The organism is Staphylococcus cornubiensis, from assembly GCF_900183575.1.
Classification (GTDB): Bacteria; Bacillota; Bacilli; order Staphylococcales; family Staphylococcaceae; genus Staphylococcus; species Staphylococcus cornubiensis.
This window is the reverse complement of the sequence record NZ_FXUZ01000001.1, coordinates 1-115,343: the sequence shown is the minus strand read 5'-3', so window position 1 is coordinate 115,343 and position 115,343 is coordinate 1. Positions and strand designations below refer to the sequence as shown.

Here is a 115,343-nt window from a genome sequence, read left to right as displayed (position 1 = left end):
ACGCGCCATCAACCAATCTTAGTAAGTCATTGATGGACAGCTCACCTTGATTTTCACGAATTGAACCAAAAATATCACAAAGGTATGTTTGATCAGCAAGGTTTAACACATCTGCAAATTCTTGTAAAAATGCTTTCGTTCTAGAGAAAGTGTGTGGTTGGAATATGGCCACTACTTCCTTGTTCGGATATTTTTTTCTAGCTGTTTCAATTGTAGCACTAATTTCCCTCGGATGGTGTGCATAATCGTCAACTAATACTTGATTTTGGGCAAATGTTTCATTAAAGCGACGTTTCACACCACCAAATGTAATTAATGCTTCTTTAATGTTATCGATATCTAAATTTTCTAGATAGCTGATTGTTAACACGGCTAATGCATTTAAAATATTGTGGTCCCCATATTGCGGCGAAACAAAATGACCGTAGAATTCACCTTTAACATAAACGTCAAATTCTGTACCGCGACCTGTAACTTCAATATTTTGTGCATATACGTCCATCGAAGCATCAAAACCGTAGTAATACACAGGAATATCTACTTCGATATTTTTAACGTATGGATCGTCACCCCATGCAATAATGGCTTTTTTAACATTTTTCGCCATACCTTGGAATGCATTGATCACATCATCAACATCTTTAAAGTAGTCGGGATGGTCAAAGTCAATATTTGTAATGATGGCATAATCCGGTGAATAACTTAAAAAGTGACGACGATATTCACATGCCTCAAAAGCAAAATATTCACTTTGTGGCAAGCCCATGCCCGTTCCATCACCAATTAAAAATGATGTCTTTTTATCTCCATTCATAACATGAGAAAGTAGCCCCGTTGTTGATGTTTTGCCATGCGCGCCTGTGACTGCCACAGAAACGTATTCATTAATCACTTCGCTTAAAAAATCATGATAGCGAATTACTTTTAATCCGAGTTCATGTGCGCGAGCGATTTCTTCGTGTGAATCTTTAAAGGCATTACCTTGAATGATTGTTAGCCCTTCTTTAATATTGTCTGCATCAAAAGGTAAAATTTGAATGCCTTTATTTTTTAATGCAATTTCAGTAAAAACGTACTGGTCGATATCTGAACCTTGAACTTCATAACCGAGATCATAAATAATCTGTGCTAATGAACTCATACCAGCACCTTTAATACCAACAAAATGGTATCGTGTCATTCTGTCATCGCTCCTTTCTCTATTTCCATTAAAGCTCACTTAATTCCGACTCTGTCAAATAAACATCGCGCGGTTTAGAACCATTTGCCCCTGAGATATAACCCAATTGTTCGAGTTGATCAATAATGCGTGCCGCTCGGTTATAGCCAATTTGGAAATGGCGTTGTATTAATGACGTTGAAATGTGCTGCTCTCTCACCATAAATTGACACACTTCATCAAAGAGTTCATCTCGACTTGGCGCTTCATTTTTTTCTAAGAGTTCTTTTTCTTGGAATAAGTATTCTGGCTCGCGTTGAGCACGTATGAATTCTACAACTTGATCAATTTCCTCATCTGAAACAAATGTACCTTGAACTCTGATGGGTTTGTTCATACCGCTTCCTAAATAAAGCATATCGCCATAGCCAAGTAAACGCTCAGCACCGCCACTATCCAGTATTGTTCTAGAGTCCACACTAGATGATACCATAAATGCGATACGAGTTGGAATATTTGCTTTAATTAATCCTGTGATGACATTCACCGACGGACGTTGTGTAGCTACTAACATATGAATACCACAAGCACGGGCTTTTTGTGCCAATCGTGCGATAGATTGCTCAACATCTTGTGGTGCCATCATCATTAGGTCGGCTAATTCATCAATGACGATGACAATTTTAGGAATACGCTGGTCATAATTCACTTTTTTATTGAATGCAGAAATGTTACGAACATGATGATGTGCAAACAATTTAAAACGGCGTTCCATTTCATCTACAGCCCACTTCAAACTTTGTGTAGCGGCTTTAACATCTGTAATAACAGGCGCAACTAAGTGTGGCAAACCGTTATATGGTGCAAGTTCTACCATTTTAGGGTCAATCAATAATAATCTAAGCTCTTCTGGATGGTTGCGATAAAGTAACGAAATTAAAATACTATTAATCGAGACAGATTTCCCTGAACCTGTCGCACCCGCAATCAAAGCATGTGGTGTTTTCGCGATATCCATCAACAATGGCTCATTATTAATTCGATTCCCCATCGCCACTGTCAGTTTGGATTCCGCATTTTTAAACTTAGGACTATTAAGAATAGAACTAATGTTTACTTTTGTCGTTTGTGGATTTGGTACTTCTATACCAACTAAACTTGTCCCTGGAATTGGCGCCTCTATACGAATATCTTTTGCAGCAAGTGCCATCTTAATATCATCTTGTAATGCGGTAATTCGTGACACTTTCACACCGCGCTCCACAGATAACTCAAATCGTGTCACACTTGGACCTTCTACCACATTGACTACTTCTGCAGGCACATTGAAGTAATAGAAAGCATTATTTAACTCTTCTTTTTTCTCGGCAATCCAATTTTCATCTTGTTCATGCTCTTCTGGTGCTTCTAGTAAATCAAGACTCGGCAGTTTCAAGTTTGGCCCACGACGAATGGTTTTAACCTCTTGTGTTGGCGCAGGTGGCTGACTGCTCTCCCTTTCACTATCTCTATGTACATGTTCAGTTGCAGTTTCTGGTACTTGTTGCTCTACTTGAACAGGTGGTACAGCACGTACAGATGACTCAATTGGTGTTGCTTGTTCTGTTCCATTTGTACTTTCTGCTTTTGCCTTTTGTTGGCGTGACATCATTCTCTTTTTATCAGAAGGTGTCATTACAACGTTAAATGGCTTACTACCTTTACGAATTGGCACTTTATTTGGCTTCGATGGTGGCTGTTGTGGTGATTCTTGGTTCACAGTAGGTTGTGATGTCTTCTCCTCCTCGCCTTGTTGCGCCTCCACTTTTTCATTCAATACTTCAGGTGGCTTTTGCGATTGCGAAGATTCTGGCTTCAACTCAGGTTCAAGCGTTGGCATTGAACCTGTTTGTTGAACTGGTTGGCTGACAGGCTCATCGTCTTCTACTACTTCAACCACTGAGTCACTTTCATCCATGTTATCGAATGATTCATCCACCACTTCATCATCTTGACTTTCGTTTAATACATCACTTGCCATTTCGATCTCTTCAAACGCAGTATCCGCTTCGTCAACATCCGTTTCAACCTCAGTCATAGGTGAAGATGTTGTCGCTACGTGTTCATCAGCGCTATCGTGATGTTGCATCATATCCTCTTCAGTCGATTCACCAGCGTCATCAACCAGCATTGTTTCAATATCTAACGGCTCATCAAAAGTCACTGGTTCGGATGTCTGATTTAAATCATCACTGTTTTCTTTATCCAACTGCGACAAATCGACCTCTTCATATTCATAGATAGGCTCTATTGAAGTAACTTCTTCCGCTTCTTCAGTCGTTGAATCTACTGTTTCTTCTGCAAAATCTTCATTAATGATTGCTTCATCTGCAGTATCGTCATATTTTTCGCCTAACAATTGACGCGCTTGTGCAGAATACATTTCATCAATCGCTTTTTGAATATCAGGGTTCGCATGCTGTTCATAAGATTCTCGTTTCTTTTTAAGCGCCTCTTTGAAATTTTTCTTCTGCAACATTTTCTTCTCACGTTCACGACGAATTTCTTCTACAATTTGAGATGCATAAAAATTATCGAGACTAATCGTATTACGACGACGTGCTTGTGGTTTTGACTTTTCAGTACGCTCAGTTGTTTGATTATGTGACGTTGAAGTTGTCTGAGTCTCAGTTGAAGATTGCTTTGTCGAATGATTTGTACTTTCTGACTGAGGTAATGCTTTTCGTGCACCAGGCGGTTGGTTCAAACCACTATTTTCAATTTTTTTCGGTTGTTTCGTACCAAAGATTGCAGATGGAACTTCACTTGCTTGAAATGGTTTTTGATGATAATGCGGTTGAGCTACAAAGTCATCACTATTACGTTTTTGTTTCTTTGGACGTTGTGAAGATTGAGCAACAAAAGCATACCCATTTTGATGACTCGTTCGCGTATCCGAATTCGAGTCACGTGATTCTTGTTGGTCATAATAATGGGCTTGTTGTACACCACGATGTCTACGATGTTGACGATCAACTGTAAAGGAAGGACGTCGATCATGTGAATCATCATGCGTTGACACATGATTGTCTTGATGCGCATCTGTTTGTTGTGCATGTTCAGCCGCTTCATCATGCATCTCAATCGGAAAGCGGAACTTCCCACGCGGGCGTTGATAAATATCATGACTTTGTTGAACAAAAGTGGTCTCTTTTTGTTTTTGCTCTTGTTCACCTTTTCTTCTTCGTTTTGAACGTTGTGACGATTGGTCTTTATCATCCTCACCAAATAATTGATCAAACCAGCTCATTTATTTCACAACCTTCCTCTATTCATCAAAAAATGGTTGACCTACTTGATAATGATCATCTAATACCATAATCCCTTTCTCTTGTGGCGCGTTTGGTAAATTCAACTCTTTCATTGAACATACCATCCCACTTGAAGGCACACCTCTTAATTCCGCATCTTTAATGATCATGCCACTTGGCATCACTGCGCCTACTTTTGCAACTACGACCTTTTGACCTTGATCAATGTTAGGTGCACCACATACAATTTGTAATGTTTCAGTACCTACATCGACTTGAACAATACTTAATTTATCTGCATTAGGATGTTTTTCTTTAGATTGAACGTAACCGACGACAAATTTCGGGGATAAATCTGCTTCAATTTGATAATCTAAATCTGTGTTGTCTATCATTTTTTGAATATCTGCAAGCAATTGCTCAGTTAATTTGATATGACCTACACCATCAATATTCAAATGATTTGTCGCTTCAAATAAATTGAAACCTACAATTTTACCATTTCCTTTAATAGCGACGACATCACCATGACGTTCGTATTCAAATGGCCCTTCACCTTGTTCAAGTTGTAAAAATGCAACATTTCCTACACCTGTGGGATTAAAAAACAAATTCATCTTCATTACTCCTCATTGTTATTCTTAATATCTTTCGTTGCGCGTAAATGATGGACAACATTCGGATTTGCGTTAGATTTTGGCTTGTTATTTTTACCTAATATAAATATTGGCTCGAAATGACCGTTCTCATAGGCAAAAGATAATGAAGTAATCGGAACAAGACCTTGTGCGAAAAACTCCATCGTCATGTGTGCCATAATATCGTAACCTGTTTTATTACGAATATCTGCAATGAGCAACACATCTTGGTGTGGTACCGCAACAAGCATTTCTCCTTCACATCGTTCTTCAAATTCGGCTAACAATTTCGCATTCATAATCCGACTCGCATCATAGCCATCATTTTTATTAATGAAATAAAAGATATTCCCTTTGACTTCATCAGTCGTAAATGAATTATCTAATTTTCTAACATTAAACATCGCCATTTCTTTAATTTGTTGTTGCGTTAGATTTAAAGACTGCATTAAATCTTCATCAATCAGACGATAAGATTTTCCGAGGTCGAGCGCATAATACACACGTGTTTCAGCGGTATGTGGCTCCGTAATAAATGCCTTTCCCTCTTTTGTCTGTTGATCAAAACTTGTCGCACGAATCACAGGCATGACTCGAATTTCATCTATTGACTTATGCGCTTCATCTTTCATTTGTTGAATCGTTTCTTCTACATAATAGATAATTTCGTCAACTATATTTTCCTGCCCTTTATTGTACTTGGCAACAACAGGCGAAAGTTTAACAGTGATACCTTTATGATTATCTTGTCGATAAATTCTTAATGATTCTTCGTCACGATTGAATTGATAATCGACGTCTAAATGTGTCAATCGTGATTTGATTAAGTCTCTCATTTTAAAGACATTCATGTTTTCACTCCTAATTGCACGCCTTATATTAGTTTACAATAAATATACCCTTAGGACTAGAAAAAAACCATGTCCTAAGGGTTAAAATCTCATTAAAATTGACTAAGGAATGTGTCAATCTGTTCAATTGTTTTTCTTTCCTTGCCAATGTATGAACCCACCTGCTTACCATCTTGGAACACAAGAAAGCTTGGAATGCCCATAATATCATGTTCAATCGCTAAATCAATGAACGCATCACGGTCAACTTTCACAAATTTAAACTTTGAATATTTCTCTTCTAATTCAGGTAGTCCTGGTTCAATCACACGACAATCGCCACACCAATTTGCACTAAATAAAAATACGGTATTGTCGTTTGTAAAGTCTTTAAATTGTTGTTCACTTTCTAATTGAATCATTTTTGTCACTCCTATTGATATTGTAATCTTTCAATCGTTTCAAGGTTTAAAGTTTGAATTGATGCCGTTAACCATAATTTTGCAGCTTGATAGTCTCGAATGTCAAACACCGCATCCGTACTATGAATATAACGTGCGCACACACCAATGACAGCTGTTGGCACACCGATATTTGCTTTATGAATCGCACCACCATCTGTACCACCCGGAGAAATGTAATGTTGATAAGCGACATCATGCCGTAACGCAACATCTTGTAAAAATGTTTTGAAAGCAGGTTTTAACAACATCGTACCATCTTTAATACGTAATAATGCACCTTCACCGAGAACACCAGATAAACCTTGGCGTCCTTTCATATCATTTGCTGGTGAACAATCGACCACAAATGCCACATCAGGGTCCACAAGACGTGCCGCAGCTTCAGCGCCACGTAAACCTACTTCTTCTTGAACGTTCGCACCGACATACAAGTCAAAATCGAGTGTTTCATCTTTTAATTGTTCTAATAATTCTAACGCAATCACACAGCCATAACGATTATCCCAAGCTTTTGCTGCATAACGATACTCTGATAATTGTAATAATTCCGTATGTGGCACCATCACATCACCAATTTGAATGCCTCTACTGAATACCCCGTCGGCATCACTTTCTCCAATATCGAGGAGTAAATCTTCAATACGTGGTGCTTGTTCATTCCCGCTTCTGAAGTGTTTCGGTATATTTGCAACGACACCAATAATTTCTTCGCCTTGTTGTGTCATTATTTTTAAGCGTTGGCCTTGCCAAATATCATTCGCCACACCGCCAAGAGCTGTAAACTTAATGAATCCTTGTGGTGTCACTTCAGTAATCATAAAGCCAATTTCATCCATGTGTGCCGCTACCATGACACGTTTCGCATTTGGCCTTCCACTTCTTTTCACGCCATAGAAGCCACCCATACGATCATCAACAAATTCGTCTACGTACGGCGCCATCATCTTTTTCATATATTCACGGACACGATGTTCAAAGTTAGGAGCACCGTGCATTTCCGTTAATGTTTTAATTTTATCTATTGTACTATTCGTCATGACACACACTCCTCTGAATTTTTATTCTCTTTACTTAGTATATCATCTTTGTTGTGGTAAACTATAATTAAGTCTTCAACAAGGAGATGTGAAAATAATGATATCGAAAAAAAACTGGCCTTTATTGATCCCCATTTTAATCATTGGCCTTTTAACAGGAAGTTATTTTTATGTGCTGAATATGAACAAACAAAAATACATATCAGCAGACAAAGTGATTCAATCTGTAAAAGGATATTTCAAACATGTCACAGGTTCTTATATTTTATATGAACCAACGACATATCGTAAATTCGGTATTGAATATGAGGTTTATAAAGGTGGCATTACTGCTGAGCGACACGGAAAAACATTTAACTATGAATTTATTGCAGATGCTTATAACGGCCAAATCATTGATATTATAGAAATCTAACGTTGCTCATCTCAAAGGTGAAACAGCTCCCAGTGCATAATGAATTGGGAGGTTGTTTCACCTTCTTTTTACTTATGAACAATTCTCACGTAAAATAACCGCTTCAACACTTTTTAAATCACTGCTCAATTTTGCCGCAAAATGTTGAACATCATGATAAAACAAAAACCAATATTGATGTGCGACGTAATAACGCGTGAGTCTCTCTTTTTCACGAATGGATTGCATTGGATAATCATCGTAAGCAGATACCCATAACGGATTGCGATGTGCAGTCGTACTTAAAATATCAGCCATGTGTACTGCTTTTTCGCTCTCACTTTCAATCTCGATCAGTGCATGACCAAAACTATGGCCGCCTGTATGCTTCATTTTAATACCTGGATAAGGTTCAATCTCATCTTCAAACAATATCAATTTCTCTTCATACGTCCCTCTATTGATTGGCCAATACGTCGCTTGACTTCGGATATTAGGCGCTACAAATTCATGCCACTCATCTTGTTGAACATAGTGCCACGCGTTAGGAAATTGTGCTTGACCATTGGCATCCGTCAATCCTGTCGCATGATCAAAATGCATATGCGTCATGAGTACTATATCGATGTCGTTACGCGTCAAGTCATACTGTGCAAGTGAGGCATCAATGTCTGACTCATACCGCACACCATAATTTCTCAGCTGTTTGTCTGTTAACTTCCCGTTGCCAATCCCTGTATCAATTAATATGTTTTGATCTTCAGTGCGGATTAAAATGGGATACGTCGTTAATGGGACTTGGTTTTTGTCATTAACCGGATATTGGCGCTCCCATAAGGGCTTCGGTACGACACCAAAGATGGCCCCTCCATCCATTTGGGTAAATCCGCCATTTAATGGATCAATTTGAAATTTTCCTAATTGCATGATGAACACCTCAATTCATTTTTACGCATTTCTATTATCAATGAAAGATCTGACATGAATCAAGTCTCGCATCTTGCACAATCCAATGATTCATATGTCAGTTGTGAAATTGACAGAGCAGTCCTTTAAGTGCTTTACTCAAACATCTCATATTTTGATGAATGTAATGTATTCCATAAAGAAAAAGCAATGCTAACGATTTTAAGACGCTAACATTGCTTTTTAGACACATTATTCATTTGTATGTTTAGAATGAAATTTCGCTTCCATACGATAAATACGTGAACCTTTTTCTGCAAATTTATGTTCATACTCAGTTGGAATGTTATCTCCTTCATCTTCTTGGTGGAGATTAAGGTTGATTTTTGTAAAATACATACCAAACTGAGACATACTTTCAAGGCTATATGCAAACAAGCCACGATTATCTGTTTTAAAATGAAGCTCGCCATCTTCACGAAGGATTTGTTGATAGAGAGCTAAAAATGTATGATACGTTAATCGACGTTTCGCATGACGCTTTTTAGGCCATGGATCAGAAAAGTTTAAATAAATGCGGTCCACTTCCCCTTGACGAAAATAGTCTGTTAAAATCACCGCATCATTACATAACAATTTAATGTTCGTTAAGTTTAATTCGCGTACTTTGTCTAACACTCGAATCATGACATTTTTATCTCTTTCAATGGCCACATAGTTAATATGCGGATTTTGTTGAGCTAAAGTCGTGATAAATTTGCCCATGCCGGAACCCACTTCAATGTGAATCGGCTGTTGTTGTTCAAACCACTCACTCACTTGATGGGCATGGACCGCTTCTAAATCCACAATATCATTATGTTCAGTTAAGTAAGACTCGGCCCACGGTTTATTTCGCATTCTCATGATTATTCATACTCCTTAAATAAATACATTACTCTTCATGACTTCATTTAAGAATTTGAGCCAAGTATTCATATCTTTAAAACGTTTATGTTCTTCGTTCCACTGAATCATACCAATAGACTGAATCACAGTATACCATTTCATACGTTTTTTTAAATTCATGGTTTCTTTCACTTCATAGGTGTCAAACCAACTCGACCATTGCTGTTCAGGCACGTAGTTGTAGAGCAGCATCCCAATATCAATGGCAGGGTCAGCTATCATAGCACCCTCCCAATCGACTAGAAAGAGTTCATCTTTATCTGATAAAAGCCAGTTATTATGATTCACATCGCCATGAACAACCGTATAAAAACGCGGATCAAACTCTGGCATATGATCTTCAAGATAAGTTAAAGCCTTTCTCACAATATGATGCGTCAACACATCACGAGATAATGAGGCGTTAATTTTATACAACATAATTTCAGGTGTAATAGGCGCCATTTCCATACGCTTCAACATCGTTAATAATGGTTTTGACTGATGAATTTTTTTCAATAAATAAGCCACTCGATCTTGGGCCATTTCTTGTGATTCTAATTCACGCCCGTTTTTCCAATGTTGGGCTGTCACGACTTCACCGGTTTCGATACGCTTCGTCCATACTAACTTAGGTACGATACCTTCTGCTGATAATGCTGCAATAAATGGATTAGAATTTCGTTTCAAAAACAATTTTTGACCATCTTGCTCAGCCATATAAGCTTCACCAGATGCACCGCCAGCCGAGTCAAGCGTCCATCCTAACTGATAAAACTGCTCCACAACTCGCTCACCTCACTTTCAAATAGAAAAGGCTCATGAAATTTTTTCAAGAGCCATATTTAAATCATTTCGCAATGATTTTAAATTCACGTTCATGTTTTGCACTCATTTAAGATTTTATAATTATTGAGGCTTTTTTTCAACCAAAAATGAAACACAAAATGTGACTTTTTACCTTTAAGAGTTGTGAATGTTTCACAAACTCTTCATAAAGCTGTCACTTCGCCATTTTTAGTTTGAATGCGAACGAATATATCTTTCAAAACCTTCTTGCAAACGTCTTGTAATAGGACCCACTTGACCGTCTTTGACAAGTTCACCATCGATTTTAACGACAGGCATCACTTCAGCAGATGTACTTGAAATAATCACTTCATCTGCACCTTTCAAAAATTCTACTGAAAATGCTTCGTCTTTAAACGTAATTTGTTCATCCTCGCAAATCCACTTAATCACTTGGCGTGTAATCCCATTTAAGATGAGATTATTCGCTGGATGTGTATAGACGACGCCATCTTTAATCGCATAGACATTGCTTGAAGCGCCTTCAGTTACTGTCCCATCACGATGTTGAACCGCTTCCGTCGCATTATATTTTGTCGCATACTCTTTTGCTAATACGTTACCTAATAAGTTTAAACTTTTAATATCACAACGTAACCAACGAATATCATCAGTTGTAACGACTGACACCCCTTCTTCTAGTGCCTTGAATGGACGTTCATATGATTTAACGAAAGCTGTTAATACAGGCGCTACAGGTGGTGTTGGGAAAGCATGATCACGCGGAGCAGCACCACGCGTTACTTGCATATAGACACCGCCATTTGTCACATTGTTCACTTGAGCAAGCTCACGTACGAGTTCTGTTAATGACGCCACTGTGTGATCAAGTTCTAAACCAATTTCACCAGCACTTCGTAACAAACGTTCGAAATGTTCTTTTGCTGTAAACAACTTGTTGTCATAAATGCGCACATATTCATAAATGCCGTCCCCAAAATTGTATCCACGGTCATTAAAAGCGACTTTTGCCTCGCTCTCTTCTACAAAACTTTCATTAATGAGTACTTTTGTCATAGATTATCCCTCCACACAAACCGCATAAATAGCTTCTAAATAGATGCTTGTTGCGTTAAATAACTGTTTTTTCGTGATGTATTCATTTTTTTGATGCATTAAATCTTCAGAGTCTTCAAACATCGCACCAAATGCGACACCTTTATCTAAATTGCGGGCATAAGTACCGCCACCAATTGTAAATGAAGGGCGCATGTCTCCTGTTTGATTGCGATATGCTGTTAACAATTTTTGAACAAATGGATCTTCAGGATCTACAAAATGAGGTGTTTGCACTTTAAGGTCTTCAATATCAAAGCCTATTTCTTTGATTTCTGACGTAAACGCTTTAATCGCATGGTCGAAATCAAAACCTTCTGGATAACGTAGATTAATACCGAATGACCCGCCTTCATCTAGATGATAACGAATGACACCGATATTTGTTGTTAAATCGCCCATCGTATCAGAATGGAACTTCATACCCATCTTTTCACCAAAATGAGAATCAAATAAGTATTTTTCTCCAAAAGATGTCCATGATTGTGCAGATTGATTTAAATTCAACGTGTTTAAGAAATGAATTAAATATAAACCTGCATTCACACCAATCGACGGATCCATACCATGTACAGCCTTACCAAAAACAGTCAATTTCAAAATACCACTGTCAATTTCGTGTTGTCCTTCTAACTGATGTTCTGATAAAAAGGCTTCAAAACGTTGAATCGTATCTGTCATATTTTCTTTCACTAAAATATCCGCGTTGGCAACGTCTGGCACCATGTTGAAACGTTCACCTGAAACAAACTGCTTTAACTCAATTTCAGGCTCGTCATCATCTAATGTTAAAGTTTGTTGTTTAATCGTGAACGTCGTAATCCCTTTTTCACCGTGGATAAGTGGGAATTCAGCATCTGGTGCGATACCAATTGTCGGCATTTCTTCAGTTTTGAAATAACGTTCTGTACATTTCCAATCTGACTCTTCATCTGTTCCGATAATAATATGTATTCTCTTTTTCCAATCTACATTCATATCATTAAGAATTTTCACCGCATAATAAGCTGCTATTGTAGGGCCTTTATCATCCAGTGTGCCACGTGCAATAATACGGTCATCCGTTTCTACAGGATCAAATGGATCAGAATCCCAACCGTCTCCTGCTGGCACTACATCAACATGACCTAAAATACCAAATAGTTCTTCGCCTTTACCGATTTCAATACGGCCGGCTAAGTGGTCTGTATCAAATGTATTAAAACCATCACGCTCAGCTAACTGATACATGTATTCAAGTGCCGCTTTAGGACCTGGTCCAACAGGCGCGTCTTCAGTAGCTTCCGCATCATTACGGACTGATTTAATAGATAATAGTCCTTTTAAGTCTTCGATCATTTGCGTTTCATATTCTTGTACTTTTTCTCTCCACATGCTGATCAACTTCCTTTTTTCATGATTGTACTTCCTATTTTACATGAATTACAGATTAAACGACAGTAATATTTCAGCATACTTTTTTAATTTTTCTGACAAAATGTTATCTTTCTGTTTAAAATAACTGTCAACTTGCTAAACCAACGTAAAATATTATGTTGAAAAAACATATGTCGTATTACTGTATGCCGATTAAAATTTAACAAGAGGAAGTTTGGCAAATAAAAAACAATAAGACATGAAAATTTTTATTGATACATTTTCTTCACTTGCTACGAAAAATTAAACGAGTTTATTATGCTATCCTGATATGGCTGAAATACACTTAACGAGATATGAGAGACAAAAAACCAGAAGTTAGGGTCATCTTGCGTACACCTTGACTTCTGGTTTCAATAAATTTACTTATTTGTTTCATCGTCACGCACAACATGTAAATTGTGAGATGGATCTCCGCCACCTTCGCCATCAAACAACGCTTCTCTTTCATCCAAGTTATCACGTTGTTCACCGTTTAAAATACGGTCTTTTTTGTCATTAATAAAAGATTTAGGATCTTGTTTTACTTCGTTAATGTATGCTTTGGGATCTTCTTTCACTTTATTAATTTCTTGCGTTGCAGCTTCACTCACTTGTGCTGCTTTTTCTTGTGCGCGTTTTTTGTAGTCTTCTGGATTATCTTTATATTTTTGATATTCTTGTTTCAAGTTTTCACGGTTTTGTTTATTTGAAAGTACAACCGCTGCAACTGCGCCCCCGATACCGAGAACTGCTTTAAAGAGTTTTCCTGATTTTGCCATCTTTAATCACCTCAAATACTTTTAATGTAAGGTTACCCTACCTATGACAAAGATAAACCTTTATTAAGTTAAATATTTGAACTTTTAGCGATAATTCAGCAATTTCAATTCTTCCTCAGTTAACTGTCGATATGCACCAGGCGGCAGTGTTGAATCTAACTGAAGGTCACCGATAGACACTCTTTTAAGCGCAACAACCTCATTATCAATCGCATGAAACATCCGCTTCACTTGATGATATTTCCCTTCTTGAATCGTAACTAACGCTGTGTTGGACTCCTCCAAAATTTCAAGTTGAGCAGGTTGAAGTTGCCCCTCTTTTAAAGTGATGCCTTCTTCAAAACGTTGCCGGTCGATATCTTTTAAGTCAACTTTCGCTTTAACCCTATACGTTTTTGAAACATGCTTATTCGGACTCATCAGCTCATGGTTAAACTGGCCATCATTTGTAATTAACAACAGACCTTCTGTATCCTTGTCTAATCTACCAACTGGAAACAAGTCTAAATGCTGATATCCATCAATTAAATCAATCACTGTTCGATGCATATCATCTGACGTTGCAGAAATGACATCTTGTGGTTTATTCATCATCAAATACACATACGGTTCATAAGCAATGACTTTCCCGTCGACTTCAATCTTATCAGCATTTGGATCAATTTGAGTTTTCGCGGATTTAATTGTCGTACCATTACTATACACGCGACCTTTTTTCAACAAACCTTTCACTTCTGTTCGCGTGCCGACACCCATTTGTGCTAAAAATTTATCAATACGCATTATAAAAAGCGCACCTTACGTCTGATTTGGTTAGGAATTTCACCTAAAAATTTATCCGCTAAACGTGTTTTCATAGTAAATACTGCATAAATGATTGCACCCACAATTGCACAAATGACAGTAATTATCAATGCACCGATATGTCCCGCTGGCGAAATGACAAATTGTAAACCAAAATAAATGATTTCAACTACAATCATCATAATAAAGCCATACAACAATATTTTACATACATCGATAATTGTTTCACTAAATTTGAAGTGTGCATATTTTTTAAGCACGATTAAGTTACATACAATTGCGAAAGTCAATGCAATCGCTGTACTTAAGATCGCACCTGCCGTTTGAAACATAATAATCATTGGCATATTTAATATGAGCTTTAATACAACTGAGCCGATAATAATGAATACAGTTAACTTTTGTTTGTCGATACCTTGTAACATCGATGCGGTAACACTTAATAACGAAATTAAAATCGCTACAGGTGCATAGTAAAATAAAAGTCGACTTCCATCCATACTATATTCATAAAACACCGTATAAAGCGGAACAGCTAATGCCATAATCCCTAAACTCGCTGGGACTGTAATATACATCAACACGCCTAATGATGTTCTAATTTGACGATGCATTTCAACATAATCGCCCTTTTCGTAAGTTTTCGTAATAAATGGAATTAAACTAATCGCAAATCCAGCCGCTAACGACGTCGGAATCATCACAATTTTGTTCGTAGTCATATTGAGCATCGTAAAAAATGTACCTTGCAAACTCGTCTCTACACCAGCAATCGACAATGCATTGTTATGTGTCAATTGGTCCACTATCATAAACAGCGGGAAGTTTAAACTGACAATAACAAATGGGATACTGTATGAGATAATTTCTTTGTACATTTTCGAATAAGATACATCAATACCAGTCATATCAGAAGCTACCATTTCGTGAATACCACGACGACGTTTAATCCAGTACCACCAGAGTGTGAATATACCGGCAATCGCACCAATCGCAGCACCGAACGTCGCAATACCATTTGCTAATAAAACAGAGCCATCAAACACATTTAATACGAGATAGCTACCGACCAAAATGAAAATGATACGTGCGATTTGTTCAGTCACTTCGGATAATGCTGTAGGCCCCATTGATTTGTATCCTTGGAACACCCCGCGCCAAGTGGCTAATACCGGGATGAAAATGACAACAAAGCTAATTGTACGAATGATGGAAGTGATTTGATCCACTGTCCAACCCGCACTTTTATCTGTATTATGCGCAATCGTTACAGTCGCAATAAGTGGAGATAATAAATATAAAATAATAAATCCCAGTATTCCGGTAATACTCATGACAATAAAACTGGATTGATACAGTTTTTGACTGACGCGATATGCGCCTAAAGCATTGTACTTCGCAACATACTTAGATGCTGCAAGTGGAACACCCGCAGTTGCCACTGCAATCGCAATGTTGTATGGACCATAAGCATAGTTAAATGGTGCAAGATTATCTGCGCCACCTATGATTCGGTAAAATGGAATAATGTAAATAATTCCTAAAATTTTTGTGATTAAAATGCTTAAAGTTAGTAAAAATGTTCCCCTCACTAATTCCTTGTTTTCACTCATAGATAACCTACCTACTCTACATTTTTTCAAGATTTAATTATAACACAATATGGTTATTATACACTGATTGAGAATATGTTAAAATCAAAATATCAATTTTAAGGGGTTTTTATAACATGTACCAAACAATAGTCATCGGTGGCGGGCCTAGTGGATTAATGGCTGCGATTTCATCAAGTCAAAATGGGCAATCCGTGCTCCTATTAGAAAAAAAGAAAGGTTTAGGACGTAAACTTAAAATTTCTGGTGGCGGTCGTTGTAACGTGACGAATAACTTGCCTTACGCTGAAATCATTAAACATATCCCCGGGAACGGAAAATTTTTATACAGTCCTTTTTCAATTTTTGATAATCAATCCATTATCGAATTTTTTGAAACACGTGGTGTCGCATTAAAAGAAGAGGATCACGGGCGTATGTTTCCTGTATCTAACGAATCACAAGATGTGCTCGATGCATTAACACGAGAGCTGAAACAAAATAAAGTCACTGTGAAAGAAGAACAAACTGTAGTGGCAGTTCAAAAAAACGATAATGGTCATTTTCGAGTGCAACTTCAAAACGGTGATTTTTATGAAGCGAAAACGGTCATTATTGCAACTGGCGGCACAAGTGTTCCTCAAACGGGTTCAACAGGTGATGGCTATCGTTTTGCCAAATCACTTGGGCATCACATTACAGAACTGTTCCCTACAGAAGTGCCGATTAAATCTAATGCACCATTTATTAAAAATCAGTCTCTTAAAGGATTGAGTTTAAAAAATGTGGGTCTATCTGTTTTAAAGAAAAACGGCAAAAAACGCATTACCCATCAAATGGACATGCTCTTCACGCATTTCGGTATTAGCGGTCCTGCTGCACTAAGATGTAGCCAATTTATCTATCAAGAACAGAAAAATCAAAAGCAACAAAATATCCAAATGCAAATCGATGCCTTTCCTGAAATCAATGAAGAAGTGTTGAAACAAAAAATCACACAACAATTAAAAGCGCAACCAGATAAACATATTAAAAATGCTTTGAAAGGGTTGATTGAAGAGCGTTACTTAACATTGATGATTGAGACTGCTGGTATTCCTTTCGAAACAACATATCATCACATCAGTACACAACAACTGAGTACACTTGCACACCAATTTAAAGCATTTACATTTGAAGTTTATGGCACATTACCATTAGAAAAAGCGTTCGTAACTGGCGGCGGTGTGTCTATAAAAGAAATCGTCCCAACGACAATGGAATCTAAAATAACACCAGGTTTATATTTATGTGGCGAAGTATTAGATATTCATGGCTATACAGGAGGCTATAACATCACAAGTGCACTGGTTACAGGTTATGTCGCAGGATACTTTGCAGGCTTTGCAGAATAAAATATCATCAAAAAATCCTATCTCAAAACAGGTCAACGAGATAGGATTTTTTGTTAATGCATATCGATATGTAGCGTTCTCCTCACACAGTATAGAAATAACAATCTACAGATCATGACGTGTACTTCTAAACATAACCATCACTTTCACCTTTCCCCTCAAAAAAATGCGATGTTTGAGCATGTTTTTGCCGTTAACATTTTCACCCGTTCCAAAAAAGACCTCATAGATTGCATGAACTGTGCAAGACTCATAAGGGATCAACTGGTCCGGAAAATCCAATTCGGCCTCCAACAAGTGCCCATTTTATTGAAGCTGAATTAAGTTGAAGCACCAACCCCTAGGAAAGCGCCGCACAGGTCAGCTACCCTACTTACTTATGAACCTTCACTATCCCCCTCTCACCATCCAAACAGAAATATGATGTGATTGAGGTATGGGAAAAATGGATGAAAATACGTTTTGTATTGTAATATTTTGTTCCTTTGTGTTTCTATTATACCGTTCAGATTGCATGAACTGTGCAAGACTCCTGAGGGATCAGCTGGTCCGGAAAATCCAATTCGGCCTCCAACAAGTGTCCATTTTAATCAAGCCGAATTTAGTTGAAGGACCAGCCCCTAGGAAAGCGCCGCACAGGTCAGCTACCCTACTTACTTATGAACCTTCACTATCTCTCTCCATCCAAACAGAAATATGATGTGATTGAGGTATGGGAAAAATGGATGAAAATACGTTTTGTATTGTAATATTTTGTTTCTTTGCGTTTCTATTATACCGTTCAGATTGCATGAACTGTGCAAGACTCCTGAGGGATCAGCTGGTCCGGAAAATCCAATTCGGCCTCCAACAAGTGTCCATTTTAATCAAGCCGAATTTAGTTGAAGGACCAGCCCCTAGGAAAGCGCCGCACAGGTCAGCAATCTATAAGACGCCATTTAAAACATGTTAACAAAATGCTAAACAACTACAATGCTTAACAAAAACAAAAAACTGCTATCATCGTATAGTCCCCCCATACGACAATAGCAGTCATACTTCAATGCTTAAATTCGCTTATACTCTAATCCTTCATCGCCCCAAGCACGCATACCACCTTCAACATTCACCGCATCAACACCATGATCATTCAAAAACTCAACCACTTTCGCACTTCTCACACCGCCTGCACAAATGATGTAATACGTCGTGTTCTTTTTGAAATCATCCACATGATCAGGAATGTCATTCATCGGGATATGTTCAGCATTCGGAATCATGCCCATCGCCACTTCATCATCTTCACGTACATCGACAATATTCACCGGCTCTGAACTTAAAATAATCTCTTTTAATTCATCAGTACTGATTTCTTTCATCTTTCCTCCACGCTCCTTCATTAAACTTTATTTTGCAACAATGTTCACCAATTTCTGAGGTACTGCAATCACTTTCTTAATCTCTTTACCCTCAATTGCAGTTTTGATGTTGTCATGCGCTAAAGCAGTTGCTTCCATATCTGCTTTACTCATATCTTTCGGAATTTCAATTTTAGCACGAACTTTACCATTGACTTGTACAACAATTTCAACAACATCTTCTTCTAATAAAGATGGATCGAAACTTGGCCATGGTTGGTAAGTAATTGTGGTATCATGACCTAAAACAGACCATAACTCTTCACCGATATGAGGTGCAATTGGCGCTAACATTTTCACGAAACCTTCTGCATAGGCTTTAGAAATGTGCTCAGCTTTATAACATTCATTAATAAAGACCATCAACTGACTAATCGCCGTATTGAAGCTGAGTGATTCAAAGTCTTCAGTGACCTTTTTGACGGTTTGATGGTACACCGTTTGTAATGCTGGTGTGTCACCTTCAATCACTTTATCCGTTAATTGACCAGCTTCAGTGACAAATAAGCGCCATACACGATCTAAGAAGCGACGTGAACCATCTAAACCATTTTCACTCCAAGCAATCGATGCCTCTAACGGTCCCATGAACATTTCATATAAGCGTAATGTATCCGCACCATGTGAACGTACAATATCGTCAGGGTTGACTACATTACCTTTTGATTTACTCATTTTTTCGTTGCCTTCACCTAAAATCATACCTTGGTTAAATAATTTTTGGAAAGGTTCAGACGTTGGGACAACTCCTAAATCATAGAGTACTTTGTGCCAAAAACGTGCATATAATAAGTGTAATACAGCATGCTCTACGCCACCGATATAAAGGTCAACAGGCAACCAATGTTTAAGTTTCTCAGGATCAGCTAACATTTGATCGTTTTTTGGATCGATATAACGTAAATAATACCAACAGCTACCCGCCCATTGTGGCATTGTATTTGTTTCACGACGACCTTTCATACCTGTTTCAGGATCAACCACATTCACAAAGTCATCAATGTTCGCAAGTGGTGATTCACCTGTACCTGATGGCTTAATTTCATCAGTTTTAGGAAGCAGTAATGGCAATTCGTTTTCAGGAACTGTCGTCATTGAACCATCTTCCCAATGAATAATTGGAATCGGCTCGCCCCAATAACGTTGACGACTAAACAACCAGTCACGAAGTTTATAATTGACTTTCTTTTCACCGAGACCTTTTTCTTCCAACATCGCAATCGCCTTGGCAATCGCTTCGTCGTTATGAAGACCATCCAATTCCCCTGAACGAATATGCGCACCGTCACCTGTGTAATAAGGTGTTTCTGCATCGTTATCAATCACTGTCACTACTGGTAAATCAAACGTTGTTGCAAATTCGTAGTCTCTTTCATCATGCGCTGGTACTGCCATTGCAGCGCCTGTACCATATGATGCTAACACATAGTCCGCAATCCAGATTGGCACTTGCTCACCAGTAAATGGATGAATCGCATAAGCACCTGTGAAGACACCTGTTTTCTCTTTTGCTAAATCTGTACGTTCTAAGTCAGATTTTTTCGCCGCTTCATCTTGATAATGTTTCACTTTTTCGTATTGTTGTGGCGTCATGATGCGGTTCACTAAAGCATGTTCAGGACTTAACACTAAAAATGTTGCACCATAAATCGTATCTGGACGTGTCGTAAATACTTCAATCGGTGTTTCAATATTTTCAACTTTGAAGTTCACTTTCGCCCCTTCAGAACGACCAATCCAATTACGTTGCATGTCTTTAATCGATTCAGGCCAGTCCAGAGTATCTAAATCTTCAAGTAAACGATCCGCATATTCTGTAATTTTCAATACCCATTGTTTCATCGGACGTCGAACAACTGGGAAGCCGCCACGCTCTGACACACCATCCACAACTTCTTCATTAGAAAGGACTGTACCGAGTGCTTCACACCAGTTCACAGGAATTTCATCAATGTAAGCCAATCCTTTTTTATAAAGTTGAATAAAAATCCATTGTGTCCATTTATAATATTCAGGATCTGTGGTACTGACTTCACGATCCCAGTCGTAACTAAAGCCCAGTTCTTGAATTTGACGCTTAAATGTTTGAATGTTGCGCTTTGTAAATTCTGCAGGATCATTCCCTGTATCGAGTGCATATTGTTCAGCAGGTAATCCAAATGCATCCCACCCCATTGGATGTAATACATTGTATCCTTGCATTCTTTTATAACGCGATAAAATGTCTGTTGCTGTATAACCTTCTGGGTGACCTACATGTAGACCTGCACCTGATGGATACGGAAACATATCTAACGCATAAAATTTCTTTTGACCGATGTTATCTTCTGTTTTAAACGTTTTGTTTTCTAACCAATACGTTTGCCATTTTTTTTCGATTTCTTGATGATTGTAACTCACAATTTAATCCTCCTCATTCATAAAAAAACACCTCAAACTATTCATTTATGGTTAGGGACGACTTTCGCCGCGGTACCACCCTCATTCACTCCTCAAAGTGCGCTTCATTTTAAATAGTAAGAGATGTCATTTATTTTTCATAATTTATCGGCAAGTTCACTTAAAGTTTTTCGTTAGTTTGCACCACCACTAACTCTCTGAGGAAACACTTTTAAGTTACTACTCCAGTACAGCACGACCACATGCTTCATACGTAATCAACTACTATATTATGCAATTTAATACAAAGATGCAAGTGTCATTTACTGTGATTAACGATATAGCATTTTGGGATCTACTTTTTTGTCGTAAATAGAAAGGAATACCATTGCAATCACGAGTAAACCAATCATAGACAAGAACATCACTTGCATATTGAACAGATCGACTAATATACCGCCGATTAACGGACCGAAAGCTTTCCCTACTGTCGAAGCCGAATTCACTATGCCTTGATAGACCCCTTCTCTACCTTTAGGCGCTAAAATATTCGCAATCGTCGGGACAGCAGGCCAAACGAACATTTCTGCAAATGTCATAATGACCATACCTACAACAAAAATTGAAAATGAAGTCGCAAAACTTGTCACGAAAAATGACAAAATAAATACGACTAAACCAAAGTAAAGTTGTTTTTTCAGTTGCCCTTTAAATAATTGAATAATCGGTAATATTAACGGTTGACCCACTAAAATTAATACCCCATTGACTGTCCATAATAAGCTGTATTGACTCATCGAAATGCCAATACTTTGGGTAAATGAAGCAATTGTCGTCTGCCATTGTACATACGTAATCCAACATAGTGCAAACATCACACATAATAAAATGAGTGCTGTAAAATGTTTTTTGTTTTGAATATGCGTAACATTTTCCAACGTTTCTTGATGTTTAACTGTCGCATGATAATCCATTTTAAATTGAAATAGCGCAATAAAGAAGAAAACAACATACATCGCTAAATTCGCCATGAAAATGTAATTAAAACTCAGTTCAGCAACGAAACCTCCGAGTGCAGCACCTAATGCAACACCGATATTTTGTGCTAAATAAATTGCATTAAACGTCTGTCTTCCCCCTTGTGGCCAAACAGCACCGGCCATTGCGTATATTGCAGGTATAATCATGCCACCGCCAAAACCGAGCATCACTAGCCAAATGGCATACCACGGCCATCCATGGAAGAAATTTAATAAAATTGTAGCTAGTAAGCTAATGACAGTACCTAACATAATTGTTCGATACCCTCCAAGTTTATCGAATAACGTCCCACCAAGTAGATTGCCAATGATCATCCCAAATGAGTTAACCATGAGCACAAGGCCTGCAGTACTTAATGATTTACCTAGTTCTTCATTCATATAAATCGTATTCAGCGGCCATAAAAAACTCGCACCTGTGATATTGATTGCCATCCCAATGACAAGCCACCATATTTCTTTAGGCATATTCACTGATGTCTCACTCCTTTTCTCTCTAGCAAACACTATAACACGTTATGTCCAAAATATGTTAAAATCTTCAAATACTGTTTAAGAAAAACAACGAATGCGATATGATAAGTACAGTTTAAACTAACGATGTTGAAAGGAAGATGAGGATGGGTGCTTATTTCCCATATGCTTTTGAAAAGAAACGTTATCACACTTTAAATTATCATCTAAAAAATAAATTCGGTCAAAAAATATTTAAAGTAGCATTAGATGGCGGATTTGATTGTCCGAATAGAGATGGAACTGTCGCACATGGTGGTTGTACATTTTGTTCTGCAGCAGGAAGTGGTGACTTTGCAGGTAATCGTGCAGACCCTATTGAAGTTCAATTTAAAGAAATTAAAAATAGAATGCACGAAAAATGGCATGAAGGTCAATACATTGCTTATTTCCAAGCTTTCACTAATACACATGCACCCGTTACTGTATTACGCGAAAAATTTGAAGCTGCATTAAAAGAACCTGGTGTAGTTGGTCTATCTATCGGCACACGACCTGATTGTTTACCCGACGATGTAGTCGAATATTTAGCGGAACTGAATGAACGTACTTATTTATGGGTAGAGTTAGGCTTACAAACGATTCATCAAGAGACGTCTGACTTAATTAATCGCGCGCATGATATGGATTGTTACTACGAAGGTGTCGCAAAATTACGCCGACATGGCATCAATGTTTGTTCACATATTATTAATGGCTTACCAGGCGAAGACTATGACATGATGATGCAAACCGCAAAAGCAGTCGCACAAATGGATGTACAGGGGATTAAAATTCATTTACTTCATTTATTAAAAGGAACACCAATGATGAAGCAATACGATAAAGGATTACTCGAGTTTATGACGAAAGAACAGTATATTCAACTCGTTTGCGATCAACTCGAACAATTGCCACCAGAAATGATTGTCCATCGTATTACAGGTGATGGTCCGATAGATTTAATGGTCGGCCCTATGTGGAGTGTCAATAAATGGGAAGTTTTAAATGATATCGATGCAGAACTTGAGCGTCGTGGCACAGTTCAAGGTGACGCATACATTTCTCAGGTGAAATCATGATAGTTGAACGTATTTTACCTTTTGCCAAATCTTTAATTCGTAGCCATGTCACACCAGAAAGTGTTGTGATTGATGCAACTTGTGGCAACGGTCATGATACCAAATTTTTAGCGGAACTCGTGCCAAATGGTCATGTTTATGGTTGTGATATTCAAGCAGAGGCCATTGAAAATACGAGACAACGTGTTCAAGATTACAACAACGTGTCGTTATTTCAAACAGGCCACGAATGGATCACACAACATATCGCATCCAATCACCTCTCACAAGTTCATGCCGCTATTTTTAATTTAGGCTATTTACCTAAAGGTGACAAATCCATCGTCACAAAATCAACAACAACGCTTGCTGCTGTACAAACGATTTTTGATATTTTACAACCTGAAGGCATTATTGTATTAGTCGTTTATCCTGGACATGAAGAAGGTGCAGAAGAAAGCGCTGCGATACAAAAACATTTTGCCTCATTTGATCAACAGCAAGCACACGTTTTAAAATACGAATTTATTAACCAACAAAATCGACCACCGTATGTTTTAGCAATAGAAAAAAGAGGCTAATATGAGAATAGTACATCAAAATTTTCATCCGCATACAACCTAAATTGATTTACTATTATCATAGGAAATGTTGAAAATTAAACTATCCTTCTACTGGGATCAATATGCATGCGTGTCACAATGTAAGCATTAATAACAAAAATCGCCAATCAACATAGGTAAAACCAACGATTGTCCTCATTCAGGCAAGCGTTGGTTTTTATGATAGGTAGTATTGAATATTTATTATATTTTGCTCTCACTTTTTAAATCAATTTGTTCTTAGATGATGCTGTGAATTGCACGCTATTGACTAGCCCCAATTCGTGTTAGCCTTTATCAGAATGGGTGGAATAAATCTTGATGTCAAATGAGAGTGTCGTTCTTCTTAAATGTCACAGCCATTAACAATGTCATTTAATAATGATCTCAAATGTGCATCTCTTTTCTCGATTTCCATACATGTAAAATTAATCAACTCTTGCTTATCGACTTCTTTATTCTCGTTAAAATGGATAATCACTGTTCTTTCATCATTTGATGGTCGCTCTTTAATAATCCATTTCATTTCTACCAAATTGTTGTATGTTCGTGTGCGCTTGTAAGTCTTAACTTTCACATAGTCATCCATTTCTTTTAAAGTCATAGAACCTTTATCCCAAAGTGTCAGTAAAATCAAAAATTCTTCCTTCGACAAACGATATTTCCCTTCAATTTCATCAAAAATTGCTTCAACTTCTTTTTGCAGCTGGTCGAGCAACATGATATCGCTCACTTTATAATTTCTTTTTTCAGTCATAATAAACCCCCATTCTTTGCTACCTATCGTTTAATAGTACCCACAAAATAGAAATCTAATCATATTTAATATAATAGTAATACTTTGTAATTTTTAAATTTGAATATGCAGAACATTTTCCGTTAATCATAAACTTTTGTATATGATTTCTTAATTTATAATTAAATTCTATTTGTAGAGATTAGATTCCTTATAGAAGGTTTATTGAAAAATCTTTACACTGCAACACACTTAAATCGATACCGTTTATTCCGTTAAAACAAAAGGCCCTACTCTACAAATGAGAGATAGGACCTTTGCATTGCTATAGATTTATTCAAAAAGATGAGAAATAGAATCTTGCATGTCTTTTAAAACTTTAACAGATTTCGCGAATTTTTCTTTTTCTTCCTCATTTAATGGTGTTTCGATAACACGAGCTGCACCATCACCGTTAATGACAGTTGGTACACCAGTGTAAACACCTTCATGACCATATTCACCTTCTAAGTAACTTGACACAGTTAACACGATGTTTTGATTTTTTAAGATGGCTTTTGAAATATGCATTAATCCCATTGCCACACCGTAGTATGTCGCACCTTTTGCTTTAATGATGTCATACGCTGCATCACGTGTATTTACATAAATCTCTTCAATTAAATGCGCTTTTTCAGGATCGTTTTTCAATTTATCATAAACAGATACACCTGCAATTGTTGCACCTGACCATACAGGCACTTCTGAATCGCCATGCTCACCAATAATATAACCGTGAATACTCGCAGGCGCGACATTGAATTGTTCACTAATTAAATGTCTGAAACGTGCAGTATCTAAAATTGTACCTGAACCGATAACTTTATGTTTTGGCAAGCCTGAGTATTTTAATGTTACATAAGTTAAAATGTCTACAGGGTTTGCTGCAATTAAGAATATACCATCGAAACCACTGTCCATGATTGATGTAATGATATCTTTATAGATTTTTGCATTTTTTTCTACTAAATCTAAGCGTGTCTCGCCAACTTTTTGAGGTGCACCTGCACAAATGACTACTAAATCAGCATCACCACAGTCTGAGTATTCACCTGCTTGCACTTTAACTGGGGAATCTGCATAAGGTGCACCGTGGTTTAAATCTAAAACATCTCCAAGTACTTTATCTTTATTAATATCAATAATAAAAAGTTCATCTGCCACACCTTGACTCATCATTGTAAAGGCATAGCTTGCTCCTACTGCGCCATTACCTACTAGTACCACTTTATTACCTTTTGTTTTCATCAATAACACTCTCCTACTATGCCGAATTTGTTAGCTACTTATTACTTGTGATTCTTTTCACATTTATAATTTACCACGTTTACGATTATCTTTCAATGATAATATTTTAGGATAAACGAAAATTTCCGTTCATCCTATACTTTTTGTATATTTTTAAATTATTTAAGACTATTTTCATCTTCAACTAAATAGCCTGCCGCGTACACATTATTGTTTAAAAAGCTCAAAATGTAACGCATGACCGCTTCACGTTCGGGTTCATTATGAATTTCATGCGCCAGTTCAGGCCATGCTTTAAAGTATACTTCATCTAAATTCAACGTTTGTAGTAAACGATGTGTCACTTCTGTATCGGAAATTTGGTCTGCTGTTCCGTACATCACACACATCGATTTAGCGGTTAACTTTTGAAGATGATCAGCAGTATCTTTCATTGTGCGAACGACTTCTTTATACCAATGATAACTTACTTTTTTAAGCATCATCGGATCATTTCTAGTTTCTTCTTGAACTTCTGGATTCCGTGTCAATGCTTCTACTTCAATGCCTAAATCAAACTTTGTCTCTTTAGAGACATCACCAATATTAGACGCTAAAATATTTTTACGTGTTTTATAATGTTTTTGAAAAGCTAATAACGGTGAAAGTAAAATTAACCCTTCAATTTCTAATTGGACTTTTTCTAATAAGTTGACGCAAATCAAGCCACCTAATCCTACGCCAATCATAAAGGTAGGCAAATGATATTCTTCGGCAATTTCAACCCACTCTAACACACGCTCTTGATAGACTTCAAAGTTTTGGATTTGCCCCTTATTCATACGCGAAGTTTGGCCTTGTCCAGGTAAATCTCCCATGATGACATGGTAGCCATTGCGTTTTAAATGTGTAATGACATATGCATAACGTCCTGTATGTTCTAACATATTATGTACAATGACGATGACACCTTTAGCCTCACCTTCAGTTTCCCATTTCCACATACTTCATTATCCTTCCTTTAGTTCTATGTACTATAAAACCTATTATAGCGTGAGTGACCCTTGCTTCGCGACTAAAAACATAAAAACACGAGAATAAGTCATGACATTTTGCCAAAGCTTATCTCGCGTTTTGCTATTTTTATACGAGTTTGAATGTTTTCCGCAGCCAACTTACTCGCAACAATAATACAGTCACTAAAATTTCATAAAATGTAGGGAAAAATTTCGCCACTAATAGCAACATCCATTGCCCAATGAACATCCCCTCACCTTGACTCGCATTGAAATTAGCTAAAATACTAACATCAATCACATTTAAGCCAATGATAACGACAACGACTGGCCAAATTTTCTTCGTTAAAATACCTACTACTAACCCGATTATAACGAGTAAAATCAACTCAAATATAAAATACTGTACAAATGTATCTAGCTGAGTCCCAAAAATATAGAACGCCATATCTCTAAACATTGTCTATCTCCCTTAAAAAAGATTTCACTTTATTTTATCATGTATATCCTTTGCTTCATTTAAAGTTATCGTAAAGATTCGGCTTCTATATTTACAAAAAGTTAATAATAATAAAAATGCTACGTTATCTTTAGGAGAACTTCACATCCATTTCATTGTAGCTTGACAAACCAGTGTTATATTGAAAACGAACAAAGTCGGACTAAAGGAGTTCACGATGAAGCTCATCTTCAAATGTTTATTTTGTACCGTACTTTTCTTATGCGCACCGCTCATGACAGCTATGGCCGAGGAACCTATTATAACTGACACATCGCATCACACTTCAAACTATTAATACTCATAATTTCACTTTTTCCACACCTCGATAAGACACACTTAAATAATAAGCGTAATAAATCATAAAAATCGTAATCTTTTAATGTGAAAACGTTTTCTTCCCTTATATGTTCATGATACACTGATATTACATCAGAAACAAAATGGGAGGAATTCAGCATGGCCTTAGTCAAAAACTTTTTTATTGCATTGTCTAATAATGCATTTTTAAATTCAACAGCGAAAACCATTGGGCCTTCACTAGGGGCTAACAGAGTCGTCGCAGGGAATACGATAGACGATGTGATTAAAACGATTAAACGACTGAACGAGAAAAATATTTCAGTGACAGTAGACAATCTCGGAGAATTTGTAAATAATGAACGAGATGCTATTGAAGCGAAAAATAATATATTAAAAGTGATGGAAGCGATTCATGAACATCAATTAGATGCACATATGTCTGTCAAACTGAGCCAGCTCGGCTGTGAATTTGACCGTGCCTTATCTTATCGTAATATTCATCAAATCGTTTCTAAAGCAAAAGAATACGATCATATGCATATCAATATTGATACAGAAAAATATGATAGCCTATTTGATATTACGCAAACGTTAGATCGTTTAAAACCTGAGTTCAACAATGTCGGTACTGTCATTCAAGCTTATTTATTTAAAGCAGACGTACTCATTGATAAGTATCCAGACTTACGTTTACGACTCGTTAAAGGGGCTTACAAAGAATCACCTTACATTGCCTACCAAACTAAAGAAGAAATCGATGAAAACTATATCCGTTTAATCGAAAAACGTTTGCTGACTGCGAAAAATTTTACATCGATTGCAACTCATGATCATAACATCATTAATCATGTCAAAGACTTTGTTGAAAAACATGGTATCGATAAATCAAAATTTGAATTCCAAATGCTGTATGGTTTTAGATCTGAACTTGCTGAAGCTATTGCTAAAGAAGGCTATAACTTTACGATTTATGTACCGTATGGTGATGATTGGTTTGGTTATTTCATGCGTCGATTAGCTGAAAGACCACAAAATATCACACTTGCACTAAAAGAATTTGTGAAACCAAAAGCCTTGATTCCAGTAGCAGCCATCTCATTAGGTGCGCTTGCATTATGTAAAATATTAAGACGCAAACATTAACTGAATATGAGGAAAAGGGGATAGGACATAAAATTTTTGATGCTATTGATACAGCATTTGGTTTAACTTGCCCTTTCGCTATGACTTGTATTTATGATTGCACTCATGGCTTCGCGTTCTTCTTAGGGGCGAGTCCTTCAACTCACTAACGCTTGATTAAAATGTCACATTTGTTGAAGCGTTAGTGGATTTTGGGAGCAGTACAGAAATCTCATGTGTAACAAAGATTTCGTCGTACTGTCCCCCGCAAGGCTGACTAGACTTCTCAAAAGCATGCGTATTGAGAAGTCAGACAGCTACTGCGATAAACAGTAACCACTATTAAAATTAGAAGATGTTATTTGGCTTTCAACTTTATCCCTTAGGAGTCTCAGCCTTCCTGCAATCTTACTCCAATTACAGGAAGCAAAGGGCAAGTTTCTGAAATGAAGACAATCCAAATCCTCAATTTTTTTCCAATTCATCCTCATTTTTCGACGATGTTATCACCAATAATGGATATTAATCCGTCAATTGACATAGACTGGAATCACTCAATATTCCCCTTCCAAGTTGAAAATGATTTTGTTCTTAAAACGGGATTATAACTTTTCTTTATAAAATGGGATTAATCCTGATAATGCTTCTGCTACAGGTTTCGGTTGATCATATAAGTCGTAATGCGAAGCCCCTTCGACTATGTGCAATTTTTTATCTCTTGTATAAGCTTTATCGAAAAGTTCATACGCAAATCGATAAGAACCAAAGCCACCTGGAACATTACCTGCTACAATATACAATGGTTGATCCAACAATTTATCGGCTAAATGAAATGCATCAAATCCAGCTATATCCCCTATACTGATTTGACGATATCGGTTAATCGAATTTACATGATGACCGCGATCTGTTCGATAATAATCTACTGCTTGCGAGATATCAATATCATCAATCCCCGCTTCTTTCAATTGTTCTTCTGAATCAGGAATATATTGTGTGTAAGCTACCTCAGCGCCTGTAGCTTCAGCTTCGCGCTGTTGTGCCACAGAATGAAGTGTATCTAAAGCGGCATTCGGTGATAAATCGCCTTCTCTAATTAACGTACCGAAATCTGCTGCAACGACTGTGCCGACAACTTTAATCCGTTTATCTGTTAAACTGGCATTCACGGCATAACCGCCACCACCACAAATACCTAAAATCCCAATACGTGCATTATCAACAACGTCTAGCGTATTTAAATAATCAATCGCATATTTGACATCTTCTACTCTATAATATGGATTTTCAATATAATCTGGTGCTTCAGCTAATTCACCTTGATGACCTGCATCAAAAGCAAACGTTACAAAGCCTTCTTCAGTTAACTTTTCAGCATAAATACTTGCTGTTTGTTCTTTAACACTACTAATTGGATGCATGACGACAATCGTTGGTAGTGCTTGTGATACCATGCCATCAGGTATTCTTAAAATTCCAGTTGTATGGATACCTCGTGTTTTAAACGTCACATTTTCTGTTTTCATTTTGAATATCCCTCCATTTAATTTTAAAACTCTCTGGATGTTTAATACTCACATGTGTATAATGTATGATAACAAATCAATGGATTAATACAATGAATAGCTTTTCAAACATGTGAAATAATACCCACTTATCATAATTTGGGTTATAAAAGGAGTGTAGATTGATGGATTTACGAATTGTCAAAACGAAACGCGGCATTCACCAAAGTTTTTTAACATTATTCAACGAGGGAGATTTTGATCATCTCACTGTTAAAAAAATTACAGAACATGCGCAAATCGGACGTAAAACTTTTTATCTCCATTACCTGGATAAATATGATTTACTCGACTTTATTGTAAGTGAAAAATTTCAAGAATTAGAGGAGATTTGTGAGGCCAAAAAAGAATTAGGCCTTTCAGAAGGGACAAAAATTTGGTTTAATTATTTTCATGAACACCAAACATTTTTTAAAAAGTTATTTAACATTCAAAATGCGGATAAATATAAAAATCAGTTTAAAACATTTATTGTCAATGAGTTAAATAAAAAAGGACTTCCAACATTAAAAACTTCTGTCAATCATGACTTGTTTACACAATTTTTTGCAGGCGGCATTATTGAATTAGTGACCATTTACTTAAATGACGATAATAGTCAAAGGGAATCCATTGAGTCACAAGTCGTATCCTTAATGAACATTTTTTACAATGAATAACCATTTGATATGTATTAGAATTCGTATCCGCTTATCCTCGGCTTATTCATTGATGTATTTTGTAGCATTACGCATAAGATTACAGGACCTGCCCTAGCCACATTTCTAGTGCGCAAGGGCAAGTTCAATAATCAATAGCATGTTTCACTCAACTGAACGAATGATCAAAGCGACTTTTTACACATTCATTTGTCGCAGTAAGTTAGCCATTTCAATTGCACCTACTGCAGATTCAGCACCTTTATTACCGGCTTTTGTTCCGGCTCTCTCAATCGCTTGTTCAATATTTTCTGTCGTGAGCACACCGAAAATCACGGGTACGCCTGTATCATCACTTGCCTTAGCAATTCCTTTTGCCGCTTCATTACAGACATAATCATAATGTGATGTTGCACCACGAATAACACATCCTAATGTTACAACGGCATCGTATTGACCTGTTTGAGCCATCTTTTTAGCGACGATAGGTAATTCAAATGCACCAGGTACATACGCAACATCGATATCTTCTTCAGCAACTTGATGTCTTTTCAACGCATCATTTGCACCATCTAATAAACGTCCTGTAATCAAATCATTAAAACGACTTACTACGACTCCAATTTTTAAACCTTTACCATTCAATTGACCTTCGAATTTCACAATAATTCCTCCTCAAATTATATTAAATGACCCATTTGTAATTTTTTCACTTGCATATAATCATGGTTATGCGCATTTGTTTCAGTAATGACTGGAATACGTTCTGCGATTTGAATCCCATAACGCTGTAATCCAGATAACTTCTCTGGATTGTTGCTTAATAAATTCACAGCCGTAATATTAAAATGTTTTAAAATTTGAGCTGCAATATTATATTCACGTAAGTCGGGTTCGAAACCGAGCGCTTCATTTGCTGAAACGGTATCATAGCCTTGTTCAATTAATTCATAAGCTTTCAATTTATTCATCAAACCAATGCCGCGTCCTTCTTGCGGTAAATACAGCACCATACCCCCATGTTCTTGTATATATGCCATTGAAGCTTCCAATTGTTCACCACAGTCACATCTTTCGCTATGGAAAATGTCCCCGGTTGCGCAAGCGGAATGCACACGGACATTCATTGTTGGCTTGATGTCGCCTTTCACAAGTGCTAAATGTTCTTCTCCGTCATTGGTTGATGTAAAGCCGTACATATCAAATTCGCCAAATTTTGTTGGTAACTTTATTTTAGCTTCGACTGAAATCATTGGACGTTTTTCTTTAATGTAAGCAACAAGGTCTTCAATTGAAATCATTCTTAAATGGTGTTTATCCTTAAACTGCTCTAATTGTTCACCTTTCGCCATTGTACCGTCTTCATTCATAATTTCACATATGACACCTGCTGGACGTGCCCCTGTCAATCTGGCCAAATCTATCGTCGCTTCAGTATGCCCACGACGTTCAAGAACACCCTTCTTTTTGCCTATTAATGGAAAAATATGTCCCGGTTGGTGAAATGTCTCTGCTGTCATCTCATCATCAATGAGCGCTCTTGCTGTTGCTGTTCTTTCGTAAGCACTAATACCTGTTGTTGAATGCACATGGTCAATACTTTGTGTAAATGCTGTCCCATGTGGATCATTGTTATTTTTAACCATACTATCAAGGCCTGCTTGTTCGGCAATCTCTGCTGAAATCGGTGTGCATATGAGACCACGACCATATTTCGCCATAAAATTAATCGTATCATCATGCATCCACTCTGTAATGGCTACGAGATCCCCTTCATTTTCACGATCTTCATCATCAACGACGACAATCATCTCGCCATTTTTCAGTGCCTCTAACGCTTCTTCAATTTTGTCTAATTGCATTTAAGCCCCTCCTTAAAAACCTGCATTAAGTAAATCTTCTACTGAAAGCTGTGATTTTTCTTTTGTAATGGCTTGGACATATTTAAACAGCATATCGGTTTCTAAATGAACGGGATCGCCTTGCTTTTTGTCAGCAAGAATCGTTGCTTTGCGTGTTTCTGGAATTAAATGAATATCAAAACGATCACGATATTTTTTAAACACCGTTAAGCTGACACCATCTACAGCAATAGAGCCTTGTGGAATCATTTGATCCAACAAACACGATTCAGCTTTAATCGTATAAATCCATTCATTTTGCGATGTTTGAATATGTTGAATGATGCCTTTTCCATCGACGTGACCTTGTACAAAATGACCCCCTAACCTTCCAGTTGCTAATAATGCACGCTCTAAATTAACTGAATCATTTGTTTTTAAGTCAGCTAAGTATGTTTTATCTTCGGTACCATGTATGACATCAACTGTAAAACTATGTTGGTCAAACCGTGTCACAGTCAAACATGTACCATTCACACTAATCGAGTCTCCAATTTGCATGTCATCTAGTATTTTTTGACATTGAATTGTGAGTGCTGTTGTGGGGTTTCGTTTTTGAATATGTTGAATTGTACCGATCTCTTCAACGATACCTGTGAACATGTCGTCACTTCCTTTGCATGTGCAGTTTGATATCGGTATCTATTATGTCAGTGTGTACAATTTCAAATTGTGGTAGTTGGTTTAAAGGTGTGACAAATTCAGTTTGATAAAATTGATTGACACCTTGACCACCTATGATTTTCGGGGCTAAATATAGGATGAAGTGCGTCACAAAACGCGACGCTAAAAATTGTGAAGTCACGTTAGGTCCTGCTTCGACAAGAACACGACCATAACCTTTTTGGTATAAATCTTTAAGCACTGCTTCAATTTGGAGGTCCGTTTGATTAATAATTTCAACATGGTCCAATGAAGTTGTCAGTGTATGATTTTCTGTATAAATATAAATGGGTGTTACGCTATCTTGAAAAAGCTGTGCATCCCAGTTAATATTGCCAGAACGCGACAAAATGACTTTCGCTGGATGATGCCCGTTTTCAATACGTGTCGTTAAACTCGGATTATCATGAGTCAGTGTCCCATTTCCCGTTAAGATGGCATCATGCGTATGTCTTAATTGAAAAACATCTTCCTTCACTTCTTTTGATGTAATCCATTGACTTTCAAAATGATCTGTCGCTTGTTTGCCATCTAGACTGGCGCTAACCTTAACTGTCACAATGGGGAGCGCTTCCTCTTTACTGTTATAAAAATCAGCATACAATTGTTGTGCGCGTGAATACGGACGATATACCACCTCAATGCCATGTTGCACCATCATGTCATGACCTGTTTCTTTTAACGTCGTATCTTTTGCTGCATAGACGACTTTAGCAATACCCGTGTCGATGATTTTTTGAGCACATGGTGGCGTACTTCCGTAGTGTGAACAAGGTTCGAGTGAAACGTAAATGGTCGCACCTTTAACTTGCTCTAAACCTGCCATAGCAATCGCTTGAATTTCGGCATGTCGCTCACCTTTTTTCAAATGCGCACCAAAACCAATGATACGGCCATCTTTTACAATTACGGCACCTACTGCTGGATTCGTTCCAGTTTGGCCTTCCGTCATTTCCGCCAATTGTATCGCATATTCTAAATAATGATTCAAAACTTTCACCTCAATAAAAAAGCCACTCGATTGTCGACTTCGAGTGGTAGGATGTATGAAAAGTGATCAAAACACATTGATACTTTTTTCATTCAAAATTTGGATACGACAAATAAACTCACATATGAGATGTGAAAAATGCCGTCACTATTCTTCCTCCCATCCAGACTTTCACTGTCGGCTCTAGATTCTCACTAGATCAGCCATACCAAATCAATGATACGGGTCGCAGGCTTATCATTTACTGCCGGTTGGGAATTTCACCCAGCCCCGAAAGAATATATGAAATTGTATTGAGAATAAAAGATACGCATGGACCTGTGAAAAGTCCATGCGTCTATATTATCTTATCTGTTCTAATATTACAATTGATTCAACATAAATTGATTATGTTGAATCAATTAAAAATGTATTGAAACAAATGACCTTAGATGCTCAATGCACCTACTTCAAAAGCCTATTTCTTCTTCTTTTTCTTCTTGTCTTTTTTCTTTTTCTCTTTCTCTTCGGCTTTCTTTTGTTGTTTACGCGCTTCTTTTTCAAGTGCCTTTTTCGCTTTGTAAGTGTCATATAAGTTTTCTACTGCACTCACAGCTTGTTGAATAATCATTGTGACGCCATTACGCTCAAAGTTGACCCCGTTTGTCATTTGACCGATTGCACGTAAGTTTTTCAACGTTCCATACAGTGGACTAATGACTTCATTCGTTGCTGGCACGATTTGAATACCACCTAGAGGATGCGCTTGTACGATTTGACGATTGGCCACATCGAGTAATAACGCGTCATCTTCATCTAACTGAGCCAAATGTTTTTTCGGTCCTGTCGCATTTATAATCACGTCCATTTTCATTTCTTCATGTACATTTTTAAAACGCAAACGATATTTACCATAAAATTGACGTACATGCTCTAGACCCGACAACACTTGTAAACGGCCTGCTTTAATTTCATCAACTAACAATTGCGCTGTTTCTTTCGGCATTGGATTTGTATTTTCTTTCATATAGCGATGATATTTATTTAAAAATTGTTCTTGGTCTTCACGACTCAAACTATTCCAAATCCAGTCCATGTTTTCTTTTAACGTTTCAAATACGCTTTGCAACGCACCTACTTCATCTGGATGATTCAAATCATAATTCAAGTCACGAACCGTATCGTATTTCCGTCGTTTTAATAACTTTTCTAATGGAATATCACGCACTTCAAACTCTTTTTTAAACAATGCAACTGCCTCTTCTAAAGGCACCACACCCATATGTTCTGCCTTCAACGCATCAAAATTTTCAACCGTTAAAAATTGAAAGGTAATATCTTGCATCGTTCCACGCACACTTGGTAATTTACCGCTACGACTTGCCATCACAATCGGCATTTTTTGATGATGACTTAAAGCATGACGTACAACATCTAAACTAGCGAGTCCTGTACCAATAATTGCGACTGCATCATTATCATCCACTTCAGCTAAAGTTTGATTCGCTGGATATGGAGAATGGATATAACCTTGTTGTCCTTTCAAACCATACGGATCATTGTAAGACATCGTACCAATCGTGAAGAAAACATAATCATATTTTTGACATGAGTCCACATCATCTCCTGTACAAACGACAATACGTTTAGGGATAATTTCACTTTCTTGCTCTTCAATATACATATGTGTCACTTCATGTTTGATCACATTGACATTATCAAATTCCGTATCAAACTGTTCTAAATAACTTTTCATGTAATGGCCAAACACATATCTTGGTAGATAATCTGCATCTCCATAATCGAAAGTATCTTGTTCGTTGTACCATTCTCTAAATTCTAAAATATTGTCGATGTTTAAAGATAAACGGTCGACAGGCACATTAATTAAAAAATCTTCGCTATCATTTTGAAAGGGTTCGCCTTGGCCCATATTATAAGCATTATCATATAAATCAACTTCTATCTTTTTAAATTGCTTATATTTAACGAGCTGTCTTAAAACACTGACACCAGCTGTTCCCATTCCGACAATGGCTACTCTCATTTTGCACCATCCTCACTCAATTTTGTACATTTCCACTCTATTATACCCTGAATGTGCTCTATTAATTAAGGATTTTACATTTTACCCTTCAATCGTTAATGATTAAAATGGTTAAAATTGACTATGTTATAATGATGAATATAACAAAATTTTGTATTTTTTGATGAATAAAAAATGGTTCGGGTTACTCATGGCGAGCATGATTTTTCTAGCAAGTTGTTCATTGCTAGGATTAGGTAGTGCTTCAAACGATAATGTCAAAATTACGGCACTTTCAACTAGCGAATCTCAAATTATGGCACATATGATTCGTTTAAAAATTGAACATGATACCCATGGAAAAATCAAGCCCACGATCATCAATAATCTTGGGTCAAGTACGATTCAACACAATGCTTTATTGAATGGTGACGCAAATATTTCGTCCACGCGTTATACTGGTACAGATTTAGTTGGTGCGCTAGAGATGGATCCCATTAAAGACCCTGCTCAAGCGATGGACGTTACACAGCAGCAATTCAAGAAAAGGTTTCATCAGACTTGGTTTGACTCATACGGGTTTGAAAACACCCTTTGCCTTTATGGTCACTAAAGAAACAGCTGCTAAGTATCATCTTCATAAGGTATCAGATCTTAAACAATACAGTGACGAATTGCGTTTAGGAACGGACAGTACGTGGATTAAACGTGCCGGTGATGGGTATCCTGCCTTCACGAGAGCTTGCGGTTTTGATTTTAATACTGTACGTCCTATGCAAATCGGCCTTGTTTATGATGCTTAAAAAAATAAAAGTTGGACGTCGCTCTCGGTTATACGACAGACGGAAGAATCGCAGCATATGATTTAGTCGTTCTTAAAGATGATCGAAAGTTCTTTCCACCGTATGATGCGAGCGCCTTTGCAACTGATGCATTGTTAAAAGAACATCCAGAAGTGAAACAATCATTAGACGATTTAACAGGCAAAGTTAATACTGAACAAATGCAATCATTAAATTATGAAGCTGACGGTAAAGGCAAAGAACCCGCAACCGTCGCAAAAGATTATTTAGAAGCACATCATTACTTTGAATAATTTCATGAAAATTGTAGACTGAAGAGATAAAGGAGTGCATTAATATGTTAAAAATGATTGTACGTGTCGTCATTTCAACAATAGTCTTGTTTTTTGTACTCGGTCGAAAAAATAAAGCTGAGTAATGATGATTAAGTTAAGACGAAATAAAAAAGGTTGCGTTGCACACATATACCGTGGCAATGCAACCTTTTTTATATTCTTTGATCGATAGCATCTAGTAGTTATGACCGTCTTGATGCTTTTTATCATCTTTGTAAACATACCAGTTAAAATACTTACCTTCAGTTTTCATGTCTTTATAAAAATCTGCCATAATCACTGCGTTACTTTTCGCCCAGTTAATGTCTGTGGCATATTGATGTTCACCTGGATTTTTTGGATTCCATCTCATACTATATAACGTGTTTTGATTCGGATTTGATAAGTAATGGTCATGTATAAACGCTGCGCCACCATAAATTGCTTTTTCTGGTGTGTCCCAACCTTTTTTCTTCGCATATTCTGCCCCTGTCTTAACTGGGTTTTCATCAAGTGCACCTACACCATAAAAATTATAATATTTTTTACCGTCAATTTCGACACCGTTAGACAGTTCAGACACCACTGAACCTGTTTCTAACAATGCATGTGAAATCAAATACACTTCATTCACTTGTTTTTCTTTTGCAGCATTTACAAAATCGTCAGTATGCGCGAGTAATGTGCGATGATCTCTCAACATACGTTTAATTCTATTTTTATCGATACCTTGATACTTTGACAAATCTAAAAATTGATACTTTTGACGCTTGTCATCCATAAAACTCGAACTATCCATTGCCTGACGAATTTCAGAATCTGAAGCGTCACGCCAATTGGTATGATCTTTATTTGAAACTTGTTGGCTTGTATAGTTGTCGATTTGTTTTTCAGATGCCTGCTTTAAAGTGACATCTAACTTTTCAACTTTTTCAACTTGATCAACACTTTTAAAGAAAATTTGATCTTCAATCATTTTGAAAAAGAAAAAACCTGCAACCGCAGCAATAATTAAAGATGCCATGACAGCAAAGATGGAACCTTTCTTGTGCTTTCTCATAAACACACCTCTTCAGAATGTTTCATTATTCAAATACAATTAAAATTGACTTGCTTGACTTCAAATTTTACCACCTTACACGACTCTGTACAATCCGTTTCATACCTTGTCACAAATTCATAAAAAAATAGTAATGAACATGTAAACTAATTCATTACTATTTTTCGCGGTGGTAATCCATCATAATGAAACTTGCTGCCTGAGAGCGATTTTTATAATAATAACGTGCGAGATTAATTGTACCTTCTACATCACCATCACGATACATCATTTCTTTTGTCATATTATTAATCATGACGAATTCTGAACGATCTCTAATGATGTCCAAATCATCATTACGCGCAAAAAAATGCTCTAAATTTAAATGTTCGTAATCCATAATAACCTCCCCCATTTATTTTATATATTTGAAATGTCCGAATGTGCTATTAATACATTGTTTGATTAAAAAAACAGCGATAAAACGATTTCTAATTCTTGTATTAAACATAAAATAGCATAAAAAGTAAAATGTCACAATCATTTCGCTATGTTATAACTCCAATGACCGGTCAAAACGAAAGGAGTGATTCATATCGTTTTTAATACACTTTATGAAAATTACCATAAATTCATACATTTTCTACTACATCAGCATCAAATTTCGTATAATTATGATGAATACTTCCAACTGCTATCGATTAGGTTATGGGAACTCTCCCTAAAATACGATGCAACTTTAAATCAGTCTTTTAAAACCTATGTCAGTTATCAACTCAAATATTACCTTATCGATTTACTGCGTGCGTCACAAAAATACCTCGCCACTGTCCCTCTCGATACTACAACTCATGAATTGAAAGTTATGACGACTACCGAACACTATTTGTTGCTTGAAGATGTCGTTCAAACATTAAAACCTACACATCGCATTTGGTTTCATTTTTATATGCAAGGTTATCAACAAAAAGAGATTCAACAGTTGATGCAGGTATCAGCCACTACTATTCGCAAATATAAAATTGCCACTTTTCATCATATAAGACAAGCACTGACACAAGATGATTTAAAGAAAGGATTTTAGCCATGACATTAATGACAAAACCCCAATACGAAAATATACTATACGTTAAATCTTCAGAATCTTTAGAATATGAATTAGTCATTCAACATTTGACGCATAAACAACATAGTCACTTATCAATGAAACAATATATCGAGCAACTGGCTTTTCAATTTCAAAAAAATGTGCGCACACAACAAAAAATTGCTAGCTCAGCGTTAAATGTACATCAAATGATACCGATATTTTTAAGTAAGTCGTTAATCCTTTGTCCACTGCAATCACAACGTGCAACAATTCAGTATTATATCAATATCACTCAAGTCATTGCTGCTTCATCTCATCAACAAGCAACACGTATTCATTTCAATAACAACTTGTCACTCATCGTCCCTATTCCGTTAAATCAATTCGTTCGAAAATGGAAAGATGCGTATTTACTCACAGCTTTAATGTCGCTTTAGTTGACTTTATTAAATTTATACAATAGTAATCTTTTTGTGAAAAATGCATTTGCGCGTTTCATTAAGTAGACAGCAACAATCATTAATACGATTGCACTTAACAAAATTGCGATCACAACGCCTATAGATAAGCTGACTTGTGGTTGGATGAAATAATTGATTGCACTTAAACTGAGCAACAACCCTGTAATAAACAGCCCTAACAATAAAATATTCGCAATAAGTAAGCCAACTAATGATGTGACTAAATGACCAGACGATACAATACGCGTCCCAAAGATTTCATGTTGCAAATAATGATTCACGAAACTTCGAGGCGTCCGATATTGTTGTTGTAATGTTTCGATAGAATGTTTTTCAAAGTATTGTGTTAAATCATTTTTCTCACGTCGATTGAGATACCACAACTCTTTTTTTATCTTATATTCAAATACGTCTTTTCGCATGATAGACTCCTTTATGTCGTTTTACCTTCACAAAGCATAGCTAAAATCGAGCTGTATTGCAAGCTCCAATCAACACAAAAAAGCACATAAGGGTGGGTCTTTGAAATCTAAACAAAACTAGATTTCTCCCCACTCTTATGTGCTTTATTTTATAAATATGAATGCGAGACTGTCAGATTATAAAATGCTAAGACCTGAAGATTTGATGTCTTTAGCGAAACCTTGAACAGTGTCTACAGATAATTCGTTAATATCACGACCGATGTTTGATACTTTTTTAACAACATCTGACGGACAAGTGATGATGTCTGCACCAATTTCATCAGCTTGGATCACGTTGAATAATTCACGACAGCTTGCCCATAAAAGTTGCACGCCTTCCTTGCTGTGTGTCACTTCAACTGATTCTTTCATTAATGGCATTGGGTCTACACCTGTGTCAGCAATACGACCTGCGAATACTGATACATATGTTTCAACACCAGCAGTTACAGCTTCAGTGATTTCTTTAACTTGTTCGATTGTGTATACAGCTGTAACGTTAAGTTTAACACCTTTAGCTGATAAGCTTTTAATAAGTGGAATCATTGACTCCCCTTTAGTGTTTACAACAGGGATTTTAACGAAAATGTTTTCACCAAATTGTTGGATGATTTCCGCTTCTTTTTCCATTGTTTCCATATCGTCGCCAAACACTTCAAAAGAGATAGAAGCATCAGGAATCGCTTCAACAGCTTCTTTTGCGAATTCAACGTAATCTTTTACGCCTGCTTTCGCCATTAAGCTTGGGTTAGTAGTAAAACCGTCTACCTCTTTGTTTTGATATGCTTTTTTCATTTGTTCGATGTCTGCACCATCAGCAAACACGCGTACTTTTAAATCAGCCATTTAATTGTGCCTCCTTGATATTTTTATCATACTAAAGTTATAACATTTTTTAAGGCCCCAATGCCATCTTTACGCTTACAAAATTTTTTCAGCAGATGCAAATGAATTCTAAAATGTGATATGATAACAAGCGATACGAAAAGGAGGCATACTATGTCTAAATCTAAGAAATACTTCTACTTATCTGTGTTGTTAATGTTAATCAGCCTTTATTTTAATACGCTTAATCCATTACTTAACGCACACTTTACATCTATTATTAAGCTCATTTTAGTATGTAGTATCGTCAATTGTTTGATTTTAATATTTGCTATTCGATTCGCTGATAAATCAATTAAACATTTACCAGAGCGTCGAAATTGGATCCATAAAGCCTCTAAAATTCAACCATTGTTACTACTCGTCGTTTTAGTGTTACATCTCCTCGCTTCACTTTACACATTTGGTATTATTTAACTTAAAAAAGAAATGGTGATAGTTTGAAGTATATTTTTATCTTTCTCGGTGGCGGAATAGGTGCACTATTGAGATGGCAAATGAGCTTCATAACAATTGGATATCCATTACCGATAGGCACCTTCATTGCAAATTTGTTAGGTGCCTTTTTAATGGGATATGTCACTGTTCGCTTAAATCATTGGTTCGTAAGCCATCCCAAACTAAAACAAGGCCTTACAACAGGTTTACTAGGCGCACTGACGACATTTTCAACTTTTCAATTCGAACTCGTCACGCTTGCTCAACAAATGGCCTGGTTCACCTTGGTGACTTATGGCTTATGCAGTTATTGTGGAGGTCTCTGCTCTTGTTTCCTAGGATACAAATTAGGAGGAATGCGCACATGAATCTTTTATTCGTTGCATGTGGAGGTGGCATGGGTGCTGTATTACGTGCCATTTTTAGTACGATAACACCAAAGTATATTCAATCTTCCTTACCGACTGCGACTCTTATCGTGAATCTTATCGGCGCCTTTTGTATCGGCTATTTAAATCACTTTACATTTTTATCACCTGATATGAAATTGTTATTCATTACAGGCGTGCTCGGTGGTTTCACAACCTTTTCAACCTTAACTTTAGAGCTTTTTCAAATGTTAAATGAAAAAAAGTGGGCAGCATTCATCATCTATAGTACATTACAATATGTCGGTTGTTTTGTATTTTGTTTTCTTGGTATGCAATTATAGGTGGGTCAAAACAAGTTTCAATTGTTTTTTTATGTCAATTTGCAATAAAACATTAAAAGGAAGAAGATAAGAAACCTTAATATTTTAGCCACTCATATAAAAAAGCAACGTCAGCCTCATGAGCGACGTTGCTTTTTTATATATCACAAATACGACAATTATAAAATAGATACTTGACTCTTCTATGTTGATATTATTATAAAGAGTGAAATTTGATTTGTTGAGATGATCAAAAGACACAAATGAAACAATCACACTTCAATCAATATGAGAGATGAGCCGGTGATTGCGAAAAATGTGCAAGGTTCCTGAGGCATTTGCTAAAACTGATAATCAATTCTTGCATCATCACAATATACAAATGACGTCAGAATACGTTGACGTTTGAGCGCCTCAGAAAACGAAACACGGTTCAGCGATTTGAAAAGTCATACATGCTTAATAAATGATGAACTATGGAAGTTTCAAAATTACTTCCCATCAAAATGTAACGGGTCAGGTCCGATACGACGATCTTCATTCAACCCATCCAATTCTTCCATTTGTGCAAGTGAAAGCTCAAAATCAAACACATTCAAATTCTCTTCAATACGGCTTGGTGTTGTTGATTTAGGAATCGTCACTACACCATGTTGCACGTTCCAACGAATGATTACTTGCGCAGGTGACTTCCCTATTTCTTCAGCTACTTTCTTTACTGTGTCGTCTTCTAAAATTTGTGCGTTCATCAACGGTGACCAAGATTCCATTTGGATGTTTTGCGCTTCTAAATACACACGTAAACGCTTTTGTGTTAAATAAGGATGGAATTCAACTTGGTTAATGACTGGTTTAATGCGTGAAGTCGCTAATAACTTGTCTAAATGTTCGACATTAAAGTTACTCACACCAATATTTTTCACTTTTTGATCGTGATATAAATCTTCCATACCTTTCCATGTGTCAATCATCACATCTTCATCTAATCCTGGCCAATGCACTAAATATAAATCTAAATAGTCGAGTCCTAAACGATCTAATGAAGCTTGGTATGCAGCTGCGACATTTTCACGACCATAATCACTTAACCATAATTTTGAAGTAATAAATAAATCTTCACGTGTTAAATCCGTTTCTGCTAAAGCTTCACGAATCCCTTCGCCTACTTTTTCTTCATTTTGATAAATCATAGCTGTATCAATGCTACGATAACCACTTTTAATGGCATGTTTAACAGCTTCTTTTGCAGTATCATTATTTTCTACTCTAAATACCCCTAAACCAACTTGAGGCATTTGATTACCATTATAAAACGTTACATGATTCATTTGTCATCGCTCCTTTTTAATCTAATCTTATCGTATCGAAAAGTGAAGTCACTGTGCAATCAATACAACCTATAATAACTCAAATGGTTACCTTGATACATGCCTTAATATAATAAAAAGAGCTAGGATATGAGTGACCCTAGCCCTTCTTGTTGATTAAGTTGAAATATAAGCTTTTGATGAGTGAAACAAATTCAGATGAGATGCGCACAAAAGATGTTATTGCGATGATATGCCCACCTCTCTCATTTGCTCATATTAGTTAAATGATTCAATTTCGTCCATAATATTTTGTAAATCATTCACATCGTATTGAATACGTCCATGGAACACAAATTTATTGAAGAACTCGTTTAATTGTTCGGGACCTACTAATACTTTTGTGACACCTTGTGAAGCGTAATTTGAAATTGTGACATCGCCTTCATGACGCGGATTGAAATATAAAATTGGTGTAGGTGTATATTTCAAATCCAACTCGTGTTGTAACTTCACTGCTAAAGCTTCCACGTGTGCTAAACGCTCTGTATAATCCACAACTGTCAATGCATTTTCAGATGCGCGACTTTGATCTAACACAACTGTCTGCGGTGTTTGTGGATTTAAGCTCAACGTTTTAAACACTTGTTCCATCATTGGATTATCAGAGAATTGTTGCTGACTAATCCCTTGATAAACATGCCCTTTCAACAATTCTGAATCGATAATATAAAGGCCAGTACGTGTCAAAACGAGATGACTTACACGTGTGATATCTTCTAAGTCATTCGTTGGTAAAAAGATATTCGCCATGATATGCATATCTTCTGGGCGGATTCTCTTCTCTTTAACTAGACGCTCACGAATGCCGAGTAATCGCATGTCTGTCACATATTCACTATGGTTTTTAGAGAAAAGTTTCAGCGCATCGATTTCTCTATTTTTAGAAGAAACCATTGTCTCGTATTCTTCTTTATGTCTTGTTTCAGCTTTTTTCTTGTCAATACGGACTTTTTCTAGTTCTTCTTGATGTTCATGTGTCAATTTATCTTGTTTTGTTTGGTATTGATTCGCATAATTTTCTTTTGCTTTCTTTTTGCTATTCAATGCCACTAAAAACAAAATAAAGAATAATGCTGCTACAACAATTGCAGCAATGAGGCCGATTTCCATTGGACCAAATTGTGTCATGAGCAATACCTTCCTTTATCACTTTTCTACAGTTATTTCTATTATATTAAATAACTATAAAATTAGCGACAGTTATCATCAAGAAATTTATTTTAATTCATTAACTGTTTCTTGTAAGTCTTGAACTTTGTCTGTACGTTCCCATGGCAATTGCACATCATTACGACCAAAGTGACCATACGCTGCAGTTTGCTTGTAAATTGGTTTTTGTAAATCTAACATTTGAATAATACCCGCTGGACGTAAGTCGAAGTTTTGTCTTACTGCTTCAATTAAGACATTTTCGCTTACTTTACCAGTACCAAATGTGTCAATTGCGATAGATACAGGTTGTGCCACCCCGATTGCATATGCCAACTGAACTTCACATTTATCAGCGAAGTTTGCTGCAACGATATTTTTAGCAACGTAACGTGCAGCATAAGCAGCTGAGCGGTCTACTTTTGTAGGATCCTTACCAGAGAAAGCACCGCCACCGTGACGTGCATAACCGCCGTAAGTATCTACAATAATTTTACGCCCTGTAAGGCCCGCGTCTCCTTGAGGCCCACCAATGACAAAGCGTCCTGTCGGGTTGATGAAAAATTTTGTTTCTTCATCTAATAATTGTGCATCGACAGTTGGATAAATAACATATTCTTTAATATCATTTTGAATTTTTTCAAGTTCAACTTCTTCATGATGCTGTGATGAAATCACAATCGTATCAATACGTTTCGGCTGATCATTGTCATCGTATTCCACAGTAACTTGAACTTTACCATCTGGACGCAAATAATCTAAAGTGCCATTTTTACGTACTTCTGATAAACGTTTCGATAATTTATGTGACAAGTCAATCGGTAAAGGCATTAATGTATCTGTTTCATTTGTCGCAAAACCAAACATTAAACCTTGGTCACCTGCACCTGTATTTAATACTTCATCATTTCCTGCATCACGGTATTCTAATGCACGGTCTACTCCTTGTGCAATATCTGGTGATTGTTCATCAATAGCCGTTAATACAGACATCGTTTTGTAATCATAGCCATACTTCGCACGTGTATAACCAATTTCTTTAACTGTTTCGCGTACTACTTTTGGAATGTCAACATAAGTTGAAGTTGTGATCTCACCAACGATTAAGGCCATACCTGTCGTTACTGTCGTCTCACAAGCAACACGTGCATTCGGATCTCCTTTTAAAATCTCATCTAAAATTGCGTCTGAAATTTGATCGGCAATTTTATCTGGATGACCTTCAGTAACTGATTCTGAAGTGAATAAACGTCTGTTATAAGTCATAATAAACTCCTTTTTGTTATGTATTACGAACATTCTCTATCTGAGCTCAATAAAAAAGAGCCTTTCAACACTATTAAATAGAGTGAAGGCTCTAACGTCCATTCGCTCTTATCGTTCAGACAAGTATTGTGTCTGCAAACGGTTTGGCACCTTTCTTCGTTAAAAGAGGTTGCTGGGTTTCATTGGGTCCATGTCCCTCCACCACTCAGGATAAGAGAATCCGTTAGAATCATATTACAAAACTTTAATAGCGATGTCAATTTCATCAGCACGCACTTTTTGAAAACGAGCGTGATACGGCCTATATCTTTTACATTTATTTTTCTACTTTAGTGTAAAGTTACTTTACTTTCTTTATTTTATCTTAATTTTTTTCTTAATTGAGTAGGGATTATTTATTGAATATGTTATACTCTTGAATTGTAAAGGCTTACATTACCGAAATAACTTTGGAGGGATATTATCATGTCATTCGACAAACAAGCGATTGAAACAGTAGCTAACAAGCCAAGTTCACATTTTCAACTCACAACGACAGAATTGTATAACAAAATTTTAAAAAGAAATGAAGCAGAACTTACAGAATTAGGTGCAATCAACGCAAAAACTGGAGAGTATACGGGGCGTTCTCCAAAAGATAAATTTATTGTTGATAATCCACAAATTAAAGACGATATCGATTGGGGTTCAATTAACCAACCGATCTCAGAAGAAAAATTCTTAAATCTTTACGATAAAGTTGTGAAATACTTAGATGAAAAAGACGAATTGTTCGTATTCAATGGATATGCAGGTAGCGATAAAGAGTCACAACTTAAACTGACTGTCATCAACGAATTTGCATGGCATAATCTATTTGCTCAAAACTTATTTATCAAACCAAGTTCAAAAGAAGAAGCATCAAAAATTAAAGCAGACTTCACAATTATTTCAGCACCACGATTCAAAGCAGATCCTGAAGTCGATGGCACGCGTTCAGAAACTTTTGTCATCATTTCATTCAAACATAAAATTATTTTAATCGGTGGTACAGAATATGCTGGAGAAATGAAAAAATCTGTATTCTCTATCATGAACTATTTATTACCACAGCGCGGTATTATGAGTATGCACTGCTCTGCCAATGTGGGCGATAAAGGAGACGTTGCATTATTCTTCGGTCTTTCTGGTACAGGTAAAACGACACTTTCAGCAGATCCAGACCGAAAATTAATCGGTGATGATGAGCACGGCTGGAATGAAAATGGGGTCTTCAATATCGAAGGCGGTTGCTATGCGAAAGCTATCAATCTCTCTGCAGAAAAAGAACCACAAATTTTTGACGCAATTCGTTACGGTACAGTATTAGAAAACTTAGTCGTTGATGAACATGGTTACATTGATTTTGATGACAACAAATATACTGAAAACACACGTGCAGCCTACCCTATCAACTACATTGATAACATTGTCTTACCTTCCAAAGCATCACATCCAAATACGATTATTTTCTTAACAGCAGATGCTTTCGGTGTACTTCCACCTATTTCCAAATTAGATAAAGACCAAGCAATGTATCATTTCTTAAGCGGATTCACATCTAAATTAGCAGGTACTGAGCGTGGTATTACTGAGCCACAACCATCATTCTCAACATGTTTTGGTGCACCTTTCTTACCATTACGTGCTGAAGTTTATGCTGAATTGTTAGGTGACTTAATCGACAAACATGAGGTTGACGTCTACCTTGTAAACACAGGTTGGACAGGTGGCCAGTATGGCGTTGGTAACCGTATTCAATTAAAATATACGCGCAAAATGGTCAACGATGCGATTAATGGCAAATTAAAAACTGCAACTTTTGAAAAAGACGACATTTTCGGATTGGCTATTCCAACAGAAGTTGAAGATGTGCCAACAACAATTTTACAACCTAAAAACGCTTGGACAGATCAAGCTGCTTACGAAGAACAAGCACAAAACCTTGTCAGTCGCTTTAAAGAGAACTTCAAAAAATTCGGTGATGACGCACAACAATTAGAAGCAGCTGGTGGATTTAAAGGATCATTAGCAGAATAGTATTAAAAAAGTAGTGTTCATTTCTTGTTATTCAAGAGATGACACTACTTTTAATTTATATAGGTTGTGCATTAGGGAACGCCACATATTTCCGTTTTAATACACTGATGAGACAATGAATAACGCTTCAAACCCATTTGTCATATCAAATTATAGCAATATTCACATGACGTTGTATCAATGTGTTTAAAATTTGGATTCTTTTTCGATGTCCAGCATCCATTGTTGAATACGCGCTAGGACATGTTTCATCGCTGGTGGACGAGGCACATGTCCTTCTTTCATTTGATAAAAAGTAGCATACCGTGCACCGACTTTTTTCAGGTGTGCTTCTAAAAAGTAAGCTTGATGAATACCCACTTGTATATCCTTTCCACCATGAATAATAAAAATAGGTGGCGCATGAGCATGAATGTCTTTCAACGCATTACGTGATTCGTATGCTGCGAGATCTTTTTTAGGGTGACCAATCATTCTTCTGAGCATGCCACGTAAATCAACGCGTTCCTCATACATTAAATGTAAATCGGTCACACCGCCCCAAATGATATAACTATCTGCTTCAACTGTTTGGAAAGTTAATAAGCCTTGTATACCACCGCGTGAAAAGCCGATAAGATGCATGGATGCTTCGGGATAACGTGACTTCAACATTTCTGCTGCAACAGTGACATCAGCCAAATCTGCACCAGCAAAATCGTCGTTCCCTTCACTCCCATTGTTGCCACGATAATACGGTGCAAACACTAATGTATTTGGCGTAATAAACTGCAACATTCTCGCAAGCCGTACACGTCCGACTTGACCTTTTCCACCACGTAAATACATGACAATGCGCTTCACAGGTTGTCGTGGTTGGACGTTAAGACCTTTAACATGTAATCCGTGTACGTCATAAGTCCATTCCTCTACTTTATGATTTTCTAAAAAGACTGGCATTGCTTTACTCTTGATAAAAGCCAAGCTCACTCATCCTTTCGACACATCGTAATATAGCAGGATCCTTTAATAAATAACTTTTTTCTTCTTCTTTAATCGTATCAATGGAACGGGTTAAAATCGGTCCCATCGTTTCGTGGTAATGCACATCTGTATCCAACGTATCTACAATGACGACATAAACATCTTTTTTGAAACAATACGTATCTCCCTGCACTTCATACTGTGCAATGTAATAAATTTGTTCAGCTAAGGCGCCTGTTTCTTCATAAAGTTCCCGTTTTAATGCCTCTAGACTTGATTCACCCAGTTCCCGTTTACCACCTGGAAATTCTATGCCGCGTTGTTGGTGTTGTGTTAATACTAATTGTTGCTGAAAAATGGGTAACGCTAGCACATGACCCCCATCTTTTTGATCAGCGTCATTTTTAAATTCTAAAATGACTGTTTGCTGATTTTCATCTGTAAACTTCACGCCCCATACGCCCTTTCTTTCTGTGTTACAATATGATTGATTGAAGGAGGATTCTATTATGAAAACACTGTTTATCTATGCCATCCGTTTTTACCAGCGCTTCATTTCACCATTGACACCGCCTTCGTGTCGTTTTTATCCAACTTGTTCCAATTATACATTAGAAGCTATTCAAGTCCACGGTGCGCTTAAAGGCAGCTGGCTCGGATTGAAACGCATTTTAAAATGTCATCCGTTCCATAAAGGTGGCTTTGATCCTGTACCATTAAAAAAATCATCTCATCATCATAAAGAAGATAATAAAGATTGATTCACTACGGGCGGTTCGAAATATAACTGTCCGTCGTGCAATCGTCCTACATTATCTGTGACATCTTGCTCAAAATAAAATCCTTCCGGTGTGACATCTCCAGCATAATCACTCCATTGACTGAGCCACGCTGTAAAATAACGACTTAAACCACATTCATACATCCCTCCAATAACGACTCGAACGCCTTTATCCTGCAGCACTTTCATCGCTTCTAACACACGATCGATGCCACCTAAACGAAAAGGTTTAAGTACGACAGTTTGAATATGAGCGTTTTGTACTAAAGATTGTATTGCCGCCAGACTTGTCGCATGTTCATCGAGCGCAATAGGTGGGAATGCTGTATAATCCGCTTCGACGTTTAATGATTCAAACGGCTCTTCAATAAATGCAAGATATGGTTTTAATCGCTTTAACGTCACAATATCCGCCATTGTTAACGTCTGATTCGCATCGGTAGAAATTGGAATATCGGGATACATCGTCGCTAACATTTGAACTTGTTCCATAACTTGTGACGTCCATTTAATTTTAATACGACCGACACCATCGACGCGCATCATCCGTTGGGTAAAGTCCCCATTAATTGTCAATGTCATCGGCACATGAAAGGATTCAAGGTTGTGAAACATTTGATATAATGCCATGATTACCGTCGCACGTGCAGCTGGATAAGGGTCTAACGTTGCTACACATTGTTGTGCTGCTTCATAAGACGTCATCTCTACCCCGCGCACCTTTTCAAACCATGATTTTAATACATTGATTACATCGGAAATCGTCTCATCATGATACCAAGCTGTGTCAAACGCATTACACTCTCCAAACCATGTCTGCCCCTTGTCATCTGTCCATTTCACAAATAATGTTTTACGATGCGTCATCTGTACTTTCGGCGTTTGAATCGGATGAATAAAAGCTGGTTCATAAAAATAAAATTGCATGTCTATTAATTGCATCGCTATCCCTCATTTAACATCCGTCGCTGGAGCTTTCCAGTGCTCGTATAAGGTAGAGCCTCAACAAAATAAATGTGCACAGGTAACTTGTATTTGGCTAAACGCGCTTCAAGAAATGACTCAATATCCGTCACCCATTGACGTGCGACGACATACAAGATGGGACGTTGACCCCATGCCGTATCCGCAACAGCCGTACACATCGCATCAGCAATATTAGGGTGAGACTTAGCGACAGACTCAATTTCGTAAGGATAAATATTTTCTCCACCACTAATAATCAAATCTTTACGACGATCATAGATAACGACGTCTCCTTGATCATCCACACTTGCAATATCTCCAGTTTTGAAATAGCCTTCCTCATCGAAAACATTGTCCATATTTTCAGGATATAAATAGCCTTTCATCACGTTGCCCCCTTTAACATAAAGTTCACCGTGACCATTGGCATCGGGTGAGACAACTTTGAGCGCAATTTCTGAACTTGCACGCCCTACAGTATTTGGATTTTGTTGTAACATGGTCGGATCAGCAGTTAAAAATTGCGAACATGTTTCCGTCATACCAAATGAATTATATATCGGTAGGTGACGGTCTAGTGCTTGACGAATAAATTGCCCGTCGAGTTTCGCACCTCCTAACAAAATCTTCTCCAAATGGTAAGGATGGTTAAGTCCTTGTTCCATGAGTCGCATTAATGTAATCGGCACTAAAGAGACGTGTGTAATGCCTTCAGTTTGAAACAGTTCCATCACTGTTGTTGTGTTAAATTTTTCGAGTAAGAAGACGGTAAAACCATACTGTACACTTCTTAATAAGATACTCAATCCGGAAATATGATAAATCGGTAAGACCGCAAGCCATTTCGAATTATGCGAAAAACCGAGACTTTCTTTGCACGATGCCGCACTCATACGATGGTTTTCGAATGTTTGTGGCACCGCTTTTTGAGGGCCAGTCGTACCTGAAGTGAACATAATCGAAGCAATATGTTGCTCATGAAATTCATACATATCGACTGAAAAACCAGGATCTGTAGTCGGCATTTCTAAATCGTCTGACTGTATGACACGTATTGAAGTGTCTAGCGTTTGATGCGCTGTACTCACAATCAAATCAACGCCAATAGAGGCCATTTGTCGATCAATTTCAAACGCTGTCAAACGATTATTAATGAGCGCGATTTCAATATCGTATAACCAAGCCGCATGAATTAAAATAGCTGCTTCTAAAGAATTATTTAAATATAAACCGAGACGTCCACGTTGTAACTGTTGTAACTGTGCCCCTTTTAATGTTGCACGATCCAATAATGTTTTAAATGTGATGGCCTCGTTAAGTGTTTGTATTGCAATTTTGTCTGGATGCTGTTTGGCCTGTTGAACGAGCCAGTGTTCCATATGTGTCCCCCCAAAAACAAAGATTCATTATATCTATTATAGACCTTATCACATAAACTTGCATCGTATAAAAACGCCCATCCCATTCAACATAAAAAAACAACGAAACTTCACTTTTCGGTAAAGTCGTTGTTCACACTTCAAATCAACATCATTTAGTTGTTTCACACAATTACTACATTTCCTTTTGTAATCGCATTTTCGTTTCGTATAACTGCTCAATATATTTAAATTTTTCCTCTTTCGACAACTGTTCATTATCGATAATTTGAAATATTTCAGATTTACGTTGTTGTAATGATAATCGGTATTGTTTCAACTGATAAAGCGTCTCATAATCTTTTAAAGTCAAATATTTATGGATATGTATCGTTTGGCAATTCGGATGATTGTAATACGTAGAAGTAGTAATGCATAAATCAAAATTTTGAGATAATAAAGTTGCCTCACGTTCTGAATAAGGACCGTGAAAATGTCCAATAGGCAACAAGTCGTTCAATTTTGTATACAATATGCGTTGTTCCACTTTTGAAATATTCGTCACAACGATAATATCCATATGATGTTCAGGTGTTTGATGTTCAACATATAACGATTGAATCGCATACGCAAACTCCGATAAATCAGATACACTTAATGGCCGCTTAAACTTTTGTTGAAATTGTTCAGTTTGTGACAGTTGTTCCATAATTTGTGCCGTCAATTTTGACCAATTCATAATTTCCTTGTCAGCCTCTCCCAACACATTACAACGATCGGCATAACCAAAAAATTGCCTGTAATAGACCACCTTCATCAACGTCTGAATCAGCTCGATAAATACCGCCCTATCGTTAAAATGAATATCCGTTTGACGTTCAAATGCATCAATAAACATTTCACTAATACACATCAAATCTTTAAAACTCTCACTGTCATAATAAAAATCATAGTCTTTACTAATACAGAGCAGTTGTATCGCAATAAAATGCACTTCGATCGATATCGTTGGCATATTATCTTTCAACTTTTCGACTAACTGTTGACTAATATAATATTCTAAACGTTTCTCTATCATTTGTCGCTGATGATTTTCCAATGCAATAGGTCGCTCAGAATGAAAGATTAAAGTTAAAAATAAACAGCGACATAAAATGCGTTTATTGGATAGTGATATTTTTTTATGTAACATATGTTCATACTGATCAAATGCGCGATAAAATTCATATTCAAATGACTGATACTGGTGAATCAAACAAGCCTCTTGATTAAATGTGAGCAAACTTTCAAATAAGGCATGAAAATCTTCAATTTCTATCATTTTAATCATTTCATAAATCACATTACGTTCAAAATTAACCACTGTATCCACATAGTACCCTTGTTTTTTATCATTTAAAAGAGGGATTTGATAGCGCGCCAACCATTTTTTCACTTCATTTAGGTCGCTAATGACTGTATTTTTGCTCACATCAAAATAGTCTTCAAACGTTTTCACTCTGAGCACTTTCTGACTTAACAAAATAGCGGATGCTATCAAAATAATTCGCTCTTCCCTCTTAAAAATATAATTTGTCGTGGATGCTTTATGATGAAAATAAGTTTCAATGACTGTTGCTTGTAACGGTTCGATATAAAAGTATCCTTCATCATCTTTTGATATCGGGGACATGCTTGACAACTTTAAAATGTCATTCAATTTGTTGATATAGTAATAAATCATCCGCCGCGACACACCAATGGCCTTCGCAGTTTGACTTACACTTTTAAATTTTTGTCGCTTTTTAAAGTAATCTAAAAAACACAACAATTTTTTATCGAAATCAACCATCAGAAATCACACTTCCTTCAATATCAATCAGACTTTAAATGTGAAAAGGAATGACTTAAGTGCTTTACTGCCCGTAATAAGCAGTTGAACCGTGTTTTCTAAAATAATGCTTGTCTAATAGAAATGCATCTATTTCACCAAGATCTTTCTTTAATGCTTCTGATTTCATTGCCATTTCAGCAACTTCTTCTAATATAATGGTATGTTCTACCGCTTTCTTTAAAGATGAACCAAAAATAAATGGACCATGTTGATTCACAATCACTGCAGGTATCGCTGTCGGATCAATCTGCTTTTCTTGAAATGTTTCGACAATGACTTTACCTGTATTCAACTCATAATCCGTCGCTACTTCTTCTTCAGTCAAACTTCTTGTACAAGGTACAGGCCCATAGAAAGTATCTGCATGTGTTGTGCCGTAAGCAGGAATATCTCGTCCCGCTTGTGCATATGCCACTGCATGTAGCGAATGTGTATGGACAATACTTTGAATGTTCTCCATATGTTGATATAAGTAGACATGTGTAGCCAAATCTGACGACGGTTTTAATTGATTGTCAAAAGGGTTTCCATCTAAATCTGTTATCACCATATCTTCAGGTCGCATTTTTTTATATGGTACACCACTTGGTTTAATACAAATGACGCCTTTTTCACGGTCAATCACACTTACATTTCCCCAAGTCAATTTTACCAAATTATTTTTAGGTAATTGCATATTCGCTTCATAAACATGTTGTTTTAAAATTGCATCATTCATGTTGATATGCACCACTCTCTTTTAATTGTTCCATAATAAAGTTTTTAGCTTTTTGAACTTCGGCTAGCGGGTTAGTAGCATTTTCTGACCACATCTCAATTAAAAATGGACCACGATAATTTAATGCATCTAAATCACGAAATGCATTCACAAAATCGACACATCCTTCTCCAAAAGGCACATTTTTAAACTGGCCTTCGAAAGTATCGGTCACTGCATGTGTATCTTTTAAATGAACCGCCACAATTTCTTGAGCCGCCAATGTCAATTCTTCCTTCACATTGTTTTCAGGCCAAGCTGACAAATTACCGATATCTGGGTACACTTTCAATAAAGGATGTTGAATTTCTTCTTTAATAGCCATATATTTCGTTAAACTCGACATAAAAGGATCATCCATAATTTCGATTGCGAGTATAATTTGCTTTTCTGCAGCAATATTTAATGCTTCGCGAACACCTTCAATAAAGTATTGTCTTGATGCTGCTGTTTTTGTTTCATAATATACATCATAGCCTGCTAACTGAATCACACGAATACCGAGTTGATGTGCTAAATGAACGGCTTTTTTCATGATGCGCATCGCTTCTTCTCTTTTCATTGGATCGGCTGAACCAAATGGAAAACGGCGATGGCCACTTAGACACATACTTTGAATAGCAACCCCTGTGTCGAGTTGTGCATTTACTATTGATTTAATTCTGTCTTGTCCCCAGTCTAGACGTGCCAAACGTTCATCTGTTTCATCAATCGATAACTCATAAAATTGGAAGCCTAAGTCCGCAGCCATTTTTAATTGCGTTTCAACGTCGACTTCGTTGGGTAATGCTTTTTCATAGATACCTAAATAAATCATTTAACCAAACACCCTTTGAATTTCCGCTTTAAAGTCCAATGCCGCTTGATGTGGTGAGGCTGCTTCCCTTAAACTGCGACCCGCGATAAATGCATAAACATCCAAGCCTTTAAACTTTTCAATCGTATCAAGCTCTAAACCACCTGTGACAGACACTTTAAAGCCCATCTCAATCAGTTTACGAATTTTATCTAAGTCTGTATCCGACCAAGTTTCACCTGCTAACAATGCATCTCTACTTTGATGGTAGACGACTTGTTGAATATCATTGTCCAACCATTGTTGCGCTTGCTCAAACGTCCAATCTCCGTAAAGTTCAACTTGTAAATCATCCATCACTTTTCTTGCAGCAACCATTGTCGGTAACGTTGCTGAACAAATAACAGTCATCCAGTTTGCGCCTGCATCTTTACAGTTTTGAGCAACTGTTTTACCTGCATCTGCACATTTCGTATCGGCTAAGATACATTTATCCGGATAAAGCGCACGCATCACTTCAATTGCTGACTTTCCTTCTTGTAAACATAAAATCGTTCCCACTTCCACAACATCAACGACATCACCGAGTTCCTGAATCGTTGTAATCGCATCTGGAATATTTTGATTATCTAAAGCAATTTGTAATAACGGTAATCCCATGGCTAGACCTCCAATTTTATATATACTGACTCATGTCGGCATGATCAATAATGGTTAATACGTCCTCTACCGATGTTGCCGAAGTTAATTTTTCAATGATGTTTTCAATTTCAAAAACCGCGACAATTTGAGGTATCGCAATACTCGTGTGAATTTCTGCAGATGTGGCTGCAAGTACGACAAAGACTTGTGCAGGCTTACCATCAGAAAATGGAATCGGTGTATCAAATGTCACCAATGAGAAGGCATTTCTATTCACGCCATCTTCAGGTCGTGCATGTGGCATAGCCATGCCTTCCATTAATAAGTAATAAGGACCATAATGATGTGTACTTTTAATAATCGCATCAACATATTCTGGCTTCACCGCTTCACTTTCAACTAATGGACGTGTAGCAATACGCACCGCTTCTTCCCATGAGTCTGCATGTTGGTTTAACAAAATCGAATTTTCTGTAATTAAGCTTTCTTTAAACGATAACATCATACATCACCTTTAAATGACAGTTTTTAAATTCTCTTTAATTTCATTATCATCCATTAAATTTTCCAGTCCGAGCAATTTGCTAGAAGTACGCCCTTCTAACTCGTGAATCAAATGTTTACTCGCAAATACAACATCGTAGCTACTTGCTTGGGACTTCGCTTCGCCGACACTACAATAATCGACAACAAAATCACTCACATTTAATTCACGCAAACATTTCTCAATTTTCATCTTAATGACCATCGAACTACCCATACCATTTCCACAAGCTGCTAAAATTTTTAACATCATATTTCCCTCATTTCTTCATCTTATTCAAAACCTGTATCATATGCGGCTTTATCTTTTGCACGACGATATTGTAATTGTGGAATGATTAATAAAATAATGACAATCGCCACATAACCAATCAAACCAAAATGTTGCATCAACGCACCAAAGCCTGGCCAAATCAATTCAAAGTCAATATTGCCGTGCCATCCTCCAAATTTGTACAATTGGAAAATGACGACTGCAATCGCCCCTATGCCTACTTGACATATACCGGATATAAACGAACAAATCATAGCTGCCCTTGTACCACCGACTTTATTGGCAAATACTGCAATCGTCGCATTGTCAAAGAATACAGGAACGAATCCAGTAATAATCAATACTGGCGAATGGAACACGAGTAAACCGAGAATCGTTAAAAATTGTCCAATAGAGCCGAAAATAAAACCAAATAGAATCGCATTTTGAGGTGTGAAGTTGTAAGATGCCGCACAGTCTACAGCTGGTAATGAACCTGGTAAAATCTTGTTCGAAATACCTTGGAAAGACTGCGTTAATTCTGCAACGAACATCCGTACACCCATCATTAAAATAGCAAGGTACACTGCAAACGATAGTGAACTTGAAATCACATATGTCGCAAAAGATAACGTCTCTGGAAACTTTTTAGGATCTAAGTGACGTAAGAAATCTTCACCTAAAATGACTAAAATTGTACCAAAGAAGAGTAACATTAATGTCCCCGTCGCAACGATATTATCATGGAAAATAGACAACCATTTAGGCAGTTTAATATTATCCAGGTTCTTCTCTTTATTGCCGATTTTTGGCGCAATTTTGTCCACTAACCAAATCGCAAACATCTGTTGGTGACCAATCGCAAAACCTGAATGATTCGTCAAACGTTGCGTTGGACCTACAGTTAAGTTTGAACCTACAGCCCAATAAAGCCCTACAATAATACCGACTAAAATTGCACCTACAAAGTTACGATACTCTGGAAATGCTAAGAAAATAATCCAAGTTACTGTTGAAGCTTGTTGGACCATCACGTGCCCAGTAATAAATAACGTTCTAATTTTTGTAAACTTACGTAGCAATACGACAGCGATGTTGAGTAAAAAGCCGACGAGTAGCGCAAGCATCGTGTATGACGTCGTTAAACCAATCGATTTCAATGCACCATCTACCGCATTTAAACCGAAGTAAGGGTCAATCACAGCCGCTTTCAAACCAAAACGTTCCCCTAAACCTGCAAGAATCGGTCGGAAAGTTGCTACTAATCCTCCAGCACCTACCGTTAAAATCATGTAGCCCACTGTTGCCTTAATAAAGCCCGCAAAACATTCATAAAGTTTCTTTTTCAATAATGCGTAACCAATAAATACAATGATGCCTATGAAAAATTCTGGTTTAGATAAAATGTTGTTACTAAACCACGTAAACCCATTCATAAATATTTGCATGTCATTCCCTCCTATTATGCATACTGCCTATAAAAATGATGGGAACGGTAAATCAGTATCTGTAGAGAATACATCATCAAAACCGCGTGGGTAATGATACTCTAAATCATCTTTATCTTTAGGGAATACAAATTTACCACCAACTTGCCAAATGTAAGGCTTAAATTGATATTTCAATACTTTTCGTTTAAACTCCCATAGTAATAACAACTCTTTAGGATCTGCTTGGAAATTCGTCCAAATGTCATGGTGCACTGGAATAACAACGTCTGCTTTTAAACTTTCTGCCATTCGGAGCATATCCACTGAAGTTACCTTATCCGTAATACCTCTTGGATTTTCACCAAAAGCCCCAATGACAACATTGACATCATGCTCATTACCATGTTTTGCAAACGTATTCGAATAATGTGAATCACCCGCGTGATACAGTGAGCCGCCTGATGTTTTGAATAAATAGTTCACAGCGATTTCATCCATATCAACAGGTAACTTTCCTTTTAATGTTACAGATGGATCTGCTGTCACGAGTGCTGTACGGTCAAACGCTTCCAACACTTGAATTTCTACACTTTTTACTTGGACGGAATCACCAGGACGAACGACGATACAACGCTCTTCCGGCACCCCCCATTTTTTCCATGTGTTGACCACTTCTTGAGGACCGATAAACGGCACATCTTCATTTGTGTTTTGCATCACTGCAGCTGCCGTATTGATATCTAAATGGTCGGAATGAATGTGCGTCACAACTAACGCATCCACATTTTTAATTTCAAATGGATCAATGACAAAAGGTTGTGCTCTTAAATTAGGTTGTAAGTTTTGACAACCACTCATTCGTTGCATTTGATGACCTTTTTTCATTTTTCCAACTTTTTGTGTACGCTTACCTGTTCCACACCACATATCGCACAAAATATTCGTGTTCTCGTGAGATTTCAACCAGATCCCTGTACAACCTAACCACCACATTGCAAAAGTATTTTCTTCCACGACCTCATTTTCTATTTCTTCGTTGAGCCAAGTGCCCCATTCCGGAAAAGTATTCAAAATCCACTTTTCCTTTGTTACTTCATTAATATGATTCAAAGTTATGCACTCCTTTCAAATGTGTAAACGCTTACTCGTTCTCAGTTTATGCCTATTGTGATAAAAGAAAAAGTCCAATATATGTACAAAAAACATGTACATCACTGGACTGTTCGCGCATAAAAATATTCAATTAGAAACACTCATCTACTCGAGTAGATTTGCTTTAACTCTTTTGATTCAACGTCATAAGTATAAACATCTGGCATCGTCATCTGCTGAAATTGTTCATAAGTAAAAGCCCCATCCGTCAATGCATGAAAGAGCACAGCAAGTGACGTGCCATGACCACTGATGACAATCGTCTCGCCTTTCACCTGTGACAAAATATCCTGAAATGACGGTAGAATTCGTTGTTGCACTTGTTTCAACGACTCTCCACCATGTAATCGATAATCAAAATTTCTCCATTGTTCGGCAGCATATGTATCAAAATCATCCACCCATTCACCGATGACACGTTCTCTCAAATCGTCTACTACTTGAATATCTATGTTGACAGTACGTGCAAGCGGTACCACCGTTTCAATTGTACGCGCATATGGACTTGAGTATATGGTTTCGATACACTTCCCTTCAAACCAAGCCACAAGACTTTGTGCCTCTTGTCTACCCTTTTCTGATAACGGGGCAGTATCCTTCTTAACCGTATGATCCCTCGTCGCATGTCTCACAAAATAAACCTTTTTTACCATATTGATGCTCCTTTTAAAAAACGCTTGCCACTACACCTTTGTATTTTATCCAATTATTTCGAGTATATCATATGTATTATAACGTATTGTTTGCGAATAGTTATCTAAAATAATATTCGATAATAAGAAAATTAAAATAACTACATTAATAATCCCTATCTCAAAAAAATATGACAATCAAATGTTAAAAATATACAGAGTTAATAAATAGTTAATAGAATCACAAATAATGTATCAGTTTTAAAAAACGAACTTTATAAAAATGGTTAAACTATTTGTTCGTAAAATTTTTCAACTCTTTATTTTCCCTATTCTCATATACTGATCATAGCGCACCTGAGTGACACAACCAAATTTTCGATTAACATAAACGAACGGGTTTTCATAACAAATTGCACAAAATGTGTCTGTAATTTATACATTTTTACTCATCTCTCTTTTAATAAATAGTTAATTTTAAATTGATAAAAAATATATTATTATGAAATTGCATCAAAAGTATATAGAGAAAGAAAGTGGTTCTTATGGTAAAAAACAAATTATTAGCCGCAACACTATCTATAAGCTTAGTTCTTCCATTGATTGCCCCCCATAGTGAAGAAGCTAAAGCCGCAAGCAATATAGAAGAGATCGGCGAAGGTGCACAAGTCATTAAAAGAACAGAAGATGTAAGTAGCAAAAAATGGGGTGCGACTCAAAACATTCAATTCGACTTTGTTAAAGACCCGAAATATAACAAAGATGCATTAATTGTTAAAATGCAAGGGTTTATCAAATCGAGAACAAGCTTCACGGATATAAAAGGAAAAGGATATGAAGCAGTAAAAAGAATGATTTGGCCTTTCCAATATAATATTGCTTTCAAAACAAATGACCCTAACGTTTCTTTAATTAACTATCTTCCTAAAAATAAGATCGAAACAATAGATGTAAGCGAAACGTTAGGTTATACGATTGGTGGTAACTTCCAAAGTGCCCCATCACTTGGCGGTAAAGGCACATTTAACTATGCAAAGAAAATTAGCTATAACCAACAAAATTTCATTAGTGAAGTCGTTCAACAAAATTCAAAAAATATTAACTGGGCAGTTAGAGCAAATGCATTCCAATCAGAAGATGGGCCAATATCTGCATATGAAAATCACTTGTTTGTAAGAAGTCCAATCGGTCCTAAAGCGAGAGACTTCTTTGTATCAGATGAATACTTACCACCTCTAATTAAAAGTGGTTTTAACCCATCATTTATCGCGACTGTATCTCATGAAAAAGATAAAGGCGACACAAGTGAATTCGAAATTTCATATGGTCGTAACCTAGATATCACTTACGCAACGTTCTTCCCACAAACTGGTATATTTGCGGATAGACGTTATAATGCATTAGTGAATAGAAATCTTGTGACTAAATATGAAGTCAACTGGAAAACACACGAAATTAAAGTAAAGGGGCATAATTAACATGAAAATGAATAAATTGTTAAAAGCCGTTACAGCAACATCAGTGGCATTTATGTTATTTTCTAATTCCGTTTATGCTGCCAATCAAATTTCACCTGTATCTAAAGAAAAAGTAGACGATAAAATCACTTTATACAAAACGACTGCAACTTCAGATTCTGATAAATTAAACATTTCTCAACTGTTAACTTTTAATTTTATTGAAGATAACAGCTACGATAAAGATACACTCATCTTAAAAGCTGCGGGTAATATTAACTCAGGCTACCAAGCGCCCAACCCCAACGATTATAAATTTTCAAACTTTTATTGGGGTGCAAAATATACTGTCTTAGTCAAAGCAGGTTCAAAAGGCGTCAATGTTGTAGACTATGCACCTAAAAATCAAAATGAGGACTTTCAAGTTCAAAATACGCTGGGCTACTCTTTTGGTGGAGATATTAGTATCTCAAGAGGTTTATCAGGTGGCATAAATGGAAATGAGTCATTTTCAGAAACAATTAATTATAAACAAGAAAGTTATAGAACAACAATCGATAGACACACTGACAACAAAACAGTTGGTTGGAATGTTGAAGCCCATAAAATCATGAATGGCACTTGGGGACCATATGGCCGAGATAGCTACCATGAAATTTATGGTAATGAACTATTTTTAGGTGGCAGACAAAGTAAATTAAACGCAGGTCAAAACTTCCTACCAACACATCAAATGCCAGTGTTAGCGAGAGGAAATTTTAATCCTGAATTTTTAAGTGTATTGTCACATAAACCGAGTGATGCTCAAAAAACAAAAATCGCAGTCACTTACCAAAGAGACTTAGATAATTACACAAATTACTGGACTGGATTCTACTGGACAGGTGCGAACTATAAAGATCAAAGAGCAGCGACATTTACTTCAATTTATGAGGTAGATTGGAAAGCACATACAGTAAATCTCATTGACACAAAAACTCATGAGAAAAACGCTACATAACATTCATTAGTTTTAACAGTCATCTATACTTTTAGAAATACACCCCAAAAGCGAGACACAGCTTCTCACTTGATGGGGTGTATTTTAGCTTTAGCTTTCTTTTATTCCCATTGCACGCGTATAAAAATCACTTTTTACGCTACCAAAAGCATTAAACTTTACAGTATGGTCTTAGGAACAAGTGATTTTCTACTTAGACTTGCGTTTAAATTCTTTTTAGCTGTCTATTTTTAATCTCCCAAACTTGTGTCGCTACTTTATCGACAAAGGCTTGATCATGTGTTGTAAAGATGACTGTGCCTTTATAACTGATTAAAAGATTTTCAAGCGCTTCTATCGTATAAATATCCATAAAATTCGTAGGTTCATCTAAAATTAATACGTTGGAGGGTTCTAATAATAATTTGGCAATACTGAATTTAGTCGCTTCTCCCCCACTTAATTCATTCATTTTTTTCGTATTGATTTCGAGTTGGCTAAATCCAAGGTTTAAAAGAACCGATTTAATCAAGTTGTTTTCATAATCACTTTTCTCTTCAAGATACTTAATCAGTGTTTGATTGTCATCCAAGATATAATCCATTTGTTCATATACTTTAATTTTAGCATTTTTAGAAATCGTCATTCCTTCGTCATTTCTAATTATATAGTTGAGAAGTGAGGTTTTACCCGTACCATTATCACCTATAATCGCTATTTTTTCGCCTTTTTCAAATTGGAAGCTAAGACGGTTAAAAATTCGTTTATCGCCGATTGTGAGTGTGATATCTTCGCCCATAATAGGAAACCTTTTATGCATTTCCAAACTTTTTACAGTAGGAAACTCAATTTGAGGAAGCTCCACAATTTTTAAGTCCTCTCCAATATTCTCTATTCTTTTCTCAATATTTTTGGCATTTTTAAAGATACTTTTCTGTACGGTATCTTTTTGTTTTGAGGCTGCTAAACGATTCGGTTTAATATGACGTTTTTTCTGTTTTTTGCTTATTTTTTCAATACTTTCTGCTTTCTTTCTTTTTTCTTCTAAAGATTTTTGCAGTTTTTCCCTTTCTTTTTCTTTCTTATCATTTTCATTTTTAACAGCTTCTAACATTTCATTCTTCTGTTGCATATAATCGTCATAGTTCCCTAAATATACATTAATTTGGCCATCTTCAATTTCCCATATTTGAGTTGCAAGTTCATTGATAAAATCTCTATCGTGACTCACAACTATCACTAAGCCATAATGATAATTTAGAATAGATTTTAACTGATTTTTCCCTTTATAGTCCATATGGGTCGTGGGTTCATCTAATAATAAACCTTCACTATAATGAGAAAGACCTTCTGTTAAAAGGAGCTTACGTTTTTCTCCCCCACTTAAGTGTGTCATTGTAATATCTGGAACATGAAATTTTGAAAGCAACTCAAAATCTAATGTATGAGTATCTACTGACAATTCATCATATTCAATTTGAGGAATATATGTCATTTTAATATATTTCTTGATAGTCCCTTCATGAGCAGTGATAATACCATGGATCAGTTTTAAAAGTGTCGTTTTACCTGAACCGTTCTTTCCTACAATGGCTATCCTTTCGTTGTTATAGGCTGCTAACGTTTTGATTGCAATAAGCTCTTTAGTACCATACGAAAATTTCACATTTTCTAATTTAATTGCTAGATGATTCATGCGCTCACCCCCTAGATGTCTAACACCTTTAAGGCGCCATTTGAAGCTCTAACGTTGATTTTAGCTAGTACTTTTATTTTAAATTTATGTTAAAAAGTAAGTTTTTAATTCTTTTTTAAATTTGATAGTATTTCTAATTCCTATTAGTACTTTGAAAGGAACAACAGCACCCTCTAATTTTTTTATCTCGAACACATTGTTACTCATATGTTCGGAATTTAAATCTAATAATTTCATATTATATAATATCTTTTCTATCAACATAATCTGAAAAATCAAAGATATAATCAAATTTCTTATAAACATCTTGTGGTGTATTATGCGAAATGATGATGACTGTCTTATTGTTAATTGCCATGAGTAAATCCCAAAATACCTGACTTGTTCTTTCATCTAAATTTGAGGTCGGTTCATCAAAAACTAATGTTTCTTTATCTGACAATAGTCCCCTTAGCAGCAATACCCTTCTTTTTTCACCACTTGATAATTTATCTATATTCTTTTCGAAAATGATTTTATCTGGCAATAGTTTGTTAATAAACACATATTGCTTTTCAGTCGCGTCTTTATTAAATGTGATATTGTATAGTACAGATTCATCAAACAAAACATTTTCAGTCATGATATATGATGTTTTTTTCAATGAATTCGTATGTTCATTAATTTGTTTATCATCATATTGAATGACACCCGCCTCAATTGGACTCAATCCTAGAAGTGCCTCAATAAAAATTGATTTACCTATACCACTTCTTCCTATAATTAAATGCTTTTTATTCTTGTGAAATTCTAAGTCTTTATAAGCCAAATTACAATTTTTAATATTCAGTTCTAAACCCTTCGCATGTATTTGATTTTTAAAGCCTATCGTTTCTAGTTCACAATCATCAATTGAATTATAATCGCTAAATAATTGGCTTCTTAGTTTCTTTGTGCTATTAATACTATTTATATTCCTTGAAAGGCTAAGTATAGGCATGCTCAATTGATCCACTAATCCTAATAATGTGATTACTGTACCTGGATGAATAGCATTTTTATAAACTAAATAAATTGCAATGGTTAATACTATAAAGTGCGATAAGTATGAACTTAATGAATATGCAGCATTTAAAGTAACCTGATAATTCTTAGATGTTGCCCAACTCTTTTTTTCTTCTTCCACATTAGTTATGAATTTTCTATAAAAATGCTCTCTTAATTCGAATACTTTTATATACTTCAAATTATCCATCAAGTTTTTATAAAATTTTAAATTCACACCTTTATGTTCATACAATTTCTCTTCTAAGTGAGCAAGTTTGTTTTTAAATAATTTTGTGATTAGTAGTGGAAGAAACATCATTATAATCACTATGAGCCCTATATAAATATTGATATATATAAGGGCAACCGACACGAATAGTACTCTAAATAATAAATACAGTACATCAAAAAATGCCTTATAGTAACTGTATTCTAAACTATCAATAATATTTGTCAGTTTATTCAAATTATTTTCTTTAATATTTTCTATATCTTTGTAATGCTTTAAATTGAGTAGTGTTTTTCCAACATTAATTTTTTGTTTAGCCAAAGCTGCTTTAATCAATTTATTTTCGTACAACCATTCAATATAGTAAAACAACACTTCAAAAAGTATTGTGAATCCCAAAAATATAATCAATAGGCTCATATGGTTGAATTTCAATTCAATAGCATTTTGGAAAATGTCTCCTTTTAAAAATTGAATGAACGTGCCTGTTAATGTTGATATAAGCAAAATCATTAATAGGACTACAACGTCTCTATTTTTAACACTTAATATTAAACTTTTTTTCATAAAAATCACCATACACTTAAACTAGTAATTACCAATTTATTTCCCACTTTGCCCTGTTTAGTCAAATGTACGATTTGAAATAATGCCTATGATGCATACTCGACATCACTAAAAATTTTTCCCCATTTTTTCAATCAATTCTTGGCTCTAACATTTTCTTCTCTGCCTAGTGTCAAACTCTCCTTTAGCTGCCGATCTATCAAATCGCCATTAACTTTAAACTCACCCATCTCCTCAAAATTGCAATTTTAAATAACTAAATTGTTGTAACGACCAACACCATCAGTACGCTTTCTATTTGATTCCAGCAACACATACAAACCATAAATCATTACTATAGTTAGTAAACGCATTACGTGCCCCTCCTTTATAACATCACCATTATATTATATTTACACAAATATAGTAAGTTCTTTTATATAGTTAGACTCTATATAACGTGTTCCGTATATACTTATTTTGTTCATAATGATCAAGTATCAATACATACTATCTTTCTTCGCACTGACTTCATTGTCCATCCAACTTACCCAACTATTCATTCTAGTTCATCGAAAGTTACCTTTATATATAGATGCATGTCAATATACCAGAATGTTTGTTCTAGAAAACTGTTTTCTATTGATTATTCTAATGTATTAGACAAAATGAAGCGTATATGTTAATTTATAAATAGAAAAGGCAACACACATGAAGTGTATTGCCTTAGTGAGACCGTTAAAAAGACGGTGGACATTTTTTAATAGTTTTTAAATAACCATCAAACTGATTCCCAAAGTTAGTGATGGTTATTTTTTTGTGATTTTTTATTGATTGTGACCACTAAATGAATGATAGATACAGTTAATGAACTGAACCCTATCATAATCATTAGTGCATCTGCAATACTCATCATTAAGGCTTCTCCTTTCTAAAGATTTTGTTGATGCACTCATAAGCATCACCTCTCTTTATACTAAGATAGCCACCATCTATCTAACTTTCTCACCACTTTATTTTATAGTGACACCAACATTTTGTCTAGGTATATTAAATTTAAATCGTTATTTATAATTGATAAAAGTAATCTTGTATGCTGGCACAAGTACATTGTTAGAGATTAGATGATACCTGCAACAGCGTAAGAAGTGATTTAAAATGTGAACTAATGAGTAAGTCAATGACAAACTACTGTTCTAATGTTGATTCACTGGCTATTAATATAAAAAAGCACTTAATCCATATTTTTCTGGACTAAGTGCTTTATTTTTTATGTATATTGTTGAAAAAATTACGTGATTGATTCCTTGTGACTAAACGACTCAAATCTTGTGACTAAATTTGTGTTTTTGGCACCTTCAATCAGCCACATTGTGACCAAAAATTTTAAAAACTAAGTTCAGTATAGTTAAATTTAGTTTTCTGTGAAATTCTCGGAGTAACCTCAAACCCTTGATATGACTGAGTTTTGAGCCTCAAAATAAAAAACACCGAAAAAGTAGTTTAAACTTTTTCGGCTCTTTACGGAGAGCAAGGGATTCGAACCCTCGAGACGCTTTTGGCGCCTACACACTTTCCAGGCGTGCTCCTTCGGCCAACTCGGACAACTCTCCACTTTATAAAATATAAAAAATCAGAAGCGATATTTCACTTCTGATTATATGACCCCTACGGGACTCGAACCCGTGTTACCGCCGTGAAAGGGCGGTGTCTTAACCGCTTGACCAAGGGGCCATGGCTCCACAGGTAGGACTCGAACCTACGACCGATCGGTTAACAGCCGATAGCTCTACCACTGAGCTACTGTGGAATAATAATGGAGCGGGTGATGGGAATCGAACCCACAACATCAGCTTGGAAGGCTGAGGTTTTGCCATTAAACTACACCCGCATGAAAAATAAACGATATAGGCGGTTGATGGGAATCGAACCCACGAATGTCGGAACCACAATCCGATGCGTTAACCACTTCGCCACAACCGCCGTGATTTAAGAAGTGGTTCAGGACGGAATCGAACCGCCGACACAAGGATTTTCAGTCCTTTGCTCTACCGACTGAGCTACTGAACCATTTTAATAATGGCGGTCCCGACGGGAATCGAACCCGCGATCTCCTGCGTGACAGGCAGGCGTGTTAAACCGCTCCACTACGGGACCACTTAAAAATATTGCGGGAGGCGGATTTGAACCACCGACCTTCGGGTTATGAGCCCGACGAGCTACCGAACTGCTCCATCCCGCGATAATAGTATTTGTAAATCACTTACTTAATTATCATAACAAATCATCAATCTAATGTCAACAATTTTTTAATTTTTTTAAAATAAAAATTTCAAATTAAAAATGTGGTGATGACTCCTACGGGACTCGAACCCGTGTTACCGCCGTGAAAGGGCGGTGTCTTAACCGCTTGACCAAGGAGCCAAAACATTAGAACTGTAAAGGACTTTTTAAGTATATATTTATCGATTAAAAACGTCAACATGTTCCCATTAAAAATATGTGTAATTTAGATACTTTTAAGTAAAAACTTACCTAAAGTGATGAAATAACTTCTCCCCTATTTATAAAAACAATATCAATAACGCTTCTTACATCGACAACTTAAAGTACAAAAAAAGACTCTCAAGGCGAAAGGAGGACCTTGAGAGTAAATGGAATCTTAAACATGATTAGGAGAATACAAATATTATGTAGAATTGTATCCTACACCTACATTATATTTAGGCTAACCTAAAAAAGCAAGCGAATTGGTATAGATTTACGAATTTGTCATATTTTTAATCAAAATTCTTTAATATTTTATTTCTTAAAAACAGAAATGTATCATAACCATCTTTTTCGAGAAAATGGCCACCCTCTTCTTGAAGATAGAATTTAGCATCAATGGCTTTACATAATTCAGCTGTTAGCGTATATGGTACGACCTCATCTGTTTTAGAAGCAATTCCAAAACGTTTAATGATTTTAGTCTTGAGCTGCTCAAAATCGATGTCTTGTTGAACAAACGCATCCAACGCTTCTATCCCTTCTAGTTTATCTTTGAAGCCAGATACAATGGCTAAGCCCCCTACTTGTGACACATCAAGATCGTTTAAAAATTTCAAAGTTGTAATGACACCTAAACTATGTGCAACGAAAATGGTATCCGCATCGACTTTAGGAATTGTTTGATACATGTATGTTAACCACTCTTCGACATTTGGTTCATGTGAATTAGGCAAATTTAATATTTCAACATCATGACCTTCAATTTCAAGAGTTTGCTTTAACCATGGGAACCAATGATTGGATGCATCGGCTTGGTAACCGTGCACAATATATAGTTTTGTCATGATATGATACTCCTTCTTTCTATAGTTTCAACATTATTATCATATCATAAATAGACATATCAATTTGAAAACATAAATTTTAAAAATCGTCAAATAATAGAGCACTATCACAAAACTTTAAACATTATATTTAGATTTAGGTTAACTCAAACGACAGCATTTTTTATCCGTTTAAAACGATTTAGCCAGTCGCACTTACTCGTTCATAAAATGATATACATACTTGATGTTCTGTGATAAAACACTAAAAAAGCTGCAGTGTGTTCATCCGCAGCTTTTTTTAATATTATTTATCCGATTCGTGACAGTAATTGTTTGGCAGCTGTTTCGGCCTGACGAATACAGTCGGGTAACCCTACCGCTTCAAACGGTGCACCTGTAATTTGTAAATGCTGATAATTGTCACAAATATGTTGTTGTATCGCTTTAATTCGACCAATGTGTCCAACGTGATATTGAGGACTCGCGTATGGCATTTTATTCACGATAGTAAAGTCGGGTTCACCGTGAAAAGTCATCATTTGTTGTAAGTCATTTTTAGCGATTTCAATCAATTCTTCATCAGTTTTTTCATTAACGATATTGTCACCTTGTTTACCGATGTAAGCACGAATGAGCACCTTACCTTCAGGCGTCGTATGTGGCCATTTTTTTGTTGTCCAAGTACAAGCTGTAATATCTGTCTTGCTCGTTCTTGCTATCACAAATCCTGTACCATCATACGTATTTTCAATATTCGCTTCATCAAACGCAAAGACAATCGTAGCAACAGAGGATGCTTCTAATTGTGAAAAATAGTCGAACATTGGGTCTCTGCTAAACCATTCTCTAAACACTTGATGCGGTGTCGCTACAATCACACCATCATAAAATGTACGTGTATCATCTTGTAGCTCGACATAGTATCCTTTTTGCGTGCCAATTAAATCGCTAACCGGTGAGTCATAATAAAATGTCACATCATGCGCTTTAAGCCATGTTTCAAGCTTGTTCACAAAGTCATTTAAGCCATTTCTAAACTGCTTAAATTGTCCTTGTGGGCCTTGTTGATTATGTTGCGCCTGTTGTTGGCGTTCCTTTTTGACGTGTTGCATCCCTTTAATGATACTGCCGTGCGTTTCTTCTAATGCTTTAAAGTTTGGAAAAGTACTCATCAAACTTAATTGATCAATGTCTGTCCCATATATACCGCTGAGTAAAGGTTCTATTAAATTTTCGAGTACTTCATCACCAAGGCGTGTTCTAAAAAATTCTCCTACCGACATGTCGTCATTTTCCATCTCAATCGGTTTCATCGTTACGTCTTTTAATGCACGTAACTTGCCTTTCATTGAGATCAGTTTCGTCGACATAAAAGGTTTAATATCAGTCGGAACACCTAGAATTGCACCACCAGGAATTGGATATAAAGTATCATTGGCAAAAATATAAGACTGACCTGTTTCATTCGTAACGATATCATCATCGGTCATCCCGACTGCTTTCGCCACTTCTGTCATGATTGTCTTACGTCCTAAATAGGATTCTGGTCCAAGTTCAATCGTATAGCCATCGCGTTGTATCGTTTTAATTTTGCCACCAGGACGATTTGTTGCTTCATAAATCGTTACATCAACATGCGGATATGTTTGTTTAATAAAATAAGCACTCGCTAACCCCGTAATACCCGCACCAATGATTGCTACATTTGTCATGTTTCTCACGCTTTCGGGAATATTTTTGTAATTTCGTTAACAATGGCACCAATAAATAAAGGATGTGTGTCTGGCATAGGTGGACGATGATATGTCGCGCCTACCTCATCACATACCACTTTACATTCATAGTCATTATCGTATAACACCTCTAAATGCTCTGCGACAAAGCCGACTGGTGTATAAATGAAATGTTGGTAACCTTCTTGTTCAAAGAGGTCTCGTGTTAAATCTTGCACATCAGGTCCTAACCACGGTGTACCTGTATTGCCTTCTGATTGCCATCCCACAGCGACATGCTCAATGGCTGACTGCTCTTGAATTAAGCGTGCTGTGTCTTCTAATTCAAATGGATACGGATCATTACTTTCTTTAATCATTTTTTCAGGCAAACTGTGCGCTGATACGATGAGTACTGTTTTTGAATGTTCTTCTTTAGGAATGTTTTCTAAAGTTTCGTTGACACGCATTGTCCAATAATCGATAAATGGTTGCTGTTGATAATAATGTTGAACATGATGCAACTGAATACCATACGTATCTGCTTTTTCTTTAGCACGACGATTATACGATGCTATTGAGAAATTAGAAAAATGTGGTGCTAAAACGACAGTAACTGCTTCTTTAATGCCATCTTCATGCATTTTTGTGACAGCATCTTCAATAAACGGATGAATGTGTTTCAATCCGATATACAACTTGAATTCGACATCATCATAGGTCTCATTTAACGCTTTAGCAATTGCTTCTGCCTGACGTTCAGTCGTACCTGCTAATGGCGACAGCCCCCCAATCGCCTCATAGCGTGAAATGAGGTCATTCAACTCTTCTTCTGATGGCTTTCTACCGTGTCTAATGTCAGTATAGTACGGTTCGATATCACTCTTTTGATAAGGTGTACCGTAAGCCATCACTAATAATCCTATTTGTTTTTTCATCTTTAATCCGTCCTTTATATACTCGATTCTTGCATGTTAACGCTTTGTATAGTCATGTACAAATTGAGCGACACGTTTTAATGTTTCCGGTTTGACTTCAGGGAAGACGCCATGTCCTAAATTAAAAATGTGACGGCCATGTGCCATACCTTGATCTAAAATCGGTTTCAAACGTGCTTCAATGACTTCCCAAGGTGCCAATAAAATACTTGGATCTAAATTGCCCTGTACTGCCTTTACCACACCTTTTTCTCGCGCTTCATGAATCGATGTACGCCAATCTAGCCCTAGCACATCGATAGGTAAAGCGTTCCATGAGTCTATTAAATGACTTGCACCGACACCAAACATAATCACTGGTACATGATACGCTTTAATGCCTGAAATTAACCTTTCCATACATGGCTTAATATAGTAATCATAATCTGCTTGATTCAATGCCCCTACCCATGAATCAAACACTTGAATCAGCTGTGCACCCGCTTGAACTTGTGCACCAACATAACGAATTGACATATCCGTCAACACGTCCATCAATTTAAACCATGTCGCTTCATCGCTATACATTAATGCTTTCGTCTGATTGTAGTTTTTAGATGGACCACCTTCAATCATATAACTGGCTAAAGTGAATGGCGCACCTGTAAAACCAATCAATGGTACATTTAGCTTTTCTTCTGTCAATAATTTGATTGTGTCTAAAACATAAGGAACATCGCGCTCAGGATCGATTTGTCCTAATGCTTCCACATCGGACATTTGTCGAATTGGATTTGCAATCACGGGTCCAATGCCAGACTTAATGTCAACGTCTACACCGATAGATTTTAAAGGTGTCATAATATCTTTATATAATACCGCTGCATCTGTGTTGTATTGTTCAACCGGTAGCGCAGTTACATACGCACATAATTCAGGTTGATGTGTAATGTCGAAAAGCGAATATTTTTCTTTTAATTTGCGATATTCCGGTTGTGAACGTCCCGCTTGCCTCATAAACCATACAGGGGTATGAGAGACTGCCTCTCCTTTAATCGCACGCAAAATTGTATCGTTTTTTGTCGTACCCATATGTTCCTCCTTAAACAACGTCATTCTTCATTAATATATCATATCAGGTCTACCAACTCTCAGTATCGCGCTCAAATGTCATAAAAATTTAAAATGTACAATTCAATCGATATGTAGACCATGTTCATTACTGTTGTTATATGAATATCATGCCCTTATCTATACACGTTTAGGCCATAGTTTGTAGTTGAATTAAGTTAAAATAATATAAGAACAAAGGAGTTTAAATTAAGGAAGCGTTAAGTATTTTTTAGTGGTTATTTAAGTGAGAAAAACTTATAATAAATGAAGCAAGGAGGAGAGCACCATGAAATTTTATATCACATATGGTACTTACGGGTATTTAAATCAAATCCAACTCAACAATGAAACACATGACTTATTTATTTTTTCTGGAAACGAACAATCTGTGATGATTGAGGAAACAAACAGTGAGACCATCTTTCAACAACCTAAAAAGTTCCGTGTCTTAACACGTTTAGGCGCAATATCACGTGATGATTTTCATGCATTGATATCTATACCAACGACTGAAGATCATAAATATCAGTTGGAAAAGAAACTGGAAAATTATCTCCCTCACTTAGAAGAATACGATGGTTTCAATAGTTATCGATTATTAAAACCTTTACAAAGCAATATTTACAAAGTATTTTTTGGATTTTCTTCACGTAAAGCATATGAAGACTTTAAAAAATCTTCTGCATTCCGTGAACATTTCTCAAAAGAAGCTGTTCGACCACTTGCAGGATCGTCAAGTGCACACGCTTCTTATTTAGAGCAATTCTTTTATCCAATCACAGAAGAAGAATGTTAAGAATAAGCTAGGACATAAAAATTTTTGATGCTATTGATACAGCATTTTGTTTAACTTACCCTCTCTTATGATTTGTTGTTTTAACTGCCCTAACGGCTTCTCATTCATAGGGACTTGACCTTTAGGAGGCTCAGCTCTTGGGCAATATTACATCAAATTCAGTCAATTCGGGAAGTTTATGAAATGTAGAAAATCAATAGCATCTATTTTTATGTCCAATTTATCCTCATTTTTCTACTGTCTTATCATTATTAATCAATCATATATCCATGAGTAAAATAAAGGCTAGGAAATATTTGACGTTATTAATACATTATTTTGTTTAGCTTGCCCTTTCGCTATGAATTATGTTTTTGATTGCCCTCATGGCTTCGCGTTCTAGGGCTGATCCTTCAACTAACGCTTGATTAAACTGTTACATTTGTTGAGGCGTTAGTGGATTTTGGGAGCAGTACAGAAATCTCATGTGTCAGAAAGATTTCGTAGTACTGCCCCCGCAAGGCTGACTAGACTTCTCAAAAGCATGCGTATTGAGAAGTCAGACAGCTACTGCGATAAACAGTAGCCACTATCAAATTCAAATGACGGTATTTTGTTTTCAACTTCATCCCTCAGGAGTCTCAGTCTTCTGGGCAATCCCACACCAAATACAGGAAACAAAGGGCAAGTTTCTGAAATGAAGACAACCCGTAGCATCCATTTTTATATCTAATTCACTCTCATTTTTCGACGGTTTTATCGTCTTTAATGATATAAGTCCATATATAGATAGGGATTTGGAAAACTTGATATCCCAGTCTGCTTCTATGTTTATGTTTACCCTTATGATTTAATCTTTCAATAAACTTTCTTGATATTTTAACTTTTTAATCGTGCTTCGAATGGTTAGATAACCGACGATGAAAAAGAATATTACAAAATAAAACTGACTCAAATGTAATGCCACATAGACGATACTAAAAATCACTCCAATAACGAGTACCGTCTGTTGTAAAAACTTCCGATAGCCTTCAATGACATACATTTCCGACACCGGCCAAACTTGCGGCCACAAACTATACGCTTCTTGAGTATAAAACTGTGACATTTGGAGCACGATAATATACATTGCCAAACTTCCAATGACCGCATTCACCCATGGATGGTTCAACCAAACCATAATGACCGCAATAATGACAATTAATCGTATCGTCATGTTTAAGGCGTCTTTCCCACGTAAAAAGTTACGCTTAAATAAGAATGGATAGAGCTGAGTTGCATCGAATGGTTTGGGTGTTTTTAACATAAAATCAAGGTATCGACGACGTACAGCCTGCTCTTGCATCCCTTTCACATCGGTAAACATATTCACAAATTTATAATAGTTGATACGATGTTGATGCGCTTGTTTAATCATAAACTCCCATGGAAACAGTTGCTTGGCATTAAGACGATTAAGTAGCACGCATAAAACGATGATACCAACGACTGCGATCACCGCAGAAAAGCTAAAAGCATCAAGCATGACATAATAACCACCAAGATTAAAAATGAAGAGTACAAGCTGAATAGACCAATGTTCAAGTCTATATCGATACCACTCCCACTTTAAAAACAAGCCAAACAATGGTAAACCTATTGCTAAAACAACAGTAACAATAAAGGCGGGCATGCGTTCAGGATAAACGGTATGCAATAAAGGATAAAACACGATTAACATTAAAATTTGCAACGGTAATCTTGATAAATAGCTAAAAATAATACTATCACGCATATATGCTTTCATCTGTTGTTCAAAAGGAAGTAAAAACAAGCGATCAGCATCTTCTAACAATGTCTTTAGTGGAAAAATAGATGTTATAGATAAAGCGATAGACACCCATAGTGCATAATTAATCCCGTCAGGCACATGTTTTAACCATTGGCCATATCCGAGTATAAAAGCACCTAACAAAATAACAAGAAATACTGAGAAATGGCCATTAAATATAAATTTGTTATAGTAGTTTCTCTTTTTTCGCTCTGCATTTAAGCGTTCTCGAAAAAGTTGTCTCGCCGTTTTCATGAGGATTGCGCTCCTTTAGTGACACGAATGTAAATTTCATCCAACGTCGCATGAGGCATGGCTGTTTGTTGACGTAAAGCATCTAAGTCCCCCATTGCGACAATTTCTCCTTGATCTAAAATGATAAAACGATCGCAATAACGTTCAGCTGTAGCAAGGATATGCGTACTCATCAATACAGTGCGCCCCTCCTCTTTTTTAGACGCCATCAAATCAAGCATCGACTGTATCCCAATCGGGTCAAGTCCTAAAAAAGGTTCGTCAATAATATAAAAATCAGGCTCTACAATAAAGGCACAAATAATCATGACTTTTTGCTTCATCCCTTTAGAAAAATGACTCGGGAAAATGTGCAATTGATCTTCTAAACGAAATGTCTTTAATAAAGGCATGGCACGTTGCATCGCTGTGTCGTAATCAATACCATACGCCATCGCTGTCATTTCAATGTGTTCTTTTAATGTAAGCGCATCGTAAATGACAGGCGCTTCTGGAATATATGATAAATGTTGTCGATACGCATGAATATCTTCTTTAATATCTATTCCAGAAATCGACATCTCCCCTTCAGTCGGTGTCAACAATCCTAAAATATGTTTAATCGTTGTACTTTTACCTGCGCCATTTAAACCGATTAAACCCACGATTTCACCATCCGCAAGTTCGAAATTTATATTTTTAATCACTGGCTTTTTACCATAGCCACCTGTTAAATTCTTAATTTGTACAGTCATTTATCTGCACCTCCATAACTGTTATTGTATCAAAAATATCATTAATAATGCTATTTAATACGCATGCTATAATATCGTTACATCAACAGTCACACGTGCTATAATAAAACTAAATGAAGAAATGAGGGAATCTATATGACTGAAACGATATTCTCGAAAATTATTGACGGTGATATTCCAAGTTTTAAAGTATACGAAAATGATTATGTCTATGCTTTTTTAGATATTTCTCAAGTCTCTAAAGGCCATACATTACTCATTCCTAAAAAGCCATCACCTAATATTTATGAAACAGACGCTGAAACGATGAAACATATCGGAGAAGCTTTGCCGATTGTAGCAAATGCCATTAAGGATACATTTCATCCAGACGGCTTAAATATCATTCAAAACAACGGTGAATATGCATCACAATCTGTTTTCCATATTCATTTCCATTTAATTCCACGTTACGAAAATGATATCGATGGTTTTGGATATCATTGGGAAACAAATGAATCACGTATTGATGATACACAAAAAGCAGAAATTGCTGCACAAATTGCTTCAAATATCAAATAAGATTATTTATACTTAACCCGCATATTTTATAAACAAATGGGTATATATAAAAGAAAATTGTCCGAGGAGGAAAATTATGAAAACCGTTCGAGTAACATTAGGCGTTGTCGCTGGCGTGGCGACAGGTTTGGGTGTAGCTTTGATGGCTAGAGATGGCCAAACACGCATCGCAAATCCAAAAGCTGCACGACCTAAATCAGAACTAGAACTTGAAGTCGATACGATGAAAAATAGTATCCATGACATTAAACGTTATATCACTCAAATTAAAAATGAGAGTCAAAGTTTTGCTGGTTCTATCGGTGATGAAGTTAAAACAATGATTGGCGAATTTAAAGCTGATATCGATCCAAATATTAAACAACTTCAAGCACATATCGAAAATTTACAAAATCGTGGCGAAGAAATGACAAATTTTCCAACAAAAAAATAATTTTTTAGTGTTTGAAAGAACATAATTCGATATAATGACTTTAAAGCATGGTACAATACAGTACCATGCTTTTTTATAGTCTAAGAAAGGAGTCTAACAATATGAATGACAAACAAGCACAAATTGAGGGAATGCTTTATACACATAAAATAGCAATGCTATCTAAAGTACTTTGGAAAAATGCTGAGAGCGATTGGCAAAGCTGGTTAAAAAAATCAGGTATCGCAATGAATGAACACCTGATTTTATTAACACTCTATGCCTTTGGACGTGCCACAATATCCGATATATCTAAATACGGTGTGATGCACGTCTCAACAGCATACAATTTTGCAAAGCGTTTAGAACAACAAGAGTTGCTTAATATGGAGAAAGACCACAACGATAAGAGGAATACGTACATTACTTTAACGGATAAAGGTAAAGCATTAGTAGATGAAATTTTCGCACATTATGATGAAGCGCAAAATAAAATCTTTAATGCTTCGAAAGAATTCCAAAATGAAATGTTTCATCTTCCAAGCTTTAGTGATGTGCATTATCTCGTGGCTAAATTGCACGGCAAAGACTTCATTAATGATGTGAATTTATGTCAAAGTCATATTCGAGAAAATTTGCTTGACGAACAGTAATTTCAGGTAGATAATACGTTATATTACTGATAGCAAAGGAGCTTGTAAATGTTAAACTGTTTGCGTTCAATTGATGTCCATTCAAGATTTGGTTTACCGCGTATTGCTTTTATAAGTTTTGTAACGGTTGTTATCACATTTTTTGTTAGTTTTGAAATATTTCACTACTACTCTAATGTGCCATTTACAGATCAAAATTTTCTATTGTTTATTGTCTTAATGTTATTTTTATATCCCGTTCACAAACTTATTCATATTGTTACGGTATTTCCTTACTTGAAATATTTAAGAGCGCACAAGTTATTACGACAATCATGGATGCCACTATACAATATTTATCTCGATCGTCCTATACGAAAGTCTTATTTTTGTATATGTCTCATCATGCCATTAATTGTCGTTACAGTTGTCTGTATTCTTGTAGCACGCGCAAACCCTGAGTATGGCCATTATTTTATGTTTTTATTAGCATTAAATGCAGGCTATTCTGTGATGGACTTACTCTACTTAAAAGTCATCCTTTCAGCTCGTCAAGGTCATTACGTCGAAGAACATCAAAACGGTTTTTTACTGTTAGTACACAATGATCATTCAAAACAAATGCATGTTGGCTGATACAATTTCTCTTTAGAGATGTATCAGTCTTTTTTATTTTGCAAATATAGATGTAAAAAGAAAAAGTTGCTATGTTGAAGCGATTGATTGTGTCGAAAATTGGTTAAAATGGTTAAAAAACATTGCAATAGGGGCTGCTTTGATTAATAGTGGTATGGCTTTTGGTACGTCGATTGGTTATTTTGTCTCAAGTATTACAGTTTCTGAAATGGGCATGAGTTGCTTTTGTCGCATCTCTCGTACCGTGGGCAGCCATTCCTGGGTCCCTATTCTTTAGTTGGCCCTCTGATAAATTAGGCAGACGTAAACCTGTATTAATGATTATGTTACCCCTTGCATTTATTTTTACAGCATCAATTGTTTTTTAATAATTTAGTGATTCTGTACGTTGCATTAATCGGTTACGGTATCGTTGGGAAAATTAGTACAAATCCAGTTTTAATTGCAGTCGTTGCAGATAATGCACCTAAAAATGCTTTAGGGACATCATTTAGCGTCTATCATTTTATTGGAATGACGGCTTCAATTTTAGCGCCATACATGACTGGATTCTTAACAGATGTGACAGGTTCGATGGCCATTGGTTTCTTATATCGTCGCATTCTTACTACTCATCGGTTTTACAGCATCATTATTGCTCAGAGAGAGCGCGAAAATCAGTGACGCACATGCACCTCGAATTTAGTTATAATATTATAATTTTATTATCATTTATCTCTTGTATTGGAATTATCCATAAAAATAATATGAATGATATTAAACATTCTCATCTTTTAGTCGTATTTTTACCCTTCATCGTTGGTTGCTGACGGACATTATGGTAATATTTATGTGTGTTAATTACATAATAAAAGGAGCTCAAAAGATGAAGAAAGGCATACAAAAATTATTTATTCCTATTACAGCAAGCGCAGTGTTACTCGGAGCATGTGGAAATGATGCCCCAACTTCAAAAGATCAAACTTTGATTTCGTCAAAAGCAGGAGACGTTAAAGTAGAAGATGTATTAAAAGAAATCGGTAATGATCAAATCGCAAGTCAATCTTTCAAAGTGCTATTGAACAAAATTTTAGAGAAAAAATATGGCGATAAAGTCGATCAAAAAGAAATTGACAAAGAAACAGAAGAAGAAGTAAAAAAATACGGCGGTAAAAAGCAATTTGAAAGTTTACTTAAGCAACAAGGCATGTCGATTGACGATTATAAAGAACAACGTAAATTAGTTGCTTACCAAAAAGAATTACTGAATGAGAAAGTAAAAGTATCAGACAAAGAAATCAAAGAGGATACGAAAAAAGCATCTCACATTTTAATTAAAGTGAAACAAGACAAGGACGACAAAGAAGGCTTATCTGATAAAGACGCTAAGAAGAAAATTGATGAAATTAAAGAGAAGCTCGACAAAAATCCAAAAGACTTCGACAAGTTGGCTAAAGAAGAGTCAATGGATTCTACAAAAGACAATAATGGCAGCTTAGGTTACGTCATCAAAGGCCAAATGGTTAAACCGTTTGAAGAAGCGTTATTCAAATTAAAAGAGGGCGAAATTTCAAAAGTCGTTAAAACTGAATACGGTTATCATATCATTCGTGCAGATAAACAAGACGATTTTGATAAAGAGAAATCTAAACTGAAAGAAAAAATCATTCAAAACAAATTACAAGAAGACCCTAAAATCTTAACAGACGCCTATAAAGACTTACTTGATGAATACAAAGTTGATTATAAGGACCGTGACATTAAGAAAGCCATTGAGGATAATATTTTAAATCCTGATGCATTGAAACAACAATCATCACAAGGTAGTCAACTCGGCATGTAGTTGAGTGTAAAGCATGATGAAAAAGGTGTAGGACAAAACATTTAACGTCCTACATCTTTTTCTTTTTTATACTCGCGCTCATATCACTCATGTAGCAATTGTCCCATTTCGGAAAATCAACACATAAAAAGACTGGGAGACAATTGCGTTTCCCAGTCCTGCTCATATTTTATTAATCTAGTTTTTCTGGTTTATAAAATTGTCGACCTTCTAAACCAAAAATACGCTCAGTAAATTGACCTTTTTCAATTTTCTTAAATGCTTTATCAAACATATTCATACGTGCATCAATATTGTCAATGAAGTTCAAAATTTCTGCTTCTTTGACATAAGGCAATTTAGGTGAACCGTATTCTAATTTACCATGGTGCGACAAAATGAGATGACGGAGTAACAGAATTTCTTCGCCTTCTACATTAAGCTCACGTGCTGCATCCGCAACTTCATCACTTGCGATTGAAATATGACCGAGCAAATTCCCTTCAAGTGTGTAAGATGTAGCAATCGGGCCAGATAGCTCTCTAACTTTACCCATATCATGTAAAATAATACCGCTATATAATAAGCTTTTATTAAGTTCTGGATAAATAATACAAAGCTGACGCGCAATTTCTAACATTGTCAAAACGTGATAACTTAGACCACTCACAAAGTTATGATGATGCGTGCTCGCTGCAGGATACACAAAATAACTATCTTCGTGTTTATTCAATAAATAACGTGTCACACGTTGTAAAGGTGCATTTTCGATTTCAAAAATATAATCTTGCATTGCATCCTTTATCTCTTCGGGAGACATCGGTGCACCGTCGATAAAATCTTGGGTACGCAATCCATCTTCTTCTGTCGCAAGTCGGAATTGATTCACTTTCATTTGTTTGCGACCACGATAGTTGATCATATCCCCTTTAACGTGGACAATGTGCTCAGGTTTTAATAAATTGATACCTTCTTTAGTAATAGTCCATACTTTTGCTTCGACCTCACCACTTTTATCTTGTAAGTGAAGCGTCATATAATCTTTACCTTGCGCTGTTACACCTTGTGTCGCACGATGGATGAGAAAAAAGTGATCCACCGTGTCTCCAGGTTGTAGCTTTTCAATATTTCTCATTTTTAACGCCTTCCCATTCTATTTATCTATCTTGTTTAACGTGACAAGCTGTTTTGCTGGAATATTCGTATCACGCGAACATGTAAAGTAAAGAATTTGATATTCTTCAGACATAGATCTTAAATACTTCATCATTTTAGCTCTACGTTCAACATCAAAGTGTACAAATGCGTCATCAATAATAATCGGTAACGAATAGTACGGCTTCAATGTTTGAATGAGGCTTAAGCGGAGTGCGATGTAAAGCAACTCTTTTGTCGATTGACTTAATTCAATCGGTTGGTACATTTGTCCATCTTGATGACGAACCATGACTTGCTCGTTCGCATATGTGACTTGTACATATTGACCGCCTGTTAAATCATTATAAATATCTGTCGCAATATTTACAACTTGCGGCAACCGTTTATCTTTAATTTGTTTAATATGCTCATCAACTAATGCTTCGAGATAACTTAATGCTGCCCAATCTTCAGCACTTTCATTTAATTGATTTCTTAAAAGTTGGTATTGATGACGTAAGTGTCTTAATGTGTCATCCGTTTCCATATGATTCATTTGCGCTAACAGATCACTGACTTCACTTTGCACTGCCAAAAAGCGTTCATTATAGTTATCAATTTGCTCAGACAACTTTTGATATTCTTCATCAAGTTGAGCGGTTGTTTTTTCACTTAATTTTGAACTCTTTTCGTAACCATAGTTTTGGTTTTCAAGGAAGTGTGTCAAGTCATTAAAACGTGCTAAACGTTCGTGGTAGCGTTGATAGCGTTCATGATGTTTATAATAACTTTCCTCATCTAGGGCACCAATTGCACCGAACAATGTTTGAATCACTTGCTGGTTCTCACTTAAACGATGCTTCAAATGTTTCAACTCTTTTTCTAACAAGTTCAATTGTTCAGTATTATGCTCATGACGCGTCATATCTTGACTCGCTTTCTTTAACCATTCTCTCACATCATGAAAAAGGGTATCTTTATCATACTGTTGAATGACTGTGCCGATTTTTTCATCGACCTCTGCATAGAAATCCTGCAATGCTTTACTTAAATTCATATGGACTTCATTCAGTTTAATGAGATACTGTCGGTGATCTTTTATCTTTTGAATCGTTTGAATCGCGTCAATGAGTATGTCATCTGACAAGTTTTCAGATAAATAAAGTGATGACTTTAACTGTTGCAACTTGTTTGTCGCTTCAGACCATGCCGCATGTGTGTCTTCATATTGTGTATTGGTATGTTGCACTTTTGTTTTTAAAATCGCTAATTGTTGCTGACGTTGTGCAATTTGGTCACGTAATTGATATTGTGTAGACAAATCAAAGTCTAAATCATATTCCGCTTCAAGTCGTTCCACTTCTTGTTCCAATTGTGCCAGTTCTTCTGAGAATTGCGTATCATATCCTACTGGTTTCGAACGGAATAGCGTCATACCAATAATAAAGACGACAGCCATCACTGTTAAAACAATACCTGCCACCATTGCATTTGTCACAAACATCCAAATAGCAAATGCGATAGAAATCATCGCAAGTATGAGTGAAGCCCCTCTGACACGTCGTTGCTGCTGTTGTTTTTGTTCAGTTTCTTGTTCAAATGACGCTTTCATCTTATCAAATAGATTGCGTTTTTCTTTTAATTCTAATAAACGTTGCTCATATACTTTTTTCTTTTTGAAATTTTCATCATCAACTAATTGACTATTTAAATGTTCAAGTTCTTCCTCAAAAGACGCTGTCTCAATTTGATAATCATCTTGCGTCTTTTTCAATTGTTGCAACGTATGTAAATTTTCTTGTTTTTGTTTTAAGGTTTCACTCGCATAACTTTTTTGGGCCTCGCTCGAATCAACATCATCATGACAATTTTCCCAACCGATATGAGATTTTAAACTTTCGATTTCCATGTCGTGTTGACTAAATTCGCGTTCAGTTTGTTTCAATTCCATATCTTGTTGCTTCACACGATCTTCTTGTTTCGTTATCGATTCAAAGTTTTGATAAAGTGATTTTTCGGGCACGTACAATTGTTCATTTTCACTTTGTAATTGTTGTTGTTTTTCAATACGTAAACCAATGTCACGTTCTAAATGATCCACTTGAATTTTAGCCGTTTCATAACGATCAATCCCTTTTTCAGGAAACTCTAACGGTTCAATATTTAAATCCGCTTCTAATCCTTTCCACTCTTGAACTTGATCAATTAAAGCGACTTCTTTTTGCTTTTCTTCAAACAATCCTGTCAACTGACTTAAATTTTGTTTCAATGTATCTAAACGTCGTGATGCCTTTTCATGTTCTTCAGTTAGACGTTGATACGATTCGATTTTCGCTGATTCTTCTCGGATTTGATATTCTAAGTTACGCACTTCTTCAATTTTGCGGTTAATTTCAGGATTTTGCCCTGACTTTTTATAAAGTTCTTGTTTCTTTTGATTGATTAACTCACGCATACCGATGAACTCTGTTGAACCGAGCGCGCCTGCTTGCATTAAAAAGTTTTGTAATTGGATCTCACTCATATGTTTATGAATATCTTGAAGTCCGAGTACATTGAAAGAAAAAATGGCTTGATACGTCTTTTTATTCACGTAATTCAATTGTTCTTTCAACCATTGCTCATCTTTAATCGCACCATTCGGTAAATATACTTTCACTTCGCCTTGTGCAGGACCTTTCACACGTTCGACGTCTACTTCCATACCATCGTCTAAGATTAATGTCACACGACCACCATAATGATTGCCCATACGAGGTTCTAATCGCGGTTCATTTTCTTTTTTAGTCGGAAAACCAAACAAAATCGAATGTATAAATGCTTGAAGTGTCGACTTCCCTGCCTCATTATGTCCAAATATCTCAGTAAAATATTGATCAAACTCTACTTTTCGTTGAACAAATTGACCATAACCATAAATTTCAACTGCTTTAATTTTCATGGGTTAATTGCCCCCCTTTAACTCAGCATCAATAATCGCCTCTGCACGTGCAATCAATGCTTTACGATCATGATTTTGATAGCTCTCTAGATATTTTGATGCTTTCGGATTCATATACAAGTCTTTCAAAGCACGTTCAAAAACATCGTCTTGCTCAATTAACTCTGTAGGAAACTCTTGAATGATTGATTTTTGGCGAATATCGACATAACGCACTTCCCATTCATCAATGAGGACGAAGTGACGTTCATTTTCTTCATATTCTGATGACAATACTTTTAATTGTTCTAAAACTTGGGGTGAGATCATTTCATCGCCACGTATATTCAGTTGTAATCGATAAAACGCGCGACCTTGATGTCTGACACTGTCTTTAAAGTTTTGAATCAGCTCGAATAATGCTTGTTGGCTTACATCTTCAGTTTCAAGTATTGCAGATTCAAAGCGAATGAACTGTGTCGGTACGAAGCGTGTCTTTAACGTCACATGGTCACCTTCTACGATTAAACAACCTTTTTCACCTTGTTCTTTAAAATGACGACCTTGAATGTTGCCAGGATAATGAATTTCAGGCAAATCACTCAATTGTTGTCTCGTATGAATATGACCTAACGCCCAGTAATGGTATAACTTCGCATTTAAATCTTCCAATCGAAATTCCGTATAACGATCTGAAGCGTCTGATTTACTATAAGTTCCGTGTAAGACACCAATATGTACGACATTACGATTTTCATTCGTCGGGTATGCATCTATTTTATTTTCGTAACTTTCGCGTTTTTCATAACTAAAGCCATGAAGGTGTATCGTTTCACCCGTTTTCGTAATCGCTTGATATGTTTCGACCTGATTTGAAAATACTGTGACATTTTCAGGCCATTTCGTCTTAATTTCATCCGATAAAGGATCGTGATTGCCATGTACGATGTAGACAAAAATTTGTTCTTTCTGCAAACGTTCGAACTGAGATTTTAAAAACACTTCCGCTTTCAATGTACGATTGTGTTGATCAAACAAATCTCCACTAATTATGATAAAGTCGACCTCTTCTCTTAATGCAAGGTCAATAATACTTTTAAAACTTTCGTAAGCACTATTTTCAACATCTTTCAAAATTGTTGGATTTAAATATCGCTTGGATGCAAATGGACTATCGAGATGCAAATCTGCACAATGCAAAAACTTAACCATTCAAGCATTCTCCTTTTATCATCAAATTTCATCTATGTATGCATGTTTCGTATTCATTTATTTTATCATATTTTAGTTATATAAGGCGTATCTCATTAAAGTATTATTGAAAGTCCTGAAATTTTTATAGAAACCGCTATGATTTTAATGAAAGTATGACTAAGAACAATGAACCTCACCTTTTTGAATAAATAATTGGATGTATCATTTTACTTGTACAGCTTTAGATAAAAAAAGACTAGGGCACATATTAAGTTTCCCTAGCCTTTTCTATAATACATGAAAATTTTAACATTGAAACATACATTGAAAGTATATGAGACTAAAAAATCCGAAACTTGTCTTTCTCTTCAATCATAGTTTTGCCCTTATTTATTCACTATCTTTAACATTCAATTGCTAAATGGGCGAGACTCCTGAGAGAACAGACGCAGCCGAAAATCCAATTTGGCTTTCGTCCAGTATTCCTTTAAGCCAAGCCGAATTTAGTTGAGGCAAGTCCCTAGGAACGCGAGCCCGTGATAGCAATTGTGTAAAACTATAAAGACGTTATTAATGAGAGCAATTAGATGAAAGCGTGTCAAGTATGACAATCAAAATTTTCTATTATAACCATTTAATCTATTATTTTATTTTCTTTAGTTAGCGTAAATTTCGTCTAAAGGTTTAACAATAATTTGGTTAATTTCTTGGAATACTTGGCTCATTTTTTGCTCAGCATTCATTAACTCAGAAATATTGCTGTCTTTTTCGATTTGTTGCGCTTGTTCTTGCGCTTTTTGTAAATCTTCCTCGCTAATTTCTTCACCTTGCATTTGTTTTTGTTGGAAGTTCATTTGTGTTTGACGGAACTCATCAAATAATTTTTTAGAGTTTTCATCAGCTTCTACTTTAGCGTATGCGTCTTTGATTGCATTGTACTCGTCACTTTCACGTAAAGCTTGCTCTAATTTGTTTGCGTAATCATATAAATTTACAGCCATTTTAATCTCTCCTTGAGTTGTGTATTTTAGATTGAATTCTCTCTCTTCCAATCTCTTCCCTAGCTTACGATACCATATTTTATAGTGTTATACAAAGATTGCTATTAATCCTTGGAAAAATCCAATGATACCTCCTAAAATAAAACCTAGCAACATAATTAATTTTAATTCTTTATTCGCAATTTCAAAAATCAAGCGTTCGATATAGTCTAAGTCAAAACGATTAATTTGCTCTTCAATTAAGCCACGAATATTCACTTGTTTTAAAATGGTTGATAAGCGTTTAGCTAACGTATCAAGAATTAAATCCGTAATACGATCAATGCCTCTATCATGCAACATATCAAACATTTGTGGCACCAAAGATTTTAAAGGCATGTGTGCTCGCTTTTGTAAATCAATTTGTTTTAATACAAACGTTGACACTTGCCCTTCGATTTCCTTCATTTGCTCCGGTTTAATCCATTCTTCTAAAGTCCCATTTTTTAATTTTTCATATTCTGCTTGAATTTGTGCAGCCAGAATCGTTTTCGCCTTAGAATGTGTCGTTAAACGAATTAATTCCCTCTGAATACGTTCCGCAATGGCTTCTTTTGTCATAAACATTTGTAGCATAGACACAATTTTACCTTTTTCAACAAAGAACGTTTCTAACATTTCTAAAATATCTTCGTAACCTTTGTTAGAATCTAAGTAAATTCTTGCTCTTTCTAATAGCAATGTATCTAATGTTCCGACCTTTTCATCGAGCTTTGCCATCACTTTTGCTGGTACGAGCGCTGCAATTTTATCTGTTTGATGCACTTCATATTTTTCGTTCAACTTTTGCTTCGTATAACGTTCAATGACGCTTTCCCCATCTTGAACAACATGAATGTCAAATCGTTCCACCAAAAATTGCAGTGTTACATGATCTTGTTCTAGTGCATCTACCTGTTGCGCAACCGCACGACGAACTGTAGCGCGCATATCAGGCGTTTCTAACTTTTCTCTCATTAATGATTCTGTTAATAAATGATCTTCCACAACTTGACCAATTTTTTCGGCAATTTCCCCTCTTCTTTTCGGGATGAGTCCTGGTGTAAAAGGAACGCGCTTACCAAAAATATAATAAGCCTTAAATGGGTGGAATAACATTTTGACGGCGATCATATTCGTGACACCACCAATGACAGCGCCAATCACAATCATAAACAATACGACCAAAATCGCTTGCATGTATACATCTCTCCTCTAAATTTTAACTGGGAACAAAATTTCAATTTCATCAGTCACTATTCGAATAAAATAGTAAAACTTAATATTTTATCCCTTGTAAAGCCATATGTAACAATATGACCAGAAAATCACTGTGTTAAACATGATTTTTATCTATAAAAAAGGAGCACACAACATTTTGTTTGTTGATGCTCCCACATTTTATCATTTATTATAAATTATGCACGAATAAGCTCTTCTTTTACGTTGCGTTGGAAATATGTTTCAGCTTCTCTTAACTTAGGTGAAGCAAAAATAGGCTGCTTATCCGCATCAAGAATACGGTAAAGTTCACTTACTTTGTTTGATTGAAGAATGTATCCGCTCTTACTTGCAATCGTATCCCAATAAATATCACTTACCGTTGAATATCTAGGGTATGCAGCTTGATTTCTTGAAATAGTTTGAACGATTTCTAAAGGATCGCAACCAAATGTGCTGTTCAATACTTCAGAATCTCTAAATAACGCACAAATAGATACACATGTTGTCCAGTTTGGTAACACACGTTCTTTTTCAATTTGTACTAATGTCTTTTTAGATAGGCCGATAGTTTGAGCCATCGTATCTTGCGTATAGCCTGCCTCAATACGTACCATCTTGAACTTGCTTTGAATTAATTCAGTAAAACTTTGTCTATCCATTTATTATGACTACCTTTCTTAAATAAAAATTTATCCGCACACAAGCATTGCAATTCTACACAATTCTTGAAACACAAATTACATATTAATACAAAATACGACAAATGAAAAGTGGCATTTTTGAAAACAATCACAAACCAGAAAAATGCGCAATTGTCGCAAAAATTCAACTTATTTTGATTGAATAATTAAACAACAAATTACAGGTTTTTTACGTAACATAAAGCTTTTAAAATCAATGAAAGCTTGATCTCGCTATCATTTCGTTTCTCAAACACAATTTACAACAATCACTGTTATTTTGATAAGACAATCAAACCTATATTAAAATAGTTTTATGTATTTTTATTAGATTTTAATGATTAATATGTGTATCCATATACGATAGATGAACAGCTTTCATAAATAAGTATTGTGCCGTAAATATGAGTTCAAGAATTATATTATACCACAAAACGAGGGTGCTGCTATTGAAAATTTGGAGGTATTACGATTTATTATACATTTTTAACTCAACAATTAAAAAATGACTTAGAGTTTATCATCCAAGATTTAGTTATATCGTAAAAGTATGAGGAAAGTATTGATAAACTTATAATCTATCTTCTAACAGTACTTTCGTTTTAATTATGAAACTCGTTTATGATGTCCCCTTTTTTGTAATCTATACCATTATCAAAACGAATTCTCAAAGCTTTAGCAATACTAAGATTTTTGTTATCCATAAGTTGAAAATGTATATGTGGTTCTGTAGAATTCCCAGAGTTTCCAACAAAACCAACAAAAGTGTATTTTGAAAAATTTGAGAATAAAGAAAAAGGAACAATGGCTCTTAATGTTCACCATTCCTTTAGTTTAATTATGAATTATGATTTAGCATATTTAATTACTAAATCATTTTTAGGCTCATTTTCAAGTACTTTATTTGCAACCATTTTAATTTTCTCTTTAGTAATCATATCAAAATCTGGCTCATCTAGAATCTCTAAAAATTCTTTCAACAGATTTTGATCTTTAAATTGTGAAACCTCTAGCGATTGCCAATAATGATAATAAGCTAAATTATAAGCACTGTCCACATAATTAAAATGAAAATGATAGATGTTTGCGACCATTTCATGATATTCAATCGTGTCAATTTGATTAGCAAGGTTTGATAAATAATATGCTAATTTTTCGTCTGAAATATCGTTTGACATAAAGTATGTTAAAACATTATCCATATCTTTGTTGAGTAACATTCTTTGCAGTTCAGCTGGCAATAAATTTAATATAATGGTAATACTATTCATTTATTTGACCCACTCATTCGATACATATATTTTACTGTTTTTTCGTTTATAAGTTACTACTACAGTTCTACCACTCATGGTAAGTGTTTTTTGATATGCCGTTCTCTTATAGTTGCTTTGCTTTCCATACCTCATTACATGTGACATTACTTTAGAAACATCACTCCAATTATTTTTAGTTACTTTGCTCCAATTATGTTTACTAGCAAGAATGTCTCTCAAAGCCGATGTAGGATTTTACCATACTGTAAATTGTAGTTTCAATGATGTATTCTTCAGTATCATTGATATGATTTCTAGATTCGCTATCTTCAACAAAAAATCAAATAAGCCTCTTAAGGATGGTAAAACAGGACCGTGTACTCAACCTTCAAACTGTTCATCAATAATAGACTTTCCAGTTAGTGCTAAAGGCGTTTTCTGAATGTAGTACATGAGATTATGTACTTTCATCTCATCGCCTACTAAGCTATTTCCCATAATTTCTGGGTATTTAAAAATCATATTTTAAATAATATTATGCATTGTGTTCGGTCGACTTTTCATTTTCAGCCCCTCCTCATGATACATTTGTATTTAGAGAAATCATATTTCGAACTATACATTTTGAAATAATTAATTACCAATTGCTATTGCTTAGTTTCAACTCAATCAAGGTGAATTAAAAAACTTACACCAAATCTGACTATTATCATGCTAATGATATACTACTTCTTATTAAAAAACCAACGCTCCTATCATTCACTAGAAACGTTGGCTTATTGTATCATTATTATTCTACATGCATATTTCCTTTGAGTTTTTTACCTTCACGTTCAGATAAAATCAATGCACATGCTGCATCTCCAGTAATATTTACTGCTGTACGTGTCATATCTAATAATCGGTCAATGCCTAAGATGATGCCGATAGCTGCAGGATTTAAACCTACTGCAGTTAATACCATGGCTAACATGATTAAACCAACGCCAGGGACACCCGCAGTTCCAACTGATGCAATAACCGCAACTGCAACTACAGTGATCAGTTGTAATAGCGTTAAATCAGCGCCTGACAATTGTGCTATGAAAATCGTTGCGACCCCTTGCATAATAGCGGTACCATCCATATTGATTGTTGCCCCTAAAGGTTGTACAAAGCTAGCAATTTCCGGTTTAACACCCATTTTTTTCGTACATTCCATTGAAATTGGAAGAGCTGCATTTGAACTTGAACCCCCGAAACCTACTGTAATCGCTGGGAAAAATCCTTTGAAAAATTCGATTGGACTACGACCAGCTAGGAACTTCACTGATCCACCATAGACGACAAAGAAATGAATAAATAATGCCGCTAACACGACAATAAAGTATAAACCGAGCTGTCTAATTGCACCAAAACCTGCACCTGTAAATGCGTGCGCGACAAGTCCGAATGTACCGATTGGCGCAAAAACGTTCATTACCATTGATATAATATACATTAGGACTTCATTAAACTGTTCAAAAAATTGATGTACAATCCGTCCGCGTTCGCCTACCATCATAATACCGATACCGATGAAAATCGCAAAAGTAATAATTTGAAGCATGTTTCCTGTTGTCATTGACTGAATCGCATTTTTCGGGAAGAAATTAATTAAAGTTTGATCAAATGTTTGGTTAATCGGCGAAGCCCCAGTTGCCTTTTGATCATCTAATTTCTTCTGATATGTAGTGACTTCTTCTGATTTTAATAAATCTGAATGCCCTGCACCTGGCTTAACAATTAACGCTAAACACATCGCTAACGTAATAGCAATGGCTGTTGTCGATAAGAAAAAGACAAGCGTTTTTAAACCAATGCCACCTAATAGTTTTGGATCACCGACACCAATGACACCGAGTACGATAGACACAAATACTACTGGTACAACGAGCATAAAGATGAGATTTAAAAAGATTTGACCGACAACGTTAAAAATATATTGGTCGATAAATGCGACAAATTTTGATCCGACATAAAAATTGAAAATTGAACCTAACGTAATCCCCAAAATTAAAGCAATAATGATTTTTACTGTTAATCCTTTAAATTTCATATCCACTATCCCCTTTAATGTTATAACATCATTATAATCTGAAAATTAACAATATTGCAATCACTATTTTTATAGTTTTCACTAGATTTATAACGCTTTTCATAGGATAATAGAACAGTTAAATACGTTTTATCATAAAGAAAAATATGAAGTGTTTCAATATTTTACATACTAAATTTAGAGGTGTTTTCGTTGCAATTAGAATATAAAATTTCTCAAGCCAAAAAAGGCGCAACACTAAGCATCATTACTTATACATTTTTAACATTATTGAAAATTGCATATGGATGGTTAGCGAGCAGTCAAGGTTTAGTGGCAGACGGTATCAACAACGCAACAGATGTGATTAGTTCTATTGCCATATTAATCGCACTTCAAATCTCGATGAAACCCGTGGATAAAAATCATCCTTATGGGCATTATCGTGCTGAATTTATCGCTTCACTTATTGCATCATTTATTATGTTTGCGGTCAGTATCCAAGTTATTATTACCGGAGTAAAGCACTTTTATCATGGTGAATTCGTACAGCCGAGTCAGTCTGCCATTATCGTTGGTCTTATTTCAAGTATTGTCATGTTTGCAGTGTTTGTTTTTAACCGCAAACTTTCAAAAAAGGTCAATAGCAGTGCTTTAAGAGCAGCAAGTTATGATAATCTTTCCGATGCTTTAGTGTCAATCGGTACTGTTATCGGTATTTTAGGGGTTTATATGGGCGTACCTATGCTCGATACGATTGCGGCGATTGTCATTGGTTTACTCATTATGAAGGCAAGTATCGATATTTTTAAAGAGACAGCTGTCACACTCACTGACGGCTACGATGAGGAAGAACTTGCTCAAATTCAATATATCATTTCTTCTATTGCCGGAATTAAAGAAATTCGTGATATTAAGGCAAGAAGTCATGGTGTCATTTCATTTATCGATGTGACAATTGCTGTTGACCCAGATTTAAATGTAATTGAGAGTCATGAAATTTCAGATCATATCGAATCGAAATTGCAAGCACGATTAGGTGAAGTTGAGACGATTGTTCATATTGAGCCGTATTTAATCGAAAAGCACGAATAAGTCCTTCAAAAAAGAGGAATTTGGGCAATGAGCTATCCAAATTCCTGTTTTTTATAACTTTTTCCTTTTAGAACAAATGATTCTCCATCGCATAAATTGCTGCTTGTGTCCGATCTGTCACTTCTAATTTTGCGAAAATATGACTGACATGTGTTTTAATTGTCTTTTCTGATACATACAGCGTTTCAGCAATTTCTTTATTCGTCTTTCCTTTAGCCATTTCTTTTAAGACTTCTGTTTCACGCTTCGACAATTTATTTAACATGTGTGGCTTCGTAATCACCGTGTCCATCACTTGTTGTGCATCTTTATGAATCACTTTATTGCCTCTTAAAACAGTCTCAATGGAGGACATTAACGCTTCGGGCTCGACATCTTTCATTTCATAACCATCTGCACCTGCTTGCATCGCTGACATGACATGTTCTTCATCAACATAGCTTGTCAGCACTAATATTTTAATGTTTGGATATTGTGTTTTTAGTTTTTGAATTAAAGTGATCCCGTTCATTTCGGGCATTACGAGGTCGACAAGGATGAGTTCTGGTGCGATGTGACTTGCGGCTAAGTCATCTAATAGCGCTTGCCCTTCCCCAAAACTACCTACGACTTCTATGTTTTGTTGTGTAGAAAGTAAAAATTCTAATCCTTGTCTCACAATAAAGTGATCGTCCACAAGTGCAATTTTAGGCATTATTGTCCCTCCCTATGCTGTTGAAGTGGTATACGTATTTTAATTTCTGTACCTTGTTGACTTGTCATTTTTAATATTCCTTTTAAAAATTTAATTCGTTGACGCATATTGGACAAACCGTGTTTATCTGCTGTATCAATGGCCGTCACATCAAATCCAACACCGTTATCTTTCATTTCAACGATAAGATGTTGTTCCGTTTGATTCAACACAATCGTCATATGGTTGGTTTGTGCGTGCTTTTTCGTATTATTCATCGCTTCTTGCATCACCCGATAAAGGTGTGTTTCGATTCTGTTTTCTAAGTCGATAAGCCCTTTAACTGTCACATCAATATCTAGACCGATAAGACCTGCATAATTTTTCAAGGCATGCACGATACCTTTTTCTAGTCCAACTGGTTTCAACTGCCAAATTAATGCACGCATCTCGTTAACGGCGTTTTGACTCGTTTGTTCAATTTGCATAAAGGCACGTTTAGACGTTTCCTCTTGTGTCATTTGTCCTGCCGCATGCGCAGTTAATTTTAAAGAAAAGAGCATTTGATTAACCGAATCATGCAAATCTCGAGCTAAGCGGTTACGTTCATTGACTCGTGCCGCTTCTTTTTCTTGATTGTTCAAATCAATACGTTTTATTGCTGAACCAATCTGAAATGCCACAGATTCTAACAATTCGAGATCTTCATCTGTATAATGCGTCGTAAAAGGCGTTGCGACATTCAAAAGACCAAATTGTTCATTACCTGATCGTAACGGGACAGTCGCATGATGCGTAATATCTTCTGTTTCTGTCACAAATTCACGACTGGCCAAGTTAATACGTGAACAATTAATAATATTTGAAGCCTTCGTCAATTTTTGATTATGATACGCTTGAACACACCAACATGTCCCCTCTTTCATGTAGTGACATTGTCGATTCGTTAACGCAGAAGGTAACGATTGATGTGACTCTAACGTATGATGCCCTTCTTCATCAATAAAAAATATCCAACCTGTCGTAAAGTCACTACCTTTAATTAATGAATCTAACGCACCATCAAGCATGGATTGTAATTCCGTTTCTTCGTTAAGGAATTCAGCAATTTCCTTCAATAACGCCAATCTTGTTGGTTTTTCCATTTTGGTCACTCCACTCTTCACATCGCATCAAACGTTAATGCATCACTCACGTTTTAATGTACATTTAACTTTATTATACACGTTGTTTCAATGAATAAAACCATCAATACCATTTCGTTTTATGTTATGATAAAAGAAATTAAGGAGGATTTTATGAAATTTAAAGTTGCCGACACATTTAATGAACAATCCATTCGAGACATATTCAAAACATTACAGTTACCGAAAAAAGATTTACATACACTGAATATGTCAAAATCTATCACAGTGAATGATAAAGCTGCAAATTTACAAACAATCGTCCATACAGGTGACGAAATTGTTATTCCTGATGAAGAAGCGAAAAGCCAGTACGTACCGAGCTATCGTTATGCGCAAATTGCTTATGAAGATGACTTTTTAGCGATTGTCTATAAACCTAAAGGCGTGAAGACACATCCGAATGATTTAAAGGAAAGCAACACGTTAATGAACCATGTCATTTACACTTTAAATCGTCCGTATGTTGAGCCTATTCACCGTCTTGACCAAGAAACAGTCGGCTTACTCATCGTGGCCAAACACCCGCTTATTAAAAAGGTATTAGATCGCATGTTAGAAAACAATGACATTCATCGTATATATAAAGCACAAGTGAAAAGTTTGTTGCCGATTAAGCCACAGACGATCGATCTACCGATTGGCAAGGATAAATTCCATCCAAATAAGCGCCGTATATCACCGACGGGCCAACGTGCAGTGACGCATATTCTTTCTTCTAAAATGGTTAAAGAAGGCATTTGCGAAGTGATGTTAAAGCTAGATACAGGACGAACACACCAAATTCGTGTTCATCTCGCTGAAATCGGTTATCCGGTTTTAGGAGATCCACTGTATAGTGATTCGAAGTTGCGACAATTACAGCTAGAAAGTTATCAAATTGAATTCACACATCCTATTACACAACAGCCTATTTCGGTCACAATTGATGATATTGAATCATAATTAATCGGATTGTGATAAAAATTCAGGGGCTCGGACACCACGTCCAAGCCCCTTTTGTATGCTTCAACCATTTTGTAAATCATAGCCTATTCGACGATACAACTGAATGTTATTGTTTTCGCTTCAGATGGCCTTTCACACGGTCCATCCAATTTCTTTTTGCACGTACCGGCTGCCCTGTCTCAATCATATTTTGTTTGGACAATGCCAACCCATATTCTTGTGCTTCACGCATTAAAAATTCTTGAGAGTTTAATGGCGCTAAGTCATTTTTCACATAATGATAAACACCTGAGGCATCTTGATAACGCCCTTTTTGATTATCAGAAAGTTGTAAATCCATAAAATCAACGAGCCTTTTCGCAATGCGTTTGTCTAATATTGGGAATAAAATTTCAACACGTTTAATCATATTTCGCGTCATCATATCTGCAGAAGATAAATAAATTTTCTCTTCACCATTGTTATAGAAGTAATAAATACGTGAATGTTCTAATAAACGCCCTACAATACTCACGACTTCAATATTCTCGCTAATCCCTGGAATACCTGGTTTTAAACAACAAATCCCACGAATAATTAATTTGATTTGCACACCAGCTTGAGACGCTTCGTATAACTTTTTAATCAAAGCTTTATCTGTTAATGAATTCATTTTCATCATCATTTTACCATTACCATGTTGACGATGACTTTCGATTTCTTCATCAATCCGTTCAATAAATAAGTCGCGTATTTCGTATGGTGCCACGATTAATTGTTGATAATCAGGCTTCATGGAATAACCACTCAGATAATTGAAGAAGTTCATCGCGTCCTCTCCAATTTCTCTGTTCGTTGTGATAATGCCCATATCTGTGTACAATTTGGCCGTTTTATCGTTGTAATTCCCTGTACCAAGATGTACAAATGGTACAAGACTGCCATTCACGCGTTTAACGACTAACGTAATTTTGCTATGTGTTTTCAAGTGCGTCATGCCATACATCACGTGACAGCCCGCTTCTTCTAACATTTTTGCCCAATGTACGTTATTTTCTTCATCAAAACGTGCCTTCAATTCCACTAATACCGTCACTTGCTTCCCATTTTCTGCAGCATTTTTAAGTGCTTCAATAATCGGTGAATCACTGCTCACGCGATATAATGTTTGTTTAATCGCAAATGTATCCGGATCTTCAGATGCTTCAGTAATAAAATCAACTATCGGATCAAATGACTCGTACGGATGATGGAAGAAAATATCACGTTTTAATGCCAAATCATATACATTTTCATTGCCTAAAGATTGTGGCACTTGAGGTGTATAACGTTCATATTTTAAGTCTTTTAATTTGTGCGATAAGTGATCCACTAATTCAAAAACCATCGTTAAATCAAGTGGACCATTCGTATAATACACATCTTGAGGTTCTAATTCTAACGTATCGATTAACCAATCTATATTCATATCATGTTGATTGCGATTATCGATTTCTAGCCTCACTGCAGCACCACTTTTACGTTCTTTCAAAAAGCGTTCTATTTCGATAAGTAAATCTTCGGCACCATCTTCATGAATCGTTAAGTCGGCATTTCTTGTAATTCTAAACGTATACGTATTCAGAATTTCATATCCTTTAAAAAGATGACCCATGAAAAAGGAAATCATATCTTCTATTAAAATGATATATTGACGGCTACCTTCATTGATTTTAATAAAACGGTTTAACAGTGTCGGGATTTGCACAATAGCTGAATTAATTTCATCTCCTGTATCAATATCGACAAAAATATTTAACGTTTTATTGTTCAGTTTCGGAAATGGTCGATATGCATCAATGCCGAGTGGTGTTAATGTCGGTAAAATATCGTTTAAGAAGATTTGTTCAAGTTGCTCGAGCATCGATTCATTTAACGCATCTGGCTTGCATAAAAATACTTCATAAGCTTTTAATTCCTCGACTAACGCATTGAAACGATGATATTGAAAATCAACATTTTGACGATTCTTCTTCTCAATTGCTTTTAATTGTTGTTCTGGCGTTAATTGCGCTTTATTTTCTGGCTTATCAAATCCCATTTTCACTTGGTCTTTTAATCCCGCCACGCGCACCATAAAAAATTCATCTAAATTTGAGCTCCCAATCGCAATAAACTTAAGCTGCTCTAATAATGGGTTTTCGTCATCACATGCTTCTTGTAATACTCTATAATTGAAGTCTAACCAACTGACTTCTCGATTATTATAATAATCTGGATGGTTAAGGTCCAAATTTCCTTTTTCAATAGTCACTTTCATTGTCACCCCATTAAATCTTCTACAAAACATAGTGTAAGTCCTTATTTAGCGTAACATAAAATGAGTGGGCTATTATTTAAGAATTTGTAAAGACAATATTAACCTTTGTTTTAAGTACTTTTTCTATATGTTTCTTTTGTCGATTTGATTGATAAGATTCGGCAATTGGTTCGCCGTGATAATTGACAAACAAGTCGTATCCCTCTTTTGAAGCTTGTAGCGTCACTTCTTGGACACTATTCGTATTGGAGATATTTAAAGCATTTACAAATTTGATAATGCCACCTAACGCTTGAATGTCTGAAAGTTCATCATCAGTAAACCACTTTGTCTCTTCACTATATAATTTGAGTAACGTTTTATTTTTAAAGCTTGCAAGTAATGCCAATCTCACACGTTCTTTATGAGACAACCCATTAATACTGGAGTTTGCGATAATATAATACGTATGTTGTGAACTCGAATCTGAATCAATAAATCGACCTAAATAATAAATATACGCTGCTTCAAGAAAAACTTGCTTTAAATGCTTGTCAACTTTGAGTTTTTTCTCATTTGTTAACTGTTCCAATAACGATTCGGCAAGCTTAACTCGTTGCTTTGCTCCACTTTCCTCAATTTTATACTCATTGGCTAAATGGCGTAACGCATCTTGTAGAACATTGGTTTTATTAAATTCATTTGGATATTTTTTAGCAATTTGATTCATGATGAAACCTTCACGTATCCCTTTTCTTGAAAATGTGAACGCTGTCGCATCAGTCAGCTCAAACAGCACATTAAACACGGATACAGCAGGTAAAATAATGTCAGCACGATCACGACTCAACCCATCCAAAGTCGTTAATGTGTCGCGTGAAGATTTCTTAAGCATTTGAAACACTTCTTTTAAATCATTTTCTTCCATCGTGTAACCATGTACCCCTGCAATAGGATACTGATGTAAAGACTGATGAATTCTCGCACAGTTACGCGCAGAACCTCCTATACCGACCAAGTTAATGTGCTGATTTTGAATCCATGACACCTTACCAAATTCATTCTTCAAAAACTTTTCCATCTTTTTAATCGCATCTTTATCATTATGCTCTTTACCTTCAAAAAACATCCGTGTCAACGTGACGACACCAAATGGAAAACTAATAGCTTCTTTAATTTTTTTGTCTTTAAATAACGTTAATTCTGTTGAACCGCCACCAATATCGACCGTAATTCCATTTTGAATACTTGTCGTATGAGTGACTGCATAAGAACCATAAAAGGCCTCGTCCTCTTCTGGTATCATAATGATTTCAAGATCTAGTTCTTGTCGAATATGTTTCAAAATCGCTTTTTGGTTTCGAGACTGACGCATCGCTGCTGTTGCAATGGGATAGAGATGTTCCACTTCAAAGTCTGTCGCCACTCTTTTAAAACTTCTAAGCGCTGTCGTTAACACATCTATCCCTTCTTGTGTCATATTTTGCTCACTATCTAAATATTGACTTAATCTTGCTGGCGTTTTAATATTTTGAATTTCATTTAATCCTGTTTTCGGATCGTATTGAAAAATAACTAAGCGAATCGTGTTTGAACCAATATCTATTAAACCGTTACGTTCCATGTCTAAAACTTGCCTCCATACTATTTCGGATGAACCATGTTTTCTGGCTTAATCCATTCCTCAAATTGTTCTTCTGTCACATAACCTGACTGAATTGCAGATTCTTTTAATGTTAAACCTTCTTTATGTGCTTTTTTAGCAATCGCTGCTGCTTTTTCATAACCGATATGTGGGTTAAGCGCTGTGACAAGCATCAGTGAACGGTTCAAGTAGTTGTCAATGTTTTCAGGAATTGGCTCAATACCTACTGCACAATTTTCATTGAACGTATTCATACCATCTGCTAATAAATAGATGGACTGTAATGTATTATGCAAAATAACAGGTTTAAAGACGTTTAATTCGAAATTACCTTGAGAGCTTGAGAAACCGACAACTGTATCGTTACCCATAACTTGTACAGCAACCATTGTTAACATTTCACATTGTGTTGGATTTACTTTACCTGGCATAATTGATGAACCTGGTTCGTTTTCAGGAATAGAAATCTCTGCTAAACCAGCGCGAGGTCCAGACGCTAACCATCTGACATCATTCGCAATTTTCATTAAATCTGCTGCAAGTGCTTTGAGTGAACCGTGTAATTGAACCACTTCATCATGTGCAGTTAAAGCGTGGAATTTATTTTCAGATGAAACAAATGGATAGCCTGTATTTTCAGAGATGTAAGCTGCTACTTTATTACCAAACTCAGGGTGTGCATTAATCCCCGTACCAACTGCTGTCCCACCAATAGCTAAATTTAAAATATGCTTTTTAGATTCTGCCAATAAGTTTTCACATACATCTAACATATAGCGCCAACCACTAATTTCTTGGCCTAACGTAATCGGTGTCGCATCTTGAAGGTGTGTACGTCCAATTTTGATGATGTCTTTAAAGTCATTTTCTTTTTTGTAGAATGTCTCACGTAAACCTTTTAATGCAGGTTCTAAACGTTTTTCCACTTCATGATAAAGCGCCACATGCATTGCTGTCGGGAATGTATCGTTAGAACTTTGTGACTTGTTAACATCATCATTCGGGTGAATCGTTTCATCACTGCCGTTAGATTTTAAATACTCATTCGCCACATAGCTCACAACTTCATTCACATTCATATTACTTTGTGTGCCACTACCTGTTTGCCATACGACTAATGGGAAATGTTCATCTAATTCTCCTGCTAAAATACGATCACATGCATGCACAATCGCATCTTTTTTAGCTTCACTTAACTTTCCTAAGTCATGGTTGGCAAGTGCAGCCGCACGTTTCAATTGTGCAAAACCATATACGACTTCGATAGGCATTTTCTCTTTACCTACTGGGAAATTTTGTTTACTTCTTTGTGTTTGTGCACCCCAATATTTATCTGCAGGTACCTCTATTTCACCAAATGTATCATGTTCGATTCTTACTGACATATCTCTCGCTCCCCTTTAATTTTTGAATATTCTTGTCACTTAAATTATAGCATTAAACGAAATCGCCATTCAATGAACATTGACGTGCAATTGCTGTTTTTTCTTAATTTCAGATTTGATTTGTTTTAAGTGTTTTAAAAGTAAAATAAAAAGGCCTGAGAAAATTGAATTTCCCAGCACCTTATTTATTCATTTGAAATTGCTTTTTCATTATTTTCGGTTTGCGCATACATAAATTTATGTTTAACTGCTTGGACAACCGCGATAGCTGACAAAATATACAAAATTAAGCCAATCACCATCATGACAGGGCTAATTTGGATTAATACACCCAAAATACCACTGAATTGACTATAAAAATCATCTAAATAAATCGTTAATGCGACAGTAATTGCAATACAACAAATGACACTAATCACAATCCCTTTTTGATTGGTTTTAACAAAAGTTTGAACATGTGATTGTGCATTGTCGACTAAACCATTGGATAAGTTCAGTTGTAGCTGTACAATTTTGAACAATACTGGTAAGTACAATGTGCCTAATGCCAATGGAAAAGCTTTAATTGATAGTAAATTGATGATTGTGGAAATTATAATTAATGTAACCCATTTCTGATGTAACTTCATGTGTGTCACCTTTCATCATTTTTTAAACACGCTCTCATTTTATCATATTTAAATATTAACATCTGCTATTAATACCATCATTATACATTAATGGTATATATCATATAAGTACACTGTTAATACAGATGAAAGTATCGACAATATTAAATTTTAATCATAGTTTAGTTTATGGATATTTAGTAATAAAAATATACTAAATATGTTGAAATATTATTATTGTTATGTAAAATATAAGTAAATGAGGATCATTCCTATATATAACGGTTCAATAAAACAACTTCTATACAAAGATTGACCAAGGTACGATTATATAATTTAGAAAAATAAAAAAGCAGGAAAAAGCATCTTTAAACTGAAACTTTCCTACTTTTTTGAACGGCCATTTACATCCATTTCTATTTTCTTAAATTTAGGATGGGAATCTATCGATAAAATAGCCAAAAGTTTTGACTATTTAATTCAACAAGTCCTAATCATCACTAAAATTGCATAAATTAATAAACTTCTAAATTATTCTAGTTAATAATAATTTAAAATAATACCTTCTTAATTTTGACTACTATTATGTTTTACTACCTTTGATATCTCAACTTACTACGTCAAAACTCAAATAGAATCAACGAAAATACAATTTTCAATATATCTAGTATTCTCTTTTTTTATTTTTACTTTTTATTTTCTTTTCTAGTGCAACGTAAGATATTAAACCACATACACTAAAAATTATGGCTATTGAATACCATGAATAGAAATGAAATTTGATGTTTAAAACTATCATAAGCAATAAACAAATTATAAATACACCTAACCATATGAGTCTTTCTTTCATTATTAATATCCCCTTTAACTAACCGCATATAAATACACATTTAGCACATTAGTATCTCTTTAGATGCATTCTATCAGAGATAAGAGGATAAATAAATATCCAAATTAGATTCAGTTTTTTAGTTTATTCCTTTATTTCGTTTCTTTATCTGAACGTACGTTTGAATCATGTGATTGATTTAACTTCTCTTCATCATTGGCTTCAGAGATTTGTTCCATTTCTTTCCCAAGTTCAACGACATCATCAAAGCTGTCAACCATTTCATTGTCATAATGCTTTTGCTCTTCCTTCATTATCCCTTCACCTCTTCTCTTATGCGTATAATGAAGTAAAGTAATTGCGCACATCTTCAGGTAAACCTTGAGCAGCCGCTTCATCAAGAACAACTGTGACCATACGATGTGTTTTTAATGCTGACGGAATATAGCTTGTATTACCGTTTTCTTCGTATAATTTTCTCACTTGTTCTGCTTTCGCTGCGCCTGTTACAACAACGATCACTTCACGTGCGGGTAATAAAGCATCCTTCATAGGAATACCAATCTGACCTTCTGTATCGATTGTCACAACTTGTAATGTTAATTTACCTTTATTATCTTTCGTTTTTGCGTGATGCTTAATAAATTCTTCCACTTTTTCATCTTCTGGAACATGATGAATTTGCTTTTCTGGAACACCTAATGATTGATAATATGATTTTTGCGCATCATAATCCAAAATATGAATTTGGCTGAAATCCACGCTATGGCGATCGACGTCTTTTTTCAATGCATCGAATACAGGGGCTTCTTCTTTATCTAAATGAAGGCCCACAATTGATGTTGGATTGTTGTTCAACTGTTTTCTTAAGATATCTGCTGTGAAAATTGCTGCTGTTTCTGCATCTTTAAATACTTTAAAATTCATTGCCATTATCGTACACTCCTTATTGTCCTACTCGTCTTTTACATTAATCATTACATACCCATTTTAAACATATATTAAAACATTAAAAAATGAGGAACATTCGGATCATTTTCCGTTATGATTATTATAACCTTTTTTACGTAATTGTTCTTGTCCAAACTTAATTCATTCATAATACTATCAAATGCGTTCGGTTTTATTGTAAATGAGGATAATCTTGCTGTCTCAATGCTTCATACACTAAAATCGCTGCAGTATTAGATAAGTTTAATGCACGTACATTCTCATTCATTGGGATACGTAACGCTGTGTTTTCATATTTATCTTTCACCCAATCTGGTAAACCTGTCGTTTCTTTTCCAAATATAAAGTAATAATTTTGCTCTACGTCTGAGAAATCTTGAGACGTATGATTTTTTGAACCAAATTTTGTCAGTAAAAAGTACTGGCCCTCTGTTTGTTCAAAAAACGATTCAATATTGTCATAATATGTAATCGATACATATTTCCAATAATCTAAACCGGCACGTCTCAGCATTTTATCATCCGTACTAAAACCAAGTGGACGAATTAAATGTAAATGTGTGTCGGTCGCTGCACATGTTCTTGCAATATTTCCTGTATTCGCAGGAATTTCTGGTTGATATAAAACTACATGAATTGGCATTATTCATCTCTCCTCATTTCTAATCCTTTAATCATCTCTACTTGTACTTCTTCTAGCTCATTATCGTAATGGGACATCACGTAATCTTTCGCTGCATCACCTAAAATTTGTCCAATTGCCCAAAAGGCCGTCGCACGAATCATTGGTCTAGGATCCGTTTCCGCCACATCTTTCAGTTCAGGGATTGCCGCTTCTTCTTTAAAATGTGCGAGCGCGACAATGGCATTACGTTGAATCGGCTTTTTCCCTCTCCATGCACCCGCAAGATGTCCAAATGTATTTTTAAACGTTTTATTATTCATTTTTAACAATGGAACTAAGCGTGGTTTTAAAATTTCTGGCTCTAGATGTATATCGTCTTGTTCAGTATTAATGCCACGATTTTTCGGACACACTTGTTGACACGTATCACAACCATATAAACGATTACCGATTTTGTATCGATATTCATCTGGTAAATAGCCTTTCGTTTGCGTTAAAAAGCTTATACATTTTTGGCTGTTCAATTGACCATTCCCGACGAGCGCCCCTGTTGGACAACGATCCACACATATCGTACAGTCACCACAACTATCCAGTAACGGGTCATCAGGTGGGAAAGGAATGCTCACTAACATTTCGCCTAAATAGGTCCACGTTCCTAAATCTGGGTTAATAACAAAACCGTTACGTCCTACAAATCCTAACCCCGCTCGTTCTGCAACGGCACGGTCAGATAGAACACCTGTATCGACCATTGACATGAGCTCTACATCCGGCACTTTAGTTTGAATAAATGCTGCCAAATCATCTAAGCGACGTCGCATAATCGAATGGTAATCTTGCCCCCAAGACGCTCTCGCAAACATACCTCGACGGTCACCGCGTACACTTTTTGGTGCGCCTTTCAATTTATTCGGGTACCCTACTGCAATTGCGATAATTGAGCGTGCAGTTGGTAAGGATAACTTCGGCTCTGTGCGTAAAGCGATATCAGACGGTTCAAAACCTGATGCATAACCTTTCGCATGATAGTCCACAAGTTTTTGTTTCAATTCATCAAAAGGATCAGCTGTCGTAAAACCGATACGATTAATTCCTATTGTATGTGCATAATCAATGATTTCTTGTTTTAATGCCCGTACATCCATCTTGTCACCTCTTTAAAATCACCATACCATTTTAACATATCTGACTGTCATTGCGTGGGAATGTTTTCTTAATTATCAACGACAAAATAGGAAGAAGATGAGACATTCAAATCATCTCAACTTCTTCCTAAAATTTCTATACAAATGTGCATGATGCGAATATGACATCCATTGAACTCAACGCGATCACAACTTAGTTTAACACACGTTTTAAGAAGTTCTGCGTCCGTTCATGTTGCGGATTTTCAAAAATTTCATGAGGTGGCCCATCTTCGACCACAACACCATCTGCCATAAAGACAACACGGTCACTTACATTTTTCGCAAAATCCATTTCATGTGTGACAACGACCATTGTCATACCTTCTTTGGCAAGTGACTTCATAACAGCTAATACTTCTCCTACCACTTCTGGATCCAATGCTGATGTCGGTTCATCAAATAATAACACGTCAGGATCCATCGCTAATGCACGTGCAATGGCAACCCTTTGTTTTTGACCACCAGACAATTGATTGGGATAAGCATCTGCTTTATCTTCTAGCCCGACTTTTGACAATAAATCTAAAGCACGTGTTTTTAATTGTTGTGTGTTCCCTTTTTTCAATAATTGAGGTGCAAGCATAATGTTATCAATCACTTTTTTATGTGGAAATAGGTTAAAGTTTTGAAATACCATCCCCATTTTTTGACGTAATTCGTCTACTTTAGTCCCTTTTTCTGTTAAATCGCGCCCTTCAAAAATCACGTGGCCAGATGTGGGGACTTCTAGTAAATTCATACATCTCAGTAATGTACTTTTACCACTTCCAGAAGGACCAATGATCGCGACAACTTCACCTTGTGCAATTTCTAAATCAATACCTGTTAACACTTCATTTTGACCAAACGATTTATTTAACTTTGAAATTTTAATCACTGATACTCATTCTCCCTTCTAAAAAGCTCATTAAACGTGAGAGCGTGAATGTTAAAATAAAGTACAACACAGCGGCAATTAATAATGGTGTAAACGGATCGAAGGAAGCCCCTTGCACAACTTGCGCATTAAACATAATTTCACTAACACCGATGACAGACACAATAGACGACTCTTTAATGACCGTCACGAATTCATTTCCTAATGCCGGCAAAATCTTTTTAATCGCTTGAGGCATAATGACTGACTTCATCGTTTGGCTATAGCTTAAACCTAAGCTACGTGCCGCTTCCATTTGACCTTTATCTACGGCATTAATCCCTGCACGAATGATTTCAGCGATGTAGGCAGAACAGTTGATGACTAATGCGATAGCCCCACAAATAAATGCTGAAATATCAAGACCTAACACTGCTGTCGTACCAAAGAAGACTAAAAAGACCTGTACTAATAGCGGCGTCCCACGAAGAAACTCGATATAGGCTGATGCAAACCATTTTAAAGGTCGGATTGTACTAATTTTCATCAATGCGAATATCGAACCAAACACTGCCCCTAATACAACCCCAATCAGCGAGATAACAATCGTACTTTTAATCCCTGTTAAGAAAAATGCGCCATATTTGGTTAAAAAGCTCCCATCATCTTGCATCGCTTCAGCAGCTATTTTTTCATACTTTTTGATTAATTGATTATTATTTACATCTGCAATCGTTTGATTCACACGTTTCATTAATTTTGGTGAATCTTTAGGAATCGCAATGGCAGTTGGTTTTTCAGAATCAGCAAATGAAGCATCAGAGAAAGTTAATTCTTCATTTTGAGCTAAATATGCTTTACCTACTGCGCTATCCATGACAATCGCATCGACTTTGTTACTTTTAAGAGATAAAATGACTTCAGGCAAACGTGTTAACGATTGGACATCTGCCCCTTCAATTTCTTTTTGCGCTAATTCTTCTTGCGTTGTTTGTTTTTGAGCACCAATACGATGATGTGCTAAATCTTTCAATGTTTGATATTTATCTTTATCTTTTTTACGCACAACAACTTTTTGATCTACCGTCATATAATTGTCCGAAAAATCCACTTCTTTTTTACGTTCTGCTGTCGGTGTCATCCCAGAAATAATCATATCTATTTTTCCTGTTTTTAATGCTCCAAGTAAACTATCAAATTGCATATTGACGATTTTTAATTTAACTCCATTATCCTCAGCAATTTTTTTTGCCAGTTCAATGTCAATACCTGCATATTCACGTTCACCATTCACCGTTCTTTCAAATTCCATCGGCGCATAGTCAGCAGATAACCCTACTCTGAGTTCCCCACGCGCTTTAATGACGTCCCACTGATCTTCATTTGCAGCCTGGGCATCATACTTTACAGGTATTCCCGACAGACAAAACACCATGATTAACAACACTGCTATCATTTTCCCCATATACTTCATTACGTTGCCTCCTTCCAATAATATTGATTATTATACATTTATATGTAAGTTTATGCAATATTGATTTTGAAAAATTTTCATAAAAAGCGATTAAATATTAAAAACACCAAACAACTTTGAATCGTTGCTTGATGTTTTATTCATTATGTTACCTATGCATATGAGATTGATAACACCATTTCATATATTAATCTTTAAGCACTTCGAAGTAATAAATATCGTCACGGTATCCTGGCAACACCTTTTTACTCAATTGATGTACAAACCAACCAACTGTGAAAGGAATCACTAAATAAGCAATTAATAATAATACAATATTCATCATTGGATCCCCTTCTAAACGGTTAAACGCATTAATTGGTCCAACAAGTCCTGAATAACCGAAACCTGCTGACATCGGTGTACCTTGGATGCCAATAAAATACGTAATCAGTCCAGCTACAAAACCGTTGATAATTAATGGAATCATAATAATAGGATGTTTAAAATATACAGGAATCATCATCTTTGCTGCACCAAGTAATAAAATAATATTCACACCCATTTTATTCACTTTCATGGAACCCATTAAAAATGTTACACACGCCGCAACAACGCCCATATTTCCAGCACCACTTCCCAAACCTGTGAGTGAGATTGCTGTTGCTATTGCGACAAGTGAAATCGGTGTCACCATTAATAATGCATATGTAATCGCAATTAAAATACTCATAATTAGTGGATTCAGCTCTGTAAACGTGTGAATTAAATGTCCTAAAGATTGGGTCACTTTACTTACATAAGGTAACGTTGTTAAACCAATCATTCCGGCAGTCACAGGAATCAATGCCGGTAAAACAATGATTTCTAAAGAGCCGAGTTTACCTGATAATAAAATAAACAACAAACAGGCTACCATTACGATTAACATCACGTTAATAATGTCACCAATACCATGCAATACAAATGCCCCATTTTTAAATTGTAACGCACCTGAACCGATCATAGCAGAAGTCCCTACAAATGCTACTCCAGGCCCTGGAAACTTAAATGCATGTGCAGCGAGTGCACCAATAATAAATGCCATGAACGATTGTATGACCATCACCACTTGATAGATACTTTCAAGAATGGGTCGGCCTTCTTTAAAAAACTTCAGCAATTCACCTAGAAAGGCATTAGGGAGTAACGCAATTACAACGCCAGCCCCTACCGCATTTAAAATAACGCTAAAAAATTGCTTGCTGTTAATTTGATTTGTCGCCATCTACGCAACCCTCCGCTTATAAGAATAGGTTAATCATAATATATGTGAACTTATGGTACAATAGTATTCTGAAAATTTCTTAAAATATTCATCAATACTTTAAAGTGCCATGATGTATAGACAGTTTTCGGGAAAAAATATACAACACAGACATAGTGATTGAAAATAAATGATTGAGAACCTCATACGAATATAAGTGTAAACGAAGAAATATTCATTTTATTAAATAGAAATTAATCGATAGCGTTTTGATAAAAAGTAACTATAACAGTACATCATTTTAGTAACAAATGATAAATTTGTGTGATGAAGGGAATACAGACAATCGTAAAATGTGACACCAATATCCTATTTTATAATAATTTTTTATATTGGCGCATTGTAATATAAATCATACATTATGATGTTATAAAAAGAGGAGACTATAAGTAATAGTCGTCCTCTTAAATTTCAATTGAAAAATTTAGCTCTTTAATTTTATATGTCGCTGATTTTTATCTTATTATTGTTTTTGAATTTGCTGTTTAATAAACTTTTTAATGTCTTCAGTAAAGTAAACACCGTATGATTTTTTAGTAGGTGTAATTTCAATATCTGACCCCGTATGTACACCAATAGCTTCACCGTTAAGATTAACAATTGGACTACCAGAAGTTCCTGGCTCAGCAAAAGCATCATATACTACTCGAGTACCTTCAAATTTAATGACAGTTCCTGTTGACTCAAATAGTTTATACTTATTCTTCACAGGATCTGGGTACCCTATGAGCGAAACTCTTTCTCCAGCCTGACCGCTTTTAGCAAGTGGCATAATTGTTGTTCTTTTATTGAAATCCCATCCGATATCACTTGTGCTATCTACATGAACGATTGCCAAGTCTTCTTTACCTGGATACGCAACCATATCTGTTATAGTATAATGTCCACCATTGCTACTATTGCCAGTAGGATGTGCACTTAATCTCTCTCCTACCTTCAGATGGCTAATAACATGTTTATTTGTAACGATTGTATTGTGTCCGACAACAAAACCACTTGCACCTGCAAATGCAACTACACTACTGTATGGTGTAGCGTATCCATCTTTAATTTCTTTTACATTTCTTTCTGCTTGGGCAACATGATGTGTTTCATTTACAGCACTTTCTACAAAACCAACTGAACTTAAAATAATCAAAGCTGACAAACTTTTTAACACAAAGCTTTTTTTCATGATGTTTTTCTCCTTCTTTATTCTATTATTGATTTTCGATTTGTTTTTGAATAAAATTTTTGATATCTTGTGTAAAGAATACGCCATAAGATTTTTTGTCAGGTGATGTTGTTCTATCTGATCGAGAATGTACACCTATAGCTTCACCCTTAACGTTCATAATAGGACTACCTGAGTTTCCTGGCTGAGCAAAAGCATCATATATCACTTCAGTGCCGTTAACACTAATAATCGTTCCTAGTGATTCAAATAGTTTATAATTATTAATATCAGGTGCTGGATATCCTATGATTGAAACCCTTTCACCAGCTTGTGCGCCACTTGCAATCGGCATTATTGTTGTGAATCTATTAAAATCCCAACCTTCTTCACTAGTGTTCTTCACATGGACAACTGCTACATCTTCTTTTCCTGAATAGTCAGCAATACTTGAAATCGTATAACGTCCCCCACTATTGCCAAAGCTAGAAGGATGCGCACTTACTTTATCTCCTACTTTTAAAAATTTTGTTACATGTTTATTTGTAACAATTGTATTAGGTCCTACTACAAACCCAGTAGCAGCGTCAAAAGCAACAACGCTACTATAAGGTGCACCATATCCATCTTTAATTTCAATCACATTTTTTTCTGCATGTGCAACATTTTGTGTTACGTTTACTGCACTTTCTACAAAACCAACTGAACTTAAAATAATCAAAGCTGACAAACCTTTTAATACAAAGCTTTTTTTCATGATGTTTTGCTCCTTTTGATTTTAATTTCATTATCTAGATAACAATTTATTTATATAACTAAAAGTAAAATTTGTCAACAGTTTATTATATTAACATTTAATTTTCTTATTCATTTCACCAGTAATTCTGTTTTTATTTTAGATATTTATTAGTAGTTTTTTAGAGTAATATGTTTTTTCTTTACAAAAAAAGCAAGTGTTAAACAAAGTAAATGTGACTACAGAGATAAAAGTTCGATAAGTTCTGTAGATCACTAAATGAGCAAGATATATGAGTTTTAATCTCCTGTTGGATTTTGATGATGTATGTTGCATTTTTGAAAGAAAAAGTAGAAAAAACTTGCAAAGTAAAAGAGTTCTCGATAAAAAGAAATTTAGTACGCAGAGATAGTAATTCAAATGATAAAGTAGAAAAAGGCACGGCCACTTAAAATTGTGTATGGTAGCACTTTAAGTGGCATTATATGGTGTATAAATAAAAAGAAACCCCGTAATAACAGGGTTTCTGATGTGCTATGATGTGTAAATAATGGTTATTGATACCGGTGGTCGGGGTCGAACCGACACGTCTGTGAAGACACGGGATTTTGAGTCCCGCGCGTCTGCCAATTCCGCCACACCGGCATAATACAAAAAAATCCAATATCTTATTGGAAAAAATGGAGCGGAAGATAGGACTTGCACCTATACCTCTTTCCGGGAAGGAAAGTGTTCTAGAATTGAACTACTCCCGCATCATATCATATTAGCTTAATTTAAAAATTAATTGGAGCGGAAGATAGGACTTACACCTATACCTCTTTCCGGGAAGGAAAGTGTTCTAAAAATTGAACTACTCCCGCATGTTTCATATCAATGGAGGCGGCAACCGGATTTGAACCGGTGAATAGAGGTTTTGCAGACCTCGGCCTTACCACTTGGCTATGCCGCCAAAAGTAACTGGGCTAGCTGGATTCGAACCAGCGAGTGACGGAGTCAAAGTCCGTTGCCTTACCGCTTGGCTATAGCCCATTAATTTTAAATAAAGGGCGGTTGATGGGAATCGAACCCACGAATGTCGGAACCACAATCCGATGCGTTAACCACTTCGCCACAACCGCCATGGCAGGGGCAGTAGGAATCGAACCCACATCAAAGGTTTTGGAGACCTCTATTCTACCGTTGAACTATGCCCCTATTGATATGGTGGAGGGGGGCAGATTCGAACTGCCGAACCCGAAGGAGCGGATTTACAGTCCGCCGCGTTTAGCCACTTCGCTACCCCTCCAAGACATGGTGCCGGCCAGAGGACTTGAACCCCCAACCTACTGATTACAAGTCAGTTGCTCTACCAATTGAGCTAGGCCGGCAAAAAAGTGGTTCAGGACGGAATCGAACCGCCGACACAAGGATTTTCAGTCCTTTGCTCTACCGACTGAGCTACTGAACCATTTTAATAATGGCGGTCCCGACGGGAATCGAACCCGCGATCTCCTGCGTGACAGGCAGGCGTGTTAAACCGCTCCACTACGGGACCACTTATAAATAATATTGCGGGAGGCGGATTTGAACCACCGACCTTCGGGTTATGAGCCCGACGAGCTACCGAACTGCTCCATCCCGCGGTAATAGAAAATAATAATGGCGGAGGAAGAGGGATTCGAACCCCCGCGAGCCGTTAAGCCCCTGTCGGTTTTCAAGACCGATCCCTTCAGCCAGACTTGGGTATTCCTCCGAATTATATGGACCTTGCAGGACTCGAACCTGCGACCGAACGGTTATGAGCCGTTAGCTCTAACCAACTGAGCTAAAGGTCCTAATAATGTTTTCAACTAAATTTAGTGGCGGCGGAGGGGATCGAACCCCCGACCTCACGGGTATGAACCGTACGCTCTAGCCAGCTGAGCTACGCCGCCTTATGTAGTTGTATTAGTATTAATTTAAATGGTGGAGACTAGCGGGATCGAACCGCTGACCTCCTGCGTGCAAAGCAGGCGCTCTCCCAGCTGAGCTAAGCCCCCATATAAATATTTTAAAAGATATCGGGAAGACAGGATTTGAACCTGCGACCCCTTGGTCCCAAACCAAGTGCTCTACCAAGCTGAGCTACTTCCCGTAAGGTAATGTAGCGCGCCCGATAGGAGTCGAACCCATAACCTTTTGATCCGTAGTCAAACGCTCTATCCAATTGAGCTACGGGCGCATATGAAATGAAACAATGGTGCCGAGGACCGGAATCGAACCGGTACGGTGATCTCTCACCGCAGGATTTTAAGTCCTGTGCGTCTGCCAGTTCCGCCACCCCGGCAAATAATGGAGCAGAAGACGGGATTCGAACCCGCGACCCCAACCTTGGCAAGGTTGTATTCTACCGCTGAACTACTTCTGCATATGCGGGTGAAGGGAGTCGAACCCCCACGCCGTAAGGCGCTAGATCCTAAGTCTAGTGCGTCTGCCAATTCCGCCACACCCGCAAAGTGAGCCATAGAGGATTCGAACCTCTGACCCTCTGATTAAAAGTCAGATGCTCTACCAACTGAGCTAATGGCTCATCATGGTGCCGGCCAGAGGACTTGAACCCCCAACCTACTGATTACAAGTCAGTTGCTCTACCAATTGAGCTAGGCCGGCTACTCATATTTACTTTTAAAAATGGTGGAGAATGACGGGATCGAACCGCCGACCCTCTGCTTGTAAGGCAGATGCTCTCCCAGCTGAGCTAATTCTCCGATTATGTAATAACCTGGCACCGTCCTACTCTCGCGGAACGTAAGTCCGACTACCATCGGCGCTAAAGAGCTTAACTTCTGTGTTCGGCATGGGAACAGGTGTGACCTCTTTGCCATTGGCACCAGATTAAGTATTTGAATGTTATACATTCAAAACTAGATAGTAAGTATATATCACAAGCATTACCTTATGAACAATTATTTTGATTAAGTCTTCGATCTATTAGTATTCGTCAGCTCCACGTATCGCTACGCTTCCACC

102 protein-coding genes, 33 tRNA genes, 1 rRNA gene, 3 pseudogenes, 2 riboswitches and 1 other annotated feature (1 of these 142 running past the window's edge) are annotated in these 115,343 nt (G+C 36.2%); of the genes and pseudogenes, 25 read left to right on the top strand and 114 right to left on the bottom strand.

The window, feature by feature from the left end; all coding sequences use genetic code 11:
• The 6 genes from murC to CCE82_RS00670 form a co-directional block, all read right to left on the bottom strand.
• Positions 1-1,180, bottom strand: partial view of a UDP-N-acetylmuramate--L-alanine ligase gene (gene murC / locus CCE82_RS00695; RefSeq protein WP_086427521.1) — the 5' portion only. Its footprint begins 134 nt before the window's first position; 1,180 of the gene's 1,314 nt are visible here — the first part of the coding sequence; it begins with the start codon at positions 1,178-1,180; its stop codon lies off the left edge, out of view.
• Positions 1,181-1,208: 28 nt separating this feature from the next.
• Positions 1,209-4,448, bottom strand: coding sequence for a DNA translocase FtsK (locus tag CCE82_RS00690; RefSeq protein ID WP_086427520.1), 3,240 nt, complete (start codon positions 4,446-4,448; stop codon positions 1,209-1,211).
• Positions 4,449-4,466: 18 nt separating this feature from the next.
• Positions 4,467-5,066 carry a YtpR family tRNA-binding protein gene (gene ytpR, locus CCE82_RS00685; RefSeq protein WP_086427519.1) on the bottom strand — a complete coding sequence of 200 codons (600 nt, stop codon included), beginning with the start codon at positions 5,064-5,066 and terminating at the stop codon, positions 4,467-4,469.
• Positions 5,067-5,071: 5 nt separating this feature from the next.
• Positions 5,072-5,938 carry a DUF1444 domain-containing protein gene (locus CCE82_RS00680; protein ID WP_086427518.1) on the bottom strand — a complete coding sequence of 289 codons (867 nt, stop codon included), beginning with the start codon at positions 5,936-5,938 and terminating at the stop codon, positions 5,072-5,074.
• Positions 5,939-6,030: 92 nt separating this feature from the next.
• The gene (locus CCE82_RS00675; protein WP_086427517.1) at positions 6,031-6,339 is read right to left on the bottom strand and encodes a thioredoxin family protein; all 309 of its coding nucleotides are present in this window, start codon (positions 6,337-6,339) and stop codon (positions 6,031-6,033) included.
• Between the two features lie 11 nt (positions 6,340-6,350).
• Complete coding sequence (locus CCE82_RS00670) at positions 6,351-7,418, bottom strand: M42 family metallopeptidase (protein ID WP_086427516.1); 1,068 nt, start codon at positions 7,416-7,418, stop codon at positions 6,351-6,353.
• A 97-nt stretch (positions 7,419-7,515) separates the two neighbouring features.
• Between CCE82_RS00670 and CCE82_RS00665 the strand changes: the two genes are divergently transcribed.
• Positions 7,516-7,833 carry a hypothetical protein gene (locus CCE82_RS00665; RefSeq protein ID WP_086427515.1) on the top strand — a complete coding sequence of 106 codons (318 nt, stop codon included), beginning with the start codon at positions 7,516-7,518 and terminating at the stop codon, positions 7,831-7,833.
• Positions 7,834-7,905: 72 nt separating this feature from the next.
• Here the strand turns inward: CCE82_RS00665 and CCE82_RS00660 are convergent, their stop codons facing one another.
• The 8 genes from CCE82_RS00660 to CCE82_RS00625 form a co-directional block, all read right to left on the bottom strand.
• Entirely contained in the window at positions 7,906-8,739 is an 834-nt protein-coding gene (locus tag CCE82_RS00660) for a YtnP family quorum-quenching lactonase (protein WP_086427514.1), read from the bottom strand.
• A 231-nt stretch (positions 8,740-8,970) separates the two neighbouring features.
• Positions 8,971-9,624: a tRNA (guanosine(46)-N7)-methyltransferase TrmB gene (gene trmB / locus CCE82_RS00655; RefSeq protein WP_086427513.1), complete on the bottom strand. Its 654-nt coding sequence runs from the start codon at positions 9,622-9,624 to the stop codon at positions 8,971-8,973.
• A gap of 15 nt (positions 9,625-9,639) precedes the next feature.
• Entirely contained in the window at positions 9,640-10,431 is a 792-nt protein-coding gene (locus CCE82_RS00650) for a phosphotransferase family protein (protein ID WP_086427512.1), read from the bottom strand.
• Positions 10,432-10,662: 231 nt separating this feature from the next.
• Positions 10,663-11,511 (bottom strand): D-amino-acid transaminase, encoded by an 849-nt coding sequence (dat, locus tag CCE82_RS00645; protein WP_086427511.1) that lies wholly within the window; start codon positions 11,509-11,511, stop codon positions 10,663-10,665.
• Between the two features lie 3 nt (positions 11,512-11,514).
• Positions 11,515-12,924, bottom strand: coding sequence for a dipeptidase PepV (gene pepV, locus CCE82_RS00640; RefSeq protein ID WP_086427510.1), 1,410 nt, complete (start codon positions 12,922-12,924; stop codon positions 11,515-11,517).
• Positions 12,925-13,328: 404 nt separating this feature from the next.
• Positions 13,329-13,727 (bottom strand): YtxH domain-containing protein, encoded by a 399-nt coding sequence (locus CCE82_RS00635; protein ID WP_086427509.1) that lies wholly within the window; start codon positions 13,725-13,727, stop codon positions 13,329-13,331.
• A gap of 84 nt (positions 13,728-13,811) precedes the next feature.
• Positions 13,812-14,510, bottom strand: a complete 699-nt coding sequence (locus CCE82_RS00630) for a pseudouridine synthase (protein WP_086427508.1) — start codon at positions 14,508-14,510, stop codon at positions 13,812-13,814.
• Positions 14,510-16,144: a putative polysaccharide biosynthesis protein gene (locus CCE82_RS00625; protein ID WP_086427507.1), complete on the bottom strand. Its 1,635-nt coding sequence runs from the start codon at positions 16,142-16,144 to the stop codon at positions 14,510-14,512. The genes CCE82_RS00630 and CCE82_RS00625 overlap by 1 nt, the downstream gene beginning before the upstream one ends.
• A 116-nt stretch (positions 16,145-16,260) precedes the next feature.
• Here CCE82_RS00625 and CCE82_RS00620 point away from each other — a divergent pair, with 116 nt between their 5' ends.
• On the top strand, positions 16,261-17,517 hold the full coding sequence (locus CCE82_RS00620) for a BaiN/RdsA family NAD(P)/FAD-dependent oxidoreductase (protein ID WP_086427506.1): 1,257 nt from the start codon (positions 16,261-16,263) through the stop codon (positions 17,515-17,517).
• Between the two features lie 1,046 nt (positions 17,518-18,563).
• Here CCE82_RS00620 and CCE82_RS00615 read toward each other — a convergent pair.
• The 3 genes from CCE82_RS00615 to CCE82_RS00605 form a co-directional block, all read right to left on the bottom strand.
• Entirely contained in the window at positions 18,564-18,875 is a 312-nt protein-coding gene (locus tag CCE82_RS00615; protein ID WP_086427505.1) for a rhodanese-like domain-containing protein, read from the bottom strand.
• Positions 18,876-18,902: 27 nt separating this feature from the next.
• Entirely contained in the window at positions 18,903-21,317 is a 2,415-nt protein-coding gene (gene leuS, locus CCE82_RS00610) for a leucine--tRNA ligase (protein WP_086427504.1), read from the bottom strand.
• A gap of 47 nt (positions 21,318-21,364) precedes the next feature.
• Positions 21,365-21,556, bottom strand: a binding site (T-box leader).
• A 69-nt stretch (positions 21,557-21,625) separates the two neighbouring features.
• Positions 21,626-22,807 carry an MDR family MFS transporter gene (locus CCE82_RS00605; RefSeq protein WP_086427503.1) on the bottom strand — a complete coding sequence of 394 codons (1,182 nt, stop codon included), beginning with the start codon at positions 22,805-22,807 and terminating at the stop codon, positions 21,626-21,628.
• A gap of 146 nt (positions 22,808-22,953) precedes the next feature.
• Here CCE82_RS00605 and mnmL point away from each other — a divergent pair, with 146 nt between their 5' ends.
• Entirely contained in the window at positions 22,954-23,907 is a 954-nt protein-coding gene (gene mnmL, locus CCE82_RS00600; protein ID WP_086427502.1) for a tRNA modification radical SAM protein MnmL/YtqA, read from the top strand.
• Positions 23,904-24,467, top strand: coding sequence for a tRNA 5-(aminomethyl)-2-thiouridylate-methyltransferase MnmM (gene mnmM / locus CCE82_RS00595; protein ID WP_086427501.1), 564 nt, complete (start codon positions 23,904-23,906; stop codon positions 24,465-24,467). The genes mnmL and mnmM overlap by 4 nt, the downstream gene beginning before the upstream one ends.
• Positions 24,468-24,834: 367 nt before the next feature.
• Here mnmM and CCE82_RS00590 read toward each other — a convergent pair whose 3' ends face one another.
• From CCE82_RS00590 to CCE82_RS00575, 4 genes are all read right to left on the bottom strand, one after another.
• The gene (locus CCE82_RS00590) at positions 24,835-25,245 is read right to left on the bottom strand and encodes a transcriptional regulator, SarA/Rot family (protein WP_086427500.1); all 411 of its coding nucleotides are present in this window, start codon (positions 25,243-25,245) and stop codon (positions 24,835-24,837) included.
• A 312-nt stretch (positions 25,246-25,557) separates the two neighbouring features.
• A complete protein-coding gene (locus CCE82_RS00585; protein ID WP_086427499.1) occupies positions 25,558-26,511 on the bottom strand; it encodes an L-lactate dehydrogenase in 954 nt (317 codons plus the stop codon).
• A gap of 158 nt (positions 26,512-26,669) precedes the next feature.
• Positions 26,670-27,494 carry an alpha/beta fold hydrolase gene (locus tag CCE82_RS00580; RefSeq protein ID WP_086427498.1) on the bottom strand — a complete coding sequence of 275 codons (825 nt, stop codon included), beginning with the start codon at positions 27,492-27,494 and terminating at the stop codon, positions 26,670-26,672.
• Between the two features lie 139 nt (positions 27,495-27,633).
• Positions 27,634-27,966, bottom strand: coding sequence for a hypothetical protein (locus CCE82_RS00575; protein WP_086427497.1), 333 nt, complete (start codon positions 27,964-27,966; stop codon positions 27,634-27,636).
• A gap of 498 nt (positions 27,967-28,464) precedes the next feature.
• Here CCE82_RS00575 and CCE82_RS00570 point away from each other — a divergent pair, with 498 nt between their 5' ends.
• Positions 28,465-29,451: a proline dehydrogenase family protein gene (locus tag CCE82_RS00570; RefSeq protein WP_086427496.1), complete on the top strand. Its 987-nt coding sequence runs from the start codon at positions 28,465-28,467 to the stop codon at positions 29,449-29,451.
• Positions 29,452-30,032: 581 nt separating this feature from the next.
• Here CCE82_RS00570 and CCE82_RS00565 read toward each other — a convergent pair.
• Positions 30,033-30,956, bottom strand: coding sequence for an alpha/beta hydrolase (locus CCE82_RS00565; protein ID WP_086427495.1), 924 nt, complete (start codon positions 30,954-30,956; stop codon positions 30,033-30,035).
• 164 nt (positions 30,957-31,120) lie between these two features.
• Between CCE82_RS00565 and CCE82_RS00560 the strand changes: the two genes are divergently transcribed.
• Positions 31,121-31,654 (top strand): TetR family transcriptional regulator, encoded by a 534-nt coding sequence (locus CCE82_RS00560; protein ID WP_086427494.1) that lies wholly within the window; start codon positions 31,121-31,123, stop codon positions 31,652-31,654.
• Positions 31,655-31,831: 177 nt separating this feature from the next.
• Here CCE82_RS00560 and ribH read toward each other — a convergent pair whose 3' ends face one another.
• The 5 genes from ribH to CCE82_RS00535 form a co-directional block, all read right to left on the bottom strand.
• The gene (gene ribH / locus CCE82_RS00555; RefSeq protein WP_167370948.1) at positions 31,832-32,296 is read right to left on the bottom strand and encodes a 6,7-dimethyl-8-ribityllumazine synthase; all 465 of its coding nucleotides are present in this window, start codon (positions 32,294-32,296) and stop codon (positions 31,832-31,834) included.
• A 17-nt stretch (positions 32,297-32,313) separates the two neighbouring features.
• Positions 32,314-33,495: a 3,4-dihydroxy-2-butanone-4-phosphate synthase gene (ribB, locus tag CCE82_RS00550; RefSeq protein ID WP_086427492.1), complete on the bottom strand. Its 1,182-nt coding sequence runs from the start codon at positions 33,493-33,495 to the stop codon at positions 32,314-32,316.
• A gap of 12 nt (positions 33,496-33,507) precedes the next feature.
• Positions 33,508-34,137 carry a riboflavin synthase gene (locus CCE82_RS00545; protein WP_086427491.1) on the bottom strand — a complete coding sequence of 210 codons (630 nt, stop codon included), beginning with the start codon at positions 34,135-34,137 and terminating at the stop codon, positions 33,508-33,510.
• A gap of 4 nt (positions 34,138-34,141) precedes the next feature.
• Positions 34,142-35,188 (bottom strand): bifunctional diaminohydroxyphosphoribosylaminopyrimidine deaminase/5-amino-6-(5-phosphoribosylamino)uracil reductase RibD, encoded by a 1,047-nt coding sequence (gene ribD / locus CCE82_RS00540; protein ID WP_086427490.1) that lies wholly within the window; start codon positions 35,186-35,188, stop codon positions 34,142-34,144.
• 147 nt (positions 35,189-35,335) lie between these two features.
• Positions 35,336-35,470: riboswitch (FMN riboswitch) on the bottom strand.
• 175 nt (positions 35,471-35,645) lie between these two features.
• A complete protein-coding gene (locus tag CCE82_RS00535) occupies positions 35,646-37,214 on the bottom strand; it encodes an FAD/NAD(P)-binding protein (protein WP_086427489.1) in 1,569 nt (522 codons plus the stop codon).
• A gap of 163 nt (positions 37,215-37,377) precedes the next feature.
• Between CCE82_RS00535 and CCE82_RS00530 the strand changes: the two are divergent.
• A pseudogene (locus CCE82_RS00530) lies at positions 37,378-38,289 on the top strand (osmoprotectant ABC transporter substrate-binding protein).
• A gap of 217 nt (positions 38,290-38,506) precedes the next feature.
• On the opposite strand, the gene sagB reads toward CCE82_RS00530, so the two are convergent.
• On the bottom strand, positions 38,507-39,370 hold the full coding sequence (sagB, locus tag CCE82_RS00525; protein ID WP_086427488.1) for a peptidoglycan release complex glucosaminidase SagB: 864 nt from the start codon (positions 39,368-39,370) through the stop codon (positions 38,507-38,509).
• A 157-nt stretch (positions 39,371-39,527) separates the two neighbouring features.
• Positions 39,528-39,749: a hypothetical protein gene (locus CCE82_RS00520; protein WP_019168380.1), complete on the bottom strand. Its 222-nt coding sequence runs from the start codon at positions 39,747-39,749 to the stop codon at positions 39,528-39,530.
• A gap of 465 nt (positions 39,750-40,214) precedes the next feature.
• Here CCE82_RS00520 and CCE82_RS13220 point away from each other — a divergent pair, with 465 nt between their 5' ends.
• Together CCE82_RS13220 and CCE82_RS00510 are read left to right on the top strand one after the other, a co-directional pair.
• Positions 40,215-40,433 (top strand): RNA polymerase sigma factor, encoded by a 219-nt coding sequence (locus tag CCE82_RS13220; RefSeq protein WP_240507137.1) that lies wholly within the window; start codon positions 40,215-40,217, stop codon positions 40,431-40,433.
• Between the two features lie 2 nt (positions 40,434-40,435).
• Entirely contained in the window at positions 40,436-40,876 is a 441-nt protein-coding gene (locus CCE82_RS00510; RefSeq protein ID WP_086427487.1) for a competence protein ComK, read from the top strand.
• Here the strand turns inward: CCE82_RS00510 and CCE82_RS00505 are convergent.
• Together CCE82_RS00505 and CCE82_RS00500 are read right to left on the bottom strand one after the other, a co-directional pair.
• Entirely contained in the window at positions 40,873-41,322 is a 450-nt protein-coding gene (locus CCE82_RS00505) for a magnesium transporter (protein WP_086427486.1), read from the bottom strand. The genes CCE82_RS00510 and CCE82_RS00505 overlap by 4 nt on opposite strands.
• A 177-nt stretch (positions 41,323-41,499) precedes the next feature.
• Positions 41,500-42,210, bottom strand: a complete 711-nt coding sequence (locus CCE82_RS00500; RefSeq protein WP_019165952.1) for a transaldolase — start codon at positions 42,208-42,210, stop codon at positions 41,500-41,502.
• Between the two features lie 153 nt (positions 42,211-42,363).
• Between CCE82_RS00500 and CCE82_RS00495 the strand changes: the two genes are divergently transcribed.
• Genes CCE82_RS00495 through crcB (CCE82_RS00485) form a run of 3 tightly spaced genes read left to right on the top strand, consistent with a single transcriptional unit; the run spans position 42,364 to position 43,399 of the window.
• Complete coding sequence (locus CCE82_RS00495) at positions 42,364-42,666, top strand: hypothetical protein (RefSeq protein WP_086427485.1); 303 nt, start codon at positions 42,364-42,366, stop codon at positions 42,664-42,666.
• A 23-nt stretch (positions 42,667-42,689) separates the two neighbouring features.
• Complete coding sequence (gene crcB / locus CCE82_RS00490; RefSeq protein ID WP_086427484.1) at positions 42,690-43,055, top strand: fluoride efflux transporter CrcB; 366 nt, start codon at positions 42,690-42,692, stop codon at positions 43,053-43,055.
• Positions 43,052-43,399 (top strand): fluoride efflux transporter CrcB, encoded by a 348-nt coding sequence (gene crcB / locus CCE82_RS00485; RefSeq protein ID WP_086427483.1) that lies wholly within the window; start codon positions 43,052-43,054, stop codon positions 43,397-43,399. Before crcB (CCE82_RS00490) ends, crcB (CCE82_RS00485) begins: the two co-directional genes overlap by 4 nt.
• 470 nt (positions 43,400-43,869) lie before the next feature.
• On the opposite strand, the gene CCE82_RS00480 is transcribed toward crcB (CCE82_RS00485), so the two are convergent.
• The 3 genes from CCE82_RS00480 to metK form a co-directional block, all read right to left on the bottom strand.
• Complete coding sequence (locus tag CCE82_RS00480) at positions 43,870-44,706, bottom strand: aldo/keto reductase (protein WP_086427482.1); 837 nt, start codon at positions 44,704-44,706, stop codon at positions 43,870-43,872.
• 258 nt (positions 44,707-44,964) lie between these two features.
• Complete coding sequence (locus CCE82_RS00475; protein WP_086427481.1) at positions 44,965-45,876, bottom strand: NERD domain-containing protein; 912 nt, start codon at positions 45,874-45,876, stop codon at positions 44,965-44,967.
• Positions 45,877-45,963: 87 nt separating this feature from the next.
• Complete coding sequence (gene metK, locus CCE82_RS00470) at positions 45,964-47,163, bottom strand: methionine adenosyltransferase (RefSeq protein ID WP_086427480.1); 1,200 nt, start codon at positions 47,161-47,163, stop codon at positions 45,964-45,966.
• Positions 47,164-47,268: 105 nt separating this feature from the next.
• A riboswitch (SAM riboswitch) is annotated at positions 47,269-47,380 on the bottom strand.
• 248 nt (positions 47,381-47,628) lie between these two features.
• Between metK and pckA the strand changes: the two genes are divergently transcribed.
• The gene (gene pckA, locus CCE82_RS00465; RefSeq protein ID WP_086427479.1) at positions 47,629-49,221 is read left to right on the top strand and encodes a phosphoenolpyruvate carboxykinase (ATP); all 1,593 of its coding nucleotides are present in this window, start codon (positions 47,629-47,631) and stop codon (positions 49,219-49,221) included.
• 186 nt (positions 49,222-49,407) lie between these two features.
• Here the strand turns inward: pckA and CCE82_RS00460 are convergent, their stop codons facing one another.
• Positions 49,408-50,184, bottom strand: a complete 777-nt coding sequence (locus CCE82_RS00460; protein WP_167370947.1) for an alpha/beta hydrolase family protein — start codon at positions 50,182-50,184, stop codon at positions 49,408-49,410.
• Positions 50,165-50,635, bottom strand: a complete 471-nt coding sequence (gene ytkD, locus CCE82_RS00455) for an RNA deprotection pyrophosphohydrolase (RefSeq protein ID WP_086427478.1) — start codon at positions 50,633-50,635, stop codon at positions 50,165-50,167. Before ytkD ends, CCE82_RS00460 begins: the two co-directional genes overlap by 20 nt.
• A 58-nt stretch (positions 50,636-50,693) precedes the next feature.
• Here ytkD and yidD point away from each other — a divergent pair, with 58 nt between their 5' ends.
• Complete coding sequence (gene yidD, locus CCE82_RS00450) at positions 50,694-50,945, top strand: membrane protein insertion efficiency factor YidD (RefSeq protein ID WP_086427477.1); 252 nt, start codon at positions 50,694-50,696, stop codon at positions 50,943-50,945.
• On the opposite strand, the gene menC is transcribed toward yidD, so the two are convergent.
• The 11 genes from menC to CCE82_RS00395 all read right to left on the bottom strand — a co-directional run bounded on the left by menC (position 50,921) and on the right by CCE82_RS00395 (position 61,388).
• On the bottom strand, positions 50,921-51,907 hold the full coding sequence (gene menC / locus CCE82_RS00445; RefSeq protein ID WP_086427476.1) for an o-succinylbenzoate synthase: 987 nt from the start codon (positions 51,905-51,907) through the stop codon (positions 50,921-50,923). The genes yidD and menC overlap by 25 nt on opposite strands.
• Positions 51,908-51,909: 2 nt before the next feature.
• Positions 51,910-53,310, bottom strand: coding sequence for an o-succinylbenzoate--CoA ligase (menE, locus tag CCE82_RS00440; RefSeq protein WP_086427475.1), 1,401 nt, complete (start codon positions 53,308-53,310; stop codon positions 51,910-51,912).
• A 175-nt stretch (positions 53,311-53,485) separates the two neighbouring features.
• Positions 53,486-55,120 carry a BglG family transcription antiterminator gene (locus CCE82_RS00435; RefSeq protein WP_086427474.1) on the bottom strand — a complete coding sequence of 545 codons (1,635 nt, stop codon included), beginning with the start codon at positions 55,118-55,120 and terminating at the stop codon, positions 53,486-53,488.
• Between the two features lie 64 nt (positions 55,121-55,184).
• Positions 55,185-55,880, bottom strand: a complete 696-nt coding sequence (locus CCE82_RS00430; RefSeq protein ID WP_086427473.1) for an L-ribulose-5-phosphate 4-epimerase — start codon at positions 55,878-55,880, stop codon at positions 55,185-55,187.
• Positions 55,873-56,736: an L-ribulose-5-phosphate 3-epimerase gene (locus CCE82_RS00425; RefSeq protein WP_086427472.1), complete on the bottom strand. Its 864-nt coding sequence runs from the start codon at positions 56,734-56,736 to the stop codon at positions 55,873-55,875. The genes CCE82_RS00430 and CCE82_RS00425 overlap by 8 nt, the downstream gene beginning before the upstream one ends.
• A complete protein-coding gene (locus CCE82_RS00420) occupies positions 56,737-57,375 on the bottom strand; it encodes a 3-keto-L-gulonate-6-phosphate decarboxylase UlaD (RefSeq protein WP_086427471.1) in 639 nt (212 codons plus the stop codon). It lies immediately after the preceding gene.
• Between the two features lie 16 nt (positions 57,376-57,391).
• A complete protein-coding gene (locus CCE82_RS00415) occupies positions 57,392-57,859 on the bottom strand; it encodes a PTS sugar transporter subunit IIA (RefSeq protein WP_086427470.1) in 468 nt (155 codons plus the stop codon).
• Between the two features lie 12 nt (positions 57,860-57,871).
• On the bottom strand, positions 57,872-58,150 hold the full coding sequence (locus CCE82_RS00410; RefSeq protein WP_086427469.1) for a PTS sugar transporter subunit IIB: 279 nt from the start codon (positions 58,148-58,150) through the stop codon (positions 57,872-57,874).
• A gap of 23 nt (positions 58,151-58,173) precedes the next feature.
• The gene (locus tag CCE82_RS00405) at positions 58,174-59,601 is read right to left on the bottom strand and encodes a PTS ascorbate transporter subunit IIC (RefSeq protein ID WP_086427468.1); all 1,428 of its coding nucleotides are present in this window, start codon (positions 59,599-59,601) and stop codon (positions 58,174-58,176) included.
• 27 nt (positions 59,602-59,628) lie between these two features.
• The gene (ulaG, locus tag CCE82_RS00400; RefSeq protein ID WP_086427467.1) at positions 59,629-60,693 is read right to left on the bottom strand and encodes an L-ascorbate 6-phosphate lactonase; all 1,065 of its coding nucleotides are present in this window, start codon (positions 60,691-60,693) and stop codon (positions 59,629-59,631) included.
• 143 nt (positions 60,694-60,836) lie between these two features.
• Positions 60,837-61,388: a histidine phosphatase family protein gene (locus tag CCE82_RS00395; RefSeq protein ID WP_086427466.1), complete on the bottom strand. Its 552-nt coding sequence runs from the start codon at positions 61,386-61,388 to the stop codon at positions 60,837-60,839.
• A 524-nt stretch (positions 61,389-61,912) separates the two neighbouring features.
• Between CCE82_RS00395 and CCE82_RS00390 the strand changes: the two genes are divergently transcribed.
• Both CCE82_RS00390 and CCE82_RS00385 read left to right on the top strand, forming a co-directional pair.
• Positions 61,913-62,845, top strand: coding sequence for a beta-channel forming cytolysin (locus CCE82_RS00390; protein ID WP_086427465.1), 933 nt, complete (start codon positions 61,913-61,915; stop codon positions 62,843-62,845).
• 1 nt (position 62,846) lies between these two features.
• Complete coding sequence (locus CCE82_RS00385; RefSeq protein WP_086427464.1) at positions 62,847-63,824, top strand: leukocidin/hemolysin toxin family protein; 978 nt, start codon at positions 62,847-62,849, stop codon at positions 63,822-63,824.
• A 205-nt stretch (positions 63,825-64,029) separates the two neighbouring features.
• Here CCE82_RS00385 and abc-f read toward each other — a convergent pair whose 3' ends face one another.
• From abc-f to hemE, 16 genes are all read right to left on the bottom strand, one after another.
• Entirely contained in the window at positions 64,030-65,499 is a 1,470-nt protein-coding gene (abc-f, locus tag CCE82_RS00380) for a ribosomal protection-like ABC-F family protein (RefSeq protein WP_086427463.1), read from the bottom strand.
• Between the two features lie 238 nt (positions 65,500-65,737).
• A complete protein-coding gene (locus tag CCE82_RS00375; RefSeq protein ID WP_159454512.1) occupies positions 65,738-67,321 on the bottom strand; it encodes an ATP-binding cassette domain-containing protein in 1,584 nt (527 codons plus the stop codon).
• A 778-nt stretch (positions 67,322-68,099) separates the two neighbouring features.
• Positions 68,100-68,216 (bottom strand): putative holin-like toxin, encoded by a 117-nt coding sequence (locus tag CCE82_RS13215; protein WP_240507127.1) that lies wholly within the window; start codon positions 68,214-68,216, stop codon positions 68,100-68,102.
• Between the two features lie 608 nt (positions 68,217-68,824).
• Positions 68,825-68,913 (bottom strand) — tRNA-Ser (locus CCE82_RS00370).
• Between the two features lie 49 nt (positions 68,914-68,962).
• Positions 68,963-69,034 (bottom strand) — tRNA-Glu (locus CCE82_RS00365).
• Between the two features lies 1 nt (position 69,035).
• A tRNA-Asn gene (locus CCE82_RS00360) sits at positions 69,036-69,110 on the bottom strand.
• A gap of 7 nt (positions 69,111-69,117) precedes the next feature.
• Positions 69,118-69,191, bottom strand: a tRNA-Gly gene (locus CCE82_RS00355).
• 19 nt (positions 69,192-69,210) lie between these two features.
• Positions 69,211-69,283 (bottom strand) — tRNA-His (locus CCE82_RS00350).
• A 14-nt stretch (positions 69,284-69,297) separates the two neighbouring features.
• Positions 69,298-69,370, bottom strand: a tRNA-Phe gene (locus CCE82_RS00345).
• A gap of 10 nt (positions 69,371-69,380) precedes the next feature.
• A tRNA-Asp gene (locus CCE82_RS00340) sits at positions 69,381-69,457 on the bottom strand.
• A gap of 11 nt (positions 69,458-69,468) precedes the next feature.
• Positions 69,469-69,542, bottom strand: a tRNA-Met gene (locus CCE82_RS00335).
• A gap of 110 nt (positions 69,543-69,652) precedes the next feature.
• A tRNA-Glu gene (locus CCE82_RS00330) sits at positions 69,653-69,724 on the bottom strand.
• A 356-nt stretch (positions 69,725-70,080) separates the two neighbouring features.
• Positions 70,081-70,635, bottom strand: a complete 555-nt coding sequence (locus tag CCE82_RS00325; protein WP_086427461.1) for an RBBP9/YdeN family alpha/beta hydrolase — start codon at positions 70,633-70,635, stop codon at positions 70,081-70,083.
• 290 nt (positions 70,636-70,925) lie between these two features.
• Entirely contained in the window at positions 70,926-72,329 is a 1,404-nt protein-coding gene (hemY, locus tag CCE82_RS00320) for a protoporphyrinogen oxidase (RefSeq protein WP_086427460.1), read from the bottom strand.
• Positions 72,330-72,334: 5 nt separating this feature from the next.
• The gene (hemH, locus tag CCE82_RS00315) at positions 72,335-73,267 is read right to left on the bottom strand and encodes a ferrochelatase (RefSeq protein ID WP_086427459.1); all 933 of its coding nucleotides are present in this window, start codon (positions 73,265-73,267) and stop codon (positions 72,335-72,337) included.
• 36 nt (positions 73,268-73,303) lie between these two features.
• Entirely contained in the window at positions 73,304-74,338 is a 1,035-nt protein-coding gene (gene hemE, locus CCE82_RS00310) for a uroporphyrinogen decarboxylase (RefSeq protein ID WP_086427458.1), read from the bottom strand.
• 307 nt (positions 74,339-74,645) lie between these two features.
• Between hemE and CCE82_RS00305 the strand changes: the two genes are divergently transcribed.
• Positions 74,646-75,155 (top strand): antibiotic biosynthesis monooxygenase family protein, encoded by a 510-nt coding sequence (locus tag CCE82_RS00305; RefSeq protein ID WP_086427457.1) that lies wholly within the window; start codon positions 74,646-74,648, stop codon positions 75,153-75,155.
• Positions 75,156-75,984: 829 nt separating this feature from the next.
• Here the strand turns inward: CCE82_RS00305 and ecsB are convergent.
• On the bottom strand, positions 75,985-77,199 hold the full coding sequence (gene ecsB / locus CCE82_RS00300) for an ABC transporter permease EcsB (protein WP_086427456.1): 1,215 nt from the start codon (positions 77,197-77,199) through the stop codon (positions 75,985-75,987).
• Positions 77,196-77,933 carry an ABC transporter ATP-binding protein EcsA gene (ecsA, locus tag CCE82_RS00295; protein ID WP_086427455.1) on the bottom strand — a complete coding sequence of 246 codons (738 nt, stop codon included), beginning with the start codon at positions 77,931-77,933 and terminating at the stop codon, positions 77,196-77,198. Before ecsA ends, ecsB begins: the two co-directional genes overlap by 4 nt.
• Positions 77,934-78,068: 135 nt before the next feature.
• Between ecsA and CCE82_RS00290 the strand changes: the two genes are divergently transcribed.
• From CCE82_RS00290 to CCE82_RS00265, 6 genes and pseudogenes are all read left to right on the top strand, one after another.
• Complete coding sequence (locus CCE82_RS00290; RefSeq protein ID WP_086427454.1) at positions 78,069-78,494, top strand: HIT family protein; 426 nt, start codon at positions 78,069-78,071, stop codon at positions 78,492-78,494.
• A 76-nt stretch (positions 78,495-78,570) separates the two neighbouring features.
• On the top strand, positions 78,571-78,927 hold the full coding sequence (locus tag CCE82_RS00285; protein ID WP_086427453.1) for a YtxH domain-containing protein: 357 nt from the start codon (positions 78,571-78,573) through the stop codon (positions 78,925-78,927).
• A gap of 101 nt (positions 78,928-79,028) precedes the next feature.
• Positions 79,029-79,559 (top strand): HTH-type transcriptional regulator Hpr, encoded by a 531-nt coding sequence (locus tag CCE82_RS00280; protein WP_086427452.1) that lies wholly within the window; start codon positions 79,029-79,031, stop codon positions 79,557-79,559.
• Positions 79,560-79,607: 48 nt separating this feature from the next.
• Complete coding sequence (locus CCE82_RS00275) at positions 79,608-80,174, top strand: DUF3267 domain-containing protein (protein ID WP_086427451.1); 567 nt, start codon at positions 79,608-79,610, stop codon at positions 80,172-80,174.
• Positions 80,175-80,289: 115 nt separating this feature from the next.
• A pseudogene (locus CCE82_RS13345) lies at positions 80,290-80,859 on the top strand (MFS transporter); the annotation flags it as partial.
• A gap of 180 nt (positions 80,860-81,039) precedes the next feature.
• Positions 81,040-81,996 carry a peptidylprolyl isomerase gene (locus CCE82_RS00265; RefSeq protein ID WP_086427450.1) on the top strand — a complete coding sequence of 319 codons (957 nt, stop codon included), beginning with the start codon at positions 81,040-81,042 and terminating at the stop codon, positions 81,994-81,996.
• A gap of 172 nt (positions 81,997-82,168) precedes the next feature.
• Here the strand turns inward: CCE82_RS00265 and yhaM are convergent, their stop codons facing one another.
• From yhaM to CCE82_RS00220, 9 genes and pseudogenes are all read right to left on the bottom strand, one after another.
• The gene (gene yhaM / locus CCE82_RS00260) at positions 82,169-83,110 is read right to left on the bottom strand and encodes a 3'-5' exoribonuclease YhaM (RefSeq protein WP_086427449.1); all 942 of its coding nucleotides are present in this window, start codon (positions 83,108-83,110) and stop codon (positions 82,169-82,171) included.
• An 18-nt stretch (positions 83,111-83,128) separates the two neighbouring features.
• On the bottom strand, positions 83,129-86,053 hold the full coding sequence (locus CCE82_RS00255) for an AAA family ATPase (RefSeq protein ID WP_086427448.1): 2,925 nt from the start codon (positions 86,051-86,053) through the stop codon (positions 83,129-83,131).
• Between the two features lie 3 nt (positions 86,054-86,056).
• Positions 86,057-87,244 carry a metallophosphoesterase family protein gene (locus CCE82_RS00250; RefSeq protein WP_086427447.1) on the bottom strand — a complete coding sequence of 396 codons (1,188 nt, stop codon included), beginning with the start codon at positions 87,242-87,244 and terminating at the stop codon, positions 86,057-86,059.
• Between the two features lie 638 nt (positions 87,245-87,882).
• A complete protein-coding gene (locus tag CCE82_RS00245) occupies positions 87,883-88,227 on the bottom strand; it encodes a YlbF/YmcA family competence regulator (protein WP_086427446.1) in 345 nt (114 codons plus the stop codon).
• Positions 88,228-88,314: 87 nt separating this feature from the next.
• Positions 88,315-89,445 (bottom strand): DUF445 domain-containing protein, encoded by a 1,131-nt coding sequence (locus tag CCE82_RS00240; protein ID WP_086427445.1) that lies wholly within the window; start codon positions 89,443-89,445, stop codon positions 88,315-88,317.
• Between the two features lie 218 nt (positions 89,446-89,663).
• The gene (xdrA, locus tag CCE82_RS00235) at positions 89,664-90,128 is read right to left on the bottom strand and encodes an XRE family transcriptional regulator XdrA (protein ID WP_086427444.1); all 465 of its coding nucleotides are present in this window, start codon (positions 90,126-90,128) and stop codon (positions 89,664-89,666) included.
• An 866-nt stretch (positions 90,129-90,994) separates the two neighbouring features.
• Positions 90,995-91,420 carry a hypothetical protein gene (locus CCE82_RS00230; RefSeq protein WP_086427443.1) on the bottom strand — a complete coding sequence of 142 codons (426 nt, stop codon included), beginning with the start codon at positions 91,418-91,420 and terminating at the stop codon, positions 90,995-90,997.
• A pseudogene (locus CCE82_RS00225) lies at positions 91,421-91,639 on the bottom strand (polymorphic toxin type 35 domain-containing protein); the annotation flags it as partial.
• Between the two features lie 553 nt (positions 91,640-92,192).
• Positions 92,193-93,479, bottom strand: a complete 1,287-nt coding sequence (locus tag CCE82_RS00220) for a dicarboxylate/amino acid:cation symporter (RefSeq protein ID WP_086427442.1) — start codon at positions 93,477-93,479, stop codon at positions 92,193-92,195.
• Between the two features lie 192 nt (positions 93,480-93,671).
• On the opposite strand from CCE82_RS00220, the gene CCE82_RS00215 reads away from it, so the two are divergent.
• Positions 93,672-94,553 (top strand): cation diffusion facilitator family transporter, encoded by an 882-nt coding sequence (locus CCE82_RS00215; protein WP_086427441.1) that lies wholly within the window; start codon positions 93,672-93,674, stop codon positions 94,551-94,553.
• 67 nt (positions 94,554-94,620) lie between these two features.
• Here CCE82_RS00215 and CCE82_RS00210 read toward each other — a convergent pair whose 3' ends face one another.
• Entirely contained in the window at positions 94,621-95,247 is a 627-nt protein-coding gene (locus CCE82_RS00210; protein WP_086427440.1) for a response regulator, read from the bottom strand.
• On the bottom strand, positions 95,247-96,371 hold the full coding sequence (locus CCE82_RS00205; RefSeq protein ID WP_086427439.1) for a GAF domain-containing sensor histidine kinase: 1,125 nt from the start codon (positions 96,369-96,371) through the stop codon (positions 95,247-95,249). Before CCE82_RS00205 ends, CCE82_RS00210 begins: the two co-directional genes overlap by 1 nt.
• A gap of 153 nt (positions 96,372-96,524) precedes the next feature.
• Between CCE82_RS00205 and CCE82_RS00200 the strand changes: the two genes are divergently transcribed.
• Entirely contained in the window at positions 96,525-97,355 is an 831-nt protein-coding gene (locus CCE82_RS00200) for an RluA family pseudouridine synthase (RefSeq protein WP_086427438.1), read from the top strand.
• A 109-nt stretch (positions 97,356-97,464) separates the two neighbouring features.
• Here the strand turns inward: CCE82_RS00200 and CCE82_RS00195 are convergent, their stop codons facing one another.
• The 38 genes from CCE82_RS00195 to rrf all read right to left on the bottom strand — a co-directional run bounded on the left by CCE82_RS00195 (position 97,465) and on the right by rrf (position 115,208).
• Positions 97,465-99,630 carry an RNA degradosome polyphosphate kinase gene (locus CCE82_RS00195; protein WP_420822103.1) on the bottom strand — a complete coding sequence of 722 codons (2,166 nt, stop codon included), beginning with the start codon at positions 99,628-99,630 and terminating at the stop codon, positions 97,465-97,467.
• 82 nt (positions 99,631-99,712) lie between these two features.
• On the bottom strand, positions 99,713-101,239 hold the full coding sequence (ppx, locus tag CCE82_RS00190; RefSeq protein ID WP_086427436.1) for an exopolyphosphatase: 1,527 nt from the start codon (positions 101,237-101,239) through the stop codon (positions 99,713-99,715).
• A 20-nt stretch (positions 101,240-101,259) separates the two neighbouring features.
• Entirely contained in the window at positions 101,260-102,645 is a 1,386-nt protein-coding gene (gene fumC / locus CCE82_RS00185) for a class II fumarate hydratase (RefSeq protein WP_086427435.1), read from the bottom strand.
• Between the two features lie 185 nt (positions 102,646-102,830).
• On the bottom strand, positions 102,831-103,274 hold the full coding sequence (locus CCE82_RS00180; protein ID WP_086427434.1) for a hypothetical protein: 444 nt from the start codon (positions 103,272-103,274) through the stop codon (positions 102,831-102,833).
• A gap of 960 nt (positions 103,275-104,234) precedes the next feature.
• The gene (locus CCE82_RS12995) at positions 104,235-104,396 is read right to left on the bottom strand and encodes an SAS053 family DNA gyrase inhibitor (RefSeq protein ID WP_167370946.1); all 162 of its coding nucleotides are present in this window, start codon (positions 104,394-104,396) and stop codon (positions 104,235-104,237) included.
• Between the two features lie 19 nt (positions 104,397-104,415).
• Positions 104,416-105,015, bottom strand: coding sequence for a 6-phosphogluconolactonase (locus tag CCE82_RS00170; protein ID WP_086427432.1), 600 nt, complete (start codon positions 105,013-105,015; stop codon positions 104,416-104,418).
• 190 nt (positions 105,016-105,205) lie between these two features.
• On the bottom strand, positions 105,206-105,676 hold the full coding sequence (gene trmL, locus CCE82_RS00165; protein WP_086427431.1) for a tRNA (uridine(34)/cytosine(34)/5-carboxymethylaminomethyluridine(34)-2'-O)-methyltransferase TrmL: 471 nt from the start codon (positions 105,674-105,676) through the stop codon (positions 105,206-105,208).
• Positions 105,676-106,806: a tRNA epoxyqueuosine(34) reductase QueG gene (gene queG / locus CCE82_RS00160; RefSeq protein ID WP_086427430.1), complete on the bottom strand. Its 1,131-nt coding sequence runs from the start codon at positions 106,804-106,806 to the stop codon at positions 105,676-105,678. The genes trmL and queG overlap by 1 nt, the downstream gene beginning before the upstream one ends.
• Before the next feature lie 193 nt (positions 106,807-106,999).
• Entirely contained in the window at positions 107,000-107,725 is a 726-nt protein-coding gene (locus CCE82_RS00155; RefSeq protein WP_086427429.1) for an amino acid ABC transporter ATP-binding protein, read from the bottom strand.
• The gene (locus CCE82_RS00150) at positions 107,718-109,178 is read right to left on the bottom strand and encodes an ABC transporter substrate-binding protein/permease (RefSeq protein WP_086427428.1); all 1,461 of its coding nucleotides are present in this window, start codon (positions 109,176-109,178) and stop codon (positions 107,718-107,720) included. The genes CCE82_RS00155 and CCE82_RS00150 overlap by 8 nt, the downstream gene beginning before the upstream one ends.
• A gap of 187 nt (positions 109,179-109,365) precedes the next feature.
• The gene (locus tag CCE82_RS00145; RefSeq protein ID WP_086427427.1) at positions 109,366-110,424 is read right to left on the bottom strand and encodes a PTS sugar transporter subunit IIC; all 1,059 of its coding nucleotides are present in this window, start codon (positions 110,422-110,424) and stop codon (positions 109,366-109,368) included.
• A gap of 502 nt (positions 110,425-110,926) precedes the next feature.
• Complete coding sequence (locus CCE82_RS00140) at positions 110,927-111,637, bottom strand: trypsin-like serine peptidase (protein WP_086427426.1); 711 nt, start codon at positions 111,635-111,637, stop codon at positions 110,927-110,929.
• 25 nt (positions 111,638-111,662) lie between these two features.
• Complete coding sequence (locus tag CCE82_RS00135; RefSeq protein WP_086427425.1) at positions 111,663-112,373, bottom strand: trypsin-like serine peptidase; 711 nt, start codon at positions 112,371-112,373, stop codon at positions 111,663-111,665.
• Positions 112,374-112,913: 540 nt separating this feature from the next.
• A tRNA-Leu gene (locus tag CCE82_RS00130) sits at positions 112,914-112,997 on the bottom strand.
• 36 nt (positions 112,998-113,033) lie between these two features.
• Positions 113,034-113,107: transfer RNA gene (locus CCE82_RS00125), tRNA-Gly, on the bottom strand.
• A 33-nt stretch (positions 113,108-113,140) separates the two neighbouring features.
• Positions 113,141-113,215 (bottom strand) — tRNA-Gly (locus tag CCE82_RS00120).
• Between the two features lie 14 nt (positions 113,216-113,229).
• Positions 113,230-113,304, bottom strand: a tRNA-Cys gene (locus CCE82_RS00115).
• A gap of 8 nt (positions 113,305-113,312) precedes the next feature.
• Positions 113,313-113,384 (bottom strand) — tRNA-Gln (locus tag CCE82_RS00110).
• A 16-nt stretch (positions 113,385-113,400) separates the two neighbouring features.
• Positions 113,401-113,473, bottom strand: a tRNA-His gene (locus tag CCE82_RS00105).
• A gap of 2 nt (positions 113,474-113,475) precedes the next feature.
• A tRNA-Trp gene (locus tag CCE82_RS00100) sits at positions 113,476-113,549 on the bottom strand.
• A 7-nt stretch (positions 113,550-113,556) separates the two neighbouring features.
• Positions 113,557-113,640, bottom strand: a tRNA-Tyr gene (locus tag CCE82_RS00095).
• A gap of 6 nt (positions 113,641-113,646) precedes the next feature.
• Positions 113,647-113,722 (bottom strand) — tRNA-Thr (locus tag CCE82_RS00090).
• Between the two features lie 7 nt (positions 113,723-113,729).
• Positions 113,730-113,802 (bottom strand) — tRNA-Phe (locus CCE82_RS00085).
• A 10-nt stretch (positions 113,803-113,812) separates the two neighbouring features.
• Positions 113,813-113,889 (bottom strand) — tRNA-Asp (locus CCE82_RS00080).
• A gap of 14 nt (positions 113,890-113,903) precedes the next feature.
• Positions 113,904-113,977 (bottom strand) — tRNA-Met (locus CCE82_RS00075).
• A 17-nt stretch (positions 113,978-113,994) separates the two neighbouring features.
• Positions 113,995-114,087: transfer RNA gene (locus tag CCE82_RS00070), tRNA-Ser, on the bottom strand.
• 8 nt (positions 114,088-114,095) lie between these two features.
• A tRNA-Ile gene (locus CCE82_RS00065) sits at positions 114,096-114,169 on the bottom strand.
• A gap of 25 nt (positions 114,170-114,194) precedes the next feature.
• Positions 114,195-114,268, bottom strand: a tRNA-Met gene (locus CCE82_RS00060).
• A gap of 29 nt (positions 114,269-114,297) precedes the next feature.
• Positions 114,298-114,373, bottom strand: a tRNA-Ala gene (locus tag CCE82_RS00055).
• 21 nt (positions 114,374-114,394) lie between these two features.
• Positions 114,395-114,468 (bottom strand) — tRNA-Pro (locus tag CCE82_RS00050).
• 13 nt (positions 114,469-114,481) lie between these two features.
• Positions 114,482-114,555, bottom strand: a tRNA-Arg gene (locus CCE82_RS00045).
• 16 nt (positions 114,556-114,571) lie between these two features.
• A tRNA-Leu gene (locus CCE82_RS00040) sits at positions 114,572-114,660 on the bottom strand.
• A 6-nt stretch (positions 114,661-114,666) separates the two neighbouring features.
• A tRNA-Gly gene (locus tag CCE82_RS00035) sits at positions 114,667-114,741 on the bottom strand.
• A 3-nt stretch (positions 114,742-114,744) separates the two neighbouring features.
• Positions 114,745-114,826: transfer RNA gene (locus CCE82_RS00030), tRNA-Leu, on the bottom strand.
• Between the two features lie 4 nt (positions 114,827-114,830).
• Positions 114,831-114,903, bottom strand: a tRNA-Lys gene (locus tag CCE82_RS00025).
• 4 nt (positions 114,904-114,907) lie between these two features.
• Positions 114,908-114,983, bottom strand: a tRNA-Thr gene (locus tag CCE82_RS00020).
• 22 nt (positions 114,984-115,005) lie between these two features.
• Positions 115,006-115,081: transfer RNA gene (locus CCE82_RS00015), tRNA-Val, on the bottom strand.
• Positions 115,082-115,093: 12 nt separating this feature from the next.
• Positions 115,094-115,208, bottom strand: a 5S ribosomal RNA gene (gene rrf, locus CCE82_RS00010).
• Positions 115,209-115,343 lie beyond the last annotated feature (135 nt).

Coding starts and splice junctions, on each gene's coding strand:
- CCE82_RS00545 (WP_086427491.1), bottom strand. CDS start 34,137: ATGTTCACAGGTATCGTTGAAGAGATCGGTACAATTCAACATATTCAA.
- CCE82_RS13220 (WP_240507137.1), top strand. CDS start 40,215: ATGACGACTACCGAACACTATTTGTTGCTTGAAGATGTCGTTCAAACA.
- CCE82_RS00285 (WP_086427453.1), top strand. CDS start 78,571: ATGAAAACCGTTCGAGTAACATTAGGCGTTGTCGCTGGCGTGGCGACA.
- CCE82_RS00475 (WP_086427481.1), bottom strand. CDS start 45,876: ATGACACAATTTGGTCCAATGGAAATCGGCCTCATTGCTGCAATTGTT.
- CCE82_RS00505 (WP_086427486.1), bottom strand. CDS start 41,322: ATGCGAAAAGACGTATTTGAATATAAGATAAAAAAAGAGTTGTGGTAT.
- CCE82_RS00665 (WP_086427515.1), top strand. CDS start 7,516: ATGATATCGAAAAAAAACTGGCCTTTATTGATCCCCATTTTAATCATT.
- ecsA (WP_086427455.1), bottom strand. CDS start 77,933: ATGACTGTACAAATTAAGAATTTAACAGGTGGCTATGGTAAAAAGCCA.
- CCE82_RS00585 (WP_086427499.1), bottom strand. CDS start 26,511: ATGAAAACAAAAGGTAATAAAGTGGTACTAGTAGGTAATGGCGCAGTA.
- CCE82_RS00565 (WP_086427495.1), bottom strand. CDS start 30,956: ATGAAAACAGAAAATGTGACGTTTAAAACACGAGGTATCCATACAACT.
- CCE82_RS00635 (WP_086427509.1), bottom strand. CDS start 13,727: ATGGCAAAATCAGGAAAACTCTTTAAAGCAGTTCTCGGTATCGGGGGC.
- CCE82_RS00325 (WP_086427461.1), bottom strand. CDS start 70,635: ATGACAAAACTATATATTGTGCACGGTTACCAAGCCGATGCATCCAAT.
- metK (WP_086427480.1), bottom strand. CDS start 47,163: ATGACTTATAACAGACGTTTATTCACTTCAGAATCAGTTACTGAAGGT.
- CCE82_RS00510 (WP_086427487.1), top strand. CDS start 40,436: ATGACATTAATGACAAAACCCCAATACGAAAATATACTATACGTTAAA.
- CCE82_RS00240 (WP_086427445.1), bottom strand. CDS start 89,445: ATGCAAGCGATTTTGGTCGTATTGTTTATGATTGTGATTGGCGCTGTC.
- CCE82_RS12995 (WP_167370946.1), bottom strand. CDS start 104,396: ATGAAGGAAGAGCAAAAGCATTATGACAATGAAATGGTTGACAGCTTT.
- abc-f (WP_086427463.1), bottom strand. CDS start 65,499: ATGAATCATCTAGCAATTAAATTAGAAAATGTGAAATTTTCGTATGGT.
- pckA (WP_086427479.1), top strand. CDS start 47,629: ATGTCATTCGACAAACAAGCGATTGAAACAGTAGCTAACAAGCCAAGT.
- CCE82_RS00205 (WP_086427439.1), bottom strand. CDS start 96,371: ATGGAAAAACCAACAAGATTGGCGTTATTGAAGGAAATTGCTGAATTC.
- hemE (WP_086427458.1), bottom strand. CDS start 74,338: ATGGGTACGACAAAAAACGATACAATTTTGCGTGCGATTAAAGGAGAG.
- ecsB (WP_086427456.1), bottom strand. CDS start 77,199: ATGAAAACGGCGAGACAACTTTTTCGAGAACGCTTAAATGCAGAGCGA.
- CCE82_RS00670 (WP_086427516.1), bottom strand. CDS start 7,418: ATGACGAATAGTACAATAGATAAAATTAAAACATTAACGGAAATGCAC.
- CCE82_RS00570 (WP_086427496.1), top strand. CDS start 28,465: ATGGCCTTAGTCAAAAACTTTTTTATTGCATTGTCTAATAATGCATTT.
- CCE82_RS00520 (WP_019168380.1), bottom strand. CDS start 39,749: ATGGATTACGAACATTTAAATTTAGAGCATTTTTTTGCGCGTAATGAT.
- CCE82_RS00230 (WP_086427443.1), bottom strand. CDS start 91,420: ATGAATAGTATTACCATTATATTAAATTTATTGCCAGCTGAACTGCAA.
- CCE82_RS00280 (WP_086427452.1), top strand. CDS start 79,029: ATGAATGACAAACAAGCACAAATTGAGGGAATGCTTTATACACATAAA.
- CCE82_RS00385 (WP_086427464.1), top strand. CDS start 62,847: ATGAAAATGAATAAATTGTTAAAAGCCGTTACAGCAACATCAGTGGCA.
- sagB (WP_086427488.1), bottom strand. CDS start 39,370: ATGAGAAAGCACAAGAAAGGTTCCATCTTTGCTGTCATGGCATCTTTA.
- queG (WP_086427430.1), bottom strand. CDS start 106,806: ATGGATGTACGGGCATTAAAACAAGAAATCATTGATTATGCACATACA.
- CCE82_RS00255 (WP_086427448.1), bottom strand. CDS start 86,053: ATGAAAATTAAAGCAGTTGAAATTTATGGTTATGGTCAATTTGTTCAA.
- mnmL (WP_086427502.1), top strand. CDS start 22,954: ATGGGTGCTTATTTCCCATATGCTTTTGAAAAGAAACGTTATCACACT.
- ppx (WP_086427436.1), bottom strand. CDS start 101,239: ATGGAACGTAACGGTTTAATAGATATTGGTTCAAACACGATTCGCTTA.
- CCE82_RS00630 (WP_086427508.1), bottom strand. CDS start 14,510: ATGCGTATTGATAAATTTTTAGCACAAATGGGTGTCGGCACGCGAACA.
- CCE82_RS00210 (WP_086427440.1), bottom strand. CDS start 95,247: ATGCCTAAAATTGCACTTGTGGACGATCACTTTATTGTGAGACAAGGA.
- menE (WP_086427475.1), bottom strand. CDS start 53,310: ATGGAACACTGGCTCGTTCAACAGGCCAAACAGCATCCAGACAAAATT.
- ytpR (WP_086427519.1), bottom strand. CDS start 5,066: ATGAATTTGTTTTTTAATCCCACAGGTGTAGGAAATGTTGCATTTTTA.
- mnmM (WP_086427501.1), top strand. CDS start 23,904: ATGATAGTTGAACGTATTTTACCTTTTGCCAAATCTTTAATTCGTAGC.
- CCE82_RS00615 (WP_086427505.1), bottom strand. CDS start 18,875: ATGAAAGAAATCAGTACTGATGAATTAAAAGAGATTATTTTAAGTTCA.
- CCE82_RS00220 (WP_086427442.1), bottom strand. CDS start 93,479: ATGAAATTTAAAGGATTAACAGTAAAAATCATTATTGCTTTAATTTTG.
- CCE82_RS00690 (WP_086427520.1), bottom strand. CDS start 4,448: ATGAGCTGGTTTGATCAATTATTTGGTGAGGATGATAAAGACCAATCG.
- CCE82_RS00560 (WP_086427494.1), top strand. CDS start 31,121: ATGGATTTACGAATTGTCAAAACGAAACGCGGCATTCACCAAAGTTTT.
- dat (WP_086427511.1), bottom strand. CDS start 11,511: ATGACAAAAGTACTCATTAATGAAAGTTTTGTAGAAGAGAGCGAGGCA.
- CCE82_RS00580 (WP_086427498.1), bottom strand. CDS start 27,494: ATGTGGAAATGGGAAACTGAAGGTGAGGCTAAAGGTGTCATCGTCATT.
- CCE82_RS00245 (WP_086427446.1), bottom strand. CDS start 88,227: ATGGCTGTAAATTTATATGATTACGCAAACAAATTAGAGCAAGCTTTA.
- trmB (WP_086427513.1), bottom strand. CDS start 9,624: ATGAGAATGCGAAATAAACCGTGGGCCGAGTCTTACTTAACTGAACAT.
- CCE82_RS00625 (WP_086427507.1), bottom strand. CDS start 16,144: ATGAGTGAAAACAAGGAATTAGTGAGGGGAACATTTTTACTAACTTTA.
- hemH (WP_086427459.1), bottom strand. CDS start 73,267: ATGAAAAAACAAATAGGATTATTAGTGATGGCTTACGGTACACCTTAT.
- xdrA (WP_086427444.1), bottom strand. CDS start 90,128: ATGGATAGACAAAGTTTTACTGAATTAATTCAAAGCAAGTTCAAGATG.
- CCE82_RS00410 (WP_086427469.1), bottom strand. CDS start 58,150: ATGTTAAAAATTTTAGCAGCTTGTGGAAATGGTATGGGTAGTTCGATG.
- CCE82_RS00420 (WP_086427471.1), bottom strand. CDS start 57,375: ATGGGATTACCGTTATTACAAATTGCTTTAGATAATCAAAATATTCCA.
- CCE82_RS00305 (WP_086427457.1), top strand. CDS start 74,646: ATGAAATTTTATATCACATATGGTACTTACGGGTATTTAAATCAAATC.
- CCE82_RS00430 (WP_086427473.1), bottom strand. CDS start 55,880: ATGAATGATGCAATTTTAAAACAACATGTTTATGAAGCGAATATGCAA.
- CCE82_RS00535 (WP_086427489.1), bottom strand. CDS start 37,214: ATGAGAGTAGCCATTGTCGGAATGGGAACAGCTGGTGTCAGTGTTTTA.
- CCE82_RS00275 (WP_086427451.1), top strand. CDS start 79,608: ATGTTAAACTGTTTGCGTTCAATTGATGTCCATTCAAGATTTGGTTTA.
- CCE82_RS00135 (WP_086427425.1), bottom strand. CDS start 112,373: ATGAAAAAAAGCTTTGTATTAAAAGGTTTGTCAGCTTTGATTATTTTA.
- CCE82_RS00250 (WP_086427447.1), bottom strand. CDS start 87,244: ATGGTTAAGTTTTTGCATTGTGCAGATTTGCATCTCGATAGTCCATTT.
- CCE82_RS00140 (WP_086427426.1), bottom strand. CDS start 111,637: ATGAAAAAAAGCTTTGTGTTAAAAAGTTTGTCAGCTTTGATTATTTTA.
- crcB (WP_086427483.1), top strand. CDS start 43,052: ATGAATCTTTTATTCGTTGCATGTGGAGGTGGCATGGGTGCTGTATTA.
- CCE82_RS00660 (WP_086427514.1), bottom strand. CDS start 8,739: ATGCAATTAGGAAAATTTCAAATTGATCCATTAAATGGCGGATTTACC.
- CCE82_RS00200 (WP_086427438.1), top strand. CDS start 96,525: ATGAAATTTAAAGTTGCCGACACATTTAATGAACAATCCATTCGAGAC.
- CCE82_RS00500 (WP_019165952.1), bottom strand. CDS start 42,210: ATGGCTGATTTAAAAGTACGCGTGTTTGCTGATGGTGCAGACATCGAA.
- trmL (WP_086427431.1), bottom strand. CDS start 105,676: ATGCCAATTCATGTAGTTTTATATCAACCAGAAATTCCTGCGAATACA.
- CCE82_RS00590 (WP_086427500.1), bottom strand. CDS start 25,245: ATGACTGAAAAAAGAAATTATAAAGTGAGCGATATCATGTTGCTCGAC.
- CCE82_RS00620 (WP_086427506.1), top strand. CDS start 16,261: ATGTACCAAACAATAGTCATCGGTGGCGGGCCTAGTGGATTAATGGCT.
- CCE82_RS00435 (WP_086427474.1), bottom strand. CDS start 55,120: ATGGTTGATTTCGATAAAAAATTGTTGTGTTTTTTAGATTACTTTAAA.
- CCE82_RS00480 (WP_086427482.1), bottom strand. CDS start 44,706: ATGAATCATGTAACGTTTTATAATGGTAATCAAATGCCTCAAGTTGGT.
- CCE82_RS13215 (WP_240507127.1), bottom strand. CDS start 68,216: ATGATGAGTATTGCAGATGCACTAATGATTATGATAGGGTTCAGTTCA.
- yidD (WP_086427477.1), top strand. CDS start 50,694: ATGAAAACACTGTTTATCTATGCCATCCGTTTTTACCAGCGCTTCATT.
- CCE82_RS00375 (WP_159454512.1), bottom strand. CDS start 67,321: ATGAAAAAAAGTTTAATATTAAGTGTTAAAAATAGAGACGTTGTAGTC.
- CCE82_RS00675 (WP_086427517.1), bottom strand. CDS start 6,339: ATGATTCAATTAGAAAGTGAACAACAATTTAAAGACTTTACAAACGAC.
- CCE82_RS00180 (WP_086427434.1), bottom strand. CDS start 103,274: ATGAAGTTACATCAGAAATGGGTTACATTAATTATAATTTCCACAATC.
- yhaM (WP_086427449.1), bottom strand. CDS start 83,110: ATGAGAAATATTGAAAAGCTACAACCTGGAGACACGGTGGATCACTTT.
- CCE82_RS00395 (WP_086427466.1), bottom strand. CDS start 61,388: ATGGTAAAAAAGGTTTATTTTGTGAGACATGCGACGAGGGATCATACG.
- hemY (WP_086427460.1), bottom strand. CDS start 72,329: ATGACAAATGTAGCAATCATTGGTGCGGGTATTACGGGGTTAGCGAGT.
- CCE82_RS00290 (WP_086427454.1), top strand. CDS start 78,069: ATGACTGAAACGATATTCTCGAAAATTATTGACGGTGATATTCCAAGT.
- CCE82_RS00680 (WP_086427518.1), bottom strand. CDS start 5,938: ATGAATGTCTTTAAAATGAGAGACTTAATCAAATCACGATTGACACAT.
- ribB (WP_086427492.1), bottom strand. CDS start 33,495: ATGCAATTAGACAAAATTGAAGAAGCGTTAGAGGCACTGAAAAATGGC.
- CCE82_RS00405 (WP_086427468.1), bottom strand. CDS start 59,601: ATGCAAATATTTATGAATGGGTTTACGTGGTTTAGTAACAACATTTTA.
- CCE82_RS00495 (WP_086427485.1), top strand. CDS start 42,364: ATGTCTAAATCTAAGAAATACTTCTACTTATCTGTGTTGTTAATGTTA.
- menC (WP_086427476.1), bottom strand. CDS start 51,907: ATGCAATTAATAGACATGCAATTTTATTTTTATGAACCAGCTTTTATT.
- fumC (WP_086427435.1), bottom strand. CDS start 102,645: ATGTCAGTAAGAATCGAACATGATACATTTGGTGAAATAGAGGTACCT.
- CCE82_RS00425 (WP_086427472.1), bottom strand. CDS start 56,736: ATGATTTATTTAGGTATCTATGAAAAAGCATTACCCAACGAAGTCGAC.
- CCE82_RS00390 (WP_086427465.1), top strand. CDS start 61,913: ATGGTAAAAAACAAATTATTAGCCGCAACACTATCTATAAGCTTAGTT.
- CCE82_RS00265 (WP_086427450.1), top strand. CDS start 81,040: ATGAAGAAAGGCATACAAAAATTATTTATTCCTATTACAGCAAGCGCA.
- pepV (WP_086427510.1), bottom strand. CDS start 12,924: ATGTGGAGAGAAAAAGTACAAGAATATGAAACGCAAATGATCGAAGAC.
- CCE82_RS00415 (WP_086427470.1), bottom strand. CDS start 57,859: ATGTTATCGTTTAAAGAAAGCTTAATTACAGAAAATTCGATTTTGTTA.
- CCE82_RS00170 (WP_086427432.1), bottom strand. CDS start 105,015: ATGGCAATGAATTTTAAAGTATTTAAAGATGCAGAAACAGCAGCAATT.
- CCE82_RS00145 (WP_086427427.1), bottom strand. CDS start 110,424: ATGGCGACAAATCAAATTAACAGCAAGCAATTTTTTAGCGTTATTTTA.
- CCE82_RS00150 (WP_086427428.1), bottom strand. CDS start 109,178: ATGAAGTATATGGGGAAAATGATAGCAGTGTTGTTAATCATGGTGTTT.
- CCE82_RS00575 (WP_086427497.1), bottom strand. CDS start 27,966: ATGTTTAGAGATATGGCGTTCTATATTTTTGGGACTCAGCTAGATACA.